At 42.7% G+C, this 113,916-nt stretch carries 126 protein-coding genes and 5 riboswitches (1 of these 131 cut by a window edge); of the genes, 92 read left to right on the top strand and 34 right to left on the bottom strand.

Annotated elements, in window-relative coordinates; translation table 11 throughout:
* Nucleotides 1–1,188: the 3' portion of a branched-chain amino acid transport system II carrier protein gene (brnQ, locus tag WCV65_RS17710; RefSeq protein WP_338778302.1), read on the top strand. The gene continues 135 nt to the left of window position 1, outside the view; only the last 1,188 of its 1,323 coding nucleotides appear in the window; its start codon lies beyond the left edge, outside the window; it ends in the stop codon at nt 1,186–1,188.
* A gap of 63 nt (nt 1,189–1,251) precedes the next feature.
* Here the strand turns inward: brnQ and WCV65_RS17705 are convergent, their stop codons facing one another.
* The 3 genes from WCV65_RS17705 to WCV65_RS17695 form a co-directional block, all read right to left on the bottom strand.
* Nucleotides 1,252–2,001, bottom strand: coding sequence for an SDR family oxidoreductase (locus WCV65_RS17705; protein ID WP_338778300.1), 750 nt, complete (start codon nt 1,999–2,001; stop codon nt 1,252–1,254).
* Between the two features lie 24 nt (nt 2,002–2,025).
* Nucleotides 2,026–2,355 carry a DUF3243 domain-containing protein gene (locus WCV65_RS17700; protein ID WP_156506004.1) on the bottom strand — a complete coding sequence of 110 codons (330 nt, stop codon included), beginning with the start codon at nt 2,353–2,355 and terminating at the stop codon, nt 2,026–2,028.
* Between the two features lie 151 nt (nt 2,356–2,506).
* On the bottom strand, nt 2,507–3,367 hold the full coding sequence (locus WCV65_RS17695) for an EcsC family protein (protein WP_338778296.1): 861 nt from the start codon (nt 3,365–3,367) through the stop codon (nt 2,507–2,509).
* Between the two features lie 277 nt (nt 3,368–3,644).
* Here WCV65_RS17695 and WCV65_RS17690 point away from each other — a divergent pair, with 277 nt between their 5' ends.
* From WCV65_RS17690 to WCV65_RS17665, 6 genes are all read left to right on the top strand, one after another.
* The gene (locus WCV65_RS17690) at nt 3,645–3,836 is read left to right on the top strand and encodes a YvzF family protein (protein WP_035413469.1); all 192 of its coding nucleotides are present in this window, start codon (nt 3,645–3,647) and stop codon (nt 3,834–3,836) included.
* Entirely contained in the window at nt 3,833–4,375 is a 543-nt protein-coding gene (locus tag WCV65_RS17685) for a GNAT family protein (RefSeq protein ID WP_035413468.1), read from the top strand. The genes WCV65_RS17690 and WCV65_RS17685 overlap by 4 nt, the downstream gene beginning before the upstream one ends.
* Before the next feature lie 43 nt (nt 4,376–4,418).
* Nucleotides 4,419–5,798 (top strand): class II fumarate hydratase, encoded by a 1,380-nt coding sequence (fumC, locus tag WCV65_RS17680; RefSeq protein WP_338778293.1) that lies wholly within the window; start codon nt 4,419–4,421, stop codon nt 5,796–5,798.
* 177 nt (nt 5,799–5,975) lie between these two features.
* Nucleotides 5,976–7,463 (top strand): UDP-N-acetylmuramoyl-L-alanyl-D-glutamate--2,6-diaminopimelate ligase, encoded by a 1,488-nt coding sequence (locus WCV65_RS17675; protein WP_035413463.1) that lies wholly within the window; start codon nt 5,976–5,978, stop codon nt 7,461–7,463.
* 207 nt (nt 7,464–7,670) lie between these two features.
* Nucleotides 7,671–8,846, top strand: a complete 1,176-nt coding sequence (locus tag WCV65_RS17670) for a D-alanyl-D-alanine carboxypeptidase family protein (protein ID WP_338778291.1) — start codon at nt 7,671–7,673, stop codon at nt 8,844–8,846.
* A 257-nt stretch (nt 8,847–9,103) separates the two neighbouring features.
* Nucleotides 9,104–10,357 (top strand): cation:dicarboxylase symporter family transporter, encoded by a 1,254-nt coding sequence (locus tag WCV65_RS17665; protein WP_035413460.1) that lies wholly within the window; start codon nt 9,104–9,106, stop codon nt 10,355–10,357.
* Nucleotides 10,358–10,430: 73 nt separating this feature from the next.
* Here WCV65_RS17665 and WCV65_RS17660 read toward each other — a convergent pair whose 3' ends face one another.
* Nucleotides 10,431–11,864, bottom strand: coding sequence for an amino acid permease (locus WCV65_RS17660; protein WP_051860880.1), 1,434 nt, complete (start codon nt 11,862–11,864; stop codon nt 10,431–10,433).
* A gap of 119 nt (nt 11,865–11,983) precedes the next feature.
* Nucleotides 11,984–12,160: riboswitch (Lysine riboswitch) on the bottom strand.
* A 213-nt stretch (nt 12,161–12,373) separates the two neighbouring features.
* Here WCV65_RS17660 and tatA point away from each other — a divergent pair.
* From tatA to WCV65_RS17635, 5 genes are all read left to right on the top strand, one after another.
* On the top strand, nt 12,374–12,571 hold the full coding sequence (gene tatA, locus WCV65_RS17655) for a twin-arginine translocase TatA/TatE family subunit (RefSeq protein WP_035413458.1): 198 nt from the start codon (nt 12,374–12,376) through the stop codon (nt 12,569–12,571).
* A gap of 249 nt (nt 12,572–12,820) precedes the next feature.
* A riboswitch (cyclic di-AMP (ydaO/yuaA leader) is annotated at nt 12,821–12,967 on the top strand.
* Nucleotides 12,968–13,132: 165 nt separating this feature from the next.
* A complete protein-coding gene (locus WCV65_RS17650; protein ID WP_338778287.1) occupies nt 13,133–14,380 on the top strand; it encodes a dicarboxylate/amino acid:cation symporter in 1,248 nt (415 codons plus the stop codon).
* A 128-nt stretch (nt 14,381–14,508) separates the two neighbouring features.
* Nucleotides 14,509–15,105 (top strand): DedA family protein, encoded by a 597-nt coding sequence (locus WCV65_RS17645; protein ID WP_035413454.1) that lies wholly within the window; start codon nt 14,509–14,511, stop codon nt 15,103–15,105.
* Nucleotides 15,106–15,417: 312 nt separating this feature from the next.
* Nucleotides 15,418–15,566, top strand: a riboswitch (cyclic di-AMP (ydaO/yuaA leader).
* Nucleotides 15,567–15,656: 90 nt separating this feature from the next.
* Entirely contained in the window at nt 15,657–16,313 is a 657-nt protein-coding gene (locus WCV65_RS17640) for a TrkA family potassium uptake protein (RefSeq protein ID WP_338778285.1), read from the top strand.
* A gap of 3 nt (nt 16,314–16,316) precedes the next feature.
* Complete coding sequence (locus WCV65_RS17635; RefSeq protein ID WP_338778283.1) at nt 16,317–17,642, top strand: TrkH family potassium uptake protein; 1,326 nt, start codon at nt 16,317–16,319, stop codon at nt 17,640–17,642.
* A 60-nt stretch (nt 17,643–17,702) separates the two neighbouring features.
* Here the strand turns inward: WCV65_RS17635 and WCV65_RS17630 are convergent, their stop codons facing one another.
* Nucleotides 17,703–18,428 (bottom strand): ZIP family metal transporter, encoded by a 726-nt coding sequence (locus tag WCV65_RS17630; protein ID WP_338778281.1) that lies wholly within the window; start codon nt 18,426–18,428, stop codon nt 17,703–17,705.
* 116 nt (nt 18,429–18,544) lie between these two features.
* Nucleotides 18,545–19,531, bottom strand: coding sequence for an iron-siderophore ABC transporter substrate-binding protein (locus WCV65_RS17625; protein WP_035413580.1), 987 nt, complete (start codon nt 19,529–19,531; stop codon nt 18,545–18,547).
* Between the two features lie 171 nt (nt 19,532–19,702).
* Between WCV65_RS17625 and WCV65_RS17620 the strand changes: the two genes are divergently transcribed.
* Genes WCV65_RS17620 through WCV65_RS17600 form a run of 5 tightly spaced genes read left to right on the top strand, consistent with a single transcriptional unit; the run spans nt 19,703 to nt 23,657 of the window.
* The gene (locus WCV65_RS17620; protein WP_035413581.1) at nt 19,703–20,707 is read left to right on the top strand and encodes an iron ABC transporter permease; all 1,005 of its coding nucleotides are present in this window, start codon (nt 19,703–19,705) and stop codon (nt 20,705–20,707) included.
* Nucleotides 20,704–21,756 (top strand): iron ABC transporter permease, encoded by a 1,053-nt coding sequence (locus tag WCV65_RS17615; RefSeq protein WP_035413583.1) that lies wholly within the window; start codon nt 20,704–20,706, stop codon nt 21,754–21,756. The genes WCV65_RS17620 and WCV65_RS17615 overlap by 4 nt, the downstream gene beginning before the upstream one ends.
* A gap of 41 nt (nt 21,757–21,797) precedes the next feature.
* On the top strand, nt 21,798–22,616 hold the full coding sequence (locus tag WCV65_RS17610) for an ABC transporter ATP-binding protein (protein ID WP_338778276.1): 819 nt from the start codon (nt 21,798–21,800) through the stop codon (nt 22,614–22,616).
* On the top strand, nt 22,609–23,391 hold the full coding sequence (locus WCV65_RS17605; RefSeq protein WP_338778275.1) for an IucA/IucC family C-terminal-domain containing protein: 783 nt from the start codon (nt 22,609–22,611) through the stop codon (nt 23,389–23,391). Before WCV65_RS17610 ends, WCV65_RS17605 begins: the two co-directional genes overlap by 8 nt.
* Nucleotides 23,392–23,393: 2 nt before the next feature.
* Entirely contained in the window at nt 23,394–23,657 is a 264-nt protein-coding gene (locus WCV65_RS17600) for a DUF2573 family protein (RefSeq protein ID WP_338778274.1), read from the top strand.
* 638 nt (nt 23,658–24,295) lie between these two features.
* Here the strand turns inward: WCV65_RS17600 and WCV65_RS17595 are convergent.
* Together WCV65_RS17595 and WCV65_RS17590 are read right to left on the bottom strand one after the other, a co-directional pair.
* Nucleotides 24,296–24,649 (bottom strand): spore coat protein, encoded by a 354-nt coding sequence (locus WCV65_RS17595; RefSeq protein ID WP_035413831.1) that lies wholly within the window; start codon nt 24,647–24,649, stop codon nt 24,296–24,298.
* A 25-nt stretch (nt 24,650–24,674) separates the two neighbouring features.
* Nucleotides 24,675–24,941, bottom strand: coding sequence for a hypothetical protein (locus WCV65_RS17590; protein WP_035413829.1), 267 nt, complete (start codon nt 24,939–24,941; stop codon nt 24,675–24,677).
* A gap of 231 nt (nt 24,942–25,172) precedes the next feature.
* On the opposite strand from WCV65_RS17590, the gene WCV65_RS17585 reads away from it, so the two are divergent.
* Nucleotides 25,173–26,090 (top strand): proline dehydrogenase, encoded by a 918-nt coding sequence (locus WCV65_RS17585; RefSeq protein WP_338778273.1) that lies wholly within the window; start codon nt 25,173–25,175, stop codon nt 26,088–26,090.
* A gap of 44 nt (nt 26,091–26,134) precedes the next feature.
* Here WCV65_RS17585 and WCV65_RS17580 read toward each other — a convergent pair whose 3' ends face one another.
* Nucleotides 26,135–26,284 carry a YuzL family protein gene (locus tag WCV65_RS17580; RefSeq protein WP_082883900.1) on the bottom strand — a complete coding sequence of 50 codons (150 nt, stop codon included), beginning with the start codon at nt 26,282–26,284 and terminating at the stop codon, nt 26,135–26,137.
* A 179-nt stretch (nt 26,285–26,463) separates the two neighbouring features.
* Here WCV65_RS17580 and WCV65_RS17575 point away from each other — a divergent pair, with 179 nt between their 5' ends.
* The 23 genes from WCV65_RS17575 (at nt 26,464) to WCV65_RS17465 (ending at nt 49,028) form a co-directional block, all read left to right on the top strand.
* The gene (locus WCV65_RS17575; RefSeq protein ID WP_338778270.1) at nt 26,464–28,845 is read left to right on the top strand and encodes a 3-hydroxyacyl-CoA dehydrogenase NAD-binding domain-containing protein; all 2,382 of its coding nucleotides are present in this window, start codon (nt 26,464–26,466) and stop codon (nt 28,843–28,845) included.
* Nucleotides 28,846–28,858: 13 nt separating this feature from the next.
* Nucleotides 28,859–30,034 carry an acetyl-CoA C-acetyltransferase gene (locus WCV65_RS17570; RefSeq protein ID WP_035413823.1) on the top strand — a complete coding sequence of 392 codons (1,176 nt, stop codon included), beginning with the start codon at nt 28,859–28,861 and terminating at the stop codon, nt 30,032–30,034.
* A 27-nt stretch (nt 30,035–30,061) separates the two neighbouring features.
* On the top strand, nt 30,062–31,846 hold the full coding sequence (locus WCV65_RS17565; RefSeq protein ID WP_338778267.1) for an acyl-CoA dehydrogenase family protein: 1,785 nt from the start codon (nt 30,062–30,064) through the stop codon (nt 31,844–31,846).
* A gap of 253 nt (nt 31,847–32,099) precedes the next feature.
* The gene (locus WCV65_RS17560) at nt 32,100–32,456 is read left to right on the top strand and encodes an arsenate reductase family protein (protein ID WP_035413835.1); all 357 of its coding nucleotides are present in this window, start codon (nt 32,100–32,102) and stop codon (nt 32,454–32,456) included.
* Between the two features lie 49 nt (nt 32,457–32,505).
* Nucleotides 32,506–32,889 carry a glycine cleavage system protein GcvH gene (gene gcvH / locus WCV65_RS17555; RefSeq protein ID WP_035413819.1) on the top strand — a complete coding sequence of 128 codons (384 nt, stop codon included), beginning with the start codon at nt 32,506–32,508 and terminating at the stop codon, nt 32,887–32,889.
* Nucleotides 32,890–32,947: 58 nt separating this feature from the next.
* On the top strand, nt 32,948–33,193 hold the full coding sequence (locus tag WCV65_RS17550; RefSeq protein ID WP_035413817.1) for a YusG family protein: 246 nt from the start codon (nt 32,948–32,950) through the stop codon (nt 33,191–33,193).
* Nucleotides 33,194–33,318: 125 nt separating this feature from the next.
* Entirely contained in the window at nt 33,319–33,660 is a 342-nt protein-coding gene (locus WCV65_RS17545) for a toprim domain-containing protein (protein WP_338778264.1), read from the top strand.
* A 20-nt stretch (nt 33,661–33,680) separates the two neighbouring features.
* Entirely contained in the window at nt 33,681–33,989 is a 309-nt protein-coding gene (locus WCV65_RS17540) for a thioredoxin family protein (protein WP_338778262.1), read from the top strand.
* 204 nt (nt 33,990–34,193) lie between these two features.
* A riboswitch (SAM riboswitch) is annotated at nt 34,194–34,300 on the top strand.
* Between the two features lie 60 nt (nt 34,301–34,360).
* Nucleotides 34,361–35,674, top strand: coding sequence for an O-acetylhomoserine aminocarboxypropyltransferase/cysteine synthase family protein (locus tag WCV65_RS17535; protein ID WP_338778260.1), 1,314 nt, complete (start codon nt 34,361–34,363; stop codon nt 35,672–35,674).
* Between the two features lie 106 nt (nt 35,675–35,780).
* A riboswitch (SAM riboswitch) is annotated at nt 35,781–35,893 on the top strand.
* Between the two features lie 93 nt (nt 35,894–35,986).
* Nucleotides 35,987–37,012, top strand: coding sequence for a methionine ABC transporter ATP-binding protein (locus WCV65_RS17530; RefSeq protein ID WP_035413807.1), 1,026 nt, complete (start codon nt 35,987–35,989; stop codon nt 37,010–37,012).
* Complete coding sequence (locus tag WCV65_RS17525) at nt 37,005–37,673, top strand: methionine ABC transporter permease (protein WP_338778258.1); 669 nt, start codon at nt 37,005–37,007, stop codon at nt 37,671–37,673. Before WCV65_RS17530 ends, WCV65_RS17525 begins: the two co-directional genes overlap by 8 nt.
* An 11-nt stretch (nt 37,674–37,684) precedes the next feature.
* On the top strand, nt 37,685–38,521 hold the full coding sequence (locus tag WCV65_RS17520; RefSeq protein WP_035413805.1) for a MetQ/NlpA family ABC transporter substrate-binding protein: 837 nt from the start codon (nt 37,685–37,687) through the stop codon (nt 38,519–38,521).
* A 161-nt stretch (nt 38,522–38,682) separates the two neighbouring features.
* Complete coding sequence (locus WCV65_RS17515) at nt 38,683–39,942, top strand: dicarboxylate/amino acid:cation symporter (protein WP_035413833.1); 1,260 nt, start codon at nt 38,683–38,685, stop codon at nt 39,940–39,942.
* A gap of 64 nt (nt 39,943–40,006) precedes the next feature.
* Nucleotides 40,007–40,375, top strand: a complete 369-nt coding sequence (locus WCV65_RS17510) for a carboxymuconolactone decarboxylase family protein (protein ID WP_035413804.1) — start codon at nt 40,007–40,009, stop codon at nt 40,373–40,375.
* 251 nt (nt 40,376–40,626) lie between these two features.
* Entirely contained in the window at nt 40,627–40,779 is a 153-nt protein-coding gene (locus WCV65_RS17505) for a hypothetical protein (protein WP_197491628.1), read from the top strand.
* A gap of 374 nt (nt 40,780–41,153) precedes the next feature.
* The gene (gene sufC / locus WCV65_RS17500) at nt 41,154–41,939 is read left to right on the top strand and encodes a Fe-S cluster assembly ATPase SufC (RefSeq protein WP_211560682.1); all 786 of its coding nucleotides are present in this window, start codon (nt 41,154–41,156) and stop codon (nt 41,937–41,939) included.
* Between the two features lie 18 nt (nt 41,940–41,957).
* Nucleotides 41,958–43,256: a Fe-S cluster assembly protein SufD gene (gene sufD / locus WCV65_RS17495; protein WP_338778250.1), complete on the top strand. Its 1,299-nt coding sequence runs from the start codon at nt 41,958–41,960 to the stop codon at nt 43,254–43,256.
* A complete protein-coding gene (locus tag WCV65_RS17490) occupies nt 43,256–44,476 on the top strand; it encodes a cysteine desulfurase (RefSeq protein ID WP_338778248.1) in 1,221 nt (406 codons plus the stop codon). The genes sufD and WCV65_RS17490 overlap by 1 nt, the downstream gene beginning before the upstream one ends.
* Nucleotides 44,466–44,903, top strand: coding sequence for a Fe-S cluster assembly sulfur transfer protein SufU (sufU, locus tag WCV65_RS17485; RefSeq protein WP_035410259.1), 438 nt, complete (start codon nt 44,466–44,468; stop codon nt 44,901–44,903). Before WCV65_RS17490 ends, sufU begins: the two co-directional genes overlap by 11 nt.
* 37 nt (nt 44,904–44,940) lie before the next feature.
* Nucleotides 44,941–46,338, top strand: coding sequence for a Fe-S cluster assembly protein SufB (gene sufB / locus WCV65_RS17480; protein ID WP_211560673.1), 1,398 nt, complete (start codon nt 44,941–44,943; stop codon nt 46,336–46,338).
* A gap of 279 nt (nt 46,339–46,617) precedes the next feature.
* The gene (locus WCV65_RS17475) at nt 46,618–46,767 is read left to right on the top strand and encodes a hypothetical protein (protein WP_338778242.1); all 150 of its coding nucleotides are present in this window, start codon (nt 46,618–46,620) and stop codon (nt 46,765–46,767) included.
* A 468-nt stretch (nt 46,768–47,235) separates the two neighbouring features.
* The gene (locus WCV65_RS17470; protein ID WP_338778240.1) at nt 47,236–47,727 is read left to right on the top strand and encodes a DinB family protein; all 492 of its coding nucleotides are present in this window, start codon (nt 47,236–47,238) and stop codon (nt 47,725–47,727) included.
* Between the two features lie 389 nt (nt 47,728–48,116).
* The gene (locus WCV65_RS17465; RefSeq protein ID WP_338778238.1) at nt 48,117–49,028 is read left to right on the top strand and encodes a hypothetical protein; all 912 of its coding nucleotides are present in this window, start codon (nt 48,117–48,119) and stop codon (nt 49,026–49,028) included.
* 67 nt (nt 49,029–49,095) lie between these two features.
* Here WCV65_RS17465 and WCV65_RS17460 read toward each other — a convergent pair whose 3' ends face one another.
* Nucleotides 49,096–50,013, bottom strand: a complete 918-nt coding sequence (locus WCV65_RS17460; RefSeq protein ID WP_338778236.1) for an arginase family protein — start codon at nt 50,011–50,013, stop codon at nt 49,096–49,098.
* Nucleotides 50,014–50,118: 105 nt separating this feature from the next.
* Between WCV65_RS17460 and WCV65_RS17455 the strand changes: the two genes are divergently transcribed.
* Entirely contained in the window at nt 50,119–50,463 is a 345-nt protein-coding gene (locus WCV65_RS17455) for a helix-turn-helix domain-containing protein (RefSeq protein ID WP_338778235.1), read from the top strand.
* A 135-nt stretch (nt 50,464–50,598) separates the two neighbouring features.
* Here WCV65_RS17455 and WCV65_RS17450 read toward each other — a convergent pair whose 3' ends face one another.
* Nucleotides 50,599–51,243, bottom strand: a complete 645-nt coding sequence (locus tag WCV65_RS17450; RefSeq protein ID WP_338778234.1) for a VC0807 family protein — start codon at nt 51,241–51,243, stop codon at nt 50,599–50,601.
* 160 nt (nt 51,244–51,403) lie between these two features.
* Here WCV65_RS17450 and WCV65_RS17445 point away from each other — a divergent pair, with 160 nt between their 5' ends.
* The 5 genes from WCV65_RS17445 (at nt 51,404) to yunB (ending at nt 56,119) form a co-directional block, all read left to right on the top strand.
* Nucleotides 51,404–52,261 carry a DUF72 domain-containing protein gene (locus WCV65_RS17445; RefSeq protein WP_338782345.1) on the top strand — a complete coding sequence of 286 codons (858 nt, stop codon included), beginning with the start codon at nt 51,404–51,406 and terminating at the stop codon, nt 52,259–52,261.
* Between the two features lie 21 nt (nt 52,262–52,282).
* Nucleotides 52,283–53,101, top strand: a complete 819-nt coding sequence (locus tag WCV65_RS17440) for a sulfite exporter TauE/SafE family protein (RefSeq protein ID WP_035410230.1) — start codon at nt 52,283–52,285, stop codon at nt 53,099–53,101.
* A gap of 24 nt (nt 53,102–53,125) precedes the next feature.
* Nucleotides 53,126–54,508 (top strand): bifunctional UDP-sugar hydrolase/5'-nucleotidase, encoded by a 1,383-nt coding sequence (locus tag WCV65_RS17435; RefSeq protein WP_338778231.1) that lies wholly within the window; start codon nt 53,126–53,128, stop codon nt 54,506–54,508.
* Between the two features lie 78 nt (nt 54,509–54,586).
* On the top strand, nt 54,587–54,889 hold the full coding sequence (locus tag WCV65_RS17430; RefSeq protein ID WP_338778229.1) for a DUF1805 domain-containing protein: 303 nt from the start codon (nt 54,587–54,589) through the stop codon (nt 54,887–54,889).
* Between the two features lie 504 nt (nt 54,890–55,393).
* Nucleotides 55,394–56,119 carry a sporulation protein YunB gene (yunB, locus tag WCV65_RS17425; protein ID WP_338778228.1) on the top strand — a complete coding sequence of 242 codons (726 nt, stop codon included), beginning with the start codon at nt 55,394–55,396 and terminating at the stop codon, nt 56,117–56,119.
* Between the two features lie 93 nt (nt 56,120–56,212).
* On the opposite strand, the gene WCV65_RS17420 is transcribed toward yunB, so the two are convergent.
* Nucleotides 56,213–57,187 (bottom strand): M23 family metallopeptidase, encoded by a 975-nt coding sequence (locus WCV65_RS17420; protein WP_338782344.1) that lies wholly within the window; start codon nt 57,185–57,187, stop codon nt 56,213–56,215.
* Between the two features lie 247 nt (nt 57,188–57,434).
* On the opposite strand from WCV65_RS17420, the gene lipA reads away from it, so the two are divergent.
* On the top strand, nt 57,435–58,331 hold the full coding sequence (gene lipA / locus WCV65_RS17415) for a lipoyl synthase (protein ID WP_035410220.1): 897 nt from the start codon (nt 57,435–57,437) through the stop codon (nt 58,329–58,331).
* A 67-nt stretch (nt 58,332–58,398) separates the two neighbouring features.
* On the opposite strand, the gene WCV65_RS17410 is transcribed toward lipA, so the two are convergent.
* A complete protein-coding gene (locus WCV65_RS17410) occupies nt 58,399–59,076 on the bottom strand; it encodes a YhcN/YlaJ family sporulation lipoprotein (RefSeq protein ID WP_338778223.1) in 678 nt (225 codons plus the stop codon).
* A gap of 122 nt (nt 59,077–59,198) precedes the next feature.
* On the opposite strand from WCV65_RS17410, the gene WCV65_RS17405 reads away from it, so the two are divergent.
* A complete protein-coding gene (locus WCV65_RS17405; protein WP_035410214.1) occupies nt 59,199–59,474 on the top strand; it encodes a YutD-like domain-containing protein in 276 nt (91 codons plus the stop codon).
* A gap of 83 nt (nt 59,475–59,557) precedes the next feature.
* On the opposite strand, the gene WCV65_RS17400 is transcribed toward WCV65_RS17405, so the two are convergent.
* Nucleotides 59,558–59,776 (bottom strand): hypothetical protein, encoded by a 219-nt coding sequence (locus WCV65_RS17400; protein ID WP_051860775.1) that lies wholly within the window; start codon nt 59,774–59,776, stop codon nt 59,558–59,560.
* A 118-nt stretch (nt 59,777–59,894) separates the two neighbouring features.
* Nucleotides 59,895–60,158: a DUF3055 domain-containing protein gene (locus WCV65_RS17395; RefSeq protein ID WP_338778221.1), complete on the bottom strand. Its 264-nt coding sequence runs from the start codon at nt 60,156–60,158 to the stop codon at nt 59,895–59,897.
* 213 nt (nt 60,159–60,371) lie between these two features.
* Here WCV65_RS17395 and WCV65_RS17390 point away from each other — a divergent pair, with 213 nt between their 5' ends.
* From WCV65_RS17390 to WCV65_RS17380, 3 genes are read left to right on the top strand one after another with little or no spacing between them, the layout of a single operon-like run.
* A complete protein-coding gene (locus WCV65_RS17390) occupies nt 60,372–61,622 on the top strand; it encodes an EAL domain-containing protein (protein ID WP_338778219.1) in 1,251 nt (416 codons plus the stop codon).
* 15 nt (nt 61,623–61,637) lie between these two features.
* Nucleotides 61,638–62,075: a DUF86 domain-containing protein gene (locus tag WCV65_RS17385; RefSeq protein WP_338778217.1), complete on the top strand. Its 438-nt coding sequence runs from the start codon at nt 61,638–61,640 to the stop codon at nt 62,073–62,075.
* 21 nt (nt 62,076–62,096) lie between these two features.
* Nucleotides 62,097–62,870 (top strand): TIGR01457 family HAD-type hydrolase, encoded by a 774-nt coding sequence (locus tag WCV65_RS17380; RefSeq protein WP_338778216.1) that lies wholly within the window; start codon nt 62,097–62,099, stop codon nt 62,868–62,870.
* 35 nt (nt 62,871–62,905) lie between these two features.
* Here WCV65_RS17380 and WCV65_RS17375 read toward each other — a convergent pair whose 3' ends face one another.
* Complete coding sequence (locus WCV65_RS17375) at nt 62,906–63,403, bottom strand: phosphatidylglycerophosphatase A (RefSeq protein WP_035410194.1); 498 nt, start codon at nt 63,401–63,403, stop codon at nt 62,906–62,908.
* Nucleotides 63,404–63,665: 262 nt separating this feature from the next.
* Between WCV65_RS17375 and yutH the strand changes: the two genes are divergently transcribed.
* From yutH to WCV65_RS17350, 5 genes are all read left to right on the top strand, one after another.
* Nucleotides 63,666–64,652: a spore coat putative kinase YutH gene (yutH, locus tag WCV65_RS17370; protein WP_338778211.1), complete on the top strand. Its 987-nt coding sequence runs from the start codon at nt 63,666–63,668 to the stop codon at nt 64,650–64,652.
* Between the two features lie 288 nt (nt 64,653–64,940).
* Nucleotides 64,941–66,239, top strand: a complete 1,299-nt coding sequence (locus WCV65_RS17365; RefSeq protein ID WP_338778209.1) for a homoserine dehydrogenase — start codon at nt 64,941–64,943, stop codon at nt 66,237–66,239.
* Nucleotides 66,236–67,297, top strand: coding sequence for a threonine synthase (thrC, locus tag WCV65_RS17360; RefSeq protein ID WP_338778207.1), 1,062 nt, complete (start codon nt 66,236–66,238; stop codon nt 67,295–67,297). Before WCV65_RS17365 ends, thrC begins: the two co-directional genes overlap by 4 nt.
* Nucleotides 67,294–68,223 (top strand): homoserine kinase, encoded by a 930-nt coding sequence (gene thrB, locus WCV65_RS17355; protein ID WP_035411140.1) that lies wholly within the window; start codon nt 67,294–67,296, stop codon nt 68,221–68,223. Before thrC ends, thrB begins: the two co-directional genes overlap by 4 nt.
* A gap of 102 nt (nt 68,224–68,325) precedes the next feature.
* Nucleotides 68,326–70,287: a S9 family peptidase gene (locus WCV65_RS17350; RefSeq protein WP_338778205.1), complete on the top strand. Its 1,962-nt coding sequence runs from the start codon at nt 68,326–68,328 to the stop codon at nt 70,285–70,287.
* 45 nt (nt 70,288–70,332) lie between these two features.
* Here the strand turns inward: WCV65_RS17350 and WCV65_RS17345 are convergent, their stop codons facing one another.
* Nucleotides 70,333–70,605 (bottom strand): NifU family protein, encoded by a 273-nt coding sequence (locus WCV65_RS17345; RefSeq protein ID WP_231889972.1) that lies wholly within the window; start codon nt 70,603–70,605, stop codon nt 70,333–70,335.
* 166 nt (nt 70,606–70,771) lie between these two features.
* Between WCV65_RS17345 and WCV65_RS17340 the strand changes: the two genes are divergently transcribed.
* Together WCV65_RS17340 and WCV65_RS17335 are read left to right on the top strand one after the other, a co-directional pair.
* Entirely contained in the window at nt 70,772–71,086 is a 315-nt protein-coding gene (locus WCV65_RS17340; protein ID WP_338778202.1) for a YuzD family protein, read from the top strand.
* Between the two features lie 110 nt (nt 71,087–71,196).
* Nucleotides 71,197–71,439 (top strand): hypothetical protein, encoded by a 243-nt coding sequence (locus tag WCV65_RS17335; protein ID WP_338778200.1) that lies wholly within the window; start codon nt 71,197–71,199, stop codon nt 71,437–71,439.
* A 260-nt stretch (nt 71,440–71,699) separates the two neighbouring features.
* On the opposite strand, the gene WCV65_RS17330 is transcribed toward WCV65_RS17335, so the two are convergent.
* Nucleotides 71,700–72,767, bottom strand: a complete 1,068-nt coding sequence (locus WCV65_RS17330) for an NAD(P)/FAD-dependent oxidoreductase (protein WP_035411127.1) — start codon at nt 72,765–72,767, stop codon at nt 71,700–71,702.
* Nucleotides 72,768–73,070: 303 nt separating this feature from the next.
* On the opposite strand from WCV65_RS17330, the gene WCV65_RS17325 reads away from it, so the two are divergent.
* On the top strand, nt 73,071–73,307 hold the full coding sequence (locus WCV65_RS17325; RefSeq protein WP_338778198.1) for a YuzB family protein: 237 nt from the start codon (nt 73,071–73,073) through the stop codon (nt 73,305–73,307).
* Between the two features lie 41 nt (nt 73,308–73,348).
* On the opposite strand, the gene WCV65_RS17320 is transcribed toward WCV65_RS17325, so the two are convergent.
* A complete protein-coding gene (locus WCV65_RS17320) occupies nt 73,349–74,038 on the bottom strand; it encodes a DUF2225 domain-containing protein (protein ID WP_035411121.1) in 690 nt (229 codons plus the stop codon).
* 219 nt (nt 74,039–74,257) lie between these two features.
* On the opposite strand from WCV65_RS17320, the gene dapF reads away from it, so the two are divergent.
* On the top strand, nt 74,258–75,115 hold the full coding sequence (dapF, locus tag WCV65_RS17315; protein WP_338778194.1) for a diaminopimelate epimerase: 858 nt from the start codon (nt 74,258–74,260) through the stop codon (nt 75,113–75,115).
* A 72-nt stretch (nt 75,116–75,187) separates the two neighbouring features.
* Nucleotides 75,188–75,550: an iron-sulfur cluster assembly accessory protein gene (locus WCV65_RS17310; RefSeq protein WP_338778192.1), complete on the top strand. Its 363-nt coding sequence runs from the start codon at nt 75,188–75,190 to the stop codon at nt 75,548–75,550.
* 12 nt (nt 75,551–75,562) lie between these two features.
* Here WCV65_RS17310 and WCV65_RS17305 read toward each other — a convergent pair whose 3' ends face one another.
* Nucleotides 75,563–76,144 (bottom strand): transposase, encoded by a 582-nt coding sequence (locus WCV65_RS17305; RefSeq protein ID WP_338778191.1) that lies wholly within the window; start codon nt 76,142–76,144, stop codon nt 75,563–75,565.
* 215 nt (nt 76,145–76,359) lie between these two features.
* Here WCV65_RS17305 and WCV65_RS17300 point away from each other — a divergent pair, with 215 nt between their 5' ends.
* Complete coding sequence (locus WCV65_RS17300; RefSeq protein WP_338778189.1) at nt 76,360–76,620, top strand: hypothetical protein; 261 nt, start codon at nt 76,360–76,362, stop codon at nt 76,618–76,620.
* A gap of 57 nt (nt 76,621–76,677) precedes the next feature.
* Here WCV65_RS17300 and yumC read toward each other — a convergent pair whose 3' ends face one another.
* Nucleotides 76,678–77,673, bottom strand: a complete 996-nt coding sequence (gene yumC / locus WCV65_RS17295) for a ferredoxin--NADP reductase 2 (RefSeq protein WP_338778187.1) — start codon at nt 77,671–77,673, stop codon at nt 76,678–76,680.
* A gap of 441 nt (nt 77,674–78,114) precedes the next feature.
* On the opposite strand from yumC, the gene WCV65_RS17290 reads away from it, so the two are divergent.
* The 5 genes from WCV65_RS17290 to WCV65_RS17270 all read left to right on the top strand — a co-directional run bounded on the left by WCV65_RS17290 (nt 78,115) and on the right by WCV65_RS17270 (nt 81,471).
* Nucleotides 78,115–79,326 (top strand): NAD(P)/FAD-dependent oxidoreductase, encoded by a 1,212-nt coding sequence (locus WCV65_RS17290; RefSeq protein WP_035411106.1) that lies wholly within the window; start codon nt 78,115–78,117, stop codon nt 79,324–79,326.
* A 106-nt stretch (nt 79,327–79,432) separates the two neighbouring features.
* On the top strand, nt 79,433–79,915 hold the full coding sequence (locus WCV65_RS17285; protein ID WP_035411103.1) for an NUDIX hydrolase: 483 nt from the start codon (nt 79,433–79,435) through the stop codon (nt 79,913–79,915).
* 149 nt (nt 79,916–80,064) lie between these two features.
* Complete coding sequence (locus WCV65_RS17280) at nt 80,065–80,187, top strand: YuiA family protein (protein WP_197491624.1); 123 nt, start codon at nt 80,065–80,067, stop codon at nt 80,185–80,187.
* An 86-nt stretch (nt 80,188–80,273) separates the two neighbouring features.
* The gene (locus tag WCV65_RS17275) at nt 80,274–80,591 is read left to right on the top strand and encodes a YuiB family protein (protein WP_035411100.1); all 318 of its coding nucleotides are present in this window, start codon (nt 80,274–80,276) and stop codon (nt 80,589–80,591) included.
* A gap of 181 nt (nt 80,592–80,772) precedes the next feature.
* Nucleotides 80,773–81,471 (top strand): 3D domain-containing protein, encoded by a 699-nt coding sequence (locus WCV65_RS17270; protein WP_338778182.1) that lies wholly within the window; start codon nt 80,773–80,775, stop codon nt 81,469–81,471.
* Nucleotides 81,472–81,537: 66 nt separating this feature from the next.
* Here WCV65_RS17270 and WCV65_RS17265 read toward each other — a convergent pair whose 3' ends face one another.
* Complete coding sequence (locus WCV65_RS17265; RefSeq protein ID WP_338778180.1) at nt 81,538–82,371, bottom strand: cobalamin-binding protein; 834 nt, start codon at nt 82,369–82,371, stop codon at nt 81,538–81,540.
* Nucleotides 82,372–82,388: 17 nt separating this feature from the next.
* Entirely contained in the window at nt 82,389–82,871 is a 483-nt protein-coding gene (locus WCV65_RS17260; RefSeq protein WP_035411095.1) for a divergent PAP2 family protein, read from the bottom strand.
* A 98-nt stretch (nt 82,872–82,969) separates the two neighbouring features.
* On the opposite strand from WCV65_RS17260, the gene WCV65_RS17255 reads away from it, so the two are divergent.
* The 4 genes from WCV65_RS17255 (at nt 82,970) to WCV65_RS17240 (ending at nt 86,767) form a co-directional block, all read left to right on the top strand.
* Nucleotides 82,970–83,344 (top strand): DUF309 domain-containing protein, encoded by a 375-nt coding sequence (locus WCV65_RS17255; protein ID WP_338778178.1) that lies wholly within the window; start codon nt 82,970–82,972, stop codon nt 83,342–83,344.
* Nucleotides 83,345–83,377: 33 nt separating this feature from the next.
* The gene (locus WCV65_RS17250) at nt 83,378–84,868 is read left to right on the top strand and encodes a leucyl aminopeptidase (RefSeq protein ID WP_338778176.1); all 1,491 of its coding nucleotides are present in this window, start codon (nt 83,378–83,380) and stop codon (nt 84,866–84,868) included.
* A 94-nt stretch (nt 84,869–84,962) separates the two neighbouring features.
* Nucleotides 84,963–85,262, top strand: coding sequence for a hypothetical protein (locus tag WCV65_RS17245; protein WP_035411087.1), 300 nt, complete (start codon nt 84,963–84,965; stop codon nt 85,260–85,262).
* A 176-nt stretch (nt 85,263–85,438) separates the two neighbouring features.
* Nucleotides 85,439–86,767: a Na+/H+ antiporter family protein gene (locus WCV65_RS17240; protein WP_338778172.1), complete on the top strand. Its 1,329-nt coding sequence runs from the start codon at nt 85,439–85,441 to the stop codon at nt 86,765–86,767.
* Between the two features lie 125 nt (nt 86,768–86,892).
* On the opposite strand, the gene WCV65_RS17235 is transcribed toward WCV65_RS17240, so the two are convergent.
* Both WCV65_RS17235 and WCV65_RS17230 read right to left on the bottom strand, forming a co-directional pair.
* The gene (locus WCV65_RS17235; RefSeq protein ID WP_156505968.1) at nt 86,893–87,054 is read right to left on the bottom strand and encodes a hypothetical protein; all 162 of its coding nucleotides are present in this window, start codon (nt 87,052–87,054) and stop codon (nt 86,893–86,895) included.
* A 1,565-nt stretch (nt 87,055–88,619) separates the two neighbouring features.
* Nucleotides 88,620–89,213: a biotin transporter BioY gene (locus WCV65_RS17230; RefSeq protein WP_035411081.1), complete on the bottom strand. Its 594-nt coding sequence runs from the start codon at nt 89,211–89,213 to the stop codon at nt 88,620–88,622.
* Between the two features lie 109 nt (nt 89,214–89,322).
* On the opposite strand from WCV65_RS17230, the gene WCV65_RS17225 reads away from it, so the two are divergent.
* Nucleotides 89,323–89,919 carry a sulfite oxidase-like oxidoreductase gene (locus WCV65_RS17225; RefSeq protein WP_035411078.1) on the top strand — a complete coding sequence of 199 codons (597 nt, stop codon included), beginning with the start codon at nt 89,323–89,325 and terminating at the stop codon, nt 89,917–89,919.
* Between the two features lie 155 nt (nt 89,920–90,074).
* Nucleotides 90,075–91,850, top strand: coding sequence for an ATP-binding protein (locus WCV65_RS17220; protein WP_338778168.1), 1,776 nt, complete (start codon nt 90,075–90,077; stop codon nt 91,848–91,850).
* Between the two features lie 21 nt (nt 91,851–91,871).
* Here WCV65_RS17220 and WCV65_RS17215 read toward each other — a convergent pair whose 3' ends face one another.
* The 3 genes from WCV65_RS17215 to WCV65_RS17205 all read right to left on the bottom strand — a co-directional run bounded on the left by WCV65_RS17215 (nt 91,872) and on the right by WCV65_RS17205 (nt 94,895).
* Entirely contained in the window at nt 91,872–92,324 is a 453-nt protein-coding gene (locus WCV65_RS17215; protein WP_338778166.1) for an OsmC family protein, read from the bottom strand.
* A gap of 85 nt (nt 92,325–92,409) precedes the next feature.
* Nucleotides 92,410–93,540 (bottom strand): alanine dehydrogenase, encoded by a 1,131-nt coding sequence (gene ald / locus WCV65_RS17210; protein ID WP_338778164.1) that lies wholly within the window; start codon nt 93,538–93,540, stop codon nt 92,410–92,412.
* A gap of 122 nt (nt 93,541–93,662) precedes the next feature.
* Nucleotides 93,663–94,895: a PucR family transcriptional regulator gene (locus WCV65_RS17205; protein ID WP_338778163.1), complete on the bottom strand. Its 1,233-nt coding sequence runs from the start codon at nt 94,893–94,895 to the stop codon at nt 93,663–93,665.
* A gap of 190 nt (nt 94,896–95,085) precedes the next feature.
* Between WCV65_RS17205 and WCV65_RS17200 the strand changes: the two genes are divergently transcribed.
* The 7 genes from WCV65_RS17200 (at nt 95,086) to WCV65_RS17170 (ending at nt 101,685) form a co-directional block, all read left to right on the top strand.
* Entirely contained in the window at nt 95,086–95,577 is a 492-nt protein-coding gene (locus WCV65_RS17200; RefSeq protein ID WP_338778161.1) for a hypothetical protein, read from the top strand.
* Nucleotides 95,578–95,803: 226 nt separating this feature from the next.
* Nucleotides 95,804–96,478, top strand: a complete 675-nt coding sequence (locus WCV65_RS17195) for a response regulator transcription factor (protein WP_035411066.1) — start codon at nt 95,804–95,806, stop codon at nt 96,476–96,478.
* Nucleotides 96,468–97,778, top strand: coding sequence for a HAMP domain-containing sensor histidine kinase (locus WCV65_RS17190; RefSeq protein ID WP_035411063.1), 1,311 nt, complete (start codon nt 96,468–96,470; stop codon nt 97,776–97,778). The genes WCV65_RS17195 and WCV65_RS17190 overlap by 11 nt, the downstream gene beginning before the upstream one ends.
* A 163-nt stretch (nt 97,779–97,941) precedes the next feature.
* Nucleotides 97,942–98,472: an HD domain-containing protein gene (locus tag WCV65_RS17185; RefSeq protein WP_035411060.1), complete on the top strand. Its 531-nt coding sequence runs from the start codon at nt 97,942–97,944 to the stop codon at nt 98,470–98,472.
* Between the two features lie 85 nt (nt 98,473–98,557).
* The gene (locus WCV65_RS17180) at nt 98,558–98,782 is read left to right on the top strand and encodes a YuzF family protein (RefSeq protein WP_035411056.1); all 225 of its coding nucleotides are present in this window, start codon (nt 98,558–98,560) and stop codon (nt 98,780–98,782) included.
* 318 nt (nt 98,783–99,100) lie between these two features.
* The gene (locus tag WCV65_RS17175; protein WP_338778156.1) at nt 99,101–100,432 is read left to right on the top strand and encodes a hemolysin family protein; all 1,332 of its coding nucleotides are present in this window, start codon (nt 99,101–99,103) and stop codon (nt 100,430–100,432) included.
* Between the two features lie 128 nt (nt 100,433–100,560).
* Nucleotides 100,561–101,685, top strand: coding sequence for an AI-2E family transporter (locus tag WCV65_RS17170; protein ID WP_035411049.1), 1,125 nt, complete (start codon nt 100,561–100,563; stop codon nt 101,683–101,685).
* Nucleotides 101,686–101,704: 19 nt separating this feature from the next.
* Here the strand turns inward: WCV65_RS17170 and WCV65_RS17165 are convergent, their stop codons facing one another.
* The 4 genes from WCV65_RS17165 to WCV65_RS17150 are packed head-to-tail and all read right to left on the bottom strand — an operon-like array spanning nt 101,705 to nt 103,215.
* Nucleotides 101,705–102,172, bottom strand: coding sequence for a hypothetical protein (locus WCV65_RS17165; RefSeq protein ID WP_035411047.1), 468 nt, complete (start codon nt 102,170–102,172; stop codon nt 101,705–101,707).
* Between the two features lie 44 nt (nt 102,173–102,216).
* Entirely contained in the window at nt 102,217–102,693 is a 477-nt protein-coding gene (locus WCV65_RS17160; protein WP_035411044.1) for an Hsp20/alpha crystallin family protein, read from the bottom strand.
* An 18-nt stretch (nt 102,694–102,711) separates the two neighbouring features.
* Entirely contained in the window at nt 102,712–102,954 is a 243-nt protein-coding gene (locus WCV65_RS17155; protein ID WP_035411041.1) for a spore germination protein, read from the bottom strand.
* A gap of 15 nt (nt 102,955–102,969) precedes the next feature.
* Nucleotides 102,970–103,215, bottom strand: coding sequence for a spore germination protein (locus WCV65_RS17150; RefSeq protein WP_231889973.1), 246 nt, complete (start codon nt 103,213–103,215; stop codon nt 102,970–102,972).
* Between the two features lie 108 nt (nt 103,216–103,323).
* On the opposite strand from WCV65_RS17150, the gene WCV65_RS17145 reads away from it, so the two are divergent.
* From WCV65_RS17145 to WCV65_RS17135, 3 genes are all read left to right on the top strand, one after another.
* Nucleotides 103,324–103,539, top strand: a complete 216-nt coding sequence (locus WCV65_RS17145; protein ID WP_338778150.1) for a spore germination protein — start codon at nt 103,324–103,326, stop codon at nt 103,537–103,539.
* An 86-nt stretch (nt 103,540–103,625) separates the two neighbouring features.
* Complete coding sequence (locus WCV65_RS17140; protein ID WP_338778147.1) at nt 103,626–103,790, top strand: hypothetical protein; 165 nt, start codon at nt 103,626–103,628, stop codon at nt 103,788–103,790.
* Nucleotides 103,791–103,816: 26 nt separating this feature from the next.
* Entirely contained in the window at nt 103,817–104,053 is a 237-nt protein-coding gene (locus WCV65_RS17135; RefSeq protein ID WP_338778144.1) for a YueH family protein, read from the top strand.
* A gap of 26 nt (nt 104,054–104,079) precedes the next feature.
* Here the strand turns inward: WCV65_RS17135 and hpaB are convergent, their stop codons facing one another.
* Nucleotides 104,080–105,525: a 4-hydroxyphenylacetate 3-monooxygenase, oxygenase component gene (hpaB, locus tag WCV65_RS17130; protein WP_338778142.1), complete on the bottom strand. Its 1,446-nt coding sequence runs from the start codon at nt 105,523–105,525 to the stop codon at nt 104,080–104,082.
* 657 nt (nt 105,526–106,182) lie between these two features.
* On the opposite strand from hpaB, the gene WCV65_RS17125 reads away from it, so the two are divergent.
* From WCV65_RS17125 to WCV65_RS17115, 3 genes are all read left to right on the top strand, one after another.
* Nucleotides 106,183–107,085 carry an aldo/keto reductase family oxidoreductase gene (locus WCV65_RS17125; protein WP_338778140.1) on the top strand — a complete coding sequence of 301 codons (903 nt, stop codon included), beginning with the start codon at nt 106,183–106,185 and terminating at the stop codon, nt 107,083–107,085.
* A 284-nt stretch (nt 107,086–107,369) separates the two neighbouring features.
* Nucleotides 107,370–107,801, top strand: coding sequence for a MarR family transcriptional regulator (locus tag WCV65_RS17120; protein WP_035411023.1), 432 nt, complete (start codon nt 107,370–107,372; stop codon nt 107,799–107,801).
* Nucleotides 107,802–107,879: 78 nt separating this feature from the next.
* The gene (locus WCV65_RS17115) at nt 107,880–108,410 is read left to right on the top strand and encodes an NAD(P)H-dependent oxidoreductase (protein ID WP_338778135.1); all 531 of its coding nucleotides are present in this window, start codon (nt 107,880–107,882) and stop codon (nt 108,408–108,410) included.
* Nucleotides 108,411–108,447: 37 nt separating this feature from the next.
* Here WCV65_RS17115 and WCV65_RS17110 read toward each other — a convergent pair whose 3' ends face one another.
* Nucleotides 108,448–109,131 carry a TerC family protein gene (locus tag WCV65_RS17110; RefSeq protein WP_338778133.1) on the bottom strand — a complete coding sequence of 228 codons (684 nt, stop codon included), beginning with the start codon at nt 109,129–109,131 and terminating at the stop codon, nt 108,448–108,450.
* A gap of 499 nt (nt 109,132–109,630) precedes the next feature.
* On the opposite strand from WCV65_RS17110, the gene WCV65_RS17105 reads away from it, so the two are divergent.
* From WCV65_RS17105 to WCV65_RS17085, 5 genes are all read left to right on the top strand, one after another.
* Complete coding sequence (locus WCV65_RS17105) at nt 109,631–109,879, top strand: hypothetical protein (protein ID WP_338778131.1); 249 nt, start codon at nt 109,631–109,633, stop codon at nt 109,877–109,879.
* A gap of 202 nt (nt 109,880–110,081) precedes the next feature.
* A complete protein-coding gene (degQ, locus tag WCV65_RS17100; RefSeq protein ID WP_035411014.1) occupies nt 110,082–110,222 on the top strand; it encodes a degradation enzyme regulation protein DegQ in 141 nt (46 codons plus the stop codon).
* Nucleotides 110,223–110,433: 211 nt separating this feature from the next.
* Nucleotides 110,434–111,348 (top strand): class 1 isoprenoid biosynthesis enzyme, encoded by a 915-nt coding sequence (locus WCV65_RS17095; protein ID WP_338778127.1) that lies wholly within the window; start codon nt 110,434–110,436, stop codon nt 111,346–111,348.
* 22 nt (nt 111,349–111,370) lie between these two features.
* Nucleotides 111,371–111,532 carry a competence pheromone ComX gene (comX, locus tag WCV65_RS17090; protein WP_338778125.1) on the top strand — a complete coding sequence of 54 codons (162 nt, stop codon included), beginning with the start codon at nt 111,371–111,373 and terminating at the stop codon, nt 111,530–111,532.
* 31 nt (nt 111,533–111,563) lie between these two features.
* Nucleotides 111,564–113,870, top strand: a complete 2,307-nt coding sequence (locus WCV65_RS17085) for a sensor histidine kinase (RefSeq protein ID WP_338778123.1) — start codon at nt 111,564–111,566, stop codon at nt 113,868–113,870.
* Nucleotides 113,871–113,916: the final 46 nt, after the last annotated feature.

Genomic DNA, 113,916 nt, shown 5'->3' with positions numbered 1-113,916 from the left:
GGGTTTATCGCAACAGCTGTTGGACTTCCTGTCATGGTTGTGATAGCTATTGCAATCCATGGTACAGCAGAGAATTTAAATGAGAAGGTCCATCCATATTTTGCTCTTATTTTTCCAATTGTTATTTATCTATGTATCGGACCTGGGCTTGCGATTCCGCGGGCGGCTACAATTGCTTATGAAATGGGAATGAAGCCGTTTATCCAAACGGGCACATCAGCACAGCCCATGGCATTAGGCCTTTACACACTCGTGTTTTTTGGATTGGTTCTCTGGCTGAGTCTTTCTCCTTCTAAACTTATAGACCGGCTTGGTAAAGTGTTAGCTCCTATCACCCTTACGATCATTGCTGTTTTGTTCGTCAGAAATTTGTTTACACCCCAAGCGCCATTTGGAGCTCCTGAGAAAATTTATCAGGACAATTCTTTTTTCCAGGGCTTTCTTGATGGCTATTTAACAATGGATGCTCTCGGGGCAATGGCATTCGGTGTTCTTATTACAAACACAGTCCGTTCCAGAGGGATGAAAACAGAAAGACAGGTTTCCCGCAGCATGATAACGGTCGGAATCGGAGCCGGAATTTTGCTGGCTGTCGTTTATAGTATTCTTGCTTATCTTGGTGCCTCGTCTGCCGGATATGGAAAAGCGGCAAATGGAGCTGGCGTTCTGACCCTGCTAACGAGCAATCTATTTGGTGAAGCAGGTGTAGTTATTCTTGGTGTATTGTTTACCTTAGCTTGTCTAAGCGTATCAATCGGTCTCGTGATTGCCTGCAGCCAGTATTTTTATAAATTGCTTCCATCCGTCTCTTATCGAATGTGGACAGCTATATTTACACTTGCCAGTATGCTGATTGCAAACCTTGGGCTGGATCAGATATTGAGTATTTCCGTTCCGATTTTAAGTGCCATTTATCCAATCCTAGTGGTATTGGTGACAATCGGATTAATGGAGAAAGTATTCAAAAACCATCAGCCTGTTTATTATATAGCCGTATTCTTCACAGGAGTGTACAGTGTCACTGAATTTCTAAACAAGTCTCTATTAAAAGGGAGCCTTGATAGCTTGTTTCATGCCATTCCGCTTTCTGCGCAGGGAATCGGCTGGCTGCTTCCGGCAATTGCTGGTGCTGCAGCTGGCTATGCAGTAAGCAGCTTCAATAAAAATAAAATACCTGCAGACCAGTAAAAAAGAGGCCGTTTGAAGCCTCTTTTTTGTAATCAAACTTTGCTGCTATGGGATTTTAAAAATTTAAAGAGAATAACCGCCATCTATAATCAGGTTATGCCCATTGATATAACTGGAATCGGGACTTGCCAGAAAGTAGACAGCTTTTGCAATTTCTTCGGGTCTGCCGAATTTGCCTCGTGGATGATTTTTTTCTGCCTTTTCATAGGATTCTTCATTTGGATAAAGACCTCTGGCAAGTTTAGTATCAACTGGACCCGGCGAAATGGCGTTTACCCGGACATTCCGTTTCGCAAAGCGGGAGGCGAGCGATTTCGTCATGGCAATAACGCCTGCTTTACTTGCGCTGTATGCTGGGAGAGCAGGCGGGAATTTCTCGCTTCCGACAATAGCCGCGTTGTTGATGATGCTGACAGGCTCATTTTTTGAGAAGTATTTCTCCGCATGCTTAATCATGAAGTACTGGGACTTTAAATTCGTATTAAAAAGCTTCTCCCAATCTTCCTCATCAATTCTGCTAAGCGGTCCGATAGCTGTATTGCCTATCCCCGCATTGTTGAAAAGAACGTGGAATCCGTCCTGTTCTTCCCCGAGACTTTCGAAAAATTCCTTTATACTTTCTTCACGATCGACATCTGTTTTAGAAAAAGTAATCGAGCCTTTGAGATTTTCTGCTTTTGATTCTAGCTGCTTGCCGCTCTCTTCATTTCTGCCAAGTGCATATACGCTAGCGCCTTTTTCAGCAAATGTAAGAGCCGCGGCCATTCCAATTCCTGAGGTGGCTCCTGAAATGATCACAACTTTGTTTTGCATGCAAAACATCCTTTCGGGCAGTTATTATGCTTCATTTTTGGCTAATTTCACAAGGATATGGGAGAGATGTGTACGCTGTTCATCGTTTCCTGATTTCCACAGTTCCTTCAGCAAATACTCCTCACGGTTTTTTGGCTCTGCATTATTTGCTAAATATTCAGCTGCTGTTTTTGCAGCTTTCGCCAGAATGTCTTCACTTAGCCCGAGCTTTTCCCCTTTGCTGACTTTATCATGCAGGTACGATTTGAAATGCTCAAAGTTATCCAAGATGCTGTCCATTTCCTCCTTGCTCATCTGATCCATTTTGCTTTCTATCTTTTCATCGTGAATCGCGGAGTCTTTTTCAAAAGCCATTTTCATCCACCTCCTGAAAGATTAATATTGTTATAGCCTTCCAGATGGAGAAATAAACGGATTTACAGCCTTCGATGTGCTGTTGAAGACAAAATGACAAATCAAAAACAGAGGATCCCGGCGGTCGTCCCGGAACCCTCTGTCGTTTTGCCTATTCGTCAGATGGAAGAGCTGGTGTTTCACTGCCCTCAATGGATGCAGGTTCCTGCTCTGCTTTTTCCATTTCATCCAGCTTCGCCAAAATTCTTCTCTTCTGATAAAGCATTGTGCCTGTTTCTGCAAGCTCCTTGATCATGGAACGATTCGTCAGAGCCCCAAAAACCATGCCAGCAACAGGGATCATTTGCAGCAGTTTTTTTATTCCGTATGTATCCCTGTATGAATACATGACTTCCCGCCATCCTTGGAGCTGGGAGAAGACTTCAGAGGAATGAGTTTTTGTGTGATAGCCGGATAGCTCATTTAAAACGGCCTGCTTCCCGACAATGTCAGCAGATGCGAACTGCAGGCATTTTACGATAAAAACCCGTTCTTCTTTTTTGCTTGGGTCGTATCCATGCGCAATCGCAATTTCCTGGAGTGTTTTAAGAGAAAGCCCTAAAAGGACAGGAATATCGATGGCCAGCGTGAACATTCCACCGAAACCAGTAGAAGCACCTTGAACGGTCGCGATATTGCCACGGGATTCCCGTATATCAAGACACACTTTTTTCATATCCTGAACAGATACTTTAGAGGCATCTTCAATGGTTTCGATTTCGCTTCCTGTTTGTTCTGACAGCTTTTTAAGCATCATTTTTTCCTGAGTTAGATATTTTCCGCCTGTTTGAACGTAATTTCCGATTTCATCAAGAAGGTCACCGATTTTCTTTTGTATGAAGGCGGGAGTGATTTTGTCCAGCAGTTTAAACGGAAGACGGGTGATTTTTTCCCAAAACCATAACCCCTGCTGATCTTTCTCCCACTTATCTACTTCGGATAAGGAATGCTGAAGTGATTCTTTCGTATCCATAATCATGTCTCCTCTTCATGTGTTTTAGTGATACTACGTTTTATCTATTAAGAAGGTTTCATTCTCTTTTATTATAGGCTTTGTTAATGCCAGGTGTTAATTTTTAACACCTGTTGATTGGAGTGGAAAGCGAGCGCCTGCTAGCTGCAATCAAAAGCCAAGTTTAACAGAGCTTTATTATAAAGAAAGAATGAGCGGCGGGAAAAAGAATCTTCCTCTGGACATTCCATTTAGTACCCGGTAAGATGATGAAATCATACGGAAAAGGAAGATTTAAGTGGCACAAATTCGGATAATGGGTAATAAAGAAGAATTGGATGCGATCATCCAGTCTTTTGAAAAAAATTATACGGTTACATATACATCAAAAGAATATGGAAGAACCAATCCTAAGTACAAGTATTCCAAAGATCAGCGCATCTACTTGGATTTGAAATTAAAGAGCCAGTCTTTAGGGGAGCAGCGATGAGAAAAGCTGGAGCAAGAATCCGGCTTCGGGAGCTGGAAGAAAGGGACGCAGAGAAACTTTATCCTATTTGGTCCGATCCTGAGGTTGTCCGATATTTAAATATGCAGGCTGCTGCGACCATTACAGAAGTGAGGTCTATGATCTACATTCTCCGATCGCTGGCTGGGAGGAAAAAAGCATACAGATGGTCGATTCTTGACCTGAATACAGAAGAAATTCTGGGAACTTGCGGATTTAATGACTGGGACGAGGAGAATGCACGGGGTGAAATCGGTTATGAGCTTGGCAAACAGTATTGGGGGATGGGCTATATGGAAGAGGCCCTTCTCCTTCTTTTGGATCATGCCTTCATTGTAATGGAGGCAAACCGGATTGAAGCAAAAGTGGTTCCTGAAAACAAGCCGTCTATTCACCTTTTGGAAAAACTCCATTTCCAGCATGAAGGCCGGCTGCGTAAATATGAGCGTATGAATGGGCAGTATGAGGATGTCATGCTTTTTTCCTTGTTAAAAGAGGAATTTCCATTCTTTTTTGATTAGCGTCTAAGCGCAAAGGGGATAGAAACTAGGGGAGGGATGAATAATGGAGACAAGAATCGAAAGGGACACAATGGGTGAAATTGAAGTACCTGCGGACAAACTATGGGGCGCGCAAACACAGCGGAGTAAAGAAAATTTTAAAATCGGCACGGAGAAAATGCCGCTTGAAGTCATCTATGCTTTTGCTGTTCTAAAACGAAGCGCAGCCATTGCTAATGAGCAGCTGGGCAAGCTGTCGAGCGAAAAATCACAAGCGATCGTAAAAGCGTGCGATGAAATTCTTGATGGAAAATGGGATGATCAGTTCCCCCTTGTTGTCTGGCAAACCGGCAGCGGTACGCAAAGCAATATGAATGTGAATGAGGTCGCAGCCCGGAGAGCAAACGAATTGCTTGAAAAGGAAGAAACTAGTATTCATCCGAATGATGATGTGAACATGGGTCAAAGCTCGAATGATACGTTTCCAACCGCCATGCATATTGCTGCATTGAAAGCAGTGAAGGAGCGTCTCATTCCAGCCGTAGAACAGCTTCGGATCACGCTGAACGAGAAGTCGGAGAAATTCAAGGACCTCGTAAAAATCGGCCGAACTCATCTTCAGGACGCAACACCTATTACATTAGGACAGGAAATAAGCGGCTGGTCGTATATGCTGGAAAGATCAAAAGGAATGATTGAGGAAGGAGCATCACACCTTCTTAATCTTGCGGTTGGCGGAACCGCTGTCGGAACCGGAATTAATGCACATCCTGAATTCGGTGACATGACCGCTGCCGAAATTGCCAACTATACGGGCATGCCGTTTGTTTCATCTGCTAATAAATTTCACGCCTTAACATCTCATGACGAAATGGTGTATGCACATGGAGCAATTAAGGGACTTGCAGCGGATGCCATGAAAATTGCAAATGATGTTCGCTTTTTAGCAAGCGGTCCCCGTTGCGGGATCGGAGAGCTTTCCATTCCGGAAAATGAGCCTGGAAGCTCCATTATGCCGGGGAAGGTCAATCCAACGCAAAGTGAAGCATTAACGATGGCAGCGGTACAGGTAATGGGGAATGATGCAGCCATCGGTTTTGCCGCAAGCCAGGGGAATTTTGAATTGAATGTTTATAAGCCTGTAATTCTCTATAATTTCCTGCAATCAGTCCGGCTGCTTGCGGATGCGATCAATTCCTTCAATGTTCACTGTGCTAAAGGAATTGAGCCAAATGATGAAGTGATAAAAAAATACTTAAATGAATCACTCATGCTTGTAACAGCGTTAAATCCTCATATTGGATATGAGAATGCAGCGAAAATTGCCAAGCATGCCCACAAAGAAGGATTGACTCTTAAAGAGGCATCGATCGAACTTAATCTGCTGACGGGAGAACAATTTGATCAATATGTAGTTCCGGAAAACATGACAAAGCCAAAATAAACGATCCAGGGCGCGCCGAATTCAGGCGCGCTTTCTTTGTTTTCCATTATATAACGGCATTTAAAGCGAATCATTCAGCAAATAATATGAAAAAATGGGTTCAGTGCCAAAAGGATAGAAAAAGAAGACGAGTTTCGAACCATGTGTGAAATAGAGAAATGAAGGAGTTTGTCACCTATGAATTTACATCAGCTGCTTTTATCTTCATCCATAAAGCCTGAGTCTATTAGGAAAGACTGGCAAGGGATTGAAATAACCGGTATCACATCGGATTCGAGAAATCTAAAACCCGGCAATTTGTTTATTGCCATCAGCGGCTATCAGCAGGATGGACACAAGTATATTGAAGCCGCTATCAGAGCAGGGGCTGCTGCTGTGGCAGGAGAAAAAGCAGAGCCGGAACGTCTTCCTGTTCCCTGCATCCAGCTTGTGGATAGCAGAAAGCAAATGGCTCAGCTTGCAATTGCTTTCTACGGAGAGCCTCAAAAGAAACACAAAATGATTGGGATCACAGGCACTAATGGAAAAACCACGACTGCTTTTATGATTAAACATATTCTTGAAACAGCTGGATTGAGCTGCTCTCTTTTCGGGTCGATTGCCAATTACATAAATGGAAAATGGTACCGCGCCTCCAATACGACTCCTGACAGCCTTCAGCTTCAGGAACTTCTTCATAGGAGTAATGATGAATATGCGGTGATGGAAGTCTCTTCCCACGGTATTAGTCAGCACAGAGTAGAAGGTGTGGAATTTGATTATGCATTGTTTACTAATCTCGATCAGGATCATTTGGATTACCATCATACAATGGAAGAATATTTTGCAGTAAAATCCAAGCTCTTTCAACAGCTGTCCCATTCCGGAAAAGCTTTCATTAATACGGATAGCGTTTGGGGGGAGAAGCTTGCGGAAAATCTCCGAACGGAAGGAAAAGAAATCTATACGTTTGGGGAAAACACGGGAAATAATTTGCGCTTATCAGAATGGAAAACGAGTAAGTTCCCTGCTGCCATCTTGAATGAAACAGAAAACAGAGGGCATTTTATTCAGTTGGCCGTACCAGGTCTTCATAATATTTATAACGCTGGACTAGCCTTTTTGGCACTTAAAGAAATGGGTGTTGAAGAACGGGTGATTTCAGAAGCGCTTATGAAATTTCCCGGTGTTCCCGGCAGAAATGAAGTGTATAAAGAAGCCGGTCAGCCTACCTTTATGGTGGATTATGCCCACACCTCGGAAGCTCTTTATCATTGTTTAAAGACTGCAAGAGAGTGCGGGGCGGAAAAGGTGTACCATATTTTTGGATTCAGAGGCGGAAGAGATGAATCGAAGCGATGTGAGATGATTAAATTATCTTCAGATTTAAGCGATGCGTATGTTCTTACACAGGATGACTTAAATGGTGTCCCAGAGAAGGAAATTTTGAATGAGCTAGAAAAATTACAAACCGCTTTTGGCAATGAGAAAGGCAGGATCATTTCTGACCGGACCATGGCTATTCAACATATGTTTATGCATGCTTCGCAGGGGGATTGGATTGTTGTAACCGGCAAAGGTGCAGAACCCTATCAGCAGGCATTTGAATTACCGGCCTCTTCTGATGGAGAAACGATACGCTATTTGCAAAGAACAGCTGCGGCGCAAGCAAAAAAAGCTGAATAAATAATGAATAGGATTATGAACTAATTTTGTAGGAGCCTGGGTTAGCATTAACTGGGTTCCTGTTTTATTTGTTTACGCTATTTCCATATATTGATGGTTTGTGTAAGAATATGCAGTCTGTTCAATTTTTTTACATTGTTTTCGAAGAATGATGTTGATATCCTAAGTAAGGATTATCGCAGGGTATAGATAAGGAGAATGAGTTTTATGAAGCAAGTTCTACATCTAATAATTACTGTTTTCACCCTATCCATTTTTTTTCATCCTGTTAAAGCAGCAGGTAAAGAAGAAGACGATAAGAAGCTGCTCCTTGAGAGTGAGGCTGCATTAGTCATGGATGCTAAGACGGGTCAAATCCTATTCGAAAAGAACGGATCTACTTCCATGTATCCTGCAAGTATTACGAAAATTGCTACCGCCATTTATGCAATCGAACATGGAAATTTAGAGGAAGAGGTCACCGTAAGCAAGAACGCCAGAAATGCAGAAGGAACAAAGGTATTTCTTGAAGAAGGGGAGCAAGTTCCTTTAAAACGGCTTATTCAGGGCATGCTCATAAATTCAGGAAATGATGCAGCAATAGCGATCGCTGAACATTTAAGCGGAAGTGTCGGTGAATTTTCAAAAGATTTAAATCAGTATTTGCAGACTGAAATTGGCGTTACCCACACCCACTTCGTGAATCCTAATGGACTCTTTGATCCGGAACATAAAACAACAGCCGCAGATATGGCTAAAATTACACAATACGCAAAAAAGAATGAAGAATTCTCAAATATTTTCGGTACAAAAGCACTGAAATGGGAAGGGAAGTCATGGAACACGACTATTTTCACCCATCACAAATTGCTAAAGCAGCAGCCTTATGAGGGGATAACTGGTGGGAAAAACGGGTTCGTTTCTCAAGCAGGCTATACCCTGGTTACTTCTGCAGAAAGAAATGGACTAAGTCTTATCGCAGTTACCCTCAAATCTCCAAACGATCAAGGGACTTATGATGATACAAAGAAGCTGCTGGATTACGGATTCACTCATTTTGAAACAGAAAACATTGCTCCTACAGCAGCTCTGAAAAATAAACAAAGAGAACCTCTTCAATTAACACGGCCTTTGTTTTATACAAAGCACCATGATGAAAAGGTCACAACAGAGATTGGCAAAGCGGACAAGCTTATTGTTGTAGGGGAAGATGGAAGAACTCTGGCAGCTGCAAGCCTGCAATCAGCTGTCCCTGAAGGACAGGGCATTAGCCAGTCCCCAAAACAGAATCGTTCAAGCAAGGATGTTTCTTTTCATAACCATTTTTACATGTCGGTCATGATGGCTTTTCTCTTAGTTATAGGAGTTGGAGGAGCCCTTTATATCCAGACAAAAAAGTATTGAAGTTTTTCTTCTGTTAGAGAAGAATTATTTTGATATAAATGCAGACGATAGTCCTGGATTCGCTTTTTCATTGCTGATACAAAAATACTCATTTCAGAATTGTGAAAATCATGTCGAAATTTGTATTGTAAAAAAGTTAAATATCAGATAAGATATTGAACTATCAGCGTGCACAGAGTAGTAGGCGTATTCTAAACCCTTAGTTCCCAATTTCTTCTTTTTTTGGATTATTCATTACAGTAAAGGGGTTGTTCTATGTGAAGAAAATCAGTTTAGCATGGCAAATATTGATAGGTCTTGGGCTCGGTATTGCGGTAGGGGCTATTTTTTATGGTAACCCCACGGTCGTAAGCTACCTCCAGCCTATTGGAGATATCTTTCTGCGTTTAATTAAGATGATTGTTATTCCGATTGTCATTTCCAGTATTATTGTTGGAGTCGCGAGTGTTGGTGACACCAAAAAACTTGGAAAACTTGGCGGGAAAACAATTCTTTATTTTGAAATCATTACAACGATCGCCATTGTCATCGGTTTGCTTTCGGCTAATATTTTTCAGCCGGGTGCGGGAGTTGATAAGGATGGATTGGAAAAAACCGATATTTCAAGCTATGTTGATACGGCTGAAGGTGTAGAAAGTCACGGGATTGCCGATACATTCGTCAATATTGTACCTTCAAACATTTTTCAATCATTTGTAGAAGGGGACATGCTCGCAATTATCTTCTTCTCTGTTATGTTCGGTTTAGGTGTAGCAGCTATTGGAGATCGTGGAAAACCGGTTCTCGCATTCTTCCAGGGCGCAGCAGACACCATGTTTTATGTAACAAATCAAGTCATGAAGTTCGCACCATTTGGTGTATTTGCCCTTATTGGAATTACCGTTTCAAAGTTTGGACTTGATTCTTTAATACCACTTGGCAAGCTGATGATTTTAGTATACGCTACTATGATTTTCTTCGTTCTTGTCGTACTTGGCCTTACTGCAAAAATCGTTGGAGTAAACATTTTTCATATTATCAAGCTTCTGAAAGATGAACTGATCCTAGGATTTTCTACATCCAGTTCAGAAACGGTCCTTCCAAGGATTATGGAAAAAATGGAACGGTTCGGCTGTCCAAAAGCTATCACTTCCTTTGTCATCCCGACTGGATATTCCTTTAATCTAGATGGATCAACACTCTATCAGGCTCTTGCTGCCATTTTCATTGCCCAAATGTACGGCATTGATTTGTCCATCGCAGAGCAGCTGACTCTTATGCTTGTGCTTATGGTTACATCTAAAGGAATAGCGGGTGTACCTGGGGTTTCCTTCGTTGTTCTGCTTGCAACATTGGGAACTGTCGGAATTCCGGTTGAAGGTCTTGCCTTCATAGCAGGAATTGACCGTCTTCTTGATATGGGACGTACGGTAGTAAACATTGTAGGAAACTCTTTAGCAGCAGTTGTCATCTCGAAGTGGGAAGGTGAATTCAAGCCTGTACCGCTGGAGGAAGCAAGAAAGACAGCGTAAAAAAGAAGCTGGCACTGTGCCAGCTTCTTTTTTATGGCTTTTTTTCTATTTTTAACGTCATAAATTTGTATGTTTATTTCAAAGTCTCTGTGTCTGTATCAAGCTTCCCGCCTTCTTTTTTATTATTTCGGTTAAGCAGCGGATAAACGATAAACCCGACTAGGAATAAACCTATTCCCAGGAAAAATGTTTTTAAATCCGATGTGCCTGAGATGATAACATACACGCTGTACAAAAGGGCCAAGGAAGCAATGATTCCTTCTCTTACTCTTGAACCTTTCATTTCATTAAACGTCTCGCCCTTAATGACCAGCTTCAAATAATAAATAGATGAAACGAGGTACGGAATTAAGTAAGCGAGTGTTGCAGAGGTAGTAAGGAACGTATAAGCCTCACTGATCGTTCCGGATATTACAGAGAAAATAAACAGCTGGGACATAATGTTTGTAATCGTAAGGGAAACAATAGGACTGCCCTTTTTATTGTTTTTACCAAACGCGGCAGGGAAAATTCCTGATTTAGCTGCCTGGTAGGCTACTTCCGAACTCATTAAAATCCATCCTAAAGTAGAACCGAACAAGGAAACCAATGCTAGCACCGCCATCGCAATCCCGCCGCCGTCTCCAATGAAAAGAGACAGTACATCAACAAACGGTTTATCAGACTGCATAAGTTCTTCTCTTGGAATAACGCCCATAGTCAGCAAGGTGGTAATCATATAAATGGTCAATGCTACAAACAATCCGAAGATGGTCGCTTTTTTGACATCTGCCTGTGAACGGGCGCGTCCCGACAGGATCACAGCGGATTCAATCCCAACGAAGGCCCAAAGTGTAGAAACAGCAGCAAGCTGAACTTGTTTGAAGAGTCCCTGCGGTTCACCTGAAGCAGATTGTACATCGAAATACCATTTCCCCGTAGAAGCACCCTGAAAAGCAAACAGAGCCGCCCCGATGAATAGCATAAAACCAATTACTTTCGAAGCTGTTGCGGCAAAATTTAACCGGCCTGCAGCATTTAAATTATTAACCAATATGGTATGAGTGCCCCACAGCAAAATTGTACATACAGCAAATGTAAGAAGTCTGCCTTTTTCAAAATCCTGTGATCCGATGGTGAAAAGAACGGCAGGATCCTTCATAACCGGAAGAAACGTTGATAAATAGCCTGCAAAGCTGGTAATGATGGCTACGTTGCTGATCCAGTTCGCCACCCAATAACCCCAAACCATACTAAACCCAGCTATTTTACCGTTTTTTTCAGATTTGAACATAGCCTTTGCATAGCTTTGCGGTCCGCCGGTGAGTTCAGGTTTTCTCATGGAAAGATTTCCAAACACGAAGGCAATCATTAATACCCCAATACCTGTAACCAGCCAGGCGGAGGCTGCCCCCATCGGACTTGCCATTTGAGCAAGCGTGCTCGGAAGCATGAATATACCGGATCCGACCATATTTCCGATAACAAATGCGGAAAGAAGCCAGAAGCCCCATTTTTTTTGTTCCATATTATAAATCCTCCTATTTCTTTATGTTACTTATCTTGAGGAAGACAGATGAGATTATGTACAAAATAAAAACGCATGGAGCAATCCATGCGTTTTGTATACATAGTCGCCTCAACCTATCTCCTGATAGCGCTCCGCGGATGAAGACTGCGGCAGTCCTGTACTTATTTAATACAGGCCCAGCAAATCTGAATGTTGGTTCAAATTGCTTCGGCACCTTTTCCTTTCAGCAGTCATCACTAGCCCCAACGGCTTCTGACTAATTACTCATAATTGGTGCAACCTCTACCTCACCGAGATATAGAGTGAGGATTTTGACGTATTTAATTGCGATTCTTGAAAATAATAAATGATTTTCTTTATACCGTCAACAGGTAAAGAAGAATTCCTTATAATCCCTTGAATTAAGCGAACAATTAGATTTTTCCTAGAATTAACTTGGAATTCTTAATGGTATCCCCTATAATTTAGGCAAGAGTGACAAACTGTAACACAAAGGGGTTATTTAGATGGGCAGTTTGGGGTTTGGAGAAATTTTATTGATTTTAGTCGTAGCATTGCTGTTATTTGGACCGAAAAAACTGCCGGAGCTTGGAAAAGCGGCGGGCAGAACACTTCGTGAATTTAAAAATGCTACACGAGGTATGATGGAAGAAGACGACGATAAGGCAGCGGCTAAAAAGACAGAAGAACAGGCACGTCCATGATGAATTTACAGCTTGCTTAGGCAGGCTGTTTTATTTTGCTCTGAATGCTCTTAAGCCGATTGGCTATTGCAGAGCCCTCATTTAGATGAGAGGTGGAAACCCCCCCTCCCATAGAGGGGAAATATAGAACTGGAGCATGTTAAAATAATTCCATTATGTGGAGCGAACGTTGTGGATATGCAGTCTATGCAGGAATAAATTGATAATTGCAAAATAGTAAACTATTCGTATATAATGAAAATACAAGTTCATATGTGAGCGCTTAATCCCATAAAGGGAGCGGGGGAACCAAAACACAGTGCAGTGGCACTTGGGGTGAATCCTTTTAATTGAAGGCAGGACATTTCTCTTCGTCCGAATCCGACAGCTAACCTCGTAAGCGAGAAGAGACACTTCAAATGGGAAAGTCAAGCTGGAAACATATTTAAATTTGACTGTAAAAGCCGTGAGATCTCTTCTCACGGCTTTTTTTGCGCCATTTATGAGTTTAACGGCAGCTTGTTATGGGAAAAAATAGCAAGCTATAGTTTTTTTAAATATTTCAACAACAGGAGGTAGTCTATGAAATTAGCTACAAAAATCATTATCGGTTTAATTGCAGGGGGAATTGTCGGAATTATCTTGAATATCACATCCCCTGACCTATTTAAGCAGCTCGATACCTTTCTATTTACTCCTTTAGGTAAAATCTTTCTTAATTTAATCAATATGCTGGTCGTTCCTATTGTTTTTTTCTCCATTACATTAGGGGTCGCAGGACTGGGAGATCCGAAAAAACTAGGAAGAATCGGCGGAAAAACTATTGCCTATTTTCTATCGACTACTGCCATTGCCATTATCATTGGCCTTGGTCTTGCCTTAGTTATCCAGCCTGGAAATGCAGGAGAGTTTGACACGAAAAATACGGAATATAAAGCGGAGGAAGCACCTTCTGTTTCTGATACGCTTTTAAACATTTTCCCAAAGAATCCAATTGAAGCAATGGCAAGCGGAGATATGCTTCAAATCATCGCCTTCTCTGTTTTCATCGGCTTTGGTATTGCGATGCTTGGAGAAAAAACAGCTGCAGTTAAAAAGGTTCTTGAACAGGGAAATGATTTAATGATGTATCTGGTTGGGGTAGTCATGAAGTTTGCCCCGTACGGTACGTTTGGATTGATTGCGACAGCAGTAGGCAGCCAGGGTTTTGATGCTATCAAAGCAATGGGGCTTTATTTTATCGTTGTCGTACTGGCTCTTGTCATTCATGCATTCCTTACGTATGGTTCAAGCATCATGTTTTTGGCAAAAAAGAGCCCGGTTTGGTTCTTTAAAGGCTTTGCTCCCGCGATGACAGTTGGGTTCAGTACATCCAGCAGTAATGCGACCTTGCCGGTATCTATGGAAACGGCTCAAAAAAATCTTGGTGTTCCTAAACAAATCAGCGGCTTCGTACAGCCTCTCGGTGCTACCATTAATATGGATGGTACAGCGATTATGCAGGGGGTTGCCACTGTATTCATCGCACAGGTATATGGACAGGATCTAACAGTTACACAGCTATTAACCGTTGTCCTTACAGCGGTGCTTGCAAGTATCGGCACGGCAGGAGTTCCTGGGGTCGGACTGATTATGCTTGCACTGGTATTAAATTCAGTTAATCTCCCGGTAGAAGGGATTGCTCTTATTCTTGGAATTGACCGTCTATTGGATATGGCTCGTACTACAGTGAACATCACTGGGGATGCTGCGTGTGCGGTAATTGTAGCCGAATCGGAAAAGAAAAATGGGAGTATACCTCCCGATAATAAAATAGCGGAGAGTACGTAATAGGAAAAACCTGCAGCCGGCATGCTGCAGGTTTTTTCATGCTTCACCAATAAATATAAGGTTGAATACTTGTCCGCTTCGGGCGTATAGTAGAATATAAGATTGTTTGAAAAGCAAAGGAGCGTCAAATGAAAGAATTTATATTTGGTATTTTAGAAATGTTAGCGGATTTGGGGTATTTCGGGATTGCTATCGGTCTGATGATTGAAATCATCCCGAGCGAAATTGTCCTGGGATATGGGGGCTATCTGATCTCATTGGGAAGAATCGAAATGTTTGGAGCGGTTATAGCCGGAGTGATCGGAGGGACTTTTGCTCAGCTTTTCCTGTATTGGCTTGGGTATTTTGGAGGCCGGCCAATTCTTGAAAAGTACGGTAAATATCTTCTCATTAAAAAGAAGCACCTTGATATGTCAGAAGAATGGTTTGAAAAATATGGAACCGGTGTTATTTTTTCAGCAAGGTTTATTCCGGTTGTAAGACATGCCATTTCCATTCCGGCGGGGATCGCTAAAATGCCTGTCTGGAAGTTTACTCTTTATACAATCGCTGCTATTATTCCGTGGACCATTCTCTTTCTGTTTTTGGGTATACAGCTGGGAAGCAATTGGATGCATATTAAGGAATATGCCCAGCCATTTATTATTCCGATTGTTATTATTTTTATTTTGGTTATGGCCGTTTATCTTTTTGCTAAAAGTTCAAAAAAACGCAAAACCATTTAAACTCTGCCGATGTTTGCAGGGTTTTTTCTTTTGGCTAAGTTAATGTATGCTGCTGATGAATGAATAGCAGATATTAACTTAGCTTTTCTTTTAAAAGCGGGAACGGCCAGGTTAAAAATACCTGCAAAAGTAAGAGGCTTAAATAGATGGAAGGAAGAAGGACTAGGCCGGTTATAAGAGCATGTTATCTGTATGATCGTCAAATAAAAACAATTTAACAATCTTTGTTTGGTTTAAGGACATTTTTACTCTTTACTATCGAATCAATCAAAGGTAAGATACTTTCGTACCATTCAAAATTATATGTTTCACTTACCTTTATCGCTCAATCCTTTTGGAGCGGGGGACCCGTTATTGTGTGGTGGCTATTGCCTTCACTTGGGGTGAATTCTTCTTATTAGAAAGGGCTACTTCATGCCCTAACCCGACAGCTAACCTCGTAAGCGTAATGGAGAGGCAGATGAAACTTGTGTTCGTAAACGGCACAGGGACACTCCTCTGTGCTTTTTTGTGCATTTTTTAAGGATTCTACATAAAGGGAGATTTCATCAGTGAGTAAACAATTTGCTGTTTTCGGACTAGGAAGGTTTGGCGGAAGTCTTGTAAAAGAGTTTCATGATCTGGGCAGGGAGGTCCTGGCTGTTGATAAAAATATAGATAAGGTCCATCAATACGCACCATATGCTACCCATTCCGTTCAGGCGAATTCCATGGATGAGGAAGCGCTGAAGCAGCTTGGGGTCAGTAATGTGGATCACGCTTTTGTTTCATTGGGAGACGATATTGAGGGAAGTATTTTAACTTCCTTACTGCTTATAGAGCTTGGAATATCCGAGGTATGGGCAAAGGCGCAAAATGATTACCATCAGCGGGTGCTTGAAAAAATCGGAGTTACACGTGTCATTCATCCGGAACGGGATATGGCGAAAAGAATTGCCCACCATATCATTTCAGAAAAAATGATTGATTATATTGAGCTATCAAAAGAGCATAGTATGGTGGAATTAGTCGCAACTGATAAAATAAACCGTAAATCCTTAAATGACCTGGACATTCGGGCCAAATTCGCCTGCAATATCGTTGGGATCCAGAGAAATGAAGATATGATTGTTTCTCCAGCAGCTGAAGAAACGGTGGAAAAAGGTGATATCCTGCTTGTTATCGGAAAAAATAAAGATATAGCCCGTTTTGAAGAGGAAGGAATGTAGCGAATGAAGATGCCTAAAGTCATTAAACTTAAACCTTCGCAACTGCTTGTTCTAACATTTGCTATTGGTATTGCTGCCGGCACTTGTCTGCTAAAACTTCCGATATCCACTACTCAAGGAATCTCATGGGTCGATTCATTGTTTGTCGCTACATCTGCTATGACTGTAACAGGTCTTTCCTCCGTAGATCCGAGCACAGCGTTTACTACGTTTGGTCAAACCGTTGTTGCTCTGCTGATTCAGATTGGCGGCTTGGGAATCATGTCATTTGCCGTCCTGATCTACATGATGCTTGGAAGAAAAGTGGGGATTAAAGACCGGATTGTGATGCAGCAGGCATTGAATCAGACGAACATAGGCGGGGTTATCCGGCTTGTGAAGTATATGTTCATATTTGCATTTGCTATTGAATTTGTTGCCATGATTTTTTTATCTATTGTATGGGTTCCTGAACTAGGATGGAAAAAAGGTTTGTTCTATGGATTTTTCCACGCAATTTCTGCCTTTAATAATGCAGGATTCGGACTTTTCTCTAATAACTTAATCAACTATGTTGGGAACCCGATTATCAATATCGTTATTAGCGGCCTGTTTATTGTGGGAGGAATTGGTTTTACTGTGCTGGTGGATATGTGGCAGAAGAAGAAGTTCAAAAAATTCAGCCTGCATACAAAAATTATGCTGGTTGCAACACTTGTAATTAATCTTGTATCTATGCTGATTCTTTTTGTTCTGGAATATGGAAACCCTGGTACGCTTGGAGGGCTCTCACTGGGAGATAAGCTGTGGGCATCCTGGTTTCAGGCCGTTTCTCCAAGAACTGCAGGGTTCAATACACTTGATATCGGAGCCATGCATGAAGCATCTCTCTTTTTTGTCATGATTCTAATGTTCATAGGAGCGGGAAGTGCTTCAACAGGGGGCGGAATCAAACTGACCACAGCTATTGTTATTTTTCTGGCTACCCTGACCTTCTTAAAGGGGAGAAAGGAAATCACCATTGGCAGACGTGCTCTTGATGGAGGTTACATTGTAAGAGCTCTATCCATTACCATCATATCCATCCTTTTTATCATGGGAGCAGTCTTCCTGATGACGATTACAGAAAATGAATCGTTTTTGGAAATTGTATTTGAAGTAGTCTCAGCATTTGGTACAGTAGGGCTCTCTATGGGAGTTACGGCTAACTTTACAGACTTTGGTAAAATCGTTCTCGTATTTATTATGTTCCTCGGCAAGCTTGGACCGTTAACTCTTATTTATTCTCTTGCTACACCTTCTGGAAATGAGATTGTGCGTTACCCGAAAGAGGATATCTTAACTGGATAATGAAAGATAAGTTTCAGCCGTATAAACAAAGCCCGCTTGTAATAAGCGGACTTTGTTTACTTATAGCTGAGATAAAATCATCGAGCAGAGAACACCTAAAGAAGTAATCATTCCCACGACAGGACCTCCTTCTTCATAGGCTTCCGGCATCATAGTGGAAGCAACCATTGCGATAATTCCACCAGCAGCGAAGGCACCTATTGAAGCCGTGAAAACAGGTGAAGCATTTTGCAGAAGGGAGTAGCCGAGCAATGAACTGACCGTAGCTAGGACAACTACGATTACCCACATAAATAAAATTTTCTTTCGCGAATACCCATCTTTTATCAAACCAGTTGTACTGGATAATCCTTCAGGAAAATTACTGATGAACACAGCAATTACCATCAAAACACTAACTGAGCCTTGCTGCAGAATACTTACTCCAATAATGACCGATTCAGGAACGGCATCAATAATTGTTCCTATAAAAATTGATACCCCGGAATGATTTTCAGGGTTTTCCTTGGACCGCTTTCTCTGATGCCCGCCTTTGTTTGCAATAATGAGCTCGCTTACCGTAAAAAGCAATGCGCCTGCAATGAAGCCTATCGTCGTTGAAGTGATTCCTCCTCCATCCAAAGACTCTTCCAGCAGATCAAATGAAGCAGCCCCAATCAAGACTCCTGTTCCAAATGACATGATCCATCCAACCATCCGCGGAGGAATTCGTTTAAGCATTCCTAATAGCGCGCCAATTAAAATGGACGATCCCGCAAAAGCGCCCCATAGTGCTGCCTGCCCCATATTTTCACCAGCCGTTTCCTTAAGTGTCTATTCTATCCTTACCCCAAGGAGAAAAACTGTATTCCTTTCTGATATCAAAAAAGCTGAAGGAGAGTTCCCTTCAGCTTTTAGCAGCATTATTTTTTAACGATGTATTGTTCAATTTCATCCAGCATCTTGTTTGCAGCCAAAACACCGCCTGCTGTATTCCAAATGGCATCATCAACTTTGTAGGCTTTGCCGTTTTTCACAGCACTAAGGTTTTGCCAAAGAGGGTCCTTTGTGAATTCTTCTTCTGTTTTTACCGCTTCTGTATCTCCCTCAGGAGCATAAGTGAAATAGAAGAGCAAATCTCCATCCATTTGCGGGATCGCTTCCTTGCCTACTTCTCTTACAAACAGATCTTCCTGATTATCAGCAAACAGCTTATCCGTTGCTTCAGGGTACTTGATTCCCAGCTGATCAAAGATAACTCCTGAGAACGTGTCCTTGTAATAAACGCGGGTTTTTCCTGCCATAAAGCGGACGACTGAAACCTTTTGGGAAAGTTTATCTCCGCCTTCTTTTTTGATGGAGTCAATTCGTGCATCGAATTCTGCAATGACTTTCTTTCCTTCTTCTTCACGATCCAAAGCCTTGGAATAAAGGGAGAAGTTTTCCTTCCAATCCCCGCGAAGCGTTTCGGCGAAGACAGTCGGCGCGATGGCGCTCAATTTTTCGTAAACCGCTTCCTGGCGCATTTTATTTCCGATAATCAAGTCAGGCTTTAGGGCAGCAATGGCCTCTACGTTAACTTCACTTTCTGTTCCTACTACTTTCACATCTTTCATATCGTCCTTAATATGATCGTACCAAGGATTTCCAAGCCAGGATTGAACCGCTCCAACAGGTTTAACCCCCATTGCCAGCGCTGCTTCAGTCCCTTCATTTGTTAAAACAACAACCCGTTCAGGCTTTTTCGGGATTTTTGCTTCGCCCATGGCATGCTTCACTTGATACCCTTCTTCTGGACTCGCTTCTTCCTTTTTACTTTCTGTATTGCCGCCGCAGGCTGCCAGCAGCAGGGTAAGAGCAAGAATTAATGCGGTGATGCTAAACCAGGATTTTCTGTATGTACGACTCATCTATAAACCCCCCATATGATAATGATTTTCATTTACAAGTAAAATAATAAGTCGCTTTTGTATGCGATGTCAACACGTAATTGAAAATGATTTTCAAATTCATTCTCATTTGTTACAATAACCGTAGACTTGAAAAGTCAAAAACTGATGATCAAAATACGGAGAAAAAATATGCTGCTTAAGTCACACTCACAAAAATTCATTCTATTATTAGGGCTGTTTTTAATCCTTGCCGCTGCCATGTGTGCGAGTATTGTGTACGGTTATGCGCGTACGAATTGGACAATTGCATTCAAGGCATTTACCGATTTTAACGGCTCTAATGAACATATTATCATTACATCAGTCAGGCTTCCGCGTGCTTTAATTGCTGCTCTGGTTGGGGCAAGTCTTGCAATGGCAGGCGCCATCATGCAGGCGCTAACGAAAAACCCGCTTGCTTCCCCAGGGGTGTTTGGAATTAATGCGGGAGCGGGATTTTTTGTAGTCGCTGCCGTATCAATTTTTCATGTTTCATCTCTGCAGGCATTTACGTGGCTTTCTTTCCTTGGTGCTGCCGCTGCTGCTTTAACGGTCTATTTTATTGGATCGATGGGCAGGGAGGGGTTAACGCCTGTAAAGCTGACGCTGGCGGGAGCTGCAATGGCTGCGCTCTTCAGTTCACTTACTCAGGGCTTGCTGGTTGTAAATGAAGCAGCTCTGGATCAGGTTCTGTTTTGGCTGGCTGGATCCATTCAAGGGAGAAAGCTTGAATCTCTTATTGCAGTGCTGCCTTATGTGACTGCGGCTTTTATCATCTGCGGATTCCTTGCCCCGAAAATTAATGTCCTTACAATGGGGGAAGATGTAGCGAAGGGGCTTGGCCAGAAAACTGGGACTGTGAAAATTTTTGCAGCCATTGCGGTTATTTTCCTTGCAGGCGGGGCAGTATCCATATCGGGTCCGATTAGCTTTGTAGGGATTGTTATCCCGCACTTGGCCCGTTATTTTGTTGGAAACGATCACCGGTGGATCTTGCCTTATTCGGCAGTACTTGGGGGAATTCTTCTAACTGTTTCGGATATTGCGGCACGATATGTCGTTATGCCGGAGGAAGTGCCTGTCGGAGTTATGACAGCGCTGATTGGAACGCCTTTCTTTATTTACATCGCAAGAAAGGGGTTTGATCGGGCATGAAAACGCATTGGACTGTTCGGATAGGAAAATCTGTTTCATTTTTAATAGATAAAAAAGCTTTTAAAGTTTCTATAATTATGGCAGCTGTTTTGCTTGCCGGGTTTTTCATCAGTACAGGAGCGGGTGAGGTCATGATGAGCCCGCTTGAAGTAATCAAGACACTGACCGGATTTGGTTCAGAAATGAATATGCTCATCATCTCATCATTTCGGCTGCCAAGAATACTGATTGCCATTTTAGTTGGTGTCTGCCTTGCTGTAGCAGGAGGGATTTTACAGGGAATTATTCGAAATCCTCTTGCATCACCGGATATTATCGGGATTACAGGGGGAGCGTCTTTTGCAGTCGTAACTTTTTTGGCGCTTTTCAGTGATAAAAATAATGCATTGACCGTAAGCATTCAATGGATGCCTGTTGCATCCTTTATCGGTGCTGTTACAGTCGGGTTTATCGTATATGCCCTTTCCTGGAAGGGTGGATCATCATCATTCAGACTGGTGCTCGTAGGGATTGGTTTCTCCCTTCTTGCTCAGTCAATGACCACTCTTATGATGATTAAAGGGCCGATCTATAGAGCTTCACAAGCAAATACTTGGATTACAGGGACCGTGTACGGAGCTACCTGGCAGCAGGTGAAAATCATGCTGCCACTAACCTTGCTGCTTCTTTTCCTTACAATTATCGTTATTCGTCTGATCAACCTGCAAGGGCTTGGAGATGAACTGGGAACAGGCGCAGGAAGTGCGGTGCAGCGCAACAGACTTCTGCTTTTGGCGCTCAGCACAGCTTTGACTGGTACTGCTGTAGCTTTCGCCGGGGGAATCGGTTTTGTCGGACTGATGGCCCCTCATATAGCCAGAAGACTTGTAGGCTCCTCCTATGGAGCCATGCTCCCTGTATCGGCAATAGCCGGAGCCTTCCTGGTCATGATTGCAGATCTGATCGGAAGGACTGTATTTTCACCCCTAGAAGTACCGGCAGGAGTGTTTACGGCAGCGATAGGGGCTCCTTATTTTATTTACCTGCTATATAAAACAAGGAATACGTAAAAATTAGCTATGGGCTCGAATTTGAAAAGGGGCGAGATAACATGAGTGCAATTGAAACGAAATCCCTGACTTTATCCTACGGGGATTCCATTATTATAGATGAACTGGATCTGACCCTTCCAAAAGGCGAAATTACTGTTTTTATCGGAAGCAACGGCTGCGGAAAATCGACATTGCTCCGCTCCCTCGCGAGACTTCTTAAGCCAAGTCATGGATCCGTCCTTTTAGAAGGAGGGTCTATTGCAAAGCTTCCGACAAAGGAGGTAGCGAAAAAACTCGCTATTCTTCCGCAAGGACCTGCTGCACCGGAAGGACTTACCGTTCTTCAGCTTGTTAAACAAGGACGTTATCCTTACCAAAATTGGCTGAGCCAGTGGTCAAAAGAGGATGAGGATGCCGTCTGCAAAGCGCTTGAATCTACAAGAATGCTGGATTTTGCCGACCGTCCTGTCGATTCCCTGTCAGGAGGACAGCGCCAGCGTGCATGGATTGCGATGACGCTCGCACAGGACACGGATATTATTCTTTTGGATGAACCTACGACCTATCTTGATATGACACATCAGATTGAAATATTGGATTTGCTGTTTGAGCTGAACGAACGCGAAAACCGAACGATTGTCATGGTGCTTCATGATTTAAACTTAGCATGCCGCTATGCTCATCATCTTGTAGCCATTAAGGACAGAAAGATCCATGATCAGGGTAAACCGGAGGAAGTCATAAGCTGCAATCTGGTTCAGGACGTTTTTCAAATGAATTGCGAGGTCACAGTGGATCCGCTTTTCGGAACCCCTCTTTGTATACCGCATGGACGGGGCCGCTGTATTCTGAAAGAAGTGAGTATGCAAAATGGCTGAATTTATAGAAAGAGAGCTTGCGGAACTTGAAAAATTCCGTTTGGGAAGGAAGCGCTGGTCTTCCACCCTCTCTGTTGAAGTAAAGGATCTCCTGGACCCAGAATCATTAAAAGCCTATTTGGACAAGGTGAAACCGAAGATTGAAGCTCCTGACCGAAAGACAGCGGCGTCCATGCTTTTAAAGCGTTATGGATTTCTAGCCGCTTTAACCCTGTATTCCATGACAGTCTATAATAAGGTTCCTAACCTAAGACCCGAAAATCTATCTTTGGAAACGGATGACCAGGATCCTTTATGGCTTCCGTCCTTTCATTTTCATAATCTGGAAGCCGTCGTGCCCGGAGAAAATGAAAGCAGGGAAGAATGGAGAAGCTCCGTTATTCGACAGCTTTTCGCAGAAAACATTTATCCACTGATCAAGACAGCAAGCAGAAATACAAGTATATCCAAATGGATTCTTTGGGAAAATGTTTGCATCTATGTAAAGTGGATGTTTGAAACCCTTTTAGCATCTGTTCCAGAAGGAATCAGCAAAGACCAGATTGAAAGCGACTTTCATTTTACAGTAGCTGAAGCAGAAGGTTCCCTCTTTGGAGATTATCATCAGAATCCATTGAAGCGTTATGACGGGCATACAGCCATACAGCCTGAGACAGGTCAGGAAATCAGAATGAGACGCACCTGCTGTCTGTTTTACTTAACCTCCGATCGCGGAGCCCGCTGCAAAACTTGTCCCGTTAAATGTGTAAAACCACCTAAAGGATACGGGGGATAACAATGGACAAAACGTTTAAAGACCAATTCGACGGCCTGTTTGAAAAATACTGCGACCTCCTCATTGGGACATCTGAGGCAGATCGGCAGGAAAGAGTGCAAATGTGGGCACTCTACACCCATATGGCCAAAACGATGCCAAATTTGGTGAGGCATTGGAACGCAGAATACCCCGAATTTAAACTTGCGATGAAACAAGTGAGCACCGAAGTCAAAGAAATGAATGAACAGCACCGTGAAAATAATCAAAAGAAAAAAGACGACTAAGCACCGGCGTAATATATAAGCCGGTGCTTTTTTGCACTCTATGTGAATAACGATTTGGGCATGGAAACGAGGGTTGTGAGGAGTCATGATGAATTTCTTAAGGTTTATGATGAAATTTGAAATTATATGCTGAAACCGGCTCACTAGAATTATCAAAGTGCGCCGGTCCAATTCAGTTTTATGCACAATTAGAGGCTCTGTCAAAAAGCGACTGTGACAGTTCCAGCTCCACCGTCTTTCAGCGCTGAGCAAGCGCCCTCCGCTTTTCGTGGTGTCCAGCTCCGGCGGCTAGCTGTTCGGCCGCTTCGCTGGCCCTGTCAAAGTCAAAGAACGACTTTGTCAGTTCCAGCTCCACCGTCTTTCACAGCTGAGCAAGCCGCCTCCACTTTTCGTGGTGTCTAGCTCCGGGCGCTAGCGCTTCGGCCGCTTCGCTGGCCCTGTCAAAGTCAAAAAGCGACTTTGTCAGTTCCAGCTTCACCGTCTTTCAACGCTGAGCAAGCGCCCTCCGCTTTTCGTGGTGTCCAGCTCCGGGCGCTAGCGCTTCGGCCGCTTCGCTGGCCCTGTCAAAGTCAAAAAGCGACTTTGTCAGTTCCAGCTCCACCGTCTTTCAGCGCTGAGCAAGCGCCCTCCGCTTTTCGTTATTGCATTAATCCCCCATAAGGTGATTGCTGCTGGGCGTAGCCGGAGAATTGCTGATAGGTTTGCTGCATTTTTTGGGCTTGTTCTGCTTCGACTTTGTACCAGCCGTTTTTGAACATTAAATTATAGAGGTGTCTCTGGCAGTCCTGGGTTTCGTTAAAGATGGACTGGATATCTTTATATAAGCTTTCGTGGCTCATTTCATTCATGGCTGTGCAGTAGGAGTCTGTCATGTATTTTTCAGTGGCAAGCAGATCATTTACAAAGTCACGTTCGTTCATTTGCGGGGATTTTGGTACTTGTGTTTCCTGGTTGCCAATCTTCCCGGCTTGCTGATTTTGGTTTTGATTCATAACGTGAATCTCCTTTCTGTTTAATTTATTGAAGAGGCGGCTGTGATTGAGCCTGCTGCGGCTGAAGATGGCTTAGTACGGTTTGGTAATGTCGGTTGTGCATTTGTCCCGTTTTTTCCAATTCCATTTTCAGTTCCTGGTTTTGGCATTGCTCTGCAAAAAAGTGAGCTTTTTTCATGGCCAAAAGATTCCAGGAGAGCATATCTTGAAGGTACAGATGGTCTTTTGTTGATATGATATTCGGCGGCTGCGGCATCACGTTGGATTGGTTTTGCATTGGCTGCTGCTGCATGTTCATTCCTCCTTAAATAAAAGCGTATCGTTCCTATCCTTCCTCCAGCAGGTAGGTTTCTATTCATTTGACATGAGACGACACCTTTGGATAAAAAATGATATTCAAATAGTCAGAAAGATGATAAAATACTTGTAATTGAAGGCGCTTTATATAATAGAGGGTATTGTAGGGAGCTCAGCCGTCATTTATTTTTGAGATATAATGTATGCGGTTGCAGGAGGGGAAAATATGGAAACAGTAATGCGCAATTTTTTCTTGTTTTTGTCCAAAAATAGAGGGCTTACAAAAGTAGCCAAAAGGTACGGATTAAAATTTGGTGCTGCCCGTTTTGTTGCCGGCGAAACAATTGAGCTTGCTTCAGAGGCCATTAGACAGCTCAACAACAAGGGGCTAGATGTCACCATTGACTATCTTGGTGAATTTGTTGATAATGCGGCTGAAGCCAATGAAATGGCCGAAAATTCAATTAAGGCTATTGAAGCAATAGGCAGAGAAAGGCTCCAATCTCAGCTCTCTTTGAAAATGACTTCCATGGGCCTCGATATTTCTGACGCGCTTGTGATGAACAATATGCGCAGAATTCTTGAAGCAGCAAAGAAAAATGATGTTTTTGTCACAATCGACATGGAGGATTACAGCCGCTGCGGAAAAACCATCGAGATTTTCAAAAAACTCAGAGAAGAGTATGACAATATTGGGACTGTTATTCAGGCATACTTATACCGGACTGAAGAGGACATCGAAGATTTGAACAAATACAGCCCGAATTTAAGATTGGTTAAGGGTGCTTACAAAGAATCGCCTCAAGTTGCTTTCCCTGAGAAAAAAGATGTAGATGAGAATTTTAAAAAGATCATTAAAATGCATCTTCTAAATGGAAACTATACGGCTGTTGCTACGCATGATGACGCCATTATTGAATATACAAAACAGCTTGTAGAGGAGCATAATATCCCTCTTGATCAATTCGAATTTCAGATGCTTTTCGGCATCCGTCCGGAGAGACAGCTCGAGCTTGCCAATGAAGGATATAAAATGCGTGTATATGTACCATACGGAAATGACTGGTACGGCTACTTCATGAGAAGGCTTGCAGAGCGTCCTGCGAATGTCGCGTTCGTCCTTAAGGGAGTCATCAAGAAATAACAAAAAAGGATCCTCATGCTAAAAAGCAGAAGGATCCTATTTTGTTATGCTTCGTCCATATTATGCTTTTTATATTGCTGATTGGTGCTTGTATGTTTGCCTCCGCCATCCTGCTCGTTGAAAGGACCCGCGTTTCCTTTAACACTTGCTGCACTGACACCTGCTTTTGATGGATTTTTTTTCAATTTTGCCATCTGTCTTCACCTCCACTGTTCTAGCGTTCCTCTTCATAAAAAGAAAAATCATATTAATTCCATCAAATGTATTGAAGAAATTTTCAAAATCTTTTATATTAGTAATGAGAAGGAAATGGGAAGAACTTTTTTTTGAGCAAAAAATGAATGAGCATTCATTCAAACAAGGGGGAAAACTTATGGTCCAGCAAATTAATAAAGCTGCGGTGCTGGGATCCGGCGTTATGGGTTCGGGAATTGCGGCACATTTAGCAAACATCGGGATCCCTGTTTTGCTATTGGATATCGTGCCTAAAGAGCTCACAGGGGATGAGCAGAAAAAAGGGCTGACGCTGGAAGATCCAGCCGTAAGAAATCGGCTATCATCAAGTTCCATTCAAAAACTGCTAAAACAAAAACCGGCTCCGCTAACATCCAAAAAGAATCTTGCTCTTATTGAAGCAGGGAATTTTGAAGATGATATGGAGCGTTTATCCGAGGCTGATTGGATTATAGAGGTCGTAGTAGAAAATTTGGATGTAAAGAAAAAAGTGTTTGCGCAGGTTGAAAAGTACCGGAAGAAGGGGAGCATTGTCAGCTCCAATACATCCGGAATCTCTGTTGAAGCGATGGCATCCGAGTGTTCAGAGGAATTTAGAAAGCATTTCCTCGGAACTCACTTTTTCAATCCGCCGCGCTATTTAAAGCTCCTGGAGATTATTCCGACTAGAGATACAGATGAGCAGATTCTTCAGTTTATGAAAACGTTCGGGGAAGATGTTCTCGGCAAGGGAGTGGTAGTTGCCAAGGATACTCCTAACTTTATCGGAAACCGGATTGGAACATACGGTCTTCTTGTAACGTTAAGAAAAATGCTTGAAAAGGGATACAGCGTTGGTGAAGTGGATTCAATTACAGGCCCTTTAATAGGCCGGCCAAAAAGTGCAACTTTCAGAACGCTTGATGTCGTTGGATTGGATACATTTGTCCATGTGGCAAACAACGTATATGAAAATGTTGAGGAACAGGAAAAAGAAGTCTTTAACGTTCCTTCATTTATGAAGCAAATGCTTGAAAATGGATGGCTTGGTGCGAAGTCAGGACAGGGTTTCTTCAAGAAGGAAGGCAAGGAAATTCTTGAACTGGATCCATCCTCTATGGAATATAGAAGCAGACAAAAATTAAGCGCTCCATCAATTGAAATGGCAAAACAGGCAAAGGGATCAGCAAAATTGAAAGCGCTTATTTATGCAGATGACCGTGCCGGACAGCTGCTTTGGGAAATAACAGCTCCAACCCTTCTTTATTCATCAAAGCTTCTTGGAGAAATTGCGGATGACATTGTATCGATTGATCAGGCAATGAAATGGGGCTTTGGATGGGATAAAGGGCCATTTGAGCTTTGGGATGCGATTGGCCTTGAAAAATCCTCCGAAAAACTGAAGGAAGAGGGATATAGTATTCCTGCCTGGGTTTCTGAAATGCTTGAGAAGGGCCATACATCCTTCTATATAGAAGAAAATGGAGTGCGCTTCTATTACAGCAATGGGGAGTACCGCCGTTTGGAAACGAACGAGAAAGCTATTAATCTTAAGTCTTTAAAAGAAACAAAAGGTGTTATTAAGAAAAACAGCGGTGCAAGCCTGATTGATCTTGGAGATGGAGTAGCTTTGCTTGAGTTCCATTCTCAAAGCAATGCAATCGGCATGGATATTATCCAGATGATTAATTACGCCATCGATGATGTAGCACTTAATTTTAAAGGGCTTGTCATAGGCAACCAGGGGAAAAACTTCTGTGTCGGCGCCAACCTGGCAATGATTTTGATGGAAGCACAGGATGATAACTTCTATGAAATCGACGTGGTCATCCGTCACTTCCAGCAGGCTATGCAAAAAATAAAATACAGTCCAAAGCCAGTTGTGGCTGCGCCATTCGGTATGACGCTCGGCGGCGGAGCGGAAATCTGTCTCCCTGCTGCGAGAATCCAGGCATCCAGCGAAACGTACATGGGACTTGTAGAAGCCGGTGTCGGGTTGATTCCTGGCGGTGGAGGCAATAAAGAGCTGTACATTAAACATTTAAACAGCATTCCTAAAGGGATGGATTTTGATCTTCAAAACGTAGCAAACAAGGTTTTTGAATCCATTGCTATGGCGAAGGTTTCTACTTCAGCAGCTGAAGCAAGAGATGCTCAATTCCTGGATGCTCTGGATGGCATCAGTATAAACGCTGACCACCTTCTGCATGATGCGAAACGGACGGTGCTTCAGCTTCATGAAAACGGCTACCGCCCTCCTGTAAAAGAAAAGATTCCGGTCGTAGGGGAATCAGGCTATGCAACACTTCTTCTAGCAGCACAAACGATGCAGCTGTCAGGCTTCATTTCGGAGCATGATTTGAAAATCGCGAAAAAACTTGCTTTTGTTATTGCCGGCGGAAAAGTTCCATTTGGCACAAAAGTGGATGAACAATACTTGCTTGATCTTGAAAGAGAAGCATTCCTGAGTCTCGTTTCAGAAGGTAAATCACAGCAGCGGATGCAGCACATGCTTGTCAAAGGAAAACCGTTACGTAATTAAGGAGGGGTACCAGATGAGAGAAGCGGTCATTGTTGCAGGTGCAAGAACACCTGTAGGAAGAGCGAAAAAAGGAACATTGGCAAGCGTGCGCCCTGATGATCTGGGAGCACTTGCTGTAAAAGAAACGTTAAAGCGTGCGGGCAATTACGAAGGCAATATTGATGATTTGATTATCGGCTGTGCCATGCCTGAAGCTGAGCAGGGCTTGAATATGGCGAGAAATATTGGAGCGCTGGCAGGATTGCCGCATACCGTTCCTGCAGTTACGATCAACCGTTATTGTTCTTCCGGTCTTCAGACGATTGCCTATGCTGCAGAAAAAATCATGCTAGGGCATTCCGATACGATTATAGCAGGCGGAGCGGAATCCATGAGCCTTGTGCCAATGATGGGGCATACCATTCGTCCAAATGCCAGGCTTGCGGAAGAAGCGCCTGAGTACTACATGGGAATGGGACATACAGCTGAACAAGTGGCCCAGAAATACGGAGTCAGCCGTGAAGATCAGGATGCATTTGCTGTAAGAAGCCATCAGAGGGCTGCGGCTGCGATTGAAGCCGGAAGATTTGAAGATGAAATCGTACCGGTTGAGGTTACGCTTCGATCTGTGGGGACTGACAACAAGCTGAAAGAAAAGTCCATCTTATTTTCCAGAGATGAAGGAGTACGCCCGGGAACAACGCAGGATGTCCTTGCCAAACTCCGTCCCGTATTTAATGTGAGAGGATCCGTAACAGCAGGAAATTCCTCTCAAACGAGTGACGGGGCAGCCGCAGTCATGGTCATGGATCGTGAAAAAGCGGATGCTCTTGGGTTAGCGCCTATGGTGAAATTCAGATCCTTCGCTGTTGCGGGTGTACCGCCGGAAGTTATGGGAATCGGTCCGGTTGCAGCTATCCCGAAAGCGCTGAAGCTTGCCGGTCTGACTGTCGGGGATGTGGGATTGTTTGAATTAAATGAAGCCTTTGCCTCCCAGTCACTTCAAGTAATCCGCGAGCTTGGATTAGATGAAGAAAAGGTGAATGTGAACGGAGGAGCCATTGCAATCGGTCATCCGCTTGGATGTACAGGCGCAAAGCTTACGCTGTCGCTTATCCACGAAATGAAGCGCAGAAATGAGCAGTTTGGTGTTGTAACCATGTGCATCGGCGGCGGTATGGGTGCTGCAGGCGTATTCGAACTAGTTTAATAGAATATGAACTTGGAGGGTTAAATAATGGCTAAATCATTAGAAACCGTAACAAAAGGCGGAAGCTTTTTAATTGAGGATGCATCCTTTGAACGTGTATTTACACCGGAGGATTTTACAGAAGAGCATAAAATGATTGCAAAAACGACGGAGGACTTTGTCGTAAATGACGTACTTCCACAGCTTGAAGACATTGAAAAACATGAATTTGATAAATCCGTTAAGCTATTAAAGCAAGCAGGAGAACTCGGGCTGCTAGGTGCGGACGTACCTGAAGAATACGGCGGACTTGGGCTCGATAAAATCAGCTCAGCTCTTATTACAGAGAAATTCTCCCGTGCAGGAAGCTTTGCGCTTTCCTTCGGAGCTCACGTAGGAATTGGGTCTCTGCCAATCGTTCTTTTCGGTAATGAAGAACAGAAAAAGCAGTATCTTCCCGACTTAGCCGTTGGTGAGAGACTAGCTGCATATGCTTTGACAGAGCCTGGTTCCGGTTCAGATGCACTTGGAGCAAGAACAACTGCAAGGCTGAATGCAGAAGGTACTCATTATGTATTGAACGGTGAAAAACAATGGATCACAAATTCCGCTTTTGCTGATGTGTTTGTTGTGTATGCAAAAGTTGACGGCGAACATTTCTCCGCGTTTATCGTTGAAAAAAAATTCCCGGGAGTTTCAACTGGGCCTGAAGAGAAGAAAATGGGAATCAAAGGTTCTTCTACACGTACACTGATTCTTGAAGATGCCATGGTGCCAAAGGAAAACCTTCTTGGAGAGCTTGGAAAGGGCCACGTAATCGCCTTTAACATTCTAAATATTGGCCGCTACAAGCTTGCTGTTGGGACAATTGGCGGCTCAAAACGGGTCATCGACGTTTCCGTCCAATACGCGAACCAGCGCCAGCAGTTTAAAACACCAATTTCAAAATTCTCGCTCATTCAAGAGAAGCTTGCGAACATGGCTTCCAAAACATACGCAATGGAAAGCTCTGTATACCGTACGGTAGGTCTTTTTGAAGAAAGAATGAGCTTGCTTTCCGAAGAAGAGACAAAGGACGGCCGTGCTGTCGCTGCCTCAATTGCTGAATATGCGATTGAGTGTTCATTAAATAAAGTTTTGGGATCTGAAACACTTGATTATGTAGCAGATGAAGGTGTACAAATTCACGGCGGCTACGGTTTCATGCAGGAATATGAAGTAGAAAGAGCTTACCGTGATTCCCGTATTAACCGGATCTTTGAAGGAACGAATGAAATTAACCGTCTTCTCGTGCCAGGAACATTCCTTCGTAAAGCCATGAAAGGCGAGCTCCCTCTTCTTCAAAAAGCACAGGCCCTGCAGGAAGAGCTAATGATGCTTATGCCGGAAGAAGTGGGTGAAGGCACGCTTGAGCAAGAGAAGCATTTGCTTAAAAATGCGAAAAAAATCGGGATTATGATTGCTGGTTTAGCTGCACAAAAGTACGGACAGGAACTGCAAAAAGAGCAGGAGATTCTTGTGAATATTGCTGATATTGTAAGCAATATTTATGCAATGGAGTCTGCGATCCTCCGTACCGAGAAAGCAATCGCTGCTTCTGGAGAAGCTAAAAACAGCCAAAAGCTTCTTTATACACAAGTTTATTGCCAAGAGGCATTTAACGAAATTGAAGCACATGCTAAAGAATCCCTGGTAGCTATTGAAACAGGTGATTCCCTTCGCATGATGATTTCCGCATTGCGCAAATTTACCCGCTATACACCGATTAACGTCATTGCAAAAAAACGTGAAATCGCAGCAGCAATTATTGATGCGAATCGCTATGTAAACTAATTTTTTTACAGAAGAGAGCATGCAGCCCGGCCGGCTTGCATGCTTTTTTTTGATGACTTTGATAAATATGAATGCATGAGCTCATAGAGTAAATGAACGAGCGAGTTGAGCTTGTATATCGGTCGATAATGCTCTTCCTTGCAAACGAACGGCAAAGGTGAGTAAAATAGGGCTATAACTTTTTAGGCAGCCTTGCTTAATGATGAGCGTTTATTTCAACATAATTGGCAGGCTGCATGGTACAATAAGGAGGATTACATTGGACTTTTACTGGTATCCTAAATGCGGTACATGCCGGAAAGCGAAGAAATGGCTGGAAGAGCAGGGCCATGAACTAAATGTAATACATATTGCGGAAAACCCCCCTAGTAAAGATGCATTAAAGGATCTTTATTCCAAGAGCGGTTTGGAGCTGAAGAAGTTTTTTAATACGAGCGGTCAGAAATACCGTGAGTTAGGCTTGAAAGACCGTTTGAGCAGCATGAGTGAAGACGAAATGCTAACCGTTTTATCTTCAGATGGAATGCTCATTAAAAGACCGATTACAGCGAGCGGAAGCAAGGTCACTGTGGGTTTTAAAGAAAATGACTTTGAGCAAATGTGGACGTAAGAAGAGACTCTGTCTTTTCCATAAACAATAGAACTTTGGAGGGAATAAAATGAATACACCAAACGAACTTCGTTATTCTGAAGAACATGAGTGGGTAAAAGTTGAAGGCGATAAAGTACGAGTAGGAATTACACATTTTGCACAGTCAGAGCTTGGAGATATTGTTTTCGTTGAGCTTCCTGAAGCGGGAACTGAAATTAAAGCAGATGAGCCGTTTGGTTCTGTTGAATCTGTTAAAACTGTTTCTGAGCTTTATGCACCAATCAGCGGTAAAGTTGTGGAAGTGAATGAAGACTTGGATGACAATCCTGAATATGTAAATGAATCTCCATACGAAAAAGCGTGGATGATCGTGATTGAGCCCTCTGATTCAAGTGAAATCGAGAACTTGATGACGGCAGAACAATACACAGAAATGACCAACGAAGACTAATTTATCCAGCGTTTTATAAATCAAGTTGGGTCATCCTAAGGAAAAAGGAGGGCTTGACTTGACGCTTAAAAAACAACGGATCGACGTTACGGATCATATAACGGGCAAGTTTGTAAATGGACAGATGAATCTTTTTTTGGACAACCAGCCGATCGGGACAATGACTAATGGGGAAGGCGGCAGCAAATTTGAGTTAAAGAACGGATTCGAAGCCAATGAAGACCGTTTTTATCAGATGGCTGACGTGCCGGATAAACCAGATGAAAAGTATGTTGATTGTGACGACGAAAACGGCTGGTGTTAATGATAAGGCAGTGGAGCCGTCCACTGCCTTATCTGCTTTTCATTCCAGACTGCTTCTGCAGGAAACATTGGATTGAAAAGAGAATAAACTTTAGAAAGACAAAATGAACAGGTGATGTGATGGTCATGTCAGAGGCTCCTAAAATCATTATTGTTGAAGGCAGATCAGATAAGATGAAAATTCAGGAAGTCATTAATGAGCCGGTCAAAATTATTTGCACAAATGGCACAATTAGTCTCACAAGAATGGACGAACTTATTGATGAATATTTTGAAAATGATGTCTATGTGCTAGTCGATACAGATGAAGCGGGAGAGAAGCTTCGAAAGCAGTTCATCAGAGAGTTTCCTGAAGCTTCGCATCTGTATATTGATAAAATGTATAAGGAAGTTGCTGCAGCTCCAGAGCACCATATCGCCTCCGTATTGCTTGGAGCGAATATTGACGTCCAAGCGAAATTTTTATAGCAAGGAGTTCTGGTTTTATTATGATTGAAATAAATGATAAGCAGATTTCCGGGAGGATGGATAAGGGACGGTTTATTTTGTATCTCTATACTCCCTTCTGCGGAACATGCCAGCTTGCAAAGCGTATGCTTACAGTAGTGGATGGGGCATTGCCGGAAACGGACATTTATATGGCGAATCTAAATTATTTACCGGGTTATGCAGGAAAATGGGAAGTTGAGAGTGTTCCATGCTTGCTGATTTTTGAGGATGGACATATTAAATCGAAACAATATGCATTTCAATCTGTTGAATTTTTGTATAGATTGCTTCAAAAAGACGGCGCTTAATGCGGCGTTTTTCATTTTTTTAGAGATGATAAAAAGTTATCATTTCGATAAATAGTATTAGGCGGATCTTTTTTCGAGCTCATTCTGTTTATTTACCTCTCATTCAGCATATTTCTCGGGAAATAAAATGGCCGGCAAATATTTTTTAGTAAATAGTTGCCAACAACAGAAAAAGAGGTTAATATTAAGAAAATTCAAACAAATATCTTATCAAGAGCGTTGGAGGGTACTGGCCCGATAATAACGCAGCAACCGGTCTATTTAGATACGGTGCTAATTCCAGCAGAGGGTTACCTTCTGGCAGATGAGAAGAGCGGACAAAGACCTCTTCTTCGGAAGGGGTTTTTATTATGAAAACAGGGGGAGATCGAATGAGTGAAAATGGATTCAGACCGGAAACGCTGGCCGTACATGGAGGACTTAAGGAAGACCCGATTACAGGAGCAAGAGCTGTACCTATTTATCAGTCAAATGCGTATTTGTTTAAAGACACGGATCATGCAGCTGATCTTTTTGCTTTAAAAGAGCCAGGGTACATTTATACGAGGATACATAATCCTACCGTTTCAGTGCTAGAAGAAAGGGTGGCGCAGCTTGAAGGCGGGGCAGGTGCTCTAGCTGTTTCAAGCGGAATGGCAGCCATTACCCTCGCGATACTAAATATTGCAGAAGCTGGAGATGAAATTGTCGCGGCTTCCAATCTTTACGGCGGAACCTATAATTTATTTGCAAATACGTTGCCGAGATACGGCATCAAAACAGTTTTTGCCGATGCATCCGATCCTGAGAATTTTAAGAAGGCAATCACTCAAAAAACGAAGGCGATCTTTGGTGAAATAATCGGAAATCCCAGCCTTCAGGTTCTTGATGTTGCATCGGTATCTGAAATTGCTCATGAAGCGGGAATTCCTTTAATCATTGATAATACCTTTGCTACACCATACCTTTTCAAACCCATTGACTATGGAGCGGACATTGTGGTTCATTCGGCTACAAAATGGCTGCTTGGCAATGGAACGACATTAGGGGGCATTATCGTGGATGGCGGCAAGTTTGACTGGTCTACAGGCAAATTTCCAGCCTTCGTTACTCCTGACCCAAGCTATCATAATATCGTTTTTGCTGAAGCCCTCGGCGAACTCGCTTATATCGTAAAGGCAAGGGTTCAGCTTCTGAGAGATTTAGGTCCGGCATTAAGTCCGTACAATGCCTTTCAATTTACATTGGGATTAGAGACGCTGCATGTCAGGATGAAGGAACACATTGCAAATACAAGGAAAATCGTTTCCTACCTTCAAAACCATCCCGCAGTTAAGTGGGTATTATACCCGGAGCTTGAAGAACATCCATCAAAAAACCTTGCAGATCGATATTTGCCAAAAGGAGCCGGTGCAGTTATTGTATTTGGAATAGATGGAGGCTTGGAGGAAGGGAAAGCCATTATCAATCATACGAAGTTATGGTCGCATGTGGCGAATGTTGGGGATGCCAAAAGCTTAATTATTCATCCGGCAAGCACCACACATCAGCAGCTCGGCAAGGAAGAGCTTATAGAGGCCGGGGTTTCCGAGGATCTGATCAGATTGTCTGTAGGAATTGAACATTCAGACGATCTGCTTGAGGATTTGGAGGCAGCTATTTTCGCCGCTACAGGAAAACGATCGTTGACTGTCAGCATCAATTGACCGTAAACATTAGTTGTTGACAACTCTATTTTTGCATGATAAACTCACTTTCAGATCTGAAATATTTTTAAAATTTCAAACTATCCCAACTGAATAATAAATTGTTCTCTTATTAAGAGAGGTGGAGGGACGTGCCCTATGAAGCCCGGCAACCATCAGTTATGTAACTGAAGTGGTGCCAATTCACTCAAAATGCTCAGGCATTTTGAAAGATGAGAGAAAGGTATCCTATATTTTAATGCCTTTCTGCTCACTTGTGCAGAAAGGCATTTTTTATTCCTTTCAGATCGGATCAGAAAGAAGGTGAGTGCAGTGATTACACTAAATCATGTTTCAAAAGTATACTCTGTCAAATCAGGGAGCATCACAGCCGTAGATGATGTGAACCTTGAAGTTCAAAAAGGTGAAATCTTTGGAATCATCGGCTATAGCGGAGCAGGCAAGAGTTCTTTAATCAGACTCTTGAATGGTCTCGAGACTCCTACATCGGGAACAATTGAGGTCGCAGGAAACCGGATTGCCGAGATAAAAGGAAGCAAGCTTCGGAAGGCCAGACAGGAAATCAGTATGATCTTCCAGCATTTTAATCTCCTATGGTCCCGCACAGTGGCCGACAATATTGCATTCCCGCTTGAAATTGCAGGAATCCCTGCTTCTGAAAGAAAGGAGCGTGTAAAGGAATTGATCCGTCTTGTCGGATTGGAAGGCAGAGAGAGCGCTTATCCATCACAGCTGAGCGGAGGTCAAAAGCAGCGTGTTGGAATTGCGAGAGCCCTTGCAAATAACCCAAAGGTGCTGCTGTGTGACGAAGCAACCTCTGCACTTGATCCTCAGACAACGGATTCCATTCTGGAACTGCTTGTAGATATTAACCAGCGTCTGGGTCTGACGATTGTTCTCATTACCCATGAGATGCACGTCATCCGCAAAATCTGCCACAAGGTAGCGGTCATGGAAGATGGGAAAATCGTTGAAGAAGGAGAGGTGCTGAATGTATTCAGAAAACCTAAAGCTCCTATTACGAAACGATTTGTCCAGCAGGTTACTGAGCCTGAAGAGACGAAGGAAACCATTGCCCATCTGATTGATTCTTATCCGTCAGGACGAATCGTCCAGCTGACCTTCGTAGGCGATTCTACAGAGCAGCCGGTTGTGACCAGCTTAATTAAAAACTACGATGTTAAAGTGAATATCCTGCAGGGTAAAATATCACAGACCCAAAGCGGGGCTTATGGTGCGCTGTTCCTTTATATCGACGGGGAAGAAACAGAAATGGACCGGGCTTTACAATTCTTATCAGATCATCAGGTAGAAGTGGAGGTGGTTGCCCATGCTTGAGCAATTATTTCCGGAAGTGAATTGGGAAAAGGTTTGGACGGCTGCAGCTGAAACGATTTATATGACGGGCGTTTCGGTACTGGCAACTTTTATCCTTGGGATTCTCCTTGGATTGCTATTATTCCTTACATCTAAAGGAAACGTCTGGGAAAATCGGATAGTGAATATGATCATTTCAGCCTTCGTAAACGTATTTCGCTCCATTCCGTTCATTATATTAATTATCCTTTTGATTCCATTCACAAAAGCGATCGTTGGGTCTATGCTCGGTGCAGAAGCTGCACTTCCCGCATTGATCATCGGCGCAGCACCCTTTTACGCAAGAATGGTTGAAATAGGTTTAAGGGAAATTGATAAAGGGGTTATTGAAGCGGCAAGATCAATGGGTGCTTCCACCTTTATGATCATCTGGAAGGTTCTCTTGCCGGAATCGATGCCAGCCCTTGCATCAGGTATTACCGTTACTGCCATTGCGCTCGTAGGATATTCCGCTATGGCTGGTGTTATCGGTGCCGGCGGACTTGGAAATCTTGCTTATTTAGAAGGCTTTCAGCGCAGCAACAATGAAGTAACGCTCGTCGCTACTATTCTCATCTTAATTATTGTGTTTATTCTCCAAATCATTGGAGATTTCATTACAAGAAAACTAGACAAACGCTAGGGGGAAAAGAAATGAAGAAATTATTAATAAGTACAGTATTTGCGGTATCTGCGCTTGCATTATCCGCGTGCGGGACATCCGGATCCGGTTCGGGTTCAGGCAGTGAGGAAACAGGGAAACTGATTGTTGGCGCATCCAACGTGCCTCATGCAGAAATTCTTGAAGAAGCGAAGCCGCTGCTAGAGAAAAAAGGTGTAGAACTGGAGATTAAAACCTTCCAGGACTATATTCTTCCGAACAAAACACTTGCTGACAAAGAAATCGATGCTAACTACTTCCAGCACATTCCGTACCTTGAGTCTCAAATGGCTGAAAACAAAAACTATGATTTTGTGAATGCCGGTGGAATTCATATTGAGCCAATCGGAGTATATTCAAAAAAATACAAATCACTTGAAAAGCTTCCAAAGGGAGCTACAATCATCATGAGCAACTCGGTAGCAGACCACGGACGCATTCTGACTATGCTTGAGAGCGAGGGACTGATTAAGCTTAAAGAAGGCGTAGACAAAACAAAAGCTACAGTTGAAGATATTGAGGAGAATAAAAAGGATATTCAATTCAAGGCAGATGTAGAAGCAAGTCTTCTTCCGCAAATCTACAACAATGATGAAGGCGATGCAGTGCTGATCAACACAAATTACGCGATTGATGCAGGACTTAACCCTCAGAAAGATGCGATCGCCTTGGAAGGTTCTGATTCTCCATATGTAAATATCATCGCTGTCCGCAAAGGCGATGAGAACAAAAAAGAAGTGAAAGCACTTGTTGAAGTTCTTCACTCAGATGAAATTAAAAAATTCATTGAAGAAAAGTACGAAGGTGCTGTTGTACCAGTAGATAAATAAGCATGAAGTAAAAGTCCCGAAAGGCTTCCTTTTGGGGCTTTTTTTCTTGCCTAAAAACACTAGGTCCGTTGATTTGTGTCAAATATCCGATTAATTTTGTCACAATATTTCGTTACACTTATACTGTAAGCGATCACAAACAGAGGGGATGGGGTATTTTGTTGAGAATAAATTTTCGTAATCTAACTGTGCAAGTGGTGATTGGGATTATCCTCGGGATCATTACAGGGTTTTTCTTCCCGGAGTTTGCTGTAAATTTAAAAGTTCTCGCTGACATCTTTATTAAAATGATTAAGATGGTTATTGCTCCGATTATTTTCTTAACCATTGTTATTGGAATTGGCGGAATGGGCGATTTGAAAAAGGTGGGCAGGATCGGCGGAAAAGCATTAATTTATTTTGAGATTGTGACAACCTTCGCTCTTGCTATTGGAATTCTTGTTGTTAACCTTATTCAGCCTGGTGCTGGCGTAAACAAAGAAGGGGCGAGCAGTGATGCTGTCAGTACATACGAAGAGCAGGCAAAAGATTCAGATCACGGAATAGTTGGGTTCATAACGGATATTGTTCCCGAAAATGCAATTGGTGCTATGGCAGAAGGCGAACTTCTTCCAATATTATTTTTTGCTGTCCTATTCGGTGTGGCCGCAGCAGGTCTTGGAGAAAAGTCTAAACCAGTGATTCAGCTGTTTGAACGGTTTACTGATATTTTCTTTGGGATTGTAAATATGATTATGAAAGTCTCACCAATCGCAGCCTTTGGAGCAATGGCTTTCACAATTGGGGAATTTGGAGTGGAATCACTTGCGAACCTGGGGAAGCTGATGGGATCTGTCTACTTGACGATGTTCCTGTTTATTATTGTGGTTCTGGGAGCCATTGCCCGATTCAATGGATTTAGTATCTTCAAATTCATTGCCTATATTAAAGAAGAAATATTACTCGTACTCGGAACTTCTTCTTCAGAATCAGCGCTGCCTAAAATGATGGAAAAACTGGAGAGGTACGGCTGTTCTAAATCTGTAGTCGGTCTGGTAATCCCAACCGGATATTCTTTTAACCTGGATGGCACGTCCATTTATTTATCAATGGCAGCCATCTTCATTGCTCAGGCATATGGCATTGATTTAACAATATGGCAAGAGCTCACCCTATTGGGAATATTGATGCTGACCTCTAAAGGGGCTGCAGGAGTAACGGGGTCAGGATTTATAACACTGGCTGCAACCGTTGCCGCTTTTCCCATTATCCCTGTAGAAGGGATCGCCCTTTTAATCGGGGTAGACCGGTTCATGTCGGAAGCAAGGGCGATTACCAATCTGATCGGAAATGGAGTAGCTACCGTTGTTATTTCCAAAAATGAAAATGAGTTTCATCCTCCATCTGTTTCAACAGACAGTAAGGCTAATTTCGAAGCTTAAAGTGCATGACTGGGTTTTTATGGTGGCATACTAATTCCGACTTTTACAAATGGGAGTGGGAATAATGGATCATATGGAGCCTCGTAATTCAACAGAAGCTGCCCTGCATCAGTATAAGATGGGTCTTGGAGCCTTTACTCAAAAAATGCCGGAATTCGCTCATCAGTTCAATGCGTTTACGGAAGCATGTTTTCAAGCAGGAGAGCTGTCTCAAAAAGACAAACAGCTGATCGCCCTCGGTATTAGTCTTTATTCACAGGATGAGTATTGCATTATTTACCATACAAAAGGGTGCCTTGACCAAGGGGCGACAGAACAGGAAATTTTAGAAGCTGTTGGTGTGACCGCAGCCTTTGGAGGCGGAGCAGCTATGAGCCAGGCTGTTACCCTTGTTCAGGAGTGCATGACTGAATTAAATCAGCTTAAGCAATAATAGAAAAGAGAGCCTGTTTTCGCAGGCTCTCTTTTCAATATGGAAAGAAAGACAAGCTTTTTGGAGCAAAACTGCCAATGAAGGTTTAAGATGAGCGAAATCAGGCTAACTCATAACTGAAGAGAAATTAACGTCCCTTAGCCTGTTTTTAAAAAATTCAACAGTTTGATACGATGAAATTGTTGAAAAAACTGAAAGGATGATTCATTATTCTTACGCAGCAAAAGCTGGTACTGGAGCATACGGCAGAAATGGAAAAAGCCATGCAGAAATCTCATGGAATGAGCTATGCAGAGTATGGCCGTAAACTTGATAATCGTCTTGAGGTAGAAGAGAAACGTGAAAAAAGCTATCGTGAGAGCATGAGAATGGCAGCTGCTCACCAGCGAAAAGCACATCATTAAATAGAACGTGGAGGAGGGCCGTGTGACTGCGGCCCTCTTTTTATCTTCCTACATAATAAGGATGAATCTGTATTTCAAGGAAACGTGGAATAGTGGTATTATAAATGTTCAGGCAATTGAATAAACCGGTAAAATGGCTTGAAGGACAGTGAAGCTGTGTAACGGTTGTATTCAGATTTCATTTGTTATAAGATTAGAATGAGAATAAAATGAGAATCATTTGTTTTAAATCGCAGGAAAGAAGAGCTGAGAACTCTTGTGCTGCCATAGCCGGCTCTGCAATTCTGTCTTTTTGTTTTTTTTGCAGAAACAGCACAAAATGGGGACCAAGCTATTCTTTACGCATAAAATCCGTTATCGATGGAGGTAGTAACATGTCAGGTTCAACTTTAACAATTAAGGATTTACACGTTGAGATCGACGGGAAAGAGATTTTAAAAGGTGTTAACCTTGAAATAAAAAGCGGTGAGTTTCATGCAATCATGGGACCGAACGGAACGGGTAAATCGACTCTTTCTTCAGCGATTATGGGGCACCCTAAGTATGAAGTTACGAAGGGCAGCATCACATTCGACGGTGAAGATGTTCTTGAAATGGAAGTGGATGAGCGCGGACGCGCAGGGCTTTTCCTTGCTATGCAGTACCCAAGTGAAATCAGCGGGGTAACAAATGCAGACTTCCTTCGCTCTTCTATTAATGCACGCCGTGAGGAAGGACAAGAAATTTCCCTGATGAAATTCATCCGCCAAATGGATGAAAACATGGAATTCCTTGAAATGGATCCGGATATGGCACAGCGCTACCTAAACGAAGGTTTCTCAGGCGGGGAGAAAAAGCGCAATGAAATCCTTCAGCTTATGATGATTAAGCCGAAGATTGCGATTCTTGATGAGATTGACTCCGGTCTTGATATTGATGCACTTAAAGTCGTTTCTAAAGGAATCAACCAAATGCGCAGCGATGATTTCGGCTGCCTGATCATCACTCACTATCAGCGTCTTCTTAACTACATCACACCTGATCACATCCATGTCATGATGCAGGGACGTATTGTAAAATCCGGCGGACCTGAGCTTGCTCAGCGTCTTGAAGCTGAAGGCTATGATTGGATTAAGCAAGAGCTAGGCATTGAAGACGAAACTGTCGGACAAGAAGCGTAAGCGTTAGGAGGGCTCAATTTGGAAACGCAAATCAAATTTGATAAAGATTATGTAGCCGGCTTCTCCAGCAAGCACGGCGAACCGGATTGGCTGAAGGACCTTCGCTTGCAGGCGTTGGAGAAATCCGAAGAGCTTCCTATGCCAAGACCGGATAAAACAAACATTAAGAACTGGAACTTAACGGATTTTGACCAGCATACCGTTGAGAGCCAAACATATACATCTCTTCATGATCTTGATGATTCCGTTAAAATTTTAGTGGATGCAGAAAATCAGGATCAGACTCTCTACATTCAGCGTGATCATACACCGGCATACGTTTCTTTATCTGAAGAGGCGAAGTCTAAAGGTGTAATCATTACAGATATTTTTACGGCTGTTAAGGAGCACGGAGACCTTGTTCAAAAGTACTTCATGCAGAATGGCGTGAAAGTCGATGAACATAAGCTTACAGCTTTGCACGCAGCGCTAATGAACGGCGGAACATTCGTTTACGTTCCGAAGAACGTTGAATTGCAAGCACCGCTTCAAGCAGTTTTCGTTCATGAAAAAGCAAAAGCCGTCTTTAATCACGTATTGGTTGTTGCAGAAGACAATAGTTCCGTTACGTATGTTGAGAACTATATCTCTGTTAACAGCGAAGAGGCGATCTTTAACATCGTGACTGAAGTGTTTGCAAACACGAATGCTCGAGTAACCTATGGTGCAGTAGACACTCTTTCTAAAGAAGTGACTTCTTACGTGAACCGCCGCGGTGTGGCTGGGCGCGATGCACGCATTGAGTGGGCGCTTGGCATGATGAATGACGGAAATACGGTTTCTGAGAACGTAACGAACCTGATGGGCGACGGTTCTTACGGAGATACCAAAACAGTGGTTGTAGGACGCGGAGAACAAACCCAGAACTTTACGACGAAAGTGGTTCATTTTGGGAAACACTCTGAAGGATACATCCTGAAGCATGGTGTGATGAAGGACAGCGCTACATCCATCTTCAACGGAATCGGGAAAATTGAGCTGGGTGCTTCAAAGTCCAATGCTGAGCAGGAATCCAGAGTGCTTATGCTGAGTGAAAAAGCACGCGGGGATGCAAACCCGATTCTGCTGATTGATGAAGATGATGTAACGGCAGGCCATGCGGCATCAGTTGGCCGTGTAGATCCGCTGCAGCTTTTCTATCTAATGAGCAGAGGGATTTCACAGGCTGAGGCTGAAAGACTTGTTATTTACGGCTTCCTTAACCCGGTCGTTAAGAAAATGCCGATTGAAGGCGTGAAGAAACAGCTTGTGGAAGTTATTGAGAGGAAAGTCAGATAATGGATATGAAATCTATCCAAAAGCAGTTTCCGATTCTTGACCAGAAAGTCAACGGAAAGGATCTTGTTTATCTGGACAGCGCTGCAACCTCTCAAAAGCCTCTGGCTGTGATTGAAGCAATGTCTAAATACTACCGCGAATACAACTCAAATGTTCACCGCGGGGTTCACACTCTTGGAACGAGGGCAACAGACGGTTATGAGGGCGCACGCGAGAAGGTTCGCAAGTTTATCAATGCGTCTTCAACGGAAGAAGTCATTTTTACAAGAGGAGCTACAACCGCTTTGAACGTCGTAGCGTTAAGTTATGCACGGGCGAATCTTCAGCCGGGTGATGAAATTGTCATCACTCATATGGAGCATCATGCAAATATTATTCCATGGCAGCAGGCTGCAAAAGCAACCGGTGCCCAGCTGAAATACATTCCTCTTCAGGAGGACGGAACGATTTCTTTGCAGGATGCAGAGGAAACCATTACTGATCATACGAAGATTGTTGCAGTGATGCAGGTGTCAAACGTGCTTGGCACGATTAACCCTGTTAAGGAAATTGCTTCGATTGCCCACAGACATGGAGCGGTTATGGTCGTGGATGGTGCACAAAGCACTCCTCATATGAGAGTAGACGTTCAGGATCTTGACTGTGATTTCTTTGCCTTTTCAGCCCATAAAATGTGCGGTCCTACAGGTACTGGCGTACTATATGGGAGGAAAGCTCTTCTGGAAAACATGGAGCCTGCGGAGTTCGGCGGCGAAATGATCGATTTTGTCGGCTTATACGAATCTACATGGAAAGAGCTTCCGTGGAAATTTGAAGCTGGCACTCCGATCATTGCAGGTGCCATCGGACTTGGAGCGGCCATTGATTTTCTTGAGGAAGTCGGGCTTGATAACATCTTTGAGCACGAGCATAAGCTTGCTGCTTACGCGATGGATAAAATGTCCGAAATTGATGGCTTAACCATTTACGGGCCTAAAGAAAGAGCGGGTCTTGTTACCTTTAATATTGAGGATGTTCATCCTCATGATGTTGCAACCGTTCTTGATGCAGAGGGAATTGCAGTCCGTGCAGGCCATCACTGTGCACAGCCTTTAATGAAATGGCTGAATGTATCAGCGACAGCACGTGCGAGCTTCTATCTCTATAATACTGAGGAAGACATTGATCAGCTCGTATCCGGGCTAGTCAAAACGAAGGAGTACTTCTCAAATGTCTTTTAATAATAATCTTGATACACTTTATCGGCAGGTCATCATGGATCATTATAAAAATCCCCGCAATAAAGGGTCTTTGGAAGACAGCCTGACGGTTGATATGAACAACCCCACTTGCGGAGACCGGATCCATCTGACATTGAAGATCGAAGACGGAAAAGTAGCTGATGCCAAGTTTGATGGAGAGGGATGTTCCATTTCCATGGCGTCCGCCTCTATGATGACTCAGGCAATTAAAGGGCACGACGTAGAAACGGCCCTTAAATTATCAGAAATCTTTTCAGATATGATGCAAGGAAAAGAATACGATGATACGATAGACTTAGGGGATATCGAAGCCCTTCAAGGAGTATCAAAGTTTCCGGCACGGATTAAATGTGCCACGTTATCCTGGAAAGCGATGGAAAAAGGTGTGCACAGCCAAGGGCAGTGACAATCAATATAAAATCTGAAAGAAGGAGTGAAGACGGATGGCTAAAAAAATGCCTGATATTGGGGATTACAAGTATGGCTTTTCTGATAAAGACGTCTCCATATTCCGTTCAAAGCGCGGATTAACAAAAGAAATCGTTGAAGAAATTTCGCGCATGAAAAATGAGCCTCAGTGGATGCTCGACTTCCGTTTGAAATCACTTGAGCACTTTTACAATATGCCAATGCCTCAATGGGGCGGAGATCTGAATGCTCTTAACTTTGATGAAATTACGTACTACGTAAAACCATCTGAGAAATCCGAGCGTTCATGGGATGAAGTTCCTGAAGAAATCAAACGCACGTTTGACAAGCTTGGAATTCCGGAAGCGGAGCAAAAATACCTTGCCGGTGTTTCTGCACAATACGAATCCGAAGTGGTTTACCACAACATGAAGGAAGACCTTGAAGACATGGGAATCGTGTTTAAGGACACCGACAGCGCACTTCGCGAAAATGAAGACATTTTCCGCGAGCACTGGGGTAAAGTGATCCCTCCAACGGACAACAAATTTGCAGCACTGAACTCTGCAGTTTGGTCCGGCGGATCCTTCATCTATGTACCAAAAGGAGTAAAAGTGGATACTCCGCTTCAAGCGTATTTCCGCATCAACTCCGAGAACATGGGGCAATTTGAGCGTACTTTGATCATCGTTGATGAAGGCGCACATGTTCATTACGTAGAAGGCTGTACAGCACCGGTTTATACAACAAACTCTCTTCACAGTGCCGTTGTTGAAATCATCATCAAAAAAGGCGGCTACTGCCGTTATACAACGATTCAAAACTGGGCGAACAACGTATTCAACCTTGTAACGAAGCGTGCGGTATGTGAAGCACAGGCTACAATGGAATGGATTGACGGGAATATCGGCTCCAAGCTGACAATGAAATACCCGGCCGTTGTTCTAAAAGGCGAAGGCGCTCGCGGAATGACTCTTTCCATTGCACTTGCAGGAAAAGGCCAGCACCAGGATGCAGGCGCAAAAATGATCCACCTTGCACCGAATACGTCTTCCACAATCGTGTCGAAGTCTATCTCCAAGCAAGGCGGTAAAGTAACGTACCGCGGAATCGTTCACTTCGGCCGCAAAGCTGAAGGCGCTCGTTCCAACATCGAGTGTGATACACTCATCATGGATAACAAATCCACTTCTGATACAATCCCTTACAATGAGATCCTAAACGACAACATCTCATTGGAGCATGAAGCAAAAGTTTCAAAAGTATCAGAAGAGCAATTGTTCTATCTCATGAGCCGCGGTATTTCTGAAGAAGAAGCAACAGAAATGATCGTAATGGGCTTCATCGAGCCATTCACAAAAGAACTTCCAATGGAATATGCCGTTGAAATGAACCGCCTGATCAAGTTTGAGATGGAAGGTTCAATCGGATAACTTACAAAAAGCCTTGGTATATTAGACATATATCGAGGCTTTTTTTTGTGGTAATCATTGTCGTGCCAAGTTTGCATTAACTCAAATAAAGGTGCATTTCTTCAAGAAGGAGAAGTGCACGTTTTCTTTCATTAAAGGCTTAATTTGGAGGAATACTAACTTTGGATAAATTAAAGTTAGTAGACACGAATAAAGTAATTAGGTTTACTTCAGTAAAATAAGGTATATTATATTTGGTGAATCGATTCGCTTTAAAGATAAGAAAAGCAGGTGAACAAAGTGGGGAAGTATCAATTGGATCACAAAGGTCAGGTAGCTGTGACAAAATTTCATGAAAAAAACACGCCTGCCAAATTTGATAAAAAGAAGCAACTTGAAAAAATACGTGCGGAGTATTTGAAAAAGAAGCAAAAACAAACAGAGAAATAGACAACATAGGAAGATTCAATTCTCCCTATGTTTTTCAATCGAAATTTCTTTTCAATATCTTCTGCAATCGGGTGCCTATCTGTAATTAGATAGGTGCTTTTTTATTTTTGGCTCTGTTAAACTTGGCTGTTGATTGCAGTTAGCAGACACTCGCTTATCCTTGGGGAGGGCGGTGAGCCTCCGCGTCGCAGGCACCTGCGGGGTCTCACCTGTCCCGCTCCTCCGGGGCTATTGCTGCAATGAAGTAATGTTACTCAAAAAAAGCATCAGACTTGTTGAACATAGAGTGTGGTTAAAGCAGACGCGGTAAGAAACTAACTCAAAATGATCAACGTAATTTTCAACCTGACTTAATGTCATCATTTTATAAAAAGGAGAAAGGCGCTATTAAAGAGAACTAGTGATGTAGCTAAAGAGGATTTATCTATACTTTCGGATTCAAGATTCTTTATCAGGAGTGTGAAAAGCATGGCCCATGCAAAAGCCTTATTATCCGATCAATTATTAGCTAATGCTCATGATCCCAGCTGGTATCTTCCATTTTCCGATTCGATTGCAAATCTATCAGAAGAAGATGCGTTTTGGAAGCCAAACGAAAATTGCAATAGCATTGCTGAAATTGTTCAGCATCTCCTTTACTGGAACGAAACATGGCAAACAAGGTATGAAAAATCTGATGTTAATGCTGTTCCATCTATAGGTGATAACAATAAGAGCTTTGTCATTCCGGAAAATGAAAACTTTAGCCACTTAAAGGAGCGTCTTTTAGAAGTTTTGCTGAAGTGGCAAGATCTATTATCGGAAGAGAAGGTTGAAAGTGAAGTAAATGGATTTCCGGTACCTGCGAAATGGTGGGAGATACTTGGAAATGCAGCAACACATAATGCTTTTCACATCGGACAGATCATTTTTATCCGTAAGCTGCAAAATAGCTGGCAAACGGATGCTGTCGAAGGATAATCCGATTATTCATTCAGGTTAAAGCAGAGGAATTGAGTTTAAAAAGCAGAATGGAGCGGTGAAAGGCGGGCTTATTTGAATAATTTCTTACATTTTTAGGATAATTGCTGACTATAAAAGAATAATTGCTGACATTTTTAGGATAATTGCTGACTATAAAAGAATAATTGCTGACATTTTTAGGATAATTGCTGACTATAAAAGAATAATTGCTGACGCTTTTAAAGTAATTGCTGACTTTCAAAGGATAATTGCTGACTTCCCGAAAGCATTTGCTGGCTCCATCCCTAAGTCTATCGGCTCAATTTCCAACCTTCAAAAATCTGTAACCCAGCCTTAACAAAAGCTTGTTATGGTTAAAAGGATTACAGATCAGGAGGAGATTGACCGTGAAGAAAACCGCTGGAGCTATTATTATTTCACTTATTGCTGCGTTTCCTGCATTAGGACAGGCGAGCGCATCCGAACTGGACCTCGCTTCCAAGTGGGCACCTGTTCATTATCAGGATACGGACAGCACCGATTATGATGCAGACTATCTGACTTCCGCCAATTATGACGGGGATTGGAACATGAGGAATAATTGGGAGAATCAGACTCAGGATCCCGGCAGGCTAAAAGGAAGTGCCTACTACTCTGTTTCGGAAACGGAAACGCACTGGTTCATTATCTACAGTTTCTATCATCCGAGAGACTGGACAGATTATCCTGATTTCGGGCTGGACACGCATGAAAATGATCTGGAAGGAGCCATGATGATTGTCAGAAAAAATGGCAGCCCTTCAGGCGCTCTTGAAGGAATGGTTACTGTTTCACACAATCATTTTTACTCATTTGTACCGGCTGGAAGCCCGCTGACAAATGGGGAGGAGAACATTGACGGCTCTATCCGCATGACGGATGGCAGACCGGCAACGTTCCAGGAATCAAAGGGTCACGGCTTAAAGGCCTGGAACGGAAAGGAATTCCCGGGCGGTGACGGAGTGATTTACAGGCCGGCTGCAGAAGGAACCATACCTTCAGGCGGGAATGACCGCAATGCCTCCTATAAGCTGATTTCCGTAACAGAGCCGGGTGGATTATGGGAACGCCGCAGCAGCAGTGAAACGTACGCATCATTTGGAACATTTGCTGGAGATAATGGGAAAGACAACGCAGCCAATGCTCCTTGGGGATGGGATGACTCGGATGACAGCCAAAGCAGAGGAGCAATGGCGCAGGATCCTGCAGTTCTGACTGATGCCTATTTTGACGGACTGGGAAGCTTTAGTAAGAACTATGTGGTCAATCCATTCAGATAAGACATCTAAATTAAAAGCGAAGAGTCCGCACAACAGCGGACTCTTCTTACTTACCTGTGCCAAACGATCAGATGTGATTTGCCAATAATGGAAACGAGTTAAGCATGCTTTTCAAAGTAATGGCATCCCAAGGCATATGCTCCGTTATTCCTAATCCGACAACCTCTGTTTCCTTGGATGCCAGGTGCATTAATTCAAGCAGACGGGGGATCTGCATCGTTCCCTTAGGAGAATAAAGATAGGGCGACTCCGGATTGGCAAATAATAAGGAACGGAAAGCAGCCGGATCAAGCACGTCCAGGTCAAGATGGATGGCCAGGTACTTAATGCCGCTCTCTTTTATCCACGTTTTTACCGAATCCATGCTCTCCGCAAGCTCTTCAGCTCCCGCGGTTCGAATACCCAGTCTTTTTAATAATTCCGTATCATCCGGTATGGCAATTCCTTTTTCCTGAAGCGTCTTGGAGATTATTTCCGCTTCTTGCTGCGCAGGTTTGGCCAGGCCTGCAATAAAGACGTTTTCAGGTTTCAAAGGAGTGGTTACAAAGCTGGCAAACTCCTCCTCGCCTTCCCCAAGCAGATTTCCGAGTGGAAGAGTATGACCGTAGTCATATCCGGGAATTCTCATCAAGTCAGAGTGGGCGTCAATCCACAGCAATCCAAGATCTCCGCGGTATCGTTCATTCAGGTAGGCAAACGGAGCTTGCTCCACCAGACAATCTCCTCCAAACATGACAATGCGGTCCGGCTGATGGGCACTGATAAGATGGCGGGCAGCCTTTAATTGTTCCAGCAGCTGAGTTCTCCCGTAAACACCGTTCTCATTTTCCAGGGGGGTGCCGGCATAAGCTTGAACCGGTACCTCTATAAGGGGCTGACCATTTTCAGGGGCAAGCCATGCCAGCAGCTCTGCTCCAAAAGAATAATGTGGATTGTTCCCGCCCTGCCACTGCGGCATAAGAAGCCGGATTGTTTTTTTGTCCATTTTTCTCTCTCCTTTACTTTCGGTTAAGTCTAGATTACACTGTACGAAAATAAATAAAAGTACGCACTTAATGGATAGATACTATCAGAAAGGATAGTGATAAGGATGGGGATGACTGAGTATAAGGGCAAAATAGAGCGTATTCAGGATACACCTTTTGGCTATACGATATCGGTGATCGGCGGAAAATGGAAAATGGTGATCCTGTATCTCCTTGCTGAAAACCGGGTCGTTCGGTTTAATGATTTAAAAAGACAAATCGGGACGATTACATACAAAACGTTAAGCTCACATCTTAAGGAACTGGAGGCAGATGGTCTCATTCACCGCAAAGAATATCCTCAAATCCCTCCTAAAGTAGAGTACAGCCTTTCCAAAAAAGCGGAAACGCTGCTGCCTGTTTTAGAAGAACTGTGTGAGTGGGGAGTAAAAAACAGACCCGGTCTCTAAATTTACCTGAGAACAAAAAAGCACCCCGGGACACTGAATGAGTGTTCCCGGGGTGCTTTTTTCATTTGTTATGAGCTGGAGCAGTCCGTTCGCCATCAGGCATCCTGATGCGTTCCTTAAAAGCGCCAGTTTAGCTTATACAATCGACTGATTCCTGTCATCCGAATCATCAGGAGAAGCATCGTTGATCCTCATCCCTACAAATACAAAGGTGATCATGAGAATGACCGTAAAGACCCAGCCGTAAATTTTCATAAAGAACAGAATCTTATCATATTGGGCAATTCCGTATTGATTCAGCAGAAACGCTCTTAATGCAGCGTTCAGCAAATTTTGCATAGCGAATACGAAGCTGACCAGATAAAAGAGAGGCAGCAGTTTTGGCTGCTTGTACAGCTTTAGGCTGTCTTCCCGTTTTTGTCCCTGCAAATAAGCGATATCGACCATTAAATAGAGGCCGAACGGCTTTTTGGTTAGGATGGTGGCAATCCAGAAAAGCCCGAAGCCCACTGATACCCAGACGTTATTCTGCTGCATCCGTTCAGCATTTTGAGAAAGCAGATCGATAATCGTGTTAATGCTCAGGGAGGCCATGATAAACAGCCCGGTCACATTGAATTGCTTTTCCGCAAAGAATCGAAAGACGGTATAGATAATTCCGGGAACTGTAGAAAGCAGCATCGCCCAGTAATCACCAAGCGGAGCTTTTCCATATTCCCAGATGACATATGGCAATACTAAATAAAAGAGAATATCTGATATGATCAGGTGTTTTTTCATTTTCATCCTCCTATTTCCTTAGTATAACATGTTCTTTCCAATTGAAATCTCCTATTTTTTGAAGAAGGAATACTTTGATATAATAAAGAAAAACAGCCATTGCGCTTGTGTGTTTACTGATGGCTGAAAGAGGCGGCCGCTGCAGGAAGGGTTGAGTGTATTGATTCATATTGGAGTAACAGGATGGGGAGATCATGATTCCATTTATCCGGATACCATCCGGCCTTCTGACAAACTAAAAGAATACAGTGCCCATTTTCCGGCAGTTGAGATTGATGCGAGTTTTTACGCGGTTCAGCCTGAACGGAACATGAGGAAATGGGCGGAAGAAACCCCTTCAGAATTTCAGTTTGTTGTCAAAGCCTATCAGGGCATGACCGGGCATGAACGAGGGGAAATTCCATTTGAAACGAAGACGGAGATGTTTGAGGCTTTTAAGCTTTCCCTGAAGCCTTTAATAGACGCAGGCAAGATGGCGATGGTGCTGTTTCAGTTTCCGCCGTGGTTCCATTGCAAAAAGGAGAATGTGGATTATTTGCGGTGGTGCAGGCAGCAGATGGCCGACCTTCCATGTGCATTGGAATTCAGAAATCAATCCTGGTTTCAGCCTGATGTAAAAGAGCGGACCCTTTCATTTATGAAGGAAGAGAACTGGATCCATAGTATCTGTGACGAGCCTCAAGCAGGGAAGGGGTCAATCCCGGCAATTCTTGAGATTGCAAATCCTGAGAAAACCCTGGTCCGTTTTCACGGCAGAAACGTTCACGGCTGGAATAAAACAGGGAATGATCAGGAATGGCGCGAGGTTCGCTATTTGTATAAATACAGTACAAAAGAGCTTGAAGAGTGGGCACAAAACCTTAAAGATCTAAGCGGGAAAACAAAAGAACTGTTTGTTCTGTTTAACAATAACTCGGGGGGAGACGCGGCGGAGAATGCTCAGGAACTCATTGACCTGCTCGGTATTACGTATGAGAACCTCTCCCCCCGCCAATTAAGCTTACTTGATTTTGATTAGAATGAGAGAGAAGGAATCGTTATGGAATGGGTTATTTTAATTTTGCTGGGTCTCGCAGCCGGTACACTCGGCAGCTTAGTCGGGCTTGGAGGAGGAATCATTATTGTTCCGGCGCTCCTCTTTCTGTCCGGCTTCCTCGGGGCTGATATGACGCCGCAGCAAGCAGTGGGAACCTCCCTGTTTGTCCTGATTTTTACAGGGTTATCCTCAACCCTTGCTTATATGAAATATAAGAGAGTGGATTATAAAAGCGGCTGGATCTTATTTATCGGAAGCGGGCCGGGAAGCCTCTTGGGAGCATGGGTAAACCGTGCCTTTACGGATGATTCATTTTCAGTATGGTTCGGACTGTTCATGATTGCGATGGCTGTTGTTCTGATGCTTAAGGAGCGGGCTGTCCCTCTTGAAGGACGAAGAGGGAAAAAAGGAATCGAAGGAGTTTACATAGACCCGGCTGGAAAGGAAATCCGCTATTCCTACCAGCCTCTTACCGGAATTGCCGTTGCCTTTGCCGTTGGATTTTTAGGCGGGCTATTTGGGATTGGCGGAGGATCGCTCATGGTGCCGGTTATGGTCATGCTGTTCCTGTTCCCGCCCCATGTTGCTGTAGGAACGTCCATGTTTATCATTTTCCTTTCATCCATAGCGAGCTCAGGCATTCACGCGTACTTGGGAAACGTAAACTGGCTCTATGCGCTGGCGCTGATTCCCGGCGCATATGCGGGCGGAAAGCTTGGAGCTTTTATTAATAATAAACTTGAGAGCAAAACCATTCTTATTTTGCTTAGGATTGTCCTCGTTTTAGTAGGAGTCCGTCTGATTTACCAAGGCATCAGTTAAGGTGTTTGAAGGAGAGAGAAAACAATGAAGAAGCTGCATATTTACCACACCAATGATCTCCACAGCCATTTTGAAAATTGGCCTCAGATTGCGCATTATGTAAAACGCAGCAGGCAGCAGAACTTGAAAGATTCCGAAGAAAGTTTTTTATTTGATATCGGCGACCACGTAGACCGGTTTCATCCAATCAGTGAAGCATCCTTTGGGCAAAAAAATGTGGAAATGATGAATGAGCTTCATTATGATGCGGCTACCATCGGAAATAATGAAGGCATCACGCTTCCCTATGCTTCGTTAAATTCCCTGTACAGCCGTGCAAACTTCCCCGTCATTTTGTCTAATTTATTTCAGCCCGATGGACAGAGGCCGGGGTGGGCCAAGCCTTATGAAATTCTGACGCTCTCTGATGGATTTAAGGTGGGCCTGCTTGGTGTGACAGTCAGCTACAAGCCCTTTTACGAAAAGCTCGGCTGGATCATTCAGGATCCGTTTGAAAGCTTAAAAGAGGTGCTTCCTGGAGTTGCTGAGCAGGCAGACTACCTTGTGATGTTATCTCATCTCGGTCTATATGATGATGAGAAGCTTGCAGAGGAATTTCCGGAGCTGAACCTGATTTTAGGCGCCCATACCCACCATCTTCTCGAAGAAGGAAAATGGATCCGGAATACCTTGCTTTGCGGAGCCGGGAAATATGGAACACATACGGGTCATGTAGAAATGGAATATGATGAGCATACGAAGACAATCATCAAACAGACAGCCTCCGTCAAGGCGATGGATGCCGCGGAGAAAAGTGAAGCGGATGAGAAGAAGCTGCATCATCATCTGCAGGAGAGCATCGCTCTTTTATCAGACCCTATCGCAGAGCTCGACAAGGAGCTGAACATTCGCTGGTTTGAGGAGTCTGATTTCTCCGCGATGCTTGCAAAAAGCCTGCGCTCCTGGTGCGGAGGAGAAGCATCGATGATCAATGCCGGCATGCTCCTTGATTCACTCCCTAAAGGACCGGTTACAAAAAAAGATCTTCACAGAATCTGTCCCCATCCAATTAATCCCTGCAATGTAGAACTCATGGGGGATCAGCTTCTTGAGGTAATCCGGCAGGCATCCACTGAAGAGATGGAGCAGCTTAAAATGAAGGGACTCGGATTCCGCGGTGCGGTAATGGGGAAGATGATTTACGACGGAATTGACGTCACATATGAGATCCTAAAAGACGGCAAGAAACACGTGGCCTCTGTCGCTGTCAATGGACAGCCTCTCGATCATAACCGTAAGTACAAAATTTCTACTGCGGATATGTTTACACTGGGCCCGCTTTATCCCGTAATCGGCCACTCTCCCAATAAGGAATATTTCATGCCGGAATTTCTGAGAGACCTGCTGGAGTGGACGCTTACTCATTAAAAATGGCGGTTCATACTTGAAACCATTCATTTCATCCTTTTCTGCACATATGCTGTTAAGAGGAGGGGGTGTGGAAGTATGGTGACCATTTCACCCATTGTCATAGATGGCCAGATGTTTACTGCCGTTACCGTTAAACTGCCTAAAACCAACTTTATGGCCATATCCAGTGAGAAAGGCTACATCGCCTGCGGAGCATTGGATGTAGCGTTACTTAATGATCAATTAAAGGATCGTGAAATACTTGCAGGGAGAGCAGTCGGCGTAAGAACGATTGATCAGCTCCTGCATGCTCCGCTGGAATCCGTCACCTTTGAAGCACAGAGGTGCGGAATTCACGCTGGTATGACAGGGAGAGACGCTCTTTTACTGATGATATAGAGCTCACGCGTGCCGGTAAAGGGTGAGCTGGACCAAGCGGCGGGGCTTGTATGGGCAGTTCATCTCCGGTTACTTGAGCGCGCAGTTTATTTCCCTGGTACTTGTATTTTGCGGGGAGAAATTACTGCCTCCTTAAAGAGGGTAGAGGAGACTCTCGGAGTACAGCCCTTCTACCTAATGTCGAATGTTAGCGAATAGTCGATATATCAAGAAAATAGCCGATATATCAAGAAAATAGCCGATATATTGAAAAAATAGCCGATATATCGAGGGGATAGCCGATATATCGAAAAAATAGCCGATATAACCGAAAAGAACCCCATATAATCCCAAAATCGCTTTGCTACAACCGGAAATCAGGTCAGATATTCAGAAAAGAAATAGCTGTTTTACATGAAAAACAGCCATTTTAGCCAGTATAACTCTATTTAGGGAAACTCATGAAAATACTATCGTACATCCCCCTGATCGTGCATACATATAGCATGTGAAGGGGGTATTTTTTTGGCTAAATTTCGTAGACGTCTCCCAAAAAGAGGACCGATGCCTTTCCGGTATGTGCTGCTGCTCTCTTTTATTTTTTTTCTTCTCTCTACTGCAGCGGGATTGTATATCGTGAATAAAGAAATTCAGCCGGTGCTGATGAGTATAGCCGAAGCTGAAACACAGAAGATTGCATCCCTCATTATAAATGATGCGTTAAAGAAACAGCTGGAAGAAGAGGGGGATACGGGCAAGCTCGTCAATGCCAATGTGGATAAAGAGGGAAAGCTAATTGATTTGGATTCAAGCGGAGTACGGAAGATGCTTGCGGGCTTTACAGATCATATACAAAGAAATCTCCTGCTAGCCGAGAAAGGAAATCTGGCAGTGCTCGATATTCCGGAGCTAAAGGATTCGAAAGAAAATTTCATTTATCAGATTCCTCTTGGGCAAACAACGGGAAACGTTCTGCTCGGTGGCATAGGGCCGAAGATTCCCGTCCGGTTTGAACTCATCGGCCATGCTCTGACTGATTCCAAGACAACGGCAGAACCATATGGAATTAACAACGCGCTTATAAAAATTAACATTGATGTGAAGGTCAATCTTCGGGTGATTATTCCATTTTCAAGTAAGAGTACAACCGTTTCAACAAGCATCCCGGTAGATATCAAAACCGTTATTGGAGACGTGCCGGACTATTACAACAACGGCGGAGGGCAGGCTCCGGCCATTGAGCTAAAATGAAACCTTAAACCTGCAGTGATGGGTGAGCGGTGAAAAGTACGGTCATATTTTAGGCGGAAAAGTAAGAAAGAACGCGATTAAGGGCGTCCTTTTTTACTTTTTATTTTTCTTATCTCCCCGTTCCCAAATCCGTAAATATGGATAGGGATCAAAAGACCATTCTGTTCGGCCGTTATCTTTGTACATTCCGTAATGGAGATGAGGCGGGAATTTCCCTGCCGTGCCGGGCGGTCCGTAGCCTGAGCTGCCAACAGATCCGATAACCTGGCCGGGCTTTACAATCATGCCCTCCCGTAAGTTCTTGGCAAACCCATTCAAGTGTCCATAATAATGATAGGTGTTTCGAATATCGCGGATGCCGACTCTCCATCCGCCAAACCGGTTCCAGCCTTTCATTTCGATGATTCCATAAGAGGTGGCTAGCACAGGCACACCGTAATCAGCAAATATATCCGTTCCTTCATGAATCCTTCTTCCGCCCCATCCACGGGCATCACCCCATGTGCTCCTGTAGCTGTAATTATATCGAATCGGCACAGGGAAAGAACGGCCAGCCAAATCCAAATTCCCTATTTTATCGATGATCTTCATATGGCCTAAAATAAGGCCTACCGATTTATCTCTTTGATAGTAGTCCCATAAACCAATTTTTATGTTTTCGAGTCCTCTTCCATATTGAGAAAGGAAGGAGGCATAGGAGAACAGGACGTCCTCATCATTTGCCGGATCAGCCTTCCCGTCTCCATCTCCGTCTCTGCCGATCCCTCCAAAAAGGTGAATTCGTGCGGGATTAACGTCAGAAGGATTGGGGTTTAGAGGGCCGCTCCAGCGGTCAGGTGAAATATAGATCCCAATCAGTCCGTTTTGTTTTGGCAAATCTCTTCTCGAAAGCCTGACATTCCGCTCAAATTGATCAGCTGCAGCGAGCAGCTCCCAGGAAATATGAGTTCGTTTTCCAGTTTTCTTAAACAGCATCATCCGCTTTGTATTTTCTGCTTTTTCATCGTTATTTTCTGCTCCCGCTGCATGATGCGGAATGCAGAAAACGGCAAGCATTAGGGCAATCATTATATAGCGCAATGTGAATAGCCTCCTTTCAAGTCCTTTTCCAATATGTTTAGTTTGGAGCGAAAGGAGAATTTCATTAATAGTAAATGTTAGAAATACAGAAAGCGCCTGTTTTCCTTGTCCTTAATTCCTTTTCTATGTTAAAGTGAGGGTTGTAGAAAAAATTTTTACAGGGTAATTACCTGTTTTGTGGTGACGTTTTCATTTGGTTTTTTACTCATGAGACTACATACTGGAGATGATTTTTTTGGCCAAGCAAGAGGAACATTTACGTAAACCGGAATGGTTAAAAATAAAACTGAATACGAATGAAAATTACACTGGCTTAAAGAAATTGATGCGGGAACAAAAGCTCAATACAGTCTGTGAAGAAGCAAGATGCCCGAATATTCATGAATGCTGGGCTGTCAGACGAACGGCTACCTTTATGATTTTAGGTTCTGTATGCACACGTGCATGCCGTTTCTGTGCGGTAAAAACCGGCCTCCCTACTGAGCTTGATCTTCAGGAGCCGGAACGTGTAGCAGATTCTGTTGCTGTAATGAACCTTAAACACGCTGTTGTAACGGCTGTTGCACGCGATGATTTGAAAGATGGCGGATCCCAGGTATTTGCAGAAACTGTTCGCGCTATTCGCAGAAAAAGTCCATTCACAACAGTGGAAGTTCTTCCATCCGATATGGGCGGTTCATATGATAACCTGAAAACTCTTATGGATGCGCGTCCAGATATTTTGAATCATAATATCGAAACCGTAAAGCGCCTTACACCAAGAGTCCGTGCCCGTGCGAAATACGACCGTTCTCTTGAACTGCTGCGCCGTTCCAAAGAGCTTCAGCCGGATATCCCAACGAAAAGCTCTATCATGATTGGTCTTGGTGAAACGAAGGAAGAAATTATTGAAACAATGGATGATCTTCGAGCAAACCATGTAGATATCATGACAATCGGCCAGTACCTGCAGCCGACGAAAAAGCACTTGAAGGTTCAAAAATATTACCACCCTGATGAGTTTGCAGAATTGAAAGAAATTGCTCTTTCTAAAGGATTCAGCCACTGTGAAGCAGGCCCGATGGTCCGTTCTTCCTATCATGCCGATGAGCAGGTAAACGAGGCATCCAAGCAGCGTCAGGCAAATGCATAAAAAAAAGTGTCTCTGCCTCAGGCAGCAGACACTTTTTTTTATGTTGAAGGGATTACGCTAATGTACACTATTTATAGTGTGTTTTCTCATAAAAGTCCTTCATATCCTCGTCCATGTTCTCATTCATTTCACCATAACCCTCGCCGTTTGCATTTTCTCCCTTATTCAAGCTTTTACCCTGAGGAGAATCTTTAAGCATCTGCCGGATCAGTTTGGAAATAATCGCATCGGCATTCGGACTTTGGGAGTCCATTTTACTGTACGATTGAAGCTGATCAAAATAAGACGGGTTATCGGAAATATACACATGATAATATCGGGGAACAGCAGAAATAGCGGTTTTGCTCACCATATCAGCCATTTCATTTCTGTTCTTGCCGCTGCCCCGATAAGCAATCAGAGCTTCTTCATCTGTTACAAGTACTGCCGCTTCCTCAATGCCCGGAAGCTGAACGGATAATCCGCTGATCGTATCGGCAAGCTCTTCCCGGTTAATTCCGTAATACTCTGTCTGCTCTCCGTTTTTAGTCAACCCGCTTTTTTTATGGCGGACAAATCCATAGTTCTCTGTTTTCTGCTCCTTTTTGCTCTCATTGCTTGTCTTTTTGTACATATCTTTTTTTTCATTTACATTAATCGTACTTCCATTTTCATCGGTCATATCCTTTTGCCCTTCCTCACCCATTTGGCATGCAGATGCCAGGAGAAGGACGGCTAGGAAAACGAACGGTTTTAAAAATTTCAATTTCATGCACCTCCTGTTTTTAAGATGGCCATTTTAAAGCAAATTTTCTCTAGTAATTGATGGAGAAGGAAAAATCCGATATGATAAAGAAAATAAACGTCCGCTATAAGGAGCGCTGTCCATTGGTAACCGTACAAAATATTCATTATGAACTTTTTAAAGATGAGAGAGACGGCTTTAACGAAGAAGCCTTTAAAGCGCGGTACTCGGACATCTTAAATAAATATGATTACATCGTTGGTGATTGGGGTTACGGCCAGCTTAGGCTAAAAGGATTTTTCGAGGATCAAAATCAGAAGGCTTCTTATGATACGAAAATAAGCACCCTTGATGAGTATCTTTATGAGTACTGTAATTTTGGCTGTGCCTATTTTGTTTTAAAAAAAATACGTAAATAAGGGGTTTTTTCATGTAAAGCGTAATCTGCATGAGAATTTCAGCCCGAAAAAAGAGCTTATCGCTGTATAGCGAAAGCTCTTTATTACTGCTCATTTGCATCAGGATCGTCGTGAGTCGGATGTGCTCCGGGATCCTGCCGCTGAAGCTCCTGGTGAAGATCTTTATTCTCATAATTAAAGGCGCTGTAGTAGCGCTGTCCTTTTTTCCATGGGGTGGTTTTGTTTTCTACAGGGGTGTCTTTTCCTCTCGGAGCACCATATGGGCCCTCTGGAGTTATTTCTGGTGTAATGTAGTTCCTCATTGCTTCGACATTTGAAAAATCCCGGTATTGATCGTTTTGGGACCGATCCACTGCTTTTCACCTGCCTAATTCGATTTAGGTGTAGTTTTATCGAATTTGGCTCGCCTTATCCCAAATCTTAAACGGTTTCGTACAGAAACTCTCTCAGTTCTGCTGCCTCATCCTCTGAAAGCTGGAATGCATGTTCAATATAACCGGGTTCGTCTAAATCATCTGTACCAACAATTGCAAATCGGCTGCTTTGAAGGTTTAGTACAATCATTTTGCCATAGTAGCGGTTCGTATGCAGCAAAGCCAGATCAAAGCGCTGATGCTCGCCAGTAAAACTTACAAACCTTGTTTTTGTCTCATCCACCTCATCGTATAAGAAAAATCGCTCCATTTAACATTTCCCTCCACTGTATTTTTATAAAATTATACCAAATTCAGAATCTTCCTCCTGTTAAAAACAGAAAATTTTCGCTTAGAAAATCCGATTATTGATATCGTGTGGTAAAATAGACTTACATAAAAATGCGTAATCAGAAGGACTGAGAACATGTTCCGTGATTTTTGTACTATAAACGCTAAGCGGATAATTAAATGGAGCAAGATTATGCTCCCATATACCTATTTGAAGTATTATCCTCCGCAATTCATTTTGAGGAATCCGCTGCTTGAAGGGGTTTATGATGCTGTCATCGACGGAAAAAAAGTAGCGGGAATTGTCATTAATTTTACGAATATAAAGGAAGTTATCTCACAGCTGGACTCTTCTCAGGAAAAGGAATTTTGTCTAAGCTTTAAAAAGCATACCAAATCCATACTGGAGACGTCTGACTTTCAGAATGATATACTTGTTGTGCACAATTATTATAATAAAGGCTTGACCGTTTTTTTGAAAATTGATGAAAATAAGCAAAGCGTCCCCTATATTGAGCAATTCATCGGATATTTTGTATCTAGGATTCAAAAGTGGCTTTCTCAGGATTATCCTTACATTCATTTCACAAGTGAATCGGGCTACATGTTTGTTGACAGAACAGAAGGATCCACCCATGAGGCGATCTTAAGAACCCAGCAGCAGGCGGCTGATATGGCTGAGAAGCGGATTCATTCCAAATATATCGACATGGTGCTGAACATGAGAGACATTGTCCAAAAACAGAATATCAGGCTTCTTGCACAGCCGATTATTGAACTGGATACAAAAAAGGTCCAGGCCTGGGAAATCCTAACGAGAGGTCCTGAAGGCACACCACTTGAAAATCCGCTGCAATTATTTTCAGTGGCAAGGCAAACCAATATGGTCTATGATCTCGAAATGCTGATTTTGGAAAAAGCCATGAGTCTCGTTGAAGAAACGCGGACACAAGAGGATATCTACATCAATTTCACCCCCCTTACTCTGGGGAACAAAAGGTTTGTTGCCTCTGTTAAAAAAGCATTCGAACGTCATCCGGCTGTAAATCCGCAGAATATCATTCTGGAAATTACCGAGCGGGATTCCATTGAGGGAATGGCTTTTTTTAAGGATAATATCAGCGACTTGAGGGATATCGGAATCCGTATTGCAGTTGATGATACAGGAGCGGGCTATGCCAGTCTCCACACAATCAGCGAAGTACTCCCGGATATCATTAAGATTGACCGGTCGGTTATTGAAAATATTGATACGAACCGGGTAAAAGAATCGATGCTGAAAGGACTTCTTCTTATCGCAAGAGAAACAGGATCGCTTGTAGTGGCTGAGGGCATCGAAAAGAAAGAAGAGGCTGATGTACTGACCAGAAATAGGGTAGACTTGGCACAGGGATATTTTTATGCCAAGCCTGGATTGCTTCAAAAAGAACGGGTAGCCTTTTAATAAGGGGATGACTGCATGTATTTTGTAGACAGGGAAAAAATAGAGGAAACACTGAAGCTGATGGAAGACCTTCTCAGCTTTTTTTCAGAAACCGAATCTTTTGAAACGAAAATGGAAAAGCTGGCTCTTCAAAGACTGGGACATTTGACGATTGAGTGCATTCTTGACACCGGCAACGCCCTGATTGATGGATTTATCATGAGGGATCCTGGCAGTTATGAGGATATCATTGATATACTGCTGGATGAAAAAGTGATTGCAGAGGCTGATGAGGAAGGTTTGAAGGAGCTGGTCTTTTTCAGAAAGCCATTAATTCAAGAGTATCTTTCTGCCGATACAAAGCAGCTTGAAAATCTGATGGGCACACATTTTGATATACTGAAGGCTTTTCCTCAAAAGGTGCGTACGTATCTTGCGAATGAGCTTGGCCCGGTATCAGCTTTCAAAAATTAAGTTCCAGCAGGAGTGAACAGCATGAAAACATACAAAGGCTATTTAATTGACTTAGACGGTACGATGTACAAGGGTACGGAAAAGATTGAGGAAGCTGGGCAGTTTGTTAAACTGCTGAATGAAAAGGGTATTCCCTATCTATTTGTTACGAACAATTCTTCGGCCACTCCTGAAAAAGTTGCCGAAAAGCTGAATGCGTTCGATATTCCTGCAGCTCCTGAGCAGGTGTTTACCACCTCTCAAGCCACAGCCAATTATATGCATGAACAAAAACCGGGCGGAACGGTGTATGTAATCGGAGAAGAAGGCATCAGACAGGCACTTGAAGAAAAGGGTTTTTCGTCGGGTGAGGAACAGGCAGATTTTGTGGTAGTCGGTATTGACCGGGGGATTACATATGAGAAACTTGCAGCGGCATGCCTGGCTGTCAGAAACGGTGCACAGTTTATTTCAACAAATGGGGATATTGCAATTCCCACAGAGCGCGGGCTTCTACCCGGGAATGGTTCACTAACGTCGGTAATCACAGTTTCGACTCAAGTCCACCCCACTTTTATCGGCAAGCCTGAGCCCATAATTATGGAGCAGGCGCTTGAGGTTCTTGGTATTCCTAAAGAGGATACGCTTATGGTAGGAGATAATTATGCTACAGACATTCTGGCCGGCATCAGGACTGGAATGGATACACTGATTGTCCATACGGGCGTTACGCTTAAAGAGCATCTTGAGGGTGTTGACGTTCAGCCTACCTATTCTGTCCATTCTTTGGAAGAATGGTTCATGAACATAAAATAAAACAGCCGGGAGAAAAATCTCCCGGCTGTTTTTCCTCATTCCGTATTCGCTGCGCGGTGGGCAAGCCTGCTGGATGCTGCAGCGGCAATTGCCCCAACGATATCATCCAGAAAGGTATGGCACATTCCGGTTGACTTATCATTTAAAAATCCAAGGATACCCGGTTTTTCCTTGTCAATGTATCCATAATTGGTAAACCCAATGGATCCGTAGATATTGACGATGGAAAAGGCCATAATCTCGTCCACTCCATATAAGCCTTCATCGGTTTCAATAATGCCCTGTAAAGGCTCCTCAAGCATTTTCTTTTCTGCCAATTCGTCAAGCTGAATTCCAGTCAGAATGGCGTTTTGGACTTCTCTTTTTGCCAGAACCCTTTCTACGTTGGCTGTACAATCATCCAATTGCAAATTCGGATGATATTTTTTTTGCAAATAGTAGACGAGGTCTGCAATATCAGATATGTTAACCCCGCGCTCTGCCAACTTTTGTCTGGCCTTTTTCTCAACATGATCCATGCTGCGCTTTTCCATCCGCACCATCCCATCTTCATTTTGGGTCTTTTCGTATAGATTCCAGAAGGAGTCCTGCCGGGAGGAGGCCCAGTTCTTCGCTGCAGGACTCGCGCATGCTGCGGAACTATCTTCCAGTTAGGTCGCCTTATATTTAATATTTTATACAATCGTCATTAAATGGTGTAAGCATTCAGCGCCAAAAAGTAGCATATTCAGGCGGTTCTGAGATTAGGATAGGGTAAGACTGCCTGAAACGGAGATGGTTCCGCTGAAAGATTTTTTGAAAGAGCACTTCGGCCTTCAAGTACCTGGAATATTTAAAGCGGGAAGCTATGATGCCTTTCGGGTCCATGGAACGATTGGAATCATCGTTCCCGTACAGCAAATCGACGAACAGGAGCTGTATGAGCTTTATTATATGAGTCAGTATTTACAGGAAAAAAGAGAACCATACGTAGCGGTATTCTGGCCGAGTCTGCAAGGAACGTTATCTGCAGAGAAGGATGGACGACGATATGCGTTACTAAAATGCGCAGATCGCATTGTTTCAAGAGGTCAATCTGCGGGGAGAGAATTGGCTCAGTTTCATCAGAAATCGAGAAGCTATCCATACCAGGCAGATAAAACGAAGCGAATCGGCCAATGGAAGGATCTTTGGGAACGAAGGCTTGATCAGCTCGAAGTCTTTTGGAGAGGGAAAGTGCAGGCGCATCCTCTGGACCATTTTGAAAAGCTGTTTATTGAGTCTTTCCCTTATTACCTTGGACTGGCGGAGAACGGGATTCAATACCTTGTTGATACGGAGCTTGATGACGAACCGCTATTGTCAGACTCAGCTACCATCTGCCATAACCGGTTTCATTCAGAAATGTGGAACAGGGAGTTTACGGTGAAGCTTCCGACGGATTGGGTGTTTGATCACGCAAGCCGGGATATTGCTGAATATTTGCGGTATGATTTTTTCCAAAATCCTGAGCAGCTAAGAAATGAGGGAGGCGTATTCCTCGCTGACTATGACCGAACGGCACCTCTTTCCTCTTTCTCATGGAGGCTGATTTACAGCCGCTTGCTTTTTCCTATTCATTACTTTGAATGCATCGAGGATTATTATTTAGCTCCGGATTCAGAAAAGCCTTATTATGAAAAGAAGCTTCATGAACTTCTGCAGCGGTCGACCGAGTATGAGCAGTTTTTAACCTCATACTCAGGCATGCTTTCAATGAGAACGAAAAAAATTCAGCTTCCTGTCCTCCACTGGCTCGCATAAGACCCCTGGTGCCTATATGGTGCAGGGGTTTTTTAGGCTCACCGCCTGTCCCGTGGAAATCGCCCGCAACGGAAATTATCAGCCGAGTTTAACAGAGCTTTTTAAAAAAGAAGAAATCCGCTGAACATCATTGATAAAGCGTTTACATCCATAGTTAGCAGAAAATTCAGCCTTGTAAAATAATATGACGGGATTTATAATGCAACTATGTATAAAATGTCTATTACATAAATACAAGTGTATTCTCCGGGAGGACATTTGTGTTTTGAGAGAGGGGAGACCATTCAGATGAAAGCTATTCAAGTTGGACTGCTCGGATTAGGTACGGTAGGAAGCGGGGTGGTCAAAATCATTCGCGAGCATCAGGATAAACTAATGCATCTGGTTGGCTGTCCAGTGGAAGTAAAAAAAGTGCTCGTTCGCGAGAAGGATAAGCAGCGTATGGTGGATGTGGATCCCTCATTACTCACAACGGATCCATATGAAGTCATCCTGGATAAGGACGTAGACGTATTAATTGAAGTCATGGGCGGAATCGAGCAGACGAAAGACTATTTGCTGGACGCTTTAAATGAAAAAAAACAGGTTGTTACGGCTAATAAGGACCTAATGGCTCTTTACGGTTCAGAACTCCTTGCTGCAGCTACTAAAAATGGCTGTGATTTATTTTATGAAGCGAGCGTGGCAGGCGGAATTCCAATCCTGAGGAGCCTTGTAGACGGACTTGCTTCAGACCGTATTACAAAAATGATGGGAATAGTAAACGGAACAACCAACTTTATCTTAACGAAAATGAGCAAGTATGGAAGTCCGTATTCAGATGTACTAAAAGAGGCTCAGCAGTTAGGCTACGCAGAGTCCGATCCTACAGCGGATGTGGAAGGACTTGATGCAGCGCGGAAAATGGCAATCCTCGCACGTCTTGGATTCTCCATGAATGTAGATTTAAAAGATGTCCAGGTAAGAGGGATTTCAGCGATCTCAGATGATGACATCAATTACAGTAAGCGGCTTGGGTATACAATGAAGCTGATTGGCATTGCTCATCGGCATAAAAACAAAATTGAAGTCAGTGTTGAGCCGACCCTTCTGCCGGATCATCATCCGCTGGCAGCTGTAAATGATGAATACAATGCTGTGTATGTATATGGAGAAGCGGTAGGGGAAACGATGTTCTACGGTCCGGGTGCAGGCAGTATGCCGACAGCTACAGCCGTCGTTTCTGATTTAGTTGGAGTTATGAAGAATATGAGACTCGGAGTGAACGGAAGAAGCGCTGTTTCCCCCCAATATGAAAAACAGATGAAGAAGGCGGAAGAAATCTTCGCTCAGCATTTCCTAAGAATTCATGTGAAGGATCAAGTAGGGGCATTAGCGAAAATTACCGGTCTGTTTTCAGAGCGGGGAGTAAGCTTCGAAAAAATTCTTCAGCTGCCGCTGAAAAACAGCGAGCTTGCAGAAATCGTCATCGTGACGCACCATGCCTCCCAAAAGGATTTTTCTGAAATTCAAACACAGCTGGATGAACTTGAAGTGGTCTCTCAGGTTAAAAGCACATACAGAGTCGAAGGGAATGGCGGAGTATGAGCTGGGAAGGACTTCTAAAAGCATACAAGGACTATCTGCCGGTTAATGAGGACACACCTGCCCTTACCTTAAATGAAGGCAATACGCCCCTTATTCGCTTGTCTAAACTGTCCGAACAGTTCGGAGTCGACTGGTATGTGAAAACTGAAGGAACGAATCCGACAGGGTCTTTTAAAGACCGCGGTATGGTCATGGCCGTTGCCAAAGCGAAAGAGGCAGGGAGCAATACCGTTATGTGCGCATCCACTGGAAATACCTCTGCCGCAGCCGCAGCCTATGCTGCAAGAGCGGGAATGAAAAGCATTGTTGTCATTCCTGAAGGCAAAATTGCTTTTGGAAAACTTGCACAGGCGGTTATGTATGGTGCCGAAATTTACTCCATTCCTGGAAATTTTGATGATGCTCTTAAGATTGTCCGCAGTGTATGCGCGAAGCTCCCGATTACATTAGTGAACTCTGTAAATCCATATCGGCTTGAAGGACAAAAAACAGCTGCCTTCGAAGTCTGTGATGCACTGGGAAGCGCACCGGACATCCTATCCATTCCAGTCGGAAATGCAGGCAATATATCAGCCTATTGGAAGGGATTTACGGAATATCATCAAGAAAAGCAAACCGGATTGCCCCAAATGAGAGGATTTGAGGCGGAAGGTGCTGCTGCGATTGTACGCAAACAGGTCATCGATCAGCCGGAAACGATTGCAACGGCCATCCGTATCGGCAATCCTGCCAGCTGGGAGCTCGCCGTTGCAGCGGCAGATCAGTCAGGCGGGAAGATTGATGAGGTAACGGACAATGAAATACTGGAGGCATACAGGCTTATTGCCAGATCAGAAGGTATTTTTGCAGAGCCCGCCTCATGCGTGTCGATTGCAGGGGTCATGAAACAGCTGAAAAGCGGAGAGATTCCTAAAGGGGTCCGGATTGTTTCGGTTCTGACTGGCAATGGCTTGAAGGATCCGAATACGGCCATTGATTATAATGAAATTAAACCAATTCTTCTCCCGAATGAGGAAGAGAGTATTTTAGAGCGTCTTAAAGGAGTACAGCCGGTATGAAAGAAGGAGAGATGCTTAAAATTAAAGTACCCGGCAGCACAGCGAACCTTGGGCCGGGCTTTGACTCCATCGGACTTGCGCTCAGCAAATATTTGATTTTGACTGTTTCTTTATCAGATTCATGGTTTTTTGAAGCAGAAAGTCCTGAAACTTCCGGGTTGCCTGAGGGAAAGGAAAACCTTATTTATCAGGTAGCGGAGCGGACTGCTTCTGAGTATGGGAGCAGGATGCCCGCCTGTCATGTTAAGGTATGGAGTGATATTCCTGTAGCCAGAGGGCTCGGAAGCAGTGCTGCTGCCATCGTTGCAGGAGTGGAGCTTGCAGATGCATTATGCGGACTCGCTCTTACTCTTGAAGAGAAGGCGAGGCTTGCAAGTCTTGAGGAAGAACATCCGGACAATGCAGGGGCATCCGTGTATGGCGGAATGGTCATCGGACTCCACCAAAAAGATGAAACGAGCATCGTTCACTTGCCTGATTTCCAAATGGACCCAGTGGTCGTCGTTCCGTCATACAAGGTTTTTACAAAGGATGCAAGAGACGTACTCCCGGCAGCCTTGCCATTTAAATCAGCAGTGGAAGCGGGAGCTGTCGGAAATCTGCTCGTCGCTGCTCTCATGACAGGCAACTGGAAGCTTGCAGGAAAGATGATGGAGAAGGATCTGTTTCACCAGCCATACAGAGGAACGCTGACACCTGAATTAGAACTTGTTGCAGCTGCTGCCAAAAAAGCCGGCGCCTATGGCACAGCACTAAGCGGAGCCGGCCCCGCAGTGATCAGTTTTGCGAAAAAGGGAGAAGGTCAAAGGCTTGCTGATCTGCTTCGCAGGCAATTTCCTGACTGTCATGCAGACCTTCTGTTTGTTCCTTCGGAGGGCAGTACGGTCGAACGCTTTTCAAGCTATAACCATTCGGGAAACGTATGATAAAAAGACACGCTGAATCCTGCGTGTCTTTTTAGCGGTGCCATAAAACTAACATGTAATTTGCCGAAGCAAGTATAATGGCAATAAGGAGGAGTGCGCATAATGACCGATCGAAAAATAACATCAGAGGATTTATATAAAATAAAGACCCCTGCTGATCCGCGTATCTCGCCGGACGGCAGCCAAATCGTCTATACCGTATCATCCATTATAGAAAAAACACATACCTATCAGTCCCATTTGCATGTAATCAACAGGAACACTCAAGCAATGGAGCAATGGACATTTGGCGAAAATAAAAATCATTCTCCGCGCTGGTCATCAGGGGGAAATCTTGCGTTTATATCAGACCGTTCAGGAACTCCTCAAGCTTATGTGATGAAAGCCGGCGGCGGGGAAGGCAGACAGCTTACCTTTTCCAGTCACGGCGTATCGAATCCGTTATGGATCGACGAGGACCGCCTTCTATTTCTGACCTATTTACCGGAAAACGATTCCTATGAAAATCCAAAAAAGAAACCGGAATACCCTGTGCCACTTGAAGTGACGCAAATCCGCTACAAATCTGACCGGGATGGATTCATCCGGGGCAGAAAAAGCAGATTATTTCAACTTGATCTGAGCACAGGGGAAACAAGAGAATTGGTAAGCTGCGAAGGAGATGCTGAAAGTCCTTCTGTGTCAGCCGGACAGCTTGCATACGTCCATACACCACCCGAAATTCCAGGTACAGGACTTGTTTCGGATATACATATTAAGAATTTAAAGACCGGAGCGGACAAAAACATAACGGGAGGAAGAGGTATTTTCTCCAAACCTCAATTTTCTCCTGATGGCCGCTGCCTGGCGTTTTTCGGGCATGAGAAGGAATATAAAAGTGCTACCCTTCAAAAGCTTTGGCTCTACAATACGGAACATGAAACGCTGCAATGCCTGACTGGTGAATGGGATATGTACGCAGGTGATGCTGCTGTAAGTGACTCCTTATATGGAGCGGTTTCTCCGGATGTTCAATGGACAGCAGATTCTCAAGGATTTTATCTGATCGTAACGGATCGGGGCAGCACGGGAGTCTATTACGGTTCGATTGAAGGATTGATGTATCCCGTCCGAGTGGAAGAAGAGCATGTTAGCGGGCTTGCAATGCACCCTTCAGAGCACTGGGGCGTGCTTTCAATCAGTACACCCATTTCACCATCAGAGCTCTTTGAAGCGGACTTTCGAACAGGAGAAATTGTGAAGCTTACCCATCTGAACCAGCAATGGCTGGAGGGTACCTTAATTTCAGCTCCACAAGCGTTTGAAGCAGAAGCGGAAGATGGATGGAGCATTCATGGATGGCTCATGAAGCCTGCGGTAATGGAAGAGGGTAAAAAATACCCGCTGATTCTGCAGATTCACGGAGGACCTCATATGATGTATGCCAACACTTATTTTCACGAATTTCAGGTCCTCGCTTCACAGGGCTACGCCATTCTTTACGTAAACCCGCGCGGAAGCCATGGATATGGCCAGGATTTTGTGAATTTAAACCGAGGCGATTACGGAGGCAGTGATTACAAGGATTTAATGACGGCAGTCGATGCTGCCCTTGAGGATTTTTCGTTTGTTGACCAGGGACGGCTAGGTGTAACAGGCGGAAGCTACGGCGGATTTATGACGAACTGGATTGTCGGCCATACAAACCGCTTTAAAGCGGCCGTCACCCAGCGATCCATCAGCAACTGGCTCAGCTTTTACGGAGTGAGCGATATCGGCACGTTCTTCACAGAATGGGAAGTAGGCGGAACTATGCCAGGTGATGCCATGAAGCTTTGGGACCACTCTCCGCTGAAATATGCCGATGAAATCGACACGCCGCTTCTCATCCTTCACAGCGAAAAGGACTACAGATGTCCAATCGAGCAGGCAGAACAGCTTTATATCCTTCTGAAGAGAAAAGGCAAAAATGTAAAATTCATTCGTTTTCCTGAACAAAATCACGAGCTATCCCGAAGCGGCCATCCTTTGCTGAGGGTAGAGCGGCTGAACGCGATCACTGCATGGTTTAATGAGCATGTGTAAAAAAAAAGAAGCCCCCGGTAAAAACCGGAGGCTTCTTCTCATTCATTAAAATACTTGCTCAACTTCCACTACACCAGGTACTTCTTCAAGCAATGCACGCTCTATACCAGCCTTCAGTGTAATTGTTGAACTTGGGCAGCTTCCGCAAGCTCCCAAAAGACGAAGTTTTACAATTCCATCTTCAATATCCACCAGTTCACAGTCTCCGCCATCGCGAAGCAAAAACGGACGCAATTTATCGAGTACTTCCTGTACTTGTTCTCTTTGATTTTCTTCCATAGCTATCGTCTCCTTCCTGCCACTATTATATTCCGGCATGTTAAAAAAATCGAATGCCGAGACTCGGAAATCTCCATATTTTCTCCTATTGTATCACATTTTTTTCGAGAAACCTACGGACAAATGATGCCTGTTAAAAACATATGCAAAAAGCGCGCAAATCGAATACAATGAAGAAAAGCATTGACCGCGGAGGGGGAAAACCATGAACATCGAAGTATATGGTGCAGAAGTATTATGTCCAAGCTGTGTAAACATGCCTTCATCAAAAGAGACACAAGAGTGGCTTAGTGCAGCACTCTCAAGAAAATACCCAAATCAATTCATTGAAGTCTCCTATATAGACATCCATAACCCCGATCTTGAAGGTGAAAAAAAAGAAATAGCCGAAAAAATTCAAAACGATGAATACTTTTATCCCCTCGTCGTCATTAACGGCAATGTGGTTGGAGAGGGCAATCCCCGGCTTAAAACAATTTGTGAAGAGCTTGAAAAACTCGGTCTCGTAAAGGGAGCATAAAGTTCGGTAAGGATTCGGGAGTATTCGACCATTTCAGCACCTTAATTTTCAAAATTAATTAAGTAAAATGACCTATTTCATGGTATAGTTTTCAAAAAGGAGGCTATATCATGAATAATAAAATGAACGCACTGAAAAATCATACAGTCATCCGAAATCACACATATGAATATGAAATCAATCAAACCAAGTGCATGATTGATATTCATCTTGAGAAAGACGGAAAAGGAAAGCTGCAATACAAAGTGTACGTTACAGATCAGAATGGAGTTTTCCATACCAGTTCAGCCGACCCATCAAAATCAAAAGCAGTCAGCAAGGCAATGATGAAGTATTCATGGATTACTGCGTAACCGGTACTTCCTTGTGAAATGAATCGTTAGTTTGGGGAAGTACTCTGATGAGAGTGCTTTTTTTTGCGATTTTTAAGAGGGATCCCGAATTTGAAAAGCTCTGCTGCAGATTGCACTGCGGCGTCTCGCCTGTCCCGCTGCTCTCAGCTCGGAGTCTCACGCCTTCCGCTCCTATCAACAGGTGTTTAAAATCAACATATTGCTTTAACAAAGCCTTTAACAAAACAAAAAAGGCGGAAAGTATCCTCCGCCATGACCAATCAACCTCTATGAAACTTGTACATCCATAAAATTCCTGATTTAAGCAAGCGCGGAACCCGGCCCATAAGCGGCTTTTCGTTAAGTAATCCAAAGCCATGCTTTTTACCGAGCGACCCTAGAATCCCTTTAAGTTTAAATTGCGGGAATGATTCCGGTTCCGGTTCGTTTTTCCATCGTTTCAGCAAAACAATAACAATCTGTTCAGCCTGTGCTTCGGCAAGCTGGGCGCTTGGTGCATAAGGAAGGGAAGCGCAATCTCCCACCACAAATACGCTCTTATCATTCGGAATGTAATGCTGAGGAGTCAGCACGACACGGCCTTGTGTATCCTTTTCAACATCCATCTCGCGAACAATTTTACTAGGCTGAATTCCGGCTGTCCACACAATGACATCACTTTGAACAGGTTCATTATGATTGTAAACAACATTCGGCTCGACCTTCGTAATATTTGCGCCATTAATAATTTCAACTCCATGATCTTCAAACCAGCCCTGTACATAGCGGCTGAGTCTTTCTGGGAACATAGAGAGGATTGTTGCTCCGCGATCAAATAATTTAATCTTTAAATCTTTACGGCTCTCGCGCAGTTCACTTGCCAATTCAACACCGCTCAAACCTGCGCCTACTATGGAAACGATTGCACCTGCAGGCAGGTCATTAACCTTCCGATACGTCTTGCGTGACTGATCAATCGTTTGAATGCTGTATGAATATTCCTGTGCTCCTGGTACAGCATGGTACTTATCCTCACAGCCAAGACCCACTACAAGATCATCATAGCCTAGCGTTTCTCCATTCGTGAACACAATCTCTTTTTCTTTTCGGTCAATGGAAGCAACTTCCCCGTATTTATGAGTCAGGTTTTCATGCTCTGGAAAATCCACCCGGATGTGGTGATCAGAAATAGTTCCGGCTGCCAGCGCGTAGTATTCCGTTTTCAGGCAGTGATAGGGATTTTTATCAACCAGGGTGATTTGAACATCATTTGGAAGGTTATTTGGAAGCAGTCTTTGAAGAATTCTCATTCCCCCATACCCGCCGCCAAGAATTACTAGATTTTTCATATGCGGATTTCCCCTTCTCCCCATGGGAATTAATAAAAAAATAGTATTCTAAACTGATAAAATTAAAGAAAACCTTTTCAAAATGCCACTAAATAGTATATCGAATTTGCTGCAAAATCACAATATACCCCGGCAAAATATCCACTTACTATGTAAAAGTGCTGAATAGTACAACCTTATTACGTAAATGTGTTAAGTTAATTGTATCAAAGTGGACAGAGCTTTTGGAAGCCTCTATCCAATAAACATTGACGATTTTTATCGAAACAGGGTAGGATAAGAAAGAATTAGAGAGGTGATAGCATGAAGCCGATAATTGAATTTTGCATAAGCAATCTGGCAAACGGATCACAGCGGGCACTTGAAACGCTCGAAAAGGATCCAAACTTAGATATCGTGGAATACGGCTGTCTTGGATATTGCGGCAAATGCTTCGAATCCATGTATGCCCTTGTAAACGGTGAAGCCGTAACTGGCGAAACCCCCGACCAGCTCGTTGAAAATATCTATCAGCATCTGGAAGAGAATCCGATGTTCTAATATAAAAAGGATGGCCTCCCGAGGCCATCCTTTTCTATAAACTATTGGACAAGAGCTCTGGCCTCTCTCATTTCCTGCCACCTGTCCTTAGCCATTTCTACCAAACCTTTTTCAAGCGTCTGGCTCTGGTTTTCGATTATACGGGAAAAGTACCTTACCGCTTGAGTTTCCTTCCCGATTCTTCTGCTCAGCTCGCCGATTAAATAGAGCACTCTCATTTCCGTCATTTTCGTGCCTGCATAATCTTCCATCATATAAGATTGAATGTACTCCTTAAGAGCAAGCTCCAAAAAACGCATTTCCTGATCCTCAGTGCCCTCCGAACGGTACATCCAGGCGAGACGGTGAAGCAAACCGGCTTTCACCGAATGTTTTTCATGCTTAAGATCAGCGCAGTAAATCGCAAGCTTATAAGCTGAAAGGGCACCCTGCATGGACCTTTCCTGGCAATAATCATGCTTTGCCCAGTGATTCCATACATGCTCAGTTAGATGCTTTTTGGCTGGAACGGATAATTGAGGAGAAAACTCATCAGAAAATGAAAATCCGCAATTCGGGCACACCGATACATAGTATAGAAGCGGGTTGCAGCTTTCTGATTTGTATTTAGAGTAAAAATCCGAATCGTTGAACTCAATACGGATGAATGAAGAACGGAGTTTTTTAGTTTTGAAGGAAAAATCGCATAGAACACAAGTAGTATTTTTGTCATACAAATGAGCATTTCCCATTCTTATTCTCCTTTCGAATTCAATAAAGTAGTTCTATTATACCATAAAAAGACAGCGAAAACCTGAATCATGTATAATCCAGCTAAACAGAAAAAATAAAAACTCCTTACTAAAGTCGCAAGGAGTTCTTATCGTTCTATTCAAACGGGGGATATTCCTATTGTAGACCGCCTCCGCAAACTTTATACTTATAGAAATCATTTTTTTGGAGGACAGAAAATGGAGACCTTTCAATTTACAAAAATGCATGGCCTCGGCAACAATTATATCTATGTCAACATGTTTGAAGAAATCCTGAATGAATCAGACCTTCCCCGGCTTGCAAGAGAAGTCGCCAATCCATACACAGGAATAGGATCAGATGGAATGATCCTCATCTGCCCATCCGAACAGGCTCCAGTCAAAATGCGTGTATTTAATAATGATGGCTCAGAGGCCCTAAACTGCGGAAACGGATTAAGATGCGTCGCAAAATACGCCTATGAACACAAGCTTGCAGCTGAAACTGTCTTTAAAATTGAAACACTCTCAGGCTTAGTAGAAGCTAAAATTCATCTCAGCGGCGATCAGGTCCAAGCAGTAACCGTGGATATGGGAAAACCAAGACTTCAGAAAAAAGACGTTCCAATGGATGGAGCCCCTGAAGAAACCGCGATAGCCGAAAACATGATCTTCCAGGGAGAAGCTTATGAAATTACCGCACTATCAATGGGAAATCCACATATTATTTTTTATATAGATGATATCCAAACAGCACCACTGACAACACTCGGCCCATCCGTTGAAAAAGATCCGAGATTCCATAACGGAATCAACGTCGAATTTATCGAAGTCGTGAACCAAAATGAACTGAACTTCCGGGTATGGGAAAGAGGATCCGGCATCACCCAGGCATGCGGAACTGGAGCATGCGCCGCTGCTGTCGCATCTGTACTGAATGGAAAATCCCCAAGAGGTGAAGACATCACCGTCCACCTGGCAGGCGGAGATTTGATTATTAACTGGACCGAACAAGGAAACGTCCTAATGACCGGCCCCGCAGAAGTCATCGCTGAAGGAACGTACCATATCCGCTAGCTCAAGAATTTGAGTCTGACCACCTCACCATGTATACTTAACCTATAGCCATTTATAAAAAGGAGTGATCACATGGCTGAAATAATTACAATTACAGAAGCAGCATCCTTTCAAATAAAAGACATGATGAAAGAACACGAAGAAGAAAATGCCTTCCTCCGCGTTGGAATCAAAGGCGGCGGCTGCAGCGGACTCTCCTACGGAATGGGATTTGACCACGAAAAACAAGAAGGCGACGTCGAACTCGAATTCTTCGGCATCCCCGTCCTGATTGATAAAGATAGCGCACCCGCACTAAAAGGCACCATCATTGACTTCAAGCAATCCATGATGGGCGGCGGATTTACGATTGATAACCCGAACGCCATCGCCTCATGCGGCTGCGGGTCATCGTTTGTGACAGCAACAAATAAGGGTACTCCGGAAGAGTGCTGAGGTAAGAAGGTCCTAATTCAGGGCCTTTTTTTCGTGTCCTTCCTCTTTCTCACTCCATTTTAATTCTTCAACGAAATTCTTATAGTTTTCTTCTGAAGGATGGGGAAAGTGACTTAGAGTTTTGTCTTTATTGAGAATCGCGCATTCAAGGCTCTTGACCAAATAAGGGTAACTGCTCCATTTGTAGTTTTCCGCCTGCTGGACGGCCATGGCTTTGTAGGGGTTTAAATGGATGTAGCGGGTTGTGTTGAGGAATTTGGAGATGGTCGTAATGGGGTCAGCGTAGAATCTGCCTTCGAATAGATGGCCTCTATAATGATGCCTCCCGTTGAAATATCGGGCGTAACGAAAGTTTAACTGCTGCATAATTACATTTGGCTGGTATTGAATAACTTCAATCAGTAGATGAATATGATTTTTCATTAAACAGAAGGAATGGAGCTTGAAGGGGTACTTATGCTGGACTTCCTGGAGAATTTTCAAATAGTGGTCCTTATCGCGGTAATCTTCAAATAAAGCAGTTTTTCGTATTCCCCTTGATACAATGTGATAAATGGATCCAGGTTTAAGACTCCAATTTCGTGGCTTTGGCATAGACTCCCGCCTTTCATTATTTTAAAGAAGTATTCTACAACATGCCGTAAACACCTGTTAATAATATGTAAAAAATTCGTAAAATTATATAGAAGGATTTAGGACGGAAATTAGTTTCAAGCTATTAAATCTTTTAAATTACTTGGAAACTTGGAAACCGCCAATTATTATGCAATGCCAGGCAAACCGTCAAAACTCATGAATGCCAGGCAAGAATGCCAGGCAAACCGTCAAAACTCATGAATGCCAGGCAAGAATGCCAGGCAAACCGTCAAAACTCATGGATGCCAGGCAAGAATGCCAGGCAAACCGCCGAAACTCATGAATGCCAGGCAAACGGCCGAAATTCATGGATGCCAGGCAAGAATGCCAGGCAAGCGGCCAAAATTAATGAATGCCAGGCAAGAATGCCATTCAAACCGCCAAAATTAATGAATGCCAGGCAAACCACTCAAAACCACCGATGCCAAATATGAATACAAAAATGGGATAAAAGGAAGAGGCCGGTCAGATGACCGGCCCCTTTCTTCTTATTATTTCTCAAACAAACTAGTACTATGAAGCGGCTGAACGCGCGCTTTTGGATCAATGTATGCTTTTGCGTTGTTGACAGCAGTTGGTGCTTCACCAAAACCGCTGGCGATGAGCTTCACTTTTCCTTCGTACGTACAAATATCTCCTGCTGCGTAGATGCCTTCGATGTTTGTTTCCATTTTTGAGTTCACAAGAATATTATTCTTTTCGATGTTCAGATCCCAGTTTTTAATTGGACCAAGCGAGGAAACGAATCCGAAGTTGACAATGAGGTCATCAATCTCAATGACTTCTTTGCGCTCGCCTTTTACTTCCTGAAGGACGACTTGTTCAATGCGGTCTTCACCGATAATTTCCTCAGGAATAAATGGAGTCATGACTTCGACCTTGGAGTTCATCAGCTGTTCTACGCTGTGCTCGTGGGCACGGAATTTGTCGCGGCGGTGGACAAGTGTGACTTTTTCCGCGATTGGTTCAAGCATAAGGGCCCAGTCAAGAGCTGAATCTCCGCCGCCGCAGATCATGACGCGTTTGCCGGCAAAGGAGTTAAGATCATCGATGAAGTAGTGCATGTTTTTGCCTTCGTATTGCGGAGCATTTTCAAGTTCAAGGCGGCGCGGCTGGAATGCTCCGTTTCCAGCGGTGATGATGATGGTTTTTGTATAGTGGATTTCAGAGTTGGTGGTCAGCTTAAAGACGCCGTCCGCTTGTTTTTCTACTTCTTCCACTGCCTGATCCAAGGCAACGGAAGGGTTGAACATAGCCATTTGCTCTTTTAAATTGTTGATAAGCTCCTGCGCACGGACTTTTGGAAAACCAGCTACATCATATATGTATTTTTCAGGATAAAGGGCAGAAAGCTGTCCGCCAAGCTGAGGAAGACTTTCGATGATTTTAACGCTTGCTTGTCTCATTCCTCCATAAAATGCTGTGAACAAGCCGACGGGTCCTCCGCCAATGATGGTAATGTCGTAAACCTTTGTATCTTCTTTCACAATGCAACCCCCTAATTGATAACTATTCTTACTTATATCATACCATATTTTTTTAGGAAGCTCATCTTCCAAAAAAGATCGGTAAGTTTTTCCTGATCTAGAGATTGCAGCCTTTTCTTTCATAATCGAATGGCGAATAGAATGCAATTTAAGTAAGTATCCTACCTTATTTTCGGAATTTTCGCAACTGATGATTTGGGTTAAATAGAACTTGAAAAACATTTCACAAAGGATTAATATTGGTAATAGGCATAATTGTTAATTTTTTGTGAACCATTCTTTAAATGGTGGATTATTTTTTTGTGTACTATATAGTGAAGTATTTCACAAAGTTTTTGGCGAAAATCAAAATAAAATGGTGAAAAGAAGCGGAAAATATACGAAGGTATTATTTTCAGTTCTCTTATTCCCACAAATTTAGTAAAGGTGATGTGATTTGTCTTGAATAAACCAAAAGTAGTGGTTTTAGGTGCAGGTTATGGTGGTTTAATTACGGTTAACCGTCTTTCAAAATTAGTAGGTGTTAATGATGCGGATATTACGCTTGTTAACAAAAACGATTACCATTATGAAACAACATGGCTGCATGAAGCTTCAGCAGGTACGCTTCATCACGATAAATGCCGTTACCAAATCAAAGAAGTAATCAGCAGCCGTGTGAACTTCGTGCAGGATACAGTAACTGCGATCAAACCGGAAGAGAAGAAAATTGTTCTTGAAAAAGGCGAGCTTGATTACGACTATCTGGTTGTTTCTCTAGGTTCTCAGCCGGAAACTTTCGGAATTCAAGGTTTGAAGGAATATGCTTTTGGAATTACAAACATTAATGCTGCCCGCCAATTGCGTGAGCATATTGAACTTCAGTTCGCAACGTATCAGACTGAAGAAGTAAAACAGGATGACCGTTTAACAATTGTTGTTGGGGGAGCAGGATTCACAGGTATCGAGTTCCTTGGAGAACTTTCCAACCGTGTTCCAAAGCTTTGCCGCGAATATGATATTGATCCTAAGAAAGTCCGCATCATCTGTGTGGAGGCTGCTCCGACGGCTCTTCCGGGATTTGATCCGGAACTTGTTGAGTATGCAGTTAATCATCTTGAGCGCAAAGGTGTAGAATTCAAAATCGGTACAGCTATTAAAGAATGTACGGAAGATGGAATCGTCGTTGCTAAAGATGATCATATGGAAGAAATCAAAGCTGGTACAGTTGTATGGGCTGCAGGAGTTCGCGGAAACAGCGTTGTAGAAGAAGCTGGATTCGAGAACATGCGCGGACGCGTTAAAGTTACTCCTGATCTTCTTGCACCTGGCCACAAAGATGTATTCATCATTGGAGATTGCTCATTGATTATCAATGAAGAAATCAATCGTCCATATCCTCCAACTGCACAAATTGCGATGCAGCAGGGTGAAACTTGTGCGAAAAACCTATCCGTATTAATTAAAGGCCAGGGAGAAATGGAAGGCTTTAAAGCTGACATTAAAGGTACAGTTGCTTCCCTTGGTGAAGATGATGCAGTAGGAACCGTTTTCGGCAAGAAGCTTGTTGGAACGAAAGCATCGTTCATGAAGAAGATGATCGACAACCGTGCGCTATACATGGTGGGCGGACCTGGTATGGTCATGAAAAAAGGAAAATTCAAGTTCTTTTAATAAGTAAGGAAAGGCAAAAGCTTATAGCTTTTGCCTTTTATTATTTTTGGGTACATAATAAAAGGCATATACCATATGATGGAATGACAGAAAGAGGAGTGGCATCATGACAAGTAAACGGGGAAATGTTTGGCTGGCTGCCGCAGGTATCGTTACTGATGAATCGAACAGGTGGCTTGTTGTAAAAAAGAAATACGGCGGTTTGATGGGGAAGTGGTCCTTGCCGGCAGGATTTGTGGATGGAAATGAAACGATTGATCAGGCTGTAATCAGAGAGATTTATGAGGAAACAGGGGTTAAGGCGGTCATCGATGGAATTGTTGGGGTAAGATCCGGCGTTATTAAAGGACAGGTCAGTGACAACATGATAATCTTTAAACTGCGGGCAGCAAGCAATGTGATCCGCATCCAGGAAGATGAGCTCTTTGAGGCAGCATTTATTCCTTACGAGCAGCTGAAAACGGATCCGGATGCGTCTTTGCTGATTACAGCTCTGGCAGAAAAAGATATTCATCCTAAACTGGAGTTATTTGACCAGCTGGATCCTGGAGAGCAATTCCAGTACTCCGCATATAATTTATTTTTATAATTTTCAAAAAAATAAGAAAATTAAAGAAAACAGGAGTGCGGACTTGATGTATTCGCTTTCATTAGCTCTTTTGTCATCTTATCTGACTTTATTGTTGACAAGATACCTGCTATCTTAATTAACAATAGATCGTAAAGGGGAGATTAGAGATGGCTGCATTGAAGGCTGAAAAGAGAGAGTGTCCATATTGCTCAGGTAAGGGATATTTTCAGTTGCTGCTAGGCGGTACAGAAACCTGCGATTTTTGCAATGGAACTGGAAAAAAGTCTTGAAATATAGAAAATTCAGGGAAATTCATATTGACGTATCTAATGCGCTTTCAGTACACTGAAATTGGTGTATTGGAGGTGTTTTAGGTATGATATTGCCGGTATTTATCATTTCAATCGTATTGTTCTTTGTATTGTTCTTTGGAATCGGCTTTTTATTGAACATGCTGCTTAGAATGTCTTGGATCATGGCCATTATTTATCCGGTTGTATGCATTTTAATTATTGATGATACAGCTGCAGCCTCTTATTTCACAGCACCGGGAGAGTCTTTTCCCGCCCTGCTTCATAAAGTAGTTTCTCTTCAGGGAGTAGATGTCACCATTTTAATAAGCGGTCTTGCAGGTGCAATTTGTTCTGGACTGGTTATCCAGACGTTAAGAAAAAGAGGATATCAAATGTTCTGAGGCTTCCGATTGTTCGGAGGTTTTTTTATTTGTTCTGACTCGCAATCATTCAGCCATTAAGGTGTGGAAATCGATTCAGTAACATATCCTTTTGTTACAAATTTTTCAATTTCCCTCATTAAGAATATTTTTGTTTCCGGACGGGAACAAATAGTCTAGTGAGGGGAGTGAGAGTAAGAGAATGAGAAAGCTTGGAATATGGTCGAGGCGTTTTGTTATGGCCATGCTTTTTGCAGGAGCATTGGCTGCAACGTTTGAGGGTGTCTCAGGCGTTAAAGCGAGAGAACTGACCCAAGACTTATATAATAAGTATACATATCAAAATGAAAAAGACGGATCTCTGCGTTTCTTTGGACTTGCTATGAAGTTTTTGCCATCAGATCACCATTTGGCGGCACTAACTTCTTCAAATTCAGCGGTGAGTAAGAATGATTCCTTGGAGACGGCTTTTGATTGGGAGAAGTATCCGAAGCATAAGGTTCTTGCTACCGGCTATACGGCGGGATTTGAGTCGACAGGTAAAAATCCCGGGCATCCTGAATATGGAATTACTTATTCCGGTGTTAAGGTGAAGCGGGATTTGTTTTCTACGATCGCTGCAGATTTAACTGTATTTCCGATTGGGACGGTGCTTTTTATCCCTGATTATGGATATGGCGTTGTGGCGGATAAAGGTGCAGCCATTAAAGGTGACAGGCTGGACTTGTATTTTAATACAGTCGCTGATGTTTATAAAAATTGGGGCAAAAAAGAACTTGAGGTTTATGTTGTTAAAAAAGGGGACGGCAGCTTTACGGAAAAGGAACTGGCAAAGCTGAATGAAAGTGAATCCCTGCAAGCATTCAGACAGCAATACACTAAACCGAAAACTGGATATTAAGGCGAAAAAGGCAGCTGGGATCTTCTCCAGCTGCCTTTACCATTTGGCTATAATTTGCATTTAATTTCAAAGAATTTTCCTTCCTGAATAGATTGAAGAATTCCGAATAAGGGAGATTTGGTCCTTAAAATGGTCTGGATGCAGGATAGCAGCAAGGTTGGCCAGTCCTTCATACAGTCTTGGAGATGGCCTGCAAAAAAGCGCTTCCTGCAGCATAATTACTCTGCCGTTGCGCAGAGCTGATAATTCGGATGACCGAGTCCTTTTTTGAACATGCTCAATTTTCATTTTTGATTCTTTCACTCCGACCCAGACCAGGAAGAAATAATCGGGGTCCTTTGTTAAAATATCCTCCCAGTCCGTTTGAATGCTGGGGATTTCTGTTTGACTGAAAATGTTTTCTCCGCCCGCAAGACGGCTCATCTCAGTCAGCCAGTTTGTTCCTCCAGGAGTGAAAATCGGCTTTGGCCACCACTCAAAATAGACGGAGGGTTTAGAGGAAAGCTCCAGTGACTTAATTTCAAATTGCTTTACAATCGAGCGGAGCACCTTCGTTTTTTCCTGTGCCTTATCAAGGCAGCCAGTTCTTTCCCCTAATCTCATCAGATCCTCGTTTAAATCTTCAAAGGATTGCGGGTCAAATACCATATACGGAAGATTTCTCCGTTCGAGTTCTTCAATATTTTTCTCCATGCCCGGGACACTGAGGGAAGCGAGCACTAAGTCGGGCTCGCATTTTTCGAGATCATCCATCCGTATCGACAAATCGGGACCGAGTCTTGGCAGGTGTTTAATTTCCTCCGGCCAATCCGAAAAATCGTCGAGTCCTACTAATTGGTCCGCCAATCCCAGGCAGACGGCAAGCTCGGTATTGCTGGGGCAAATCGAAACAATTTTCATCTGGTTCACCTCATGCCCTATAGTTGGAAAAAGAGGTAATGCATTAACAGGGTAAGCAGAATTCCAGTAATCCCGCCGAAAAAAACTTCAATTGGCTGATGGCCTAGTAATTCCTTTAGCCTCTTTTGTTTTTCCTGTTCCTGATTTTGCTGCCAATCTTTCGCTTCCTTCATAAAACGGTTAAAATCAATGACCAGTTTATTAAGAACAGTGGCTTGTTCACCCGCATGGCGGCGAACTCCCGTTGCATCAAACATGGTGATAACTGCAAATATTGCCGACACGGCAAATAGGGTGGAACCGAGACCTTCTTCGAGTGCCACTGCTGTTGTCAGGGCAGTTACGGCTGCTGAATGGGAGCTGGGCATACCGCCTGTACTGGTTACGAGTGACCAATCCCATTTTCTAATGGCAATAAAATGAATGGGTACTTTCACAACCTGAGCGAAAAATATCGCAGTCAGAGCAGCTATTAAAGGGAAATTATAAAATATATCCATAATGGATTCTCCTGCCTTCCATATGTATCAGCACTTAATTGTGTTTAAATTCCCCCCTTCTGATAAAATAAAGATAACAGGCGAAGGGGGACCGCTTTATGGATGGTTATCCGGAGGAATACTACCAGTTTTTCATCCATTTTAATGAAGGCGATTTCTATACGTGCCACGACCTCCTGGAGGAAATGTGGCTGACAGACAAATCCAACCTGTTTTTAAAGGGTTTGCTTCAAATGTCTGTTGCCCTTTATCATTACAGCTACGGCAACTTAAAAGGGTCAAGAGCCATGATGCGCGCTGGCAGGCAGTACATACAGTCCTACCGCCCGATTTACTGGGGCATTAATTTGGAAAAAGTAAGTCGGTTCATGGAAAATTGTTTACTTATTATACCACAGGTCCCGGATAAGGTACCGTATGAAATGACTAAGGAGCTGCCCAGACTCCCCTTGCTCATTCTATACCTTGAATAGACCGATTAAAAACACGTGATGGAGGAATGTGACATGTTCAAAGTAATGGATACGCTTACTGGAAATGAAGAAACCCTGATTACAGGATTATTTAAAAAGACACAGCCTTTGCAGGGCACACTTGCAGCTATAGATGAGAGCCTTGAAGGGCATGTGACGGCATTGCTAAAAGAAGGGGATATTAGTGCGGACTCCATGGCCGTTGCGAAAATTTTTCCTTTAGGAAAAACGCATTTAAAAAGAATTTACATTTCCGGGCTGGGAAGGGAAAAGGAATGGGGTTTCGAAGCAGCAAGAGAAGCATTCGGCAATATCGTGAAACGCCTTCTTGCTGACCGGAAAACAGAGGCAGTCATTGATTTGGACTCTTTTACTTCTGAACACCTGAACGGATTGGAAGCAGCACACGCATTGGCTGAGGCACTCGAGCTCGCTTCCTATAAAATTAAAGATTATAAGCATAAATCAAATGAACCTGAAAAAAAGATTGAAGAGCTAACGGTTTTGACGAAAGAAGATGCTTCCGAGATAAAAGCCGCTTTATTTGTTGGAGCTGCACATGGGAGAGGCACAAATTCAGCGAGGACGCTTGTGAATATGCCGTCGAACATTCTAACGGCAAATGAGCTTGCAGAACATGCGAAAATGCTTGCCGATCGATATGGCTTCGAGTGTGAAATTCTTGAAAAAGAAGAGATGCAGAAGCTTGGTATGGGCGCGATGCTTGCTGTAAACCAAGGTTCCGCTGAGCCTCCTAAAATGATTACGCTGAAATACAATGGAAATGAGAACAGTACGGAAACAATTGGCCTTGTAGGCAAAGGAATCACCTTTGATACAGGCGGATATTCCATTAAAACGAAATCAGGAATTGTCGGAATGAAAACGGATATGGGAGGCGCTGCTGCCGTGCTTGGAGCGATGGAAATTATCGGCGAGCTAAAGCCTGAGCAAAACGTAGTGGCGGTTATTCCTTCTACAGACAATGTCATTTCAGCAACTGCCTTCAAGCCGGACGATGTCATCATTTCCATGAGCGGAAAAACAATTGAAGTGTTAAATACCGATGCCGAAGGAAGGCTTGTCCTTGCAGATGCCATCACATATGCCAAACATCATGGAGCGACCCATTTAGTTGATGTTGCGACTCTGACCGGGGGAGTAATTGTTGCATTAGGAAATGATATGACGGGTGCAACGACGAATAATGACGCCCTTTATGAACAAGTGACAGCGGCATCTAAGGAATGCGGGGAGCCAATCTGGCAGCTGCCGATTACAGAAAAAGATACAAAACGTGTAAAAAGCAGCAAAATGGCAGATCTGAGTAATTCTCCTGGAAGAGAGGGACATGCGATTATGGCTGCGGCTTTCTTGAAAGAGTTTGCTGAAGATACTCCGTGGGTCCACTTGGATATTGCAGGTACTTCGGTTACGAACAAAGAAAGCCGTCTTGGACCATCTGGTGCGACAGGAGTCATGGCAAGAACACTCGCTACATTCATAGAAAATTTTGAGGTCTAACAAGAAACAGGGCTTCCGCCTAACTCTCTGGACAATCCGACTGCATAGTTTACAGTAGGCAGGATTATACAGAAAGAGTTTTGGAGGTTATGTGATGAGTGAACAAATTAATTTATATGAAGATATGAGGCGGCCATTTGGCTTTGGCGGCTTTGGAAGACCAGGGTTTGGCTTTGGAAGGCCGGGCTTTGGCTTTGGAGGCTTCGGCCGTCCGTTCGGCTTTGGCTTTGGAAGACCATTCGGATTTGGATATGGCTTCGGGCCATTTGGCTACGGCTTTCCCTTGGGCTTGGCGGGAGGATTAGCTGCTTCTGCCTTACTGAGCCCTTATTATGGGTATGGCTATGGATATCCGTATTATCCGTATCCATATTATGGATACCCTTATTATTAATTAGAAACAGGCCGGATCGATCAAGGATCCGGTCTTTTCTATTGGAAAATTCCTTTAACATACTAATGTGATAAAACAAACCGTTGACATAGGTTCTCATTCTGTGATAATTTAGGAACATGTCATTTTATTGCTCTACCATATTAGCAAACTAAAGGATTTTTGGAGGTTCTGTTATGAATGCTGTCATTTTAGCTGTTGCCGTTCTTCTAGTGCTAAGCCTTGTCAGAGTAAATGTTGTATTTTCTCTGATTATCGGTGCATTGGCAGGGGGGTTCGCAAGCGGCTTGGATATAAAAACAATTGGAGAAGCTTTTACTTCCGGATTGGGAGGAAATGCTGCAGTCGCTCTCAGCTATGCATCACTTGGTGCATTTGCCGTTGCGCTTACTAAAACCGGGCTGCCGGATGCAATGGTGCACTTTGCGATTAAACTAGTAGGCAGAGAAGGAGAATCGAATAGAAAAACTCTTTCCAAGGTTTTGATCTTATTCATCATCCTGCTGGTTTCGATTTCTTCTCAAAATATCGTACCTGTTCATATCGCGTTTATTCCCGTTTTAATTCCGCCTCTATTAAAGATCTTTAATCAGCTTCAAATTGACCGAAGACTTGTGGCTGCTGTTATTACATTTGGTTTAATTACACCGTATATGTATATTCAAGCAGGTTTCGGAGCAATTTTTCATGGGATTTTAAGAGATAATATGAAGCAAGCGGGACTTGCTATTAAACTTTCGGATATTCCAGATGCCATGCTCATTCCTTCTTTAGGAATGGTAACCGGCTTAATACTTGCTTTCTTTTTCTATAGAAAGAAAAGGATTTATGAAGATCGTGAAATTACAGGGGCAGAGGCAGTAGCCTTTTCTAAAAAATCTCTCAGCTTTGCGGCAGCGGCCATTATTATATCCCTTGCTGTTCAGTTATACCTGTCACACCTGGAGATTGAGGGAGGAATGATTTTCGGAGCCCTTGCGGGAATTGCGGTTCTCTATATTACAGGCGCGATGAAATGGAAGGAAGCAGATGGAATCCTGACAAAAGGGATGCAGATGATGGCATTCATCGGATTCGTTATGCTTGCTGCATCGGGCTTTGCCAGTGTAATGGAAGAAACCGGCCATATTGAGAAGATGGTGAGAGGTGCTTCAGCACTAATCGGAGATAACCAGTCATTAGCTGCGCTGCTCATGCTTATAGTTGGACTGCTCGTCACGATGGGAATTGGGTCTTCCTTTTCAACGGTTCCCATTATTACAGCTTTATTTGTCCCATTGTGTATAAACCTCGGCTTTAGTCCTTTAGCTACGATCGCTATTATTGGAACGGCAGGTGCACTTGGAGACGCAGGTTCACCTGTATCGGACAGTACACTTGGTCCCACATCGGGCTTAAATGCAGATGGACAGCATGACCATGTCTGGGATACTACTGTTCCGACATTTCTCCTCTATAACATTCCGCTTATCCTGTTTGGATGGATAGCGGCAATGGTTCTCTGACTTCGGTATATCGTCTGTTTTTAAAGACTTTATATATAGCCATGATTGGAAAAAGGGCCTTCTCTAGGGGCCCTTTTTCGTTTGCAGAAATAAAAAGACTGCCGGAATCCTCCGGCAGTCAGATATTATGCTTGCAATTGTATATTTTTCCATGCGTTAAGGAGTTCAGCGTCGTCCCAGTCGAACAAATAATCGGCTGCAGATGGGGTATAATGTAATACTTCTGTTTCATATTGTTCGCGGTCCAGCTCACTCAAAAAATAGCGTTTAATCGCTAATCCAGACATGATCTTCACCTCTTTTATTACGATACTTGCATTATGCCAAAATGGAGCTCTATTTATACCTCCGGCGGCAATAGTTATTAGAATACCTCAAATCCCAGGGCAATTCAACCCATTTTGTTTATTTTTCCCTGATATTTTATGCAGTAATGATCTGTAAGTTGTATGATTTCTCCAATTTCGCTTGATTGAAAAGGGTATTTTGGCATGCGATGCTGTTTTGAAATAGATGAACAGCAACCCGAGGAGCGGACGCTTAGAAAAGAGCAGTGAGTGAAAGCCGTGTCCGATAAATGAGAGCAAGTGTCCGATATGCGCATGTGAGTGGCCGATAAAAGAGAACAAGAGTCCGATATCCGCGTGAATGAGCGATATCCGGTAATCAGTGTCCGATAAATGGGAGCGAATGTCCGATAAACGTGAGCGAGTGTCCGATATGAGCGTGTGAGTGGCCGATAAAAGAGTACAAGAGTCCGATATCCGCGTGAATGAGCGATATCCGGTAATCAGTGTCCGATAAATGAGAGCGAGTGTCCGATATGCGCATGTGAGTGGCCGATAAAAGAGTACAAGAGTCCGATATCCGCGTGAATGAGCGATATCCGGTAATCAGTGTCCGATAAATGAGAGCGAGTGTCCGATATGCGCATGTGAGTGGCCGATAAAAGAGTACAAGAGTCCGATATCCGCGTGAATGAGCGATATCCGGTAATCAGTGTCCGATAAATGAGAGCGAGTGTCCGATATGCGCATGTGAGTGGCCGATAAAAGAGTACAAGAGTCCGATATCCGCGTGAATGAGCGATATCCGGTAATCAGTGTCCGATAAATGAGAGCGAGTGTCCGATATGCGCATGTGAGTGGCCGATAAAAGAGTACAAGAGTCCGATATCCGCGTGAATGAGCGATATCCGGTAATCAGTGTCCGATAAATGAGAGCGAGTGTCCGATATGCGCATGTGAGTGGCCGATAAAAGAGTACAAGAGTCCGATATCCGCGTGAATGAGCGATATCCGGTAATCAGTGTCCGATAAATGAGAGCGAGTGTCCGATATGCGCATGTGAGTGGCCGATAAAAGAGTACAAGAGTCCGATATCCGCGTGAATGAGCGATATCCGGTAATCAGTGTCCGATAAATGAGAGCGAGTGTCCGATATGCGCATGTGAGTGGCCGATAAAAGAGTACAAGAGTCCGATATCCGCGTGAATGAGCGATATCCGGTAATCAGTGTCCGATAAATGAGAGCGAGTGTCCGATATGCGCATGTGAGTGGCCGATAAAAGAGTACAAGAGTCCGATATGCGCGTGAATGAGCGATATCGGTAATCAGTGTCCGATAAATGAGAGCGAGTGTCCGATATGCGCGTGTGAGTGGCCGATAAAAGAAAACAAGAGTCCGATATGCGCGTGAATGAGCGATATCCGGTAATCAGTGTCCGATAAATGAGAGCGAGTGTCCGATATGCGCATGTGAGTGGCCGATAAAAGAGTACAAGAGTCCGATATCCGCTTCAGCCGCAAAAAAAAAAGGAAGGCAGCTCCCGGCTGCCTTCCTATATATCCCTTTATGCTGCCCGCTGTTTTGTTTGACGGTTTCCCTTTTTTACCTGATGATAGATACGCGGAGTGATAAGGGCTGCGAAGATGGTGAACACAACATCTTTAACGGCGAACCATACCATGATCTGCCATGCTGCCAAGTAGGAAAGCTTGGCCCCTGCTACATAATTGATGATTGCATACATGTAGGTTGTTCCGAACAAGTAAATTACGATGATTCCTGCAAATGCAGCGGCCATAAATACCGGAAGCTTCGGATTTTTGTTCCATTCTACGATTTTTCCTGCTGCATAAGCGGCTAATATGTAGGAAAGAATAAATCCGCCGGTTTTTCCAAAAAGAATGCCAAATCCCGAAGAAAATCCAGCAAAGACAGGTGCACCTGCAGCGCCTATAAGTGCATAGACCGTCATAGATACCGCTCCCAAACGGCTACCGAGCAAAAGCCCTGAAAGCACACAGAAAAAAGGAGCCATTGACAGCGGTACTCCCGCAACCTGCAAAAACGGCACCCATGAAGTTAAATTTGCCCCGACTGCCATTAAAGCGGCAAACATGCTGGCGTATACTAAATCAATTGTCTGAAATTTTCTACCCATCCCATAATTCTCCTTTACACCTATAGGCTTTTATATATAGACTAATAGAAGGTGTTATTAATGTCAACTTCTATTATTTAAAGGTTAACATAAAAAGGCGGTGAACAAAATGTACTTCGGCAAATCCAAAGCCCATGCTAATTCAGAACGTGTACCTCCTAACCAGCATGTAACGAAAACCTTTCCGGTTCTGCACGCCGGTTCGGTTCCGGAATATCGCGAATTGAAGAGCTGGAATCTTCAGGTTTACGGACTTGTAGAGAAGCCTTTGCTTCTAAGTTTTGAGGATTTGATGGAATTTCCTCAAGCAACTATCTCCAATGATATTCATTGTGTAACGGGATGGTCCAGACTTGATAATCAATGGACAGGTGTTAGAGCAAGGGATATAGCTCATGCAGCGGGAGTCAGCGGCGAAACAGGATTTGTTGTTCTCCATGCCGAGGAAGGATGGACGGCAAATCTTCCGTTAGAAGACTTTCTGAAGGAGACAAGTCTGCTGGCTCATTCTCATGATGGTAAACCATTAACGCCAGAGCATGGATACCCGATCAGAGCAGTTTTTCCGCATCTTTATTTTTGGAAAAGCGCTAAATGGCTTAGGGGAATTCAATTTACAAAGCAAAATCATCCTGGATTCTGGGAAAAAAACGGCTACCATATGAACGGAAACCCTTGGAAAGAGGAGAGATTTTCCTGGGACTAATGCTTTATTTTTGTTTTTGGAAAAAATTAATACTTGAAAAATAAAAAACTTTCGTTATAGGGGGCGCGAAACCGCTCCTACATTGTTATAATAAATACTATGCTGGCATATTTACAGCAATCTAATTACCGAGGATTTAATGGAGTGTAGACTACATGTACTTTACGTTATTGGCTATTATTGCGATCATTCCTTTCGTATTAGGTGTTGTGATTTTATTTCACAATCGCACTCCTTTTTTTCAAGTTGCCATCAGTTTTCTCCTATTGCTTGCTTTTTGGCAATTAGACTTATCCATTCTATATGGGGTGGAGTTATTTGAAATTGAAGAGGCCAAAAGATATTTCACATTTTTCCGCTTTGGCATTATTTTTAATTTTCCAGTGGTCTGTTATTTCATGTACATTCTTCTCACCCGCTACAGCAAAGTGAGTCTGTTCTCCAAAAAGGTTTTCCTTTGGCCGCTTCGGCTCGTCTTGATTTTCTCCTTTATGTTAAGCACCGCTGTTTATGTGCTCAGCAACACAGCCTTAGGAGTGCGAGGGCTTGAGATGTATTACCCTGGCAAACAGTACCCTAATCACTATTATCCTATTTTTGGAGATTGGCAGTGGCTGTTTGTACTGAACACGAGCTTAACCTTATTTGTTGCCTTCACTTTAATATTTTTCTCCATATTCCTGGCTGTAAAGGAACATCGCTTATTTAGCTTGTATTTAAGCATAACTGTTTTCAGTGTTATCACGATCGGACTTTTAAGCGGGTATAAAATCCTTCCGCTTTTTGTGTCAGGTTTTTCATCTATATTGCTTACTCTAATCATCTTTATTGGTCTTATTCAAAATCTTACCCGCGGTTTGAAGGAGCAAAAAAATCTCCTTCATAAAATTATGAATCTCAATCCCAACTATATTTATGTGAAAAATGAAGACCACCAGTACATTATCGCTAATGAAGCCATGGCTTCACTTTATGATATGGATGTGGAAGATCTTCTGAATAAAACAGACCTGGAGCTGAATCCCCGAAGTGTTCAGGCAGTAAAAATAGAAATGGAAGAGAAGAAGGTTCTGCTTGGGATCAAACCAAAATATGAAAAACTAGATAAAATTGTCGATTTAAGAGGCCAGGTCAAGTGGGTAGAAGTTCTGAAAATTCCCGTAACCCTTGAAGGGAAACAGCTGATTTTATGTATTGGAAATGACATCAGCCAAAGGAAACGGGACGAAGAATACTTTTTAAAAACAGAGAAAATGAGTGTTGTAGGAGAGCTGGCAGCGGGCGTTGCTCATGAAATAAGGAACCCGCTTACCTCGCTTAAAGGGTTTGTTCAATTTTTAGGTGAGGATGAAAACCTGAAGCATCGAAATCATCTTCGAGTCATGGCGGAGGAGATCGATCGGATTAATGAAGTTATTGATGAGCTTTTGCTGATTGCAAAGCCTCAAGGCAAAACTTTTAAAAAAGAAAAAGCTGCAGAGATATTGGATGATGTTGTCTTGCTTATGGAGGAGACAGCCAAAGCTGCTCACGTACAATTCAGCATTACCGCTGATCCGGAACTGTATATCATGTGCAATAAAAATCATCTAAAGCAGGTCTTCATGAACTTAATTAAAAATTCAATTGAAGCAATGGAATTTGGCGGGATGATGACCATCTATTGCTCACTGACAGCTGATGGCTATGCACAATTTATTTTGAAGGATGAGGGAGAAGGCATTGAACCTGACCGGATTGAAAAACTAGGGGAACCATTCTTCACAACGAAAGAGCGAGGGACAGGCTTAGGTCTGACGGTATGCTACAAAATTGTAAAAGATGAGCATAGAGGGAAAATTCAATTTCAGAGTGAATTGAGAAAAGGGACAACCGTTACCATTCTGCTTCCTTTAGATCCAATTGAAGAAGCAAAAAAGAGATTTATTTAATAAAGCGGCCTTATGGCCGCTTTATTTTGAATTTTTTTCTATATGAGCTTCTAATTCGATGGATACATTGCCTTTAAGCGCTCGTGAAATCATGCAGGACTGCTCTGCTTTTTCTGCCAGCCTTTGAGCCAGTCGGATCTCTTTTTCTTCCGCATCAGATGCTAGAATCAAATCAGGGCGGTGAATGATTTTTTTGTACGTGATATATCCCTTTATCACCTCGACGATTCCCTCAGACTCCATCGTGAGACTTTCTACAGGGATTGAATTTCTTTCAAGCATCGCAGCGAGTGTAATGATATAACAAGTTGCTGCTGCCCCTAAAAGCATTTCATCCGGATTTGTTCCCTCACCCGGTCCATCCATTTCCGGAGGGATGGAAATGGCTGTCTTTAAATGTCCGGTTTGTATTTCCCCGACACTATTTCTTCCGCCGGGCCATGTTGCCTGAAGCAAAAAGCTGTGTTCTGCCATTGAAATCGCCTCCCTCGGCTAGTGTAGCGCATCTTTTGACTATAAAAAAGGAAGATGCTCAGCGCATCTTCCTTTTCAACAGAGGTTATACAGTCAATTCTTTATCCAAAGCAACTTCCGCAGGTACATATGTGAAGCCAAGATCACGAGCAACAGCTGCGTACGTAATCTCCCCATTAGCAGTGTTCAGGCCTGCTTTAAGGGCGATATTTTCTGTGATCGCTTTATATACACCTTTATTGGCAATTTGCAATGCGTAAGGTACGGTCACGTTAGTTAGGGCCATTGTAGAAGTTCTCGGCACTGCACCAGGCATGTTGGCAACAGCATAATGAACGACGCCGTGCTTTTCATAAGTTGGCTGGTCATGAGTTGTGATGTGGTCAACGGTTTCAACTATTCCTCCCTGGTCAATCGCTACGTCAACGATGACAGAACCAGGCTGCATGCTTTTTACCATTTCCTCGGTTACAAGAGTCGGTGCTTTTGCGCCAGGAATAAGAACCGCGCAGATAAGCAAGTCGGATTCAGCAACTGCTTGTGCAATGTTGATTGGATTGGACATAAGTGTTTTAATCTGAGTGCCGAAAATATCGTCCAATTCACGCAGACGGTCAGCACTTAAATCGATAATGGTTACATCCGCTCCAAGACCGATTGCCATTTTGGCTGCGTTTGTTCCGACTACTCCTCCGCCAATGATTGTAACTTTACCGCGGCTCACTCCGGGAACTCCTGCAAGCAGAATCCCTTTTCCGCCTTTAGGCTTCTCAAGGAATTGGGCACCGATTTGAGCGGACATGCGTCCTGCCACTTCACTCATCGGTGTAAGCAATGGAAGGGTGCGTCCTGCTGAAACAGTTTCATAGGCAATCGAGATTACACCGGATTGTTTTAGAGCAAGTGCAAGTTCCGGCTCAGCTGCAAGGTGAAGGTAAGTGAAAAGAATCAGACCCTCGCGGAAAAATACGTACTCTGGCTGCAAAGGCTCTTTTACTTTCATAATCATATCGGATTGAGCCCATACATCAGCTGCCATCTCAATTATCTCTGCGCCTGCTTCCAAATAAGCTTCATTTGTAAAGCCGCTTCCTAAGCCAGCTTCTTTTTCTACAAGAACACGATGCCCGGCTGCTGTAAACTGTGCTGCTCCGCCTGGAGTCAGCGCAACGCGGTTTTCGTTGTTTTTAATTTCTTTAGGTACACCTATAATCATAAATCCGTCCTCCTATAAGGTCAGGTATTGGTTTGGAATAAGTTATAGGTTTAGTATAATAGCTTCTTCCTATTTTTTGTTTGTTTAAAAAAGAGAAAGGGCTTCCATGCTTTTGTGAAATTTCACAAAGACATTCGATCCAGCTTCATATCCAAATAAATGGTCATTTTCTCATTCGGATTCGTTAAGTCAATCTCTGCTATTTGAGTGATGCGCTTCAGTCTGTAGCTAAGCGTATTTACATGAACATTCAGCTGTTTGGCGGCAGCATGCACAGAGCTGTCGGCCTCTAAGTAAACCTCAAGCGTCTCAGTTAAATTGGATTTGTGATCAGCATCGTATTCCTTAAGCTTCTGCAAAGAGTAATTTTCAAAGCCCTCCAGCTTGCGCTTTTCGTAAAGCACATCAAGGTACTGGTAGATCCCGAGCTCTGAAAAACTTGTTAAAGACATGGTTTCTTCAGGAAAACGCTGTTTTATTTTTGAAACGGCAAGTGCCTCGTGATAACTTTGTTCAACTTTAAGCGTTTCACCGTAGACTCCTCCAATGCAAGCTTCAACACCCCGGAGTCCAAATCTTTCATCCAGCTGCCTTACAGTTGAGGCGCAGAAATCTTTAATCTCTGTTAAAGCCTGCTCACCGCGCGGCTCTGCCAAAATGATCAGCTGGTTATAGTCAGTTGTAGATAACAATACGTGAACCTGCTGTGTTGTTTTAAGCAGATAATCAATTTGCTTCTCAGCACTTTGGGAAATTTCCGGGCCGAACGTAAAAAGGATGACAGAAAACGTTTGTGGATACTTCACATTCAGCTGTCCGAAGCCCTGCTGAATTTCGTGGATGGACTGAACATTTCCTGTTAGCAGCCTCCAGAACATTTCCTGGCTGCGTTCCTGTCTTTTGGTTTTATTGGCATGGAGATTAAGTAGTTTATTTTTAATGGCCTCTGTCGCTTCTTTTAATAATTGAAGCTCTGAAGGCGATAGCTTTTTCTCAATTTCAAGTGCCCAGACGAATCCAAGGACCTCTTCATTTTTCCAAATAGAGATGGCGACACGGCTGCCGAGACCTACCTCCTCGATTTGATTTACACGGATCGGTTCTTTTGTGTTCATCAGCTTAGGGATCGTCCCGTCCTTCCATAAGCTGTTAATTACTTTCTCAGGCACCCGGCGGCCTATAATAGTAGAAATTCTTGCCGGATCTGTACAATCGTCATGAGTACTGTAGGCAAGAAGCCGATGATTTACGTCCTCTATTGTAATAGGAAGAGAAAGGACTTCACTGATTTTGTCGGCAATATCCTCAAGCCGGTCAAACTGGTAGATGAAAGGCTGATTATAGCGGTCGGTCATATTAGTCACTCCTGATCATTCTTCTATAGAAAAGTATGCGCATCTCCTTTGTAAAAATCAACAAAAAGAGGGGGGGAGGATAAATCCAAAATAATGATGCAGAAACCTCATATTACACAATTCAACATAATTTCCCAGGAAATTCTGGTTATCCTAAACCTGAATTCTCATTAAGGAAGGATGATTGAAGATGAAATCATGGTTGCTGCTTGCTGGTTTGGTCATTATGGTGTCTGCACCAAATTTGGCTTTTGCTGCTTCTGAAAAACAGCCAGTTCCAAATCACTCTAAGCATTTTAAAAAGGATAGGAAACAGGAGCTTCTACGTCTGGTGAAAACCTATACCCCTGAAAAGACGCGTGAATGGGAAACTGCACTGCAAAGAAGAAAAGAGCTTAAGGAGAAGCAGCATCAGAATTATGAAAAAGACAGGAATGAGCTTGCCGGTTTAAGAAAGCAGTGGAAGGAACAAAAATTGCCGGATGAAATTATCCGGAAAAATTCAAGAGAGTGGCGGGATAGCAAGCACAAAGGGCATCACCATCCTGACCGGAAGAGGGTTCTGCAGGATCTTAAGCATGCTTTAAAAGAGAAAGATGAAACAAGTATTAAAGAATCTTTGAACAGTATGCTTAAACGGGTGCAAAACCGAAATAAGGAACTGGAAAAACGGCTGAAATAGGGTTCATTCAAAAATTCTCCACATTCTCCACAGTTCTATCATATTTCTGCGTCAATTTTGCATTATGATCAAAATGGAACTGGACTGCTGAAAAACTGGAAAGTCGTTTAAGTGAAAAGGTACAATAATGAAAAGGAATAAGAGGGAGCATGCCTGCTCCCCTTTTCTGGTGAATCAGAGCTGCTGATTGTTATTCATTGAATGCCAAGCTTATGGAGGGGATGAAATGTCTTATACCGTCTATTTAGTAGAAGATGAAAATCATTTAAATACCGTATTAACCACATATTTGAAACAGGAAAATTGGGAGGTTAAGAGCTTTCATAATGGAATGGATGCGATTAGAAGCATTCATGAACAGCCCCATTTATGGATTCTCGATATTATGCTGCCGGACATAGATGGATATGACGTTATAAAAGAAATTAAAAAAATGAACGAAGATACTCCTGTCATATTTATTAGTGCCAGGGATGAAGACCTCGACCGGATAATTGGTCTGGAGCTTGGCGGAGATGACTATCTTGCCAAACCATTTTTGCCGAAGGAACTGATCATCCGTGCGAAAAAAATTATGAAGCGCACATATGAAAAGCATGAGGAGCCAAGCCTGATTTATGGTCCTTATATCATTAAAGAAAGAGAGCGGACCATTTCTGAAAACAATGAAGTGATTCAGCTGACGTCAAAGGAATTTGATTTGTTTGTCTATCTTGTCAAGCACGTAGGAAGCGCACTGAGCCGTGAGCAGATCTTAACCTATGTTTGGGGGGACAATTATTTTGGCTCGGACCGGGTAGTGGATGACTTAGTCCGAAGAGTTAGAAAAAAATGTCCGAAGCTGCATGTTGAGACCATTTACGGATATGGATACCGGACGGTAAAGTATCTTGAGAAATAAACCGTTATTTGTTCAAATTGCCACGCTCTTCACAGGTTTAATTGTGGTAATGGCGATTGTCTTTTTTCTCGTTATTCCTTCAACACTAAAGACGTTTTTTACAAATGAACTTTTTCGCACAATTGAAGAGGCGCAGCAGCCATCCTATCCTAATCTGAATTATACGGATCCGGAGAATTCTTCGGCAGATCAGCAAATCCGGTCTGTCAAGCATATCTTTATCTATGAAAATGGCCGTTATGAGGGTGAGCAATATTTGCGGTTGTTTTTAGCTCAAGGCCAGCAGCAAAAAGAAAATATGAAACGCTATAATTTATCCTTCGGTAAAAGTGAAATGCTCTATGTCATTAGAAAAGGCTATGACAGAGAAGGAAACAAAGGATATCTCGTGTCCTTCCTATGGGACAAGTATCGAAATGAACTTATACAAACGTTATTAACACGAATCTTCTTTATTTTTGCCTTAATCATTGTAGGCGGCATAGTCCTTGCTTTTATCTTTTCAAAATGGCTAGTTAAACCGCTCGATTTGATCACGGCTCATGTAAATAAGATTTCCCAGCGAAAGCTTGGCGAATCCCTTCTATTAGACCGGAAGGATGAAATCGGGAAGCTTGCCGTCTCGATTGATGATATGAGGAAGCAGCTCAAAAAACAGGACGAATTTCAGCAAACGATGCTTCAAAATGTTTCCCATGATTTGAAAACTCCGATTATGGTGATTAGAAGCTATTCGGAAGCAATGAAAGATGGGATACATCCTACAGGATCGCTTGAGGGATCGGCTGACATTATTGAAAAAGAAGCGCTGCTGCTTGAGAAGAAAATCAAAGATCTGCTTTATTTAACAAAGCTCGATTATCTTTCCCAGCTAAAGCTTGAGAAAAAACCTGTTTATATCAATGAAACGGCAGAGGATGTTATTGTGAGATTCAGTGCCGCCAATCCTATGGTAAAGATCCGCTCAGATTTGGAGCCATCTGAAATCTATGGCAGTGAGGAACAGGTGAGGGTACTTCTGGAAAACCTTCTCGAAAATGCACTGAAATACGCTAAAAGTACAGTGGATCTGTCTGTGAAACAGCGTGGAGATTCGATTCTGCTCCGCTGCTTCAATGATGGTGAGCCGGTAAGCGAAAAGCTTCTTTCCAATTTGTTTCAGCCATTTGTAAAAGGAGAAAAGGGCAATTTCGGTCTTGGACTTGCCATCATTAAACGAATTGCCGATCTTCACCACGCTTCTATTACAGTGGAGAACGAAAACGAAGGCGTCGCCTTTCAGGTTTTTTTTCCGCGATAAAATGCCGTTCTTCTTGATGAAGGACGGTATTTTTTTGGCAAAACAGCCATTTCAATGGACAACTATTCAAGAGATGTCATACAATATAACGTTTCATTTGATATTGTCCTTCAACTGTGATAATTTGATAAGAAAAATTATTTAGGATAAGGAGGGTTCACAGATGAGGAACGTTACGCTCATACAGATTTTTGACCATCCGATTGCACAGAAATATTTGCAGCGTTCAGGAATTGCCCATGCTGTTTCCGTTGCTTTTCATGCGTATAGACTTTCTGTAAAGGAAGGAGTTGATCCGGATTTGGCAGTGAAAGCAGCCCTGCTTCATGACATTGGACATTATGAGTGGTATACAGACGGGGAATGGGACTTTGAACAATATAAAAAGAATGACATTCATGCCATTAAAGGAGCAGAGCGTGCTCACAAGCTGCTGGTTCGTCTTGGAGAGGACCGTCAAGCGGCGAAAGAAATTGCGCTCGCTATTCTGCTCCATACGGATTCCTACCTGCCTGACGGAAGCTTATCACAGAATCCTCTTCAAAAAGTGGTGAAGCTGGCAGATGAAATGGATGAGGAACCGGATGGCAAACATCACTACAGGAGAATTTCCGAACAGACAGCAAGAAAAAAGATACAAGAACTGGATCAGCTTATAGAACAGAGGAAACGTCCCTTAAAAAGAACGGTATAGCTCGAAGAATCCTAGAAGTGGTGATATCTCCACTGCATCCTTCATACGTTAAAAGTATGAAGATTGCTTTAAGGAGATGAATGCCATGCAGAACCAAGCTCCTCAAATGATTACGATCATTGATCCATATGTATATCAAACGCTTCAGACGGTTATTGGGAAGGATCTTGTTATTCAAACGACCAGGGATACAGTACGGGGGAACCTTACTGATGTGAAGCCTGATCATATTGTATTAAAGGCAAACGGAGACTCTGTGTTCTTTATTCGTATTCAGCAAATTGTATCCATTATGCCAGATAACGATTAGATGTCCCAAGAAGCCGGTTCAGTTGCGAACCCGGCTTTTTATTTTTTGCTTTTCCGGCTGATAAACAGAAGAAAGCGGCTGGAAAGAGAGCAAGATTGGCTGGAAAAAAGAGTTTGGCTGGAAAGCCGCGACTTTCGGCTGAAATTCCGTTTTTACCCGGAATAGCAATGGAATTTAAATACAGGTGAGCGGCAAATGAATTTAGGGTATAGATATAGATGGAATGAATGAAGCTTGATCATATAAGGCCATAAACAATAAACAGATAACTTGAACCATTGGGAGGTGACTCCTTATCCAGTTACGGATAAGGGAATTTTGGATATAGTGAACCTGGTGCTTGTCGCCATACTTATTGCGTTAACCGCATTTTTCGTAACATCGGAATTTGCCATTGTAAAAATCAGGAGTTCGCGGCTTGATCAGCTTATTGCAGAAGGAAATAAAAACGCGATTGCTGCCAAACGGGTCACATCAAGTCTTGATGAATATTTATCGGCATGCCAGCTGGGTATTACAGTGACCGCACTTGGCTTGGGGTGGCTTGGAGAACCGACCGTAGCCCGTTTGCTTCAGCCTTTATTTAAAATGCTGCCAATAGGAGAGTCGCTTTCACATGTTGTAACAGTGGCGATTGCTTTTGCTATCATTACTTTTTTTCATGTGGTCGTCGGAGAGCTTGCGCCCAAAACGGTCGCGATTCAAAAGACCGAAGCCGTAGCCCTTGCGTTCGCCAGACCGCTGATTATGTTTTACAAAATTGCTTTTCCTTTTATTTGGGCACTTAACTCTTCAGCTCGGTTTATTACAGGTCTTTTTGGGATTAAGCCTGCATCTGAGAACGAGCTTGCTCATTCGGAGGAAGAGCTGAGGATCATTTTGTCGGAAAGCTATGAAAGCGGAGAAATTAATCAATCTGAATATAAATATGTCAACAGAATTTTTGAGTTTGATGATCGTGTTGCAAAAGAGATTATGGTGCCGAGAACGGAGATTGCTGCATTGGACTCTGAGGATACATTTCAGGAGAACCTTGAGCTGATGAGTGAAGAGAAATATACCCGCTACCCTGTTGTGAATGGTGACAAAGACCACATTTTAGGTATGGTCAACAGTAAAGAAATTTTCACTGATTTATTTACGAACATTCATGTTGGTCGCGAAAATATGGAAATGGAAAAATATATTAGGCCGGTTATTGAAGTGATTGAAACCACTCCGATTCAGGATCTGCTGATTAAAATGCAAAAAGAGCGCGTCCATCTGGCTATTTTGGTGGATGAGTATGGCGGGACAGCAGGACTCGTAACAGTTGAAGACATTATTGAAGAAATTGTAGGGGAAATTAGGGATGAGTTTGACCAGGATGAAGTTCCCGAGGTCCAGAGAAAGTCTGAACATCACTATATTTTTGATGGAAAGGTCCTTCTGCATCAAGTAAACAATCTTCTTCATCTGCAAATTGAAGAAGAGGATATTGATACAGTGGGAGGATGGATGCTCACAAGAAATGTTGACATTAAAGAGGGGCAGACGGTCTTTCATGAGGGCTATGAGTTTACCGTCCGTGAAATGGAAGGGCACTTGATCCGCTCAGTGGAAGTACTGAAACTCCAGTCCGAAAAAGAAAAGGCAGCAAATATACAATAAGTAAAGCGCGCTGGACTTCCAATCCGCGCGCTTTATTTTTCGATTTTAATTGATTAGCATTGACATAGAGATGTATGGATAGTAGCTTGAAGATAAAAGAATAAACTGGTTTAGGAGGCAGGTGCCCGTTGCTGAAGTCTAAAGTGCATTTTTGGACGCTTGAAATATTGCTGATCCTTTTGATCATCTTCGTATGTACCAAAGTCTCGTTTATATTTTCACCACTGGTATCATTCACAACTACCCTCTTCTTTCCAATGCTTATTGCGGGTGTCTTGTTCTTTATTTTTAGCCCAATCGTCCGATTTTTAGAAAAGAACCGTGTGCCGAGAACCTTGGCTATATTAATTATCTACTTGATTTTTATAGGCCTGATTGTCATGCTTGGTGCAATTGCAGGACCGCTGCTGTCACAGCAGGTAACGGATCTTTTTAATAGTTTTCCGGACTATGTAACGGAACTGACGCAGTTTATTCAAAATCTTTCTCAATCTACTTGGTTTAAATGGATCATGACTCAGGATTATGTTTCGATTGAAAAGATTGAACAGTCTCTCACTAATTTTGCCTCTCAGCTGCCTCAAAATCTGACTGCCAGCATCACGGCTGTTCTTGGGGTCGTAACGAATATTACTTTAGCGATTGTAACGGTGCCTTTTATTTTGTTCTTTATGCTGAAAGACGGGCATAAATTTCCAGTGCAGGCGGTTAGAGTCTTGCCGAATACATACCGTCATGAAGGAATCAAAATCTTCCATGACTTGTACGACACCCTTGCAGCCTACATCCAGGGACAGCTGCTTGTTTCAATTTTTGTAGGAACAGGATGTTTTATCGGGTTCTCAATAATTGGCTTGGATTACGCTTTGATCCTTGGAATCGTCGTTTCTATTTCTAATATCATACCGTATCTTGGACCATTTCTCGGGGCTACGCCAGCAGTGGTTATCGGCCTTCTGGATTCTCCGACTAAAGGTTTGCTTGCCGGACTGGTCGTATTAGTCGTTCAGCAAATTGACGGGAATCTTTTATCTCCTCTGATTATTGGAAAAAGAATCAATACACATCCGCTGACCATTATCCTCCTGCTGATTGGAGCAGGAAGCTTCGGTGGAATCATCGGCATGATTCTTGCGGTTCCCACATATGCGGTTTTGAAAGCAACGGTTTTAAATTTAACGAGATTGATTCGTCTTAGAATGAGATATCAGGCTGAAAAAAGGGCAAACGATTTGAAAAATCCGAAATTGTAAAAAAGACTGGCTCAATGAGTCAGTCTTTTTTTGGCTGAATATATACTTTCGGATTCTTTTTTTCTGCTGGTTTGCTTTTTCCGTATACCGTTCCAATATTAAGCTGTCCGGGCAATTCTTTTATTCCTAATTGGCCCAGGTTGTTGCTTAAATCCACCTCTTTCATGTCCACGTGCTCAACATGAAGATTTTGAATATAAACAACGGGGATTTGACCGGTTTTTTCCGACGGGTTTTCAGAATTTCCTGCTGCAAGCAAATGATTTTTAATAAAAGAAAGTTCATTCTGCAGCATAGATAAGGTGTGTCCAAGCTCTGCCTGTGTTTTTCGGATCATGATCGAATCAGCACTTGATGACTTAGGCTCTGGGCGGCTGTCGAGCTGAGAAAGGGCCGCTGACAAGTTTTGAATGGATTTCTCAAGCTTAGCAAGCTTTTGCTGGATGGCTTGTGTTTCCGCTTCTTTCTTCTTTTTTCTGAATAACATGGACTGATCCCACACATGTTTGCAAGGTAATGTATTATATGGAATTACTGCCCGTCATTATGACTTTCTGCAAAGTTTATTGAGACGGCATCTTCTTCGTCAGCCTTTTTAAAGGTGAGTTCTAAAATCCCATTGGCATATTGGCTTTGGATTGACTCTTTATCTACAGGATAGGGAAGTGAAATGACCCGTTCAGTTTCTCCGTAGCTTCGTTCGGAAGAAACTCTATATTGAAAGGAATAAGGCGGACGAAGATCTCCTTTGAAGAGAATTTTCGTTTTAGTGGAATCAAGAGTAACCGTAAAATCTTCTTTTCTGAAACCGGGGATCTCTATTAAGACGGCAAGAATGCCATTGTGCGAGTAAAGATCATATTTGGGAAACCCTGCATCTCCCCGGGATGAAGATGTAGATGATCCAGGGTTCCCGGCTTCTTCTCCATCAAAAATAGATTTCCAAAAATCATTTTTCTGGCATTTTTCGGTAAGTTCCATCCATTTCTGAATTTTTTCTTTATCCAAGTGTCACCCTCCTGCTGATCAAATTTGAGTAGTGACTGGAAGTGACGGGTTCGCAATTTGATCCTGGTCACTAACGTCAGGATCGGCATTGGCATTTCCCATTATGGAGCAGTTAGGAGATAAGTCTCCGACTGTAAAACTTGCACCCACGGACTTTGCATTGGCTGTATGGCTGTTTTGGGTAACGTTTCCGAAGTCGATATTTCCGTTTTGGGCTACGCCATTTACTTTTATGTTAAATATGTTGATCTGATAAGGCATAAATGCCATTCCTCCTTATGACTGACTGGCGATAAATTCATCAAGATTGGCAATGTTGGATTGATCATTTTGATCCGGATCGATATATATATTTTCCATAAGGGAGTCAGCAGGTGAAAAATCGCCGAAGGAAGAATTCGATCCTGTCGATTTAGAACTGGCAGTATGACTGTTATGCACAGTTTCGCCTATATTTACGGAACCGTTGCATGAGATGCTGTGAATTTTTAGGTTGAACAGATTAATCGTAGTCGGCACAATGTCACCTTCCTCCATTCGCTTTTACAGTGTATGCCCGCTTAAGCCCAATTGTTCGTTTGAACCGTTTAATGCCAAAAAGCATAGGCTGAATAAAAAAGAGGTGAGGATATGCCGGCATTTGTAGGCCCGATGGAAGTAGAGAGTGTTTCAGGTGTTTTTAAGGTGGGAGATACGTTTACCATTTCTCCTAAAAGTGTGCTGAAGTCAGCTGTTGGTGCAGGAGCTCTTTCCAATGGAGATGGGAACCAGCTTGTAAACCGCAGAAACGTAACGAATGATTATGATGCGGATGTTATCGATCAGACGGATGCGCTAAATGCATAATTGCATTTTTCAAGTATGTTAAGATTCATCAAAAACATTGATTCCTTTGTGAACTTTATGTACGATTTAAGTAGAGGTGATTTAATATGAATGAAACAGCATGCATCGCAAAGCTTGCCTGTGTGTCTCAAAGCAAGGTGAATGAAGTGCTTCATTCAGAAAGAAAATCTCCTGAAAAGAATCAGGATACGCTCAAGGTTCTTCAGGCAGCTGAAACGTTGAAGCCGATCAATATAGAAATAATAAAGTGATCAGCCTTACTGGGAAGGATTCAGAAATGAAAATTAGAAGAGCGCATCTGCCTAATACAGATAAGGTCTTTATCTATGAAAACAAGAAGGAAGAATTTAGTCTCATAGCCATACCTGAGAAATATTGGTCTATAGTAGTGAAATATGAGGAAGCTTTTCAAGAAGTTGATGAGAAGCTCTTAAAATCCCTGATTAAAGTGACGGATGAGGAGGAAGCGAAACTTCTTGCCGGGAAAATCAGGCACTGGATTACTGAAATGTAAAAATAGGCGCTCTTTGGGCGCCTATTTTAATTGGTATAGTTAAGAAAGTCTAACACTTCGTCGATCATGTGCTGGCGTGGGTAGAATTTATACAGGTTGGAAGAGAGCCTTACTGGGTCGCCGAAAAAGAAACGCTCATATTGAGTCTGTCTTCCTCCAAAAGAGCTCATTGTTACATCCCAGGCAAGGCGGAACAGGGCCGTTTTTATTTTTCCGTCGATGGCGGCACCTTGTAAATAATGCTCTGCTTTTTCACCTATTTCTGATTCGAAATCTTCCTCGGAAGCAATCGTCATGAAGCCGCCGGCGCCAATAAGCTGGAGGATCTCAATGTACCGCGGATAGAGCTTGGAATGAAAAATGATAGCAGAGTAAAGGGGCTGAAGATTCGGGCACATCGTCCCCCAGCGGTCAATTGAAGCCGTTTTCTCTGATTTGTAGTGAAGGGCGCTAATTACCTCTGTTCCAATGATTAATTCAGAGATTTTTTCCTGAATATGCTGATATTCGCTCACATTAAGTGTGGAAACTAGAAGCTGGGCGAGGCCAAGCAGAAACTCCAGTTTAACAAGCTGCCGGTTCACCACCTGATGAAGAGCCTGGGAAGCAAAGCAGCTTTCATTAAACATTCGGACAGCGAGGTCGGGACGGTGATAAAAAAATACCCGGTCCCAAGGGACAAGGACATTATCGAAAATGATGACGGTGTCCATTTCCTCAAAACGGGAAGATAAGGGATAATTAAAGGATGATTCTCCTTGTGCAAAGGACTCTCTGCATAAAAACGACAATCCTTTTGTATTGCTCGGGATGGAGAACGAAAAGGCAAATTCCTTTGTCTGAACTCCGCCTCCTGACGGGAAGACCAGAACTTCGTCAGTCATTCCTCCTTCAGTTGCGAGAAGGCGTGCCCCTTTAATAACAAGGCCATCGGAGGTTTTTTTCACTACCTTTGCAGCGACAGGATGATGTTCAGAATCATAATAAGTAGATGAACGGTTTGATTGAGGATTAATAAAGCTATGAGTGAAGGACAAATCTTCTTTTTTTGCTCGTTGATAATGCCGCATAAGATTTTTGGCGAATTCCTCATCTTGATCCTTAAGAATGGGAGAAGATGCTGCTAGAGCCATCGATGCGGTGTTCATATAATCAGGTGTCCTGCCCATCATGCCATGGGTTTTGCGTGCCCATTCCGTCATCATTATGCGCCTTTTCTCTAGATCTTCTCGCGTTTGCGGCCGTAAAAAAGACATCCCTGCCCGATTGTTCGTATCAGGGCATAAAAAGGTCATTCTGTCAGCCTTCTCACTGTCACGCTGTAGATCATAAAGCGAGGCTTTGGTCTGGATGGCCCCCTTATATGCTGGATGCTCTGAAATTGGTCCTTCAATTTTCTTGCCTTTATACCAAATAGCAGGGTGCAGCTGGTTTAACCGATCGATGAATTGTTTTCCTGAAATGACCGGCAATGTTTTCACTCCCGACAGATGTTTGTTCGAACAGAATAACGAATCCTTTTTCACTATATGCTTTATATAATGGAACGTGAGCCCTTTAAATTAGGTGTTTTTCTCAAAAATCTATCATGAAACATTAAAATAGGAATACAAATTGAACTACCCGCCCCTTCATTTTCTTATAGGAATTTGAAGTGGGGATTCCAGAGCTATGGCATTCTCATACCAAGTAAACTGGCTAACCCCGTGTCCTAAAGGATTTATTCTCGATTCTGCAAAGTACCGCGGGCAGACCGGTCGAGTCTAAAGGAATGAAAATAAATTTTAAATGTGTTTAGAGGGGGAGGGAAACGGCAAAACTGAATGGCGTAAAAAGGAGGCGTTTAGATGCAGGATGGAAGCTTTTTTAAAGGAATGATCTGGGCCACAATTCTAAGCGTGCCATTATGGATTGCTCTATACGGGTGGATGAAGCTGATATTGCATTTTATGCAGGCTTAATCCACCCTTTTTTGCGATACAGTCTGAATGGCTTGTCCCCGTTTTTCGTTTAAGCATTTTCCTTAAACAGGGGGAAGAATAGAAGCTTCTGAAGATCTGCTGTAGGCAAAGTGCTGTGAAAGCGTTCATAATTAAAGTACAATATCTCATGAGAGGAGTTTGATATAAATGGAACGCATACAAATCGCAGAAGATTTATCATTTACGCGCATTATTCACGGCCTATGGCGTATGGCAGACTGGAATATGAGTAAGGAAGAACGGCTTAATCTAATCGAGCAATGTCTGGACCTTGGAATTACCACTTTTGACCATGCTGACATATATGGTTCGTATACGTGTGATGTTTTATTTGGAGAAGGTTTGGCACTGAAACCGTCACTCAGAGACAAAATGGAAATTGTGACGAAGGCAGGCATTGCGCTCGTTTCAGAAAATCGTCCTGAAAATCGGTTGAAGCACTATAATACAAGCAAAGATTATATTGTTGCTTCTGCAGAGCAGTCTCTTAAAAACCTTCAAACAGATTACATAGATGTCCTATTAATTCACCGCCCAGATCCATTTATGGATCCAGCAGAAGTGGCCGAGGCCTTCAAGAAGCTGAAGAAAGAAGGAAAGGTTCGCCAATTCGGAGTATCGAACTTCAAGCATTCCCAGTTCCATATGCTTCAGTCTTATCTTGATTTTCCACTCGTAACAAATCAGATTGAGCTGTCTGCTTATCAGCTTGAAAATTTTGAGGATGGAACAATGGACTTGTGCCAGGAAATGAAAATTCCTCCAATGGCATGGTCACCTCTTGCAGGAGGGGAAATTTTTAAAGGAGAAGATGAGAAAGCGAAGCGTCTGCATCCAGTTCTTGAGCAAGTTGGAGAACAAATCGGTGCCCGCGGTATTGATGAAGTTCTTTACGCCTGGCTTCTCGCCCATCCTGCTAAAATCATGCCGATTGTAGGGTCAGGCAAGGTAAACCGCATTCAATCAGCAGTAAACGCACTTGATTTAAAATTGGACAGGCAGCAATGGTTTGACATTCTCCATGCATCCATGGGCCACGAAGTACCTTAAACAGTAAAACCGGTTAATTTAACCGGTTTTTTTGGTGCTCAGGAAATGATAAAACTGGTCTGTGTGGATAAGCTTTATCTGAGTAATTCTTTGGCCTGCTCCAGATCCTAGCCCTATTTTTTAGGTCATGAGTTTATCAGCCTGCAGGATGCGGGTAAGTATTGCGCTGCGGCAGGAAGCCAGGACTTCATCTTTCAAGGCACTTGCGCTTTTGTCCAGAAAAATTGACGAGCCGGATGAAACATAGTAAATTGTATATACAACTATTATCGCGGGGTGTTTTCATGTCAGACACGCAAGAATTATTTGTTAAATGTCTTTATTTTTCAGCAAATCGTCTTTCAAGATTAATGAATCGTTTTGCAGAAGAGGAATTTGCCCCGACAGGACTTTCTCCCTCTTACGCCTTTTTATTAATGACCGTCTATGAGAAGCCGGGACTGACCCAAAAAGAATTAAGCGAGAATCTTCATATAACTCCATCAACCAGCACCCGGTTTATTGATAAATTAGAGCTGAAAAAATTTGTAGTCAGGAAGAATGAAGGAAAGCTTGTCAGAATTTATTTAACAGATCAAGGTGAACAAATTCAGGAAACAATTAGGCAATGCTGGAAAAACCTTTATAAACGGTATGCGGAAATCCTTGGACCAGAAACAGCCAGAGAAATAACAAAAGATATCCACTTTGCAAATGAGACTTTGAATCAAAAATAAAAAATTTTTTAACAGTTGATTGTATGTACAAACAACTGTATACTTTCTTTAGAATCTAGATTATTGGAGGAAAACCCATTGAAAAAAACAACTCTCATTATTGCTGCACATCCTTCTATGGAGCAATCCGTTGTTAATAAAGCATTAGCTGAACGAGTGGAAAAAGAAACAACTGCAACCGTTCATTATTTATACGAAGCTTATCCGGACGGAAAAATTAACGTGGAAAAAGAACAGGCGCTGCTGCTTAGCCATGACCGCATTGTATTCCAGTTTCCTTTTTATTGGTACAGCACTCCAGCTCTGTTAAAAGAATGGCAGGATACTGTTTTGACTTATGGCTGGGCATATGGAAGCGGCGGAGATAAATTGCATGGCAAGGAATTTTTAGCCGCGCTGTCGACTGGCGGCCCAAAAGAAGCATATAACCGCGAAGGGTACAATTACTTTGAAATGGAAGAGCTTCTTAAGCCTCTTCATGCAATGGCTAACCTCACTGGGATGAAATATATGGCCCCATTTATGGTACAGGGTGTTAGAATGCTGACAGAAGATCAATTAAAGGATGCTGCTGAAGAGTATGTATCCTATGCAGTAAAATCCTTATAATTCAATTAAACAAGGGCTGCCTGATGGCGCCCTTGTTTTAATTTTGTTCAATGACTTTTCTTCTGCTTTGATGTTTTTTTCGAAAGTATCCAATTCCTGTAACAAGAATGACAGCTGCTAATTCAAATGTATAAGTAATCCATTCTTCCTTAAAATAAGGTTTAAGAAATGGTTCCTTTACAATCATTTTAGCTGCGGTCCATGCTAGGATCGCTGCTCCGATCACAATGATAACAGGATATCGGTCGATGAATTTCAGGATGATTGTGCTTCCCCATACAACAATAGGAATGGAAATAAGAAGCCCGAGTGTGACAAGCAAAATGCTGCCGTGTGCTGCTCCGGCAACTGCAAGCACATTATCGAGTCCCATTACAGCATCCGCAATAATGATGGTGCGGATTGCGGACATCATACTTGTTCCGCTTTTCACATCATGTTCTTTGTTATCAGTAAGAAGACGGTAAGCAATCCATAATAGAATAAGCCCTCCTGCTAAAAGCAATCCTGGTATTTTCAGCAGATATACAAATGCAAAAGTGGCTATTGCCCTTATGATTATTGCTCCTAAAGTTCCCCATAATATTACTTTTTTACGTTGTCCAGCAGGCAAATTCCTTGCAGCCAGACCAATCAAAATTGCATTATCTCCTGCGAGTACAAGGTCAATGACTACAATGGATAGCAGTGAACCTAAAAAGTCAGCAGTGAAAATCTCCATGTAACCACCTCACCCTTATTTTTAGCCTATCCGGATTTAATATGCTGTCCGTATTTTGCTAATTGCGGCTTACCATCTAAGGGAAGCGACAAGATGGCCATGAGTTTTTAAAAGTAAAATGTTAATTCCGTCCGGTGTATAAGTAACATCAAATGGTGAAACTAACCCGGACTGGCGGATCAGCCTCATTACTTCCTTTTTATTCGATGATTCTGCGCTCCTTCTTATCCGATATGCATATTGGGGGGAAGAAGATATCGTTATAAGCACTTTTTGCATATCGCTAAAAAGTGAAGCAGCTTCTCTTGCGCTTAAGCGAAATATTTCAATGTAACTTGAACTGAATGGCGGGTCGGGCAAGTACAATCACCTCCTATCCAATATCTTTAAACTATATGTCCGGAATACATGAGATTTGTCCTTTTTGTATAAAAAAGGAAGGGTTTCGGAAAACGAAAGCGAATTCCTCTAATAAGACAAATTTTGGGAGGGGTAGGTTTTGCTCGAGCCGAAAATCTTTGAATTGGAGAATAAGCTGGTGTTTATCTTTGTATTCCATCACGAAGGACATGCGGTCGAAGCAGAATTTCTTTGCTCAAACAACAATATTGTAGATTTGATTGTAAGATACAAAGGTCCTGCTGAATTAGCCGCAGTTCGTTCGAGAGCCGAAATACTTGCGGAGAAGGTAATTGAGGACCATTTATCCAGAAAAAGTGAAGATAATGAGTATTCAGACTCAAAATAACTGGATTTATAGGATAATAAACTTAACTGAAAATTACTTAAATATAAACACAATGGACTATTGAAAGGTTTGCGGTATCACGCACTGAGAATTTCGCCTTATTTTCGGTTACAAACGGTCTACACTCCTATACAATTAAGTTAACAAAGGGCTAGTGGCTTCCCATACGCCGGCCTGATCTAAAAGAAGGAGTGTGGAAGCGATGACACAACACAAGATTGAAGAACTGACACAGATTCTTCACCAGCTGGAAAAGGAAATTCGTGAAACCAAACAATCCTTGCAATCCATTAACAAAAGCATTGATAAGTATGACAAATACGCATATGTAAAGGTTTCTTAAGGCTCTTACATAAAGAGCTTTTTTCTTTGCATACAGATCATATAATAAGATGAAACAGAAAGCAGCCCCCTTAGTGGAGGCTGTTTTTTTTATTGAAATTATGTGAAACTCTTTATATTAATGTAAATATTTTATAATTATCTATTAAAAAAAATGCATATATAGTAATATTACTTTTAAAGGGGTGATTGCAATTAGTGACCAATTACACTTGAACTTAGACGCAGTAATAAAGGCATCTGCGCAATCGGTAACCTCCAAAGTGAAAAATACCGCAGCCCGGGATCGAATTTTGTCGTTTATCGGTACGAAGGATCATGCTTTTTTTGGAAAGTTGACCTATATCCATGGGATGTTATTTGCGGTAGAGCAAAAGCGGACTGAACAGTTCATTGAGGATTTGCATAAACTTGCGGCCGCAGTTGAACTTTATGCGCTGTCATTTGATATTTTTGATGATTTGGAAGACGATGATAATTATAAAGAACTATGGATGCAAATTCCCACTGGAGAAGCGCTTAATCTCGCTACTATGATTTACACAATCAGTATCCAGATGATTGCCGAAACGGACCGCAGCGGGTTGCTAATTCCTATAGTAAATAACTATTCAATCAACGCAATGACTGGGCAGCATGAGGATCTGACCGGATCTGCAGATTCAGAAGATGCATGTCTTAAGATGATGGAACGTAAATCTGGGTCATTACTTGCAATGGCCTCCATGATTGGAACCATGTATTCATATGGAAGTGAAATCCCTGTAGTCCATGAGTATGCGATCCAGATTGGAATTGCGGCTCAGACTGAGAATGATTTTCGTGACTTATTTCAACTACATAAAAGTGATCTGTCTGCTCAGAAAAATACACTCGCACTTTTATATATAAAAAGACAGTTTAATGAAGCTTCAAAGGGATTACTTAAATTTATTGAGAGCGGTAAAACTTTTGAAGAAGAATATGGCGACATGAAGACGTATAAAGAGGCACTGCTTAAATCAGGAGTTATACACTATTTAAATGTGATGAAGCAGATAGCCATTCAAAAAGCGACTACAGTTATGAACAACCTGCCATTAACAACTGATCGAATTGAGATATTAAAATCTCATTTGATAAAATAAGCCATTTAGGAGATGAAAAAGGATGCAAGAAATCGTAAACTATTTAGTAGAGAATCCGGAAGTTCTTGAAAAAGTTGTTAATGGAGAGGCTAGCATTTTGGGATTAGATAAACTTGATGATTTAAAAGGACTGCTAGAAGGTTTAATAGGTGCGGGCAGAACAGTAAATATGATTTGGTATTAATTAATGCTATAAACTAACAAGGGATGTTTTTATGTTTTTTAACAACAAGAAGACATACTATATAACTCTATTTATTAGTTGTATATTGATAATATATTTTTCTTTTATTAATATTAATTACCCTTACATTGGAGGAGTTGCAATCCCAGATGATAAGGGTGAATTTTATATTACAGAATTAGAACCTAAAACATGGTCACAGAAAAACTTAAAGGTTGGGGATCTTGTTCTTAAAATTGACGGAAAGGACCCCCAGTTTCATTCCCAAACCGCGAAGTATGGGTTACTTGAACAGTTTCATACTATTAAAATAAAAAGAGAATCCAAGGTAATTGATATCAAGGTTGACGAATCAATTCTTTATTTTCAAAATTTATTTTTAATAGTTATACCTTTTACATTGTTTCTTTTGTGTGTGTTCTGTAGTTATTTTATTTATAAATCCAATAAAAAAATGAATCTCCAATCAGCATCTATTCTGATATGGTTTCTTTTCGCGATATCAATGGCGTACTTAAGCACCGGTGGTTCTTCCAGGGGAGATTTATTTGGCCGTTTCGCTAATGTTACGTTGTTTTTATCAGTACCTGTTACTTATCTTCAGTTTATTTACTATTATTTTAAAGAGATTGGCGTTGAATTATTTAAAAAGAAATTTGTATACTTAGCGTATGGTATTCTCCTAGTTAATATTTCAACAGATATTTTTAGGAATGTAACGAATACCTATGTATATGCTACTTATTCCGAGGTCAAAGCTTTAAATTTATTATCTTTTCTTAGTTTATTTATTTTAATATTTACTCTTAAAATTATAGGCTTAAGGAGAGTAAAACTATCAGAACAAAAATATTTTGTTAAAGTGCTTATTATTACCAATGTGCTAGCATTTTCCCCATTTTTATTGCTATATGTATTACCATTTATTATATTTAACAAACATATATTTCCACCAGGAGTTCTAGCTTCATTCTTGCTTCTAATACCATTTTCTCTTGTATATCAATTCTTGGCGACCAAAATTTATGACATTGAATTTCTACTGGGACGTTTTAGATATTATGGACTTCTTGCTATTTTACCTACTTTAGTGACTGTATATATAGCACTTAGCCTAGATAATAGTGCAAGTATATTCTATCCAATACAATTATCTATTTTTATTTATTTAATTATGCTAGTTGTATTCTATCTTAAAGAGATATTTGACTTCAGGTTTAAATTAAAAAGGTTTTCTGAAAAATATAATTACCAAGATAGCATTTTTAAATACACAAGCGAGATAAGAAAAGCCAATAATCTAAATCAAGTTATTACAGAACTTAAAAGGACCATCACAGATGTTTTGTTAGTCAATAAATCTTATTTTCTTGAAGTTAGTAAAGATGAAAAAATCCTGTCTAAAAATCTAGAAGCTGACTTAGAAGAAATTAATCTTTATAAAAAAGAATTTTCAAGTGTATTGTATGAGATTGGGAAAATAAAAGAAGTGGATAGGGGATTTTTGATTAATATAGGGGAGACAGACAATAGAAATTATATTCTGCTTTGTCTTTCCTCCATAAACACGCCAAGGCTTACAAGAGATGAGATTTCCTGGCTTAAAGCTCTATCATTTTATACAAATGTTTCTTTAGAGAACTACCTTAAAATTGAGGAGCTAATGAATCATTTAGAGACGGTTCAAAGGGAGGGAACAAATCCTTCCTGGCTGACAAAGCTTTTCTTCTCCATCGAAGAAAAACAGCGGTCTAACCTGGCAAAGGATTTGCATGATTCGGTTCTGCAGGATTTGATATCTTTAAAGAGGCAGTGCGAGGTTGCACTTGTTGAGCTCGAAGCTGCTCCAGCCGATTTAAAGGATCAGCTTGAGGATATGAATGAGAATATGACCAAGATTATTAAAACAACAAGAGAAACGTGTCAGGAGCTTCGTCCGCAGCTGCTGTATGATTTAGGCCTAGTAAAAGCATTGAATAAACTTGTCACGCAATATAAAGAAATTGCAGATTTTGAGATCCGGATGAACGCCGGGAAGTTCCAGCCTAATACCGACTTGGATGTACAATTAAATCTTTACAGAATTATTCAGGAACTTTTGAATAATGCTAATAAACATTCACATGCAAGTAATGTCCTGATTATGCTTGTTTGCATTAAAGATAAAATCGTTCTTCATTATGAAGATGATGGAATTGGATTTAATCAAAGTGAGATTAGTTATAGTTCTGAAAACATGGGTCTTTCCGGTATCACCGAACGTGTAAAGGCGTTAAAAGGGACGCTGACGATTGAGACTTCCAAAGGGCAAGGATTTAAAGCAGTAATTGAAATATAACTTTTTCAATTAAGGACTTGGCGAATGCCAAGTCTTTTTTATACAA

Origin of the sequence: Metabacillus sp. FJAT-52054, from assembly GCF_037201815.1 — a bacterium.
Taxonomy (GTDB): Bacteria; Bacillota; Bacilli; order Bacillales; family Bacillaceae; genus Metabacillus_B; species Metabacillus_B sediminis.
The sequence above is the reverse complement of the archived record's forward strand: the minus strand, read 5'-3'. Positions and strand labels throughout refer to the sequence as shown.

Coding starts and splice junctions, on each gene's coding strand:
- WCV65_RS17525 (WP_338778258.1), top strand. CDS start 37,005: ATGCTTGAGCAATTATTTCCGGAAGTGAATTGGGAAAAGGTTTGGACG.
- WCV65_RS17375 (WP_035410194.1), bottom strand. CDS start 63,403: ATGGAAAAGCGCAGCATGGATCATGTTGAGAAAAAGGCCAGACAAAAG.
- WCV65_RS17350 (WP_338778205.1), top strand. CDS start 68,326: ATGACCGATCGAAAAATAACATCAGAGGATTTATATAAAATAAAGACC.
- WCV65_RS17570 (WP_035413823.1), top strand. CDS start 28,859: ATGAGAGAAGCGGTCATTGTTGCAGGTGCAAGAACACCTGTAGGAAGA.
- sufU (WP_035410259.1), top strand. CDS start 44,466: ATGTCTTTTAATAATAATCTTGATACACTTTATCGGCAGGTCATCATG.
- tatA (WP_035413458.1), top strand. CDS start 12,374: ATGGGCAGTTTGGGGTTTGGAGAAATTTTATTGATTTTAGTCGTAGCA.
- WCV65_RS17585 (WP_338778273.1), top strand. CDS start 25,173: ATGGAAACAGTAATGCGCAATTTTTTCTTGTTTTTGTCCAAAAATAGA.
- WCV65_RS17305 (WP_338778191.1), bottom strand. CDS start 76,144: ATGCCAAAGCCACGAAATTGGAGTCTTAAACCTGGATCCATTTATCAC.
- WCV65_RS17220 (WP_338778168.1), top strand. CDS start 90,075: ATGTACTTTACGTTATTGGCTATTATTGCGATCATTCCTTTCGTATTA.
- sufB (WP_211560673.1), top strand. CDS start 44,941: ATGGCTAAAAAAATGCCTGATATTGGGGATTACAAGTATGGCTTTTCT.
- WCV65_RS17670 (WP_338778291.1), top strand. CDS start 7,671: ATGAAGCAAGTTCTACATCTAATAATTACTGTTTTCACCCTATCCATT.
- sufC (WP_211560682.1), top strand. CDS start 41,154: ATGTCAGGTTCAACTTTAACAATTAAGGATTTACACGTTGAGATCGAC.
- ald (WP_338778164.1), bottom strand. CDS start 93,540: ATGATTATAGGTGTACCTAAAGAAATTAAAAACAACGAAAACCGCGTT.
- WCV65_RS17395 (WP_338778221.1), bottom strand. CDS start 60,158: ATGGAGCGATTTTTCTTATACGATGAGGTGGATGAGACAAAAACAAGG.
- WCV65_RS17145 (WP_338778150.1), top strand. CDS start 103,324: ATGCCGGCATTTGTAGGCCCGATGGAAGTAGAGAGTGTTTCAGGTGTT.
- WCV65_RS17590 (WP_035413829.1), bottom strand. CDS start 24,941: ATGCAGCAGCAGCCAATGCAAAACCAATCCAACGTGATGCCGCAGCCG.
- WCV65_RS17505 (WP_197491628.1), top strand. CDS start 40,627: ATGGAAAAAGCCATGCAGAAATCTCATGGAATGAGCTATGCAGAGTAT.
- WCV65_RS17335 (WP_338778200.1), top strand. CDS start 71,197: ATGAATAATAAAATGAACGCACTGAAAAATCATACAGTCATCCGAAAT.
- WCV65_RS17110 (WP_338778133.1), bottom strand. CDS start 109,131: ATGGAGATTTTCACTGCTGACTTTTTAGGTTCACTGCTATCCATTGTA.
- WCV65_RS17625 (WP_035413580.1), bottom strand. CDS start 19,531: ATGAGTCGTACATACAGAAAATCCTGGTTTAGCATCACCGCATTAATT.
- WCV65_RS17250 (WP_338778176.1), top strand. CDS start 83,378: ATGTTCAAAGTAATGGATACGCTTACTGGAAATGAAGAAACCCTGATT.
- WCV65_RS17310 (WP_338778192.1), top strand. CDS start 75,188: ATGGCTGAAATAATTACAATTACAGAAGCAGCATCCTTTCAAATAAAA.
- WCV65_RS17605 (WP_338778275.1), top strand. CDS start 22,609: ATGGCTGAATTTATAGAAAGAGAGCTTGCGGAACTTGAAAAATTCCGT.
- WCV65_RS17180 (WP_035411056.1), top strand. CDS start 98,558: ATGCAGAACCAAGCTCCTCAAATGATTACGATCATTGATCCATATGTA.
- WCV65_RS17280 (WP_197491624.1), top strand. CDS start 80,065: ATGGCTGCATTGAAGGCTGAAAAGAGAGAGTGTCCATATTGCTCAGGT.
- WCV65_RS17135 (WP_338778144.1), top strand. CDS start 103,817: ATGAAAATTAGAAGAGCGCATCTGCCTAATACAGATAAGGTCTTTATC.
- thrB (WP_035411140.1), top strand. CDS start 67,294: ATGAAAGAAGGAGAGATGCTTAAAATTAAAGTACCCGGCAGCACAGCG.
- WCV65_RS17510 (WP_035413804.1), top strand. CDS start 40,007: ATGGATCATATGGAGCCTCGTAATTCAACAGAAGCTGCCCTGCATCAG.
- WCV65_RS17650 (WP_338778287.1), top strand. CDS start 13,133: ATGAAATTAGCTACAAAAATCATTATCGGTTTAATTGCAGGGGGAATT.
- WCV65_RS17695 (WP_338778296.1), bottom strand. CDS start 3,367: ATGGATACGAAAGAATCACTTCAGCATTCCTTATCCGAAGTAGATAAG.
- WCV65_RS17215 (WP_338778166.1), bottom strand. CDS start 92,324: ATGGCAGAACACAGCTTTTTGCTTCAGGCAACATGGCCCGGCGGAAGA.
- dapF (WP_338778194.1), top strand. CDS start 74,258: ATGGAGACCTTTCAATTTACAAAAATGCATGGCCTCGGCAACAATTAT.
- WCV65_RS17230 (WP_035411081.1), bottom strand. CDS start 89,213: ATGGGTAGAAAATTTCAGACAATTGATTTAGTATACGCCAGCATGTTT.
- WCV65_RS17660 (WP_051860880.1), bottom strand. CDS start 11,864: ATGGAACAAAAAAAATGGGGCTTCTGGCTTCTTTCCGCATTTGTTATC.
- WCV65_RS17490 (WP_338778248.1), top strand. CDS start 43,256: ATGGATATGAAATCTATCCAAAAGCAGTTTCCGATTCTTGACCAGAAA.
- WCV65_RS17575 (WP_338778270.1), top strand. CDS start 26,464: ATGGTCCAGCAAATTAATAAAGCTGCGGTGCTGGGATCCGGCGTTATG.
- WCV65_RS17125 (WP_338778140.1), top strand. CDS start 106,183: ATGGAACGCATACAAATCGCAGAAGATTTATCATTTACGCGCATTATT.
- WCV65_RS17630 (WP_338778281.1), bottom strand. CDS start 18,428: ATGGGGCAGGCAGCACTATGGGGCGCTTTTGCGGGATCGTCCATTTTA.
- WCV65_RS17540 (WP_338778262.1), top strand. CDS start 33,681: ATGATTGAAATAAATGATAAGCAGATTTCCGGGAGGATGGATAAGGGA.
- WCV65_RS17195 (WP_035411066.1), top strand. CDS start 95,804: ATGTCTTATACCGTCTATTTAGTAGAAGATGAAAATCATTTAAATACC.
- WCV65_RS17455 (WP_338778235.1), top strand. CDS start 50,119: ATGGGGATGACTGAGTATAAGGGCAAAATAGAGCGTATTCAGGATACA.
- WCV65_RS17345 (WP_231889972.1), bottom strand. CDS start 70,605: ATGCCGGAATATAATAGTGGCAGGAAGGAGACGATAGCTATGGAAGAA.
- WCV65_RS17700 (WP_156506004.1), bottom strand. CDS start 2,355: ATGGCTTTTGAAAAAGACTCCGCGATTCACGATGAAAAGATAGAAAGC.
- WCV65_RS17240 (WP_338778172.1), top strand. CDS start 85,439: ATGAATGCTGTCATTTTAGCTGTTGCCGTTCTTCTAGTGCTAAGCCTT.
- WCV65_RS17365 (WP_338778209.1), top strand. CDS start 64,941: ATGAAAGCTATTCAAGTTGGACTGCTCGGATTAGGTACGGTAGGAAGC.
- WCV65_RS17610 (WP_338778276.1), top strand. CDS start 21,798: ATGAGTGCAATTGAAACGAAATCCCTGACTTTATCCTACGGGGATTCC.
- WCV65_RS17435 (WP_338778231.1), top strand. CDS start 53,126: ATGAAGAAGCTGCATATTTACCACACCAATGATCTCCACAGCCATTTT.
- WCV65_RS17205 (WP_338778163.1), bottom strand. CDS start 94,895: ATGACCGACCGCTATAATCAGCCTTTCATCTACCAGTTTGACCGGCTT.
- WCV65_RS17545 (WP_338778264.1), top strand. CDS start 33,319: ATGTCAGAGGCTCCTAAAATCATTATTGTTGAAGGCAGATCAGATAAG.
- WCV65_RS17565 (WP_338778267.1), top strand. CDS start 30,062: ATGGCTAAATCATTAGAAACCGTAACAAAAGGCGGAAGCTTTTTAATT.
- WCV65_RS17235 (WP_156505968.1), bottom strand. CDS start 87,054: ATGTCTGGATTAGCGATTAAACGCTATTTTTTGAGTGAGCTGGACCGC.
- WCV65_RS17255 (WP_338778178.1), top strand. CDS start 82,970: ATGGATGGTTATCCGGAGGAATACTACCAGTTTTTCATCCATTTTAAT.
- WCV65_RS17085 (WP_338778123.1), top strand. CDS start 111,564: ATGTTTTTTAACAACAAGAAGACATACTATATAACTCTATTTATTAGT.
- WCV65_RS17685 (WP_035413468.1), top strand. CDS start 3,833: ATGAGAAAAGCTGGAGCAAGAATCCGGCTTCGGGAGCTGGAAGAAAGG.
- comX (WP_338778125.1), top strand. CDS start 111,371: ATGCAAGAAATCGTAAACTATTTAGTAGAGAATCCGGAAGTTCTTGAA.
- fumC (WP_338778293.1), top strand. CDS start 4,419: ATGGAGACAAGAATCGAAAGGGACACAATGGGTGAAATTGAAGTACCT.
- WCV65_RS17320 (WP_035411121.1), bottom strand. CDS start 74,038: ATGGGAAATGCTCATTTGTATGACAAAAATACTACTTGTGTTCTATGC.
- WCV65_RS17275 (WP_035411100.1), top strand. CDS start 80,274: ATGATATTGCCGGTATTTATCATTTCAATCGTATTGTTCTTTGTATTG.
- WCV65_RS17645 (WP_035413454.1), top strand. CDS start 14,509: ATGAAAGAATTTATATTTGGTATTTTAGAAATGTTAGCGGATTTGGGG.
- WCV65_RS17705 (WP_338778300.1), bottom strand. CDS start 2,001: ATGCAAAACAAAGTTGTGATCATTTCAGGAGCCACCTCAGGAATTGGA.
- WCV65_RS17120 (WP_035411023.1), top strand. CDS start 107,370: ATGTCAGACACGCAAGAATTATTTGTTAAATGTCTTTATTTTTCAGCA.
- WCV65_RS17285 (WP_035411103.1), top strand. CDS start 79,433: ATGACAAGTAAACGGGGAAATGTTTGGCTGGCTGCCGCAGGTATCGTT.
- WCV65_RS17265 (WP_338778180.1), bottom strand. CDS start 82,371: ATGAAAATTGTTTCGATTTGCCCCAGCAATACCGAGCTTGCCGTCTGC.
- degQ (WP_035411014.1), top strand. CDS start 110,082: ATGACACAACACAAGATTGAAGAACTGACACAGATTCTTCACCAGCTG.
- WCV65_RS17225 (WP_035411078.1), top strand. CDS start 89,323: ATGTACTTCGGCAAATCCAAAGCCCATGCTAATTCAGAACGTGTACCT.
- WCV65_RS17390 (WP_338778219.1), top strand. CDS start 60,372: ATGCTCCCATATACCTATTTGAAGTATTATCCTCCGCAATTCATTTTG.
- WCV65_RS17460 (WP_338778236.1), bottom strand. CDS start 50,013: ATGGACAAAAAAACAATCCGGCTTCTTATGCCGCAGTGGCAGGGCGGG.
- WCV65_RS17420 (WP_338782344.1), bottom strand. CDS start 57,187: ATGATTGCCCTAATGCTTGCCGTTTTCTGCATTCCGCATCATGCAGCG.
- WCV65_RS17385 (WP_338778217.1), top strand. CDS start 61,638: ATGTATTTTGTAGACAGGGAAAAAATAGAGGAAACACTGAAGCTGATG.
- WCV65_RS17260 (WP_035411095.1), bottom strand. CDS start 82,871: ATGGATATATTTTATAATTTCCCTTTAATAGCTGCTCTGACTGCGATA.
- thrC (WP_338778207.1), top strand. CDS start 66,236: ATGAGCTGGGAAGGACTTCTAAAAGCATACAAGGACTATCTGCCGGTT.
- WCV65_RS17245 (WP_035411087.1), top strand. CDS start 84,963: ATGAGTGAACAAATTAATTTATATGAAGATATGAGGCGGCCATTTGGC.
- gcvH (WP_035413819.1), top strand. CDS start 32,506: ATGAATACACCAAACGAACTTCGTTATTCTGAAGAACATGAGTGGGTA.
- WCV65_RS17600 (WP_338778274.1), top strand. CDS start 23,394: ATGGACAAAACGTTTAAAGACCAATTCGACGGCCTGTTTGAAAAATAC.
- WCV65_RS17300 (WP_338778189.1), top strand. CDS start 76,360: ATGCCAGGCAAACCGTCAAAACTCATGAATGCCAGGCAAGAATGCCAG.
- WCV65_RS17165 (WP_035411047.1), bottom strand. CDS start 102,172: ATGTTATTCAGAAAAAAGAAGAAAGAAGCGGAAACACAAGCCATCCAG.
- WCV65_RS17325 (WP_338778198.1), top strand. CDS start 73,071: ATGAAGCCGATAATTGAATTTTGCATAAGCAATCTGGCAAACGGATCA.
- WCV65_RS17580 (WP_082883900.1), bottom strand. CDS start 26,284: ATGGCAAAATTGAAAAAAAATCCATCAAAAGCAGGTGTCAGTGCAGCA.
- WCV65_RS17535 (WP_338778260.1), top strand. CDS start 34,361: ATGAGTGAAAATGGATTCAGACCGGAAACGCTGGCCGTACATGGAGGA.
- WCV65_RS17675 (WP_035413463.1), top strand. CDS start 5,976: ATGAATTTACATCAGCTGCTTTTATCTTCATCCATAAAGCCTGAGTCT.
- WCV65_RS17140 (WP_338778147.1), top strand. CDS start 103,626: ATGAATGAAACAGCATGCATCGCAAAGCTTGCCTGTGTGTCTCAAAGC.
- WCV65_RS17400 (WP_051860775.1), bottom strand. CDS start 59,776: ATGAGGAACTACATTACACCAGAAATAACTCCAGAGGGCCCATATGGT.
- WCV65_RS17635 (WP_338778283.1), top strand. CDS start 16,317: ATGAAGATGCCTAAAGTCATTAAACTTAAACCTTCGCAACTGCTTGTT.
- WCV65_RS17155 (WP_035411041.1), bottom strand. CDS start 102,954: ATGCCTTATCAGATCAACATATTTAACATAAAAGTAAATGGCGTAGCC.
- WCV65_RS17620 (WP_035413581.1), top strand. CDS start 19,703: ATGCTGCTTAAGTCACACTCACAAAAATTCATTCTATTATTAGGGCTG.
- WCV65_RS17200 (WP_338778161.1), top strand. CDS start 95,086: ATGAAATCATGGTTGCTGCTTGCTGGTTTGGTCATTATGGTGTCTGCA.
- WCV65_RS17615 (WP_035413583.1), top strand. CDS start 20,704: ATGAAAACGCATTGGACTGTTCGGATAGGAAAATCTGTTTCATTTTTA.
- WCV65_RS17450 (WP_338778234.1), bottom strand. CDS start 51,243: ATGAAAAAACACCTGATCATATCAGATATTCTCTTTTATTTAGTATTG.
- WCV65_RS17185 (WP_035411060.1), top strand. CDS start 97,942: ATGAGGAACGTTACGCTCATACAGATTTTTGACCATCCGATTGCACAG.
- WCV65_RS17430 (WP_338778229.1), top strand. CDS start 54,587: ATGGTGACCATTTCACCCATTGTCATAGATGGCCAGATGTTTACTGCC.
- WCV65_RS17440 (WP_035410230.1), top strand. CDS start 52,283: ATGGAATGGGTTATTTTAATTTTGCTGGGTCTCGCAGCCGGTACACTC.
- WCV65_RS17340 (WP_338778202.1), top strand. CDS start 70,772: ATGAACATCGAAGTATATGGTGCAGAAGTATTATGTCCAAGCTGTGTA.
- WCV65_RS17330 (WP_035411127.1), bottom strand. CDS start 72,767: ATGAAAAATCTAGTAATTCTTGGCGGCGGGTATGGGGGAATGAGAATT.
- WCV65_RS17595 (WP_035413831.1), bottom strand. CDS start 24,649: ATGAATCAAAACCAAAATCAGCAAGCCGGGAAGATTGGCAACCAGGAA.
- WCV65_RS17270 (WP_338778182.1), top strand. CDS start 80,773: ATGAGAAAGCTTGGAATATGGTCGAGGCGTTTTGTTATGGCCATGCTT.
- WCV65_RS17380 (WP_338778216.1), top strand. CDS start 62,097: ATGAAAACATACAAAGGCTATTTAATTGACTTAGACGGTACGATGTAC.
- WCV65_RS17470 (WP_338778240.1), top strand. CDS start 47,236: ATGGCCCATGCAAAAGCCTTATTATCCGATCAATTATTAGCTAATGCT.
- WCV65_RS17520 (WP_035413805.1), top strand. CDS start 37,685: ATGAAGAAATTATTAATAAGTACAGTATTTGCGGTATCTGCGCTTGCA.